Here is a 109,800-nt window from a genome sequence, read left to right on the forward strand (position 1 = left end):
CGACGCCCACTTCGGCCTGATCGCGCCCGTTGTCGCCGCGTTCGCCCGAGCCATGCAGGAACAGCACGATGGGGCGCGGTTGCGGCGCCTTGGAGGTCGGCACAAACACCTGATAGCGGTAGAGCCGTCCTTCCAGCTGCAGCGTGCGGGTGACGAAATGGCCGCGGCGCCCGTCGTGGTGGCGCTCAGCCATGCTGGAACAGCCGGCCAGCAGCAGCGCAAGAATCGCAAGAACAAGACAACGACGGATCACGCACACCCCCAGACCGATGACATACCCGCAGTATCGCCGCATGCAGCTGTGCTGGCATGTCGCGCTGCGGCGATTTCTGTCGAATATTCATCTGATTGTCGCTGCGGTGTGCTCGGTGCAACGTTGATCGTCATGGCCCGACACGGCGACTACGGCAGCAGGATCAGCGTCGCCAGGCCGAGGAAGCTCAGGAACCCCATCACGTCGGTCAGCGTGGTCAGGATCACGCCGCCGGCCAATGCCGGATCGAAGCCCAGGCGTTTCAGCGTCACCGGGACCAGCACCCCGCCGAATGCGGCGGTGAGCATGTTCAAGGTCAGCGCGGTGCCGATCACCAGCGACAGCATCGGCTGCTGGAACCAGGCCAGCACGATCAGGCCCAGGCCCACGCCCAGCACCAGGCCGTTGATCAGCGCGACGGTGAGCTCCTTCTTGAGCAGGGTCATCACGTTGGAAGAGCCGATCTGGCCCAGCGCCAGGCCGCGCACCATCAGGGCCAGCACCTGGGTGCCGGCGTTGCCGCCCATGCCGGCCACGATCGGCATCAACGCCGCCAGCGCCACCAGCTTCTCGATCGTGCCTTCGAAGCGGCTGACCACACTGGACGCAATGAACGCGGTGCACAGGTTGATGCCCAGCCAGATCAGGCGGCGGCGGAAGGCGCGCCGCGCCGGGCTGAACATGTCCTCGTCCTCGTCCAGACCGGCCGCGCTCATGGCCTGGTGTTCGGCCTGTTCGCGGATGATGTCGACCACGTCGTCGATGGTGATGCGGCCGAGCAGGATGTTGTTGTCGTCCACCACCGGCGCGGAGATCCAGTCGTGGTCCGAGAAGCGCCGTGCGACCTCGTCGGAGCCATCGCCGACATCGATCGCCGGTTGTTCGTCGTCGATCAGGCGATTGACCGGCGTGCTGTCCTCATGAGTGACCAGCGCGGCCAGCGACACGCGGCCCAGGTACTGATGGCGCCGGCTCACCACATACAGGTGATCGGTGTGGTCGGGCAGCTCGCCGCGCAGGCGCAGATAGCGCAGCACCACATCGACATTGACGTCGGCGCGCACCGTCACCACGTCCGGATTCATCAGGCGGCCGGCAGTGTCCTCCGGGTACGACAGCACCTGTTCGAGCCGCTCGCGGTTCTCGCGGTCCATCGACTTGAGCACTTCGTCGATGACGGTGTCGGGCAGGTCTTCGACCAGATTGGCCAGATCGTCGATGTCGAGGTCTTCGACCGCGGCGACGATCTCGTCGGTGTCCATGTCGGCCAGCAGGCTTTCGCGCACTTCATCGCCGACATGCAGCAGCACTTCGCCGTCGTCTTCCGGGTCGACCAGCCCCCACACCACTTCGCGCTTGCCGGGCGGCAGCGACTCCAGCAGGTTGCCGATCTCCGCCGGCGCCAGCGTATTGACCAGCCGGCGTACCGGGCCCAGGCGTCCGCTATCGAGCGCATCGGACAGCAATCGCAGCTGGCGCGCGGTCTTGTCGTGGCGGACGGCTTCGGCCATGCGCGGCTCCCTGGAAGAGTGGACACGTCCCGATGGAAGACGCGCTGCTGAGTCAGCACGGCATTATCGCTTGCGCACGGTGACGAAACATACAGTGTCGCTCGCAACGCGTTAGAACATCGCCTGCGCGACGACGCGATCGCTCAGCGCGCCAGGCCCTGCGCGACGGTAGTCAGCCACTTCTCGATGCCCTTGCGGTCGCGCGCGCGCAGCAGCTTGTCGCCCTGCACGCGCAACTCGCCGAGGTGGATGTCGCGCACCGCACGGCGCACTTCCAGCAGCGTGGCCGGATGCAGGCTGAACTCGGTGAGCCCCAGCGCCAGCAACATCGGCACGAAGCGCGGGTCGCCCGCGATCTCGCCGCACACCGCCACCGGCTTGGCGTACGCGCGCCCGGTGGCGATCACCTGCGCGATCAGGCGCAGCACCGCAGGATGCAACGGCGAATACAGCTCGCCCAATGCCTCGTTGTTGCGATCCACCGCGAGCAGGTACTGCACCAGATCGTTGGTACCGATCGACAGGAAATCGATGTCGTCGATAAAGCAGTCCAGCGCCAGGGCCGCAGCCGGCACTTCGATCATCGCGCCCAGCGGGATGTGCTCGGCGATCTCGTGGCCTTGTTCGCGCAATTGCGCGGCCAGCTTCTTGATCTGCCGGCGCAGCAGCTGGACTTCCTCGCGGCCGCTGACCATCGGCACCAGGATGCGCACCGGCCCGTAGCCAGAGGCGCGCAGGATCGCGCGCAACTGCGCCTGCGCCACCGCAGGGCGGGCCAGCGACAACCGCACCCCGCGCAAGCCCAGCGCCGGGTTGTCCTCATCGCTCAAGGTCAGGCCGGTGCGGTCGGCCTTGTCGGCGCCCAGATCCAGGGTGCGGATGGTGACCGGTCGCCCGCTCATGCCCAGCACGGTGTCGCGATAGGTGTGGAACTGTTCTTCTTCGTCCGGCAACTCGCTGCGCTGCAGGAACAGGAATTCGGTGCGATACAGGCCAAGGCCGCTGGCGCCGAGCGCGTGCGCCCTGGCCACGTCCTCCAGCGATTCGGCATTGGCCAGCAGCGTGATATCGACGTTGTCGCGTGTGCGCGTGGGTTTGGAGCGCAGCCGTCCGAGTTCGCGCTGTTCCTTGGCCAGCGCGCGCAGGCGCTCGCGGTAGTCGCGCAGATGCTCGGGCTTGGGATCGACGATCACCTGGCCGGAGCCGGCATCGACGATCAACACGTCGCCATCGTCGATCCGCTGGACCGCATCGCTCACCCCCACCACCAGCGGCAGGTGCAGGCTACGCGCCAGGATCGCGCTGTGCGACAGCGCGCTGCCGGCGGTGGTGACGATGCCGACCACCCCTTGCGCCTGCAGCTGCGCCAGCTCCGACGGCGCCACGTTGTCGCAGACCAGGATCTCGCCGGCCACGCCCTTGAGGTCGGGCGCGCGCTTGTGCAAGAACGCATGGATGCGGCCGATGACGTGATCCAGGTCGTCCATGCGGCTCTTGAGGTAGGCGTCCTCCATGCCGTCGAACACCGCCGCCAACCGGTCGCGCTGCACGCGCAAGGCGTAGTCGGCGCTGTAGCGGTGGGTGCGGATCAACTCGTCCAGGCCTTGCAGCAGCTCCGGGTCGTCGAGCAGCAGCGCATGCAGTTCGAGGAACTCGCCGACCTCGCGCGCAAGCGCGCCATGCAGGCGGTCGCGCAGCTGCTGCATCTCGGTGCGTGCTGCCTCGATCGCCACGTGCAGACGCTGCAGCTGGGTTTCCACCTGGCTGGCGGGCACGCGTTGCTCGGCCACTTCCAGCGTGTGGCTCTGGCGCACGCGCGCGCGTCCGAGTGCGTTGCCGCGCGAGGCGGCATGTCCACGCAAACGCAGGCTCATGTGCGGCCCTGGCGCGGACGCGCCCTGTCGGTCAGCCCCGCACCGACGCGGCGCATGCTCAGCTGTCCTCGTCGAAACGACGCTCGAACAGGTCCACCAGCGCCTGCAGCGCTTGCGCTTCGTCCTCGCCATCCAGCCGCACCACCACGCTGGTGCCCTGGCCGGCGGCCAGCAGCATCACGCCCATGATGCTCTTGGCATTCACCTCGCGGCCCTTGGCCGCCAGGGTGGCGTTGCTGCGATAGGACGACAGCGTCTGCACCAGCTTGGCGGTTGCCCGCGCATGCAGTCCGAGTCGGTTGGAAACTATGAGTTCGCGTTCAAGCATCGTCGATGATCGCTCCGTTGCGGGTGCCTGCCGCCGCGGTGGCGGGCAGCTCCTGCAATCCTTGTTCGGGGTAGTTCATCACCCGCAGCAGCATCGGCAGGCTGAGCGCGGACACCCGGCGAACCGGCGTGCCGAGCTTTGCCAACCGGCTGGCGAGATTGCTGGGGCTGGCGCCGTACAGGTCGGTCATGACCAGCACGCCGTCGCCGCTGTCGACCCGTCGCATCGCCGACGAGGCCTGGGGCAGCAAGGCGTCCAGGTCTGCATCGAGCGGCACATCGAACGCTTCGGTCTTCAGCGGCAACTGCCGCAACAGCCCCGTCGCCACGTTCAACAACGCCGCGCCGATGCCGGGATGAGTAATGAGGAGAATGCCACAGGCCATGCCGAAACGTTAACAGGTCGGCATGACCGCGCGATAGCGTTTGCCGACACCGATGTGTTGCGAAATGAATAGCCGTTTAGGACCGCTGCAGCGTGTCGCGTGCAGCGCATGCAGCAAGCGCGCCGCTGCCCGCATGGCGATGATCGCGACGTCCGCAGTCTGCCAATGCGAACCGCATCACAAGCGAACGCTGCAGCGCGCGCTTGCCAGGCAGTCCCCGATCAGAACGCGCAGACGAATGCACCGATCAAAAGTTTCCCGCAGACCCAATGCCTGCGCCAGTCCGAACAATCTGCGCCCGCAGCAAAACTAAGGAAGCAGCAGTGACAAAGGCGGCCTGCAGCTCCAAATGAGCCACCAAGATCAAAGCCTCGACAGCAAGCGCGGGGCAGGGACCCGATGCCGAGGCCAACCCGCAAGGCCAAGCTTCAAAGCACAGCTGTCATCGACCGTTCGCACATTCCAAACCGCATGACACCGCTTTGACGATTCCCGAATCCCGAATCCCGATTCCCCGCCCTCAATCCTGCTCACGATGAAACGTCGCCACCTCCGGCCAGCCCTGCTCGCGCGCATGCCGCGCCATGCGTTCGGCCAGATACACCGAGCGGTGCTTGCCGCCGGTGCAGCCGAAGGCGATGGTCACGTAGCTGCGGGTGTCGTTGCGCAGCCGTGGCAGCCAGGTATCGAGTAGGTCCACGATCTGCGCGCTGTAGCGCACCACGTCCGGTTCCTTGTCCAGATACTCGCGCACGCCGGCATCGCGGCCGGTCAGCGGGCGCAGTTCCGGGTCCCAATGCGGATTGGGCAGGACGCGCGCATCGAACACGAAGTCGGCCTCGGCCGGCACGCCGCGTTTGTAGGCGAACGATTCGAACAGCAGCGACAGCCGGTCGCTGCTGCCGAGCGCGAATTCGGTGACCACGCGGCGACGCAGCTGGTGCACGTTGAGCGCGCTGGTGTCGATGATGGCATCGGCCTGCGTGCGCAGCGGTTCGGTCAACTGCCGCTCGCGGGTGATCGCTTCCGGCAAGGCCAGGCCGAGATGGCTGAGCGGGTGGCGGCGGCGGGTATCGGCGTAGCGCTTGATCAGCGCCTCGTCGCCGGCCTCGAAAAACAGCAGCCGCGCCTCGATGCCATATTCCTGCGCGGCCTGGCGCCATTGCGCCAGCTGGGTCAGGTCGCTGCGGCTGCGCACATCGATGCCCACCGCCAGGCGCTGGTCGCCGAGCGGGTTGCCGCGCAGGCGGCTGCGCACGAAATCCGGCAGCAGCTCCACCGGCAGGTTGTCCGAACAGTAGTAGTCCAGATCCTCGAAGGTCTTCAACGCTACCGATTTGCCCGAGCCGGACAGCCCGCTCACGATCATCAACGTGGAGGGCGCAATACTCATGGCGTGCGTCGCTCCAGCAGGTTGCTGTGGCGGGCGATGAACATCGCCGCCGGGTCGATGCCCTTGGTGCGCAGGATATGCAGGCGCGTGGCGGCTTCGGTCAGCACCGCCAGGTTGCGGCCGGGCATCACCGGCAGGGTGATCAGCGGCACGTCCAGATCCAGCACGTGCCGGCTGCCGGAATCGCCGGTCAGGCGTTCATAGCCGGACGGGGTGGGCTCGGTCATCGGGCGGGTCAGGTGCACGATCAGGCGCAGGTACTTGTTCTTCTTCACCGCGGTGTCGCCGAACATGTCGCGCACGTTCAACACGCCCAGGCCGCGCACTTCCAGCAGGTCCTGCAGCAGTTCCGGGCAGGTGCCGTCGAGTACGTCGGGGGCGATCTGGGTGAACTCGGGCGCGTCGTCGGCCACCAGCCGGTGACCGCGGCTGAGTAGTTCCAGCGCCAGCTCGCTCTTGCCCGAACCGGCCTCGCCGGTGATCAGCACGCCGATCGAATAGATCTCCATGAACACGCCATGCAGCGTGACCCGCGGCGCCAGCGTGCGCGCCAGGTGGTAGGAGAGGTGATTGAGCAACTCGTGGCCGCGCTTGGGCGAGATCCACAGCGGCGTGTTGGATTCGTCGGCGGCCGCGCGCAGGTCTTCCGGGCAGGACTGGTTCTTGCTGATCGCCAGCGCCAGCGGCTGCACCTGGATGATCTTCTCGATGGTTTCCCAGCGTTGCCGCGCATCCAGCGAATCCAGCCAGGCCAGCTCTTCGGTGCCCAGGATCTGCACCTTGTTGGGATAGATCACGTTGAGATAGCCGGCCAGCGACGGGCGGCGTGCGTTGTTGCTGCCGGCCTCGATCTCGCGGTGCTCGCCTTTTTGCCCGGCCACCCAGCGCAGCGCCAGCTTGTCGCGTTGCTGGTCGAACAGTTCGCGTGCGGTGATGCTGGTATTCATGCGGCGCTGGCCTGTGCTGGCGGTGCGTCAGTGAGCAGCGCCATCAAGGCGTCGGCATTGGGGGCGGCGCGCAACTGCTGACGGAAGTCCGCATCGGAGAACCGCTCGGCCAGTTCCGACAGCAGCATCAGATGCTGGTGGGTGTAGTGCGCAGGCACCGCCATCGCAAAGATCAGGTCCACCGGCTCGTCGCCGCCGAAGGCCACCGGGGTGTCCAGTCGCAGCAAGGCGCCACGCGGTTCGGTGAGATTGGGGCAGCGCCCGTGCGGGATGGCGATGCCGTGGCCGATGGCGGTACTGCCCAGGGCCTCGCGCTCGCATAGGTTGGCGTAGAGCTCGTCGGCACCGGCCTGGCGGCAGGACAGCAGGTCGGCGGCGGCATGCAGGACGGTGTCGCGATCGGCGGCCGGCGACACCACGGTGCGCACGGCCGCCATCAGATCGGTTAAAGGCATGAGGGCATCAAGCGGGAAGCGTCATGCGGGATTGTCGCGCACCTCGCGTGCATGGTGGTTACATTTCTTTTCCTTGTGCTTGAGCACCAGGCGGTCGAGCTTGTCGACCAGCAGGTCGATGGCCGCATACATGCTGGAGCCGCTGGCATCCGCGTGCAGGGTGCGACCGGGGAGGTTGACGGTGGCGACCACGTGATGGTCTGGCTTGCGAACGGCCAGCTGGGTTCGGACTTCACAGTGCTGGTCGAAATGGCGCTGCAGTCGCTGCAGCTTGCTTGCCACGTACTCCCGCAGCGCGGGGGTCACTTCAAGCTGGTGGCCATACGTCTCGATACGCATCGGATACCTCCATTGGTCGGTGGGCCAATGAACCTTTCCGGTGATCCGACTCACCCGGCGCAGGCCGGCGTTGCGGTGGGTGCAACGTCAGGCGATACGCACGCGTTCGTGGGAGGCGGAAATGTTCATGGCCTCACGATACTTCGCAACGGTGCGCCGCGCCACTGGTACGCCGGAGGTTTTCAGCAGATCGGCCAACTTGGCGTCGGACAGCGGTTTGCGCGGGTTTTCCGCCTCGATCAGGCGCCGGATCATGGCCTGGATGGCGGTGCTGGAGGCCTCGCCGCCGCTATCGGTGTCGATGCCGGAGGCAAAGAACGAGCGCAACGCGATGGTGCCGCGCGGGGTGCGCACGTATTTGCGCGCGATCGCGCGGGAAATGGTGGATTCGTGCAGGCCGAGCTCGCCGGCGATCTCGCGCAGGGTCAGCGGGCGCAAGGCCTGCGCGCCGAATTCCAGGAACCCGGCCTGGTGCTGCAGCAGGCAGCGCACCACCCGCAGCAGGGTCTCGCCGCGCGCCTCCAGGCTCTTGAGCAGCCAGCGCGCCTCCTGCAGCTGGCCGCGCAGGTAGCCGGCGTCGGACTCGCCGCAACTGCGGATCAGGTTCTCGTAGCCGCGGTGGATGGTGACCTTGGGCTGGGCGCGGCCGGCCAGCGAGGCCCGCCACACGCCGCGCTGGCGCCAGATCACGCAGTCCGGCACCACGTAGGTGTCCTGCGACAGGTCGCCGATCTGCTTGCCCGGGCGCGGGTCCAGCGAGCGCACCAGCTGGACCGCCTGCTCGACATCGGCAGTGGAGCGCTTGAGTTCGTGCGCCAGGCCGGCCACGCCGCTGCGCGGCAGGCGCTCCAGCGGGCCGGCGACGATCTGCAGCGCCAGCTCGCGCCCCGGAGTGGCCGGGTCGAGCACCGCCAGCTGCAGTGCCAGGCATTCGCCCAGAGTGCGCGCACCCACGCCGACCGGGTCGAAGCGCTGGATCTGGTGCAGCACGGTGAGCACTTCGGCCTCGTCCACCGCCGCACCGAGCGCCAGCGTTTCCAGAATCGCCGACAGTGGCTCGCGCAGGTAGCCGTCCTCGTCCAGCGCATCGATCAGCAGCGCGCCGATCTGGCGGTCGCGCGGCGACAGCGGGGACAGGTGCAGCTGCCACAGCAGGTGGTCGGCCAGGGTTTCTGATTCGGCCACGCGCTCGGCCGCATCGCCGGACTCGTCGTCGTCGAAGCTGCCGCCGCTGCCCGACCCGGTCCACTGCAGTTCGTCCTGTGACCAGTCGTCATCGCGCTCGGCCGGTGCCGGTTCCTCACGCGGGGTGTCGTCGGTGGAGGCGGCCGACGACGCGTCCACCGGCAGCTCGTTGGCCGCATGCGCGGCCTCGTCGGCCCATTCCAGCAGCGGATTGGTCTCCACCGCTTCGGCGATTTCCAGTTCCAGCTCGGTGGTGGACATCTGCAATAGCTTGATCGCCTGACGCAACTGCGGCGTCATGACCAACTGCTGTCCTAGCGATGTCTGGAGCCGGGCTTTCATGCGGGCACTGACTGGAAGAATCGATGGCGCGGCGACGCGCTCAAAGGCGGAAAGTTTCCCCCAGATACACGCGACGGACGTCGGGATTGGCTAGCAGCGCATCTGGTGCCCCCTGCGCCAGCACGCCCCCCTCGGCGAGAATATACGCGCGGTCGCAGATTCCCAAGGTTTCGCGCACGTTGTGATCGGTGATCAGCACGCCGATGCCGCGTTCCTTGAGGTGGATGATGATGCGCTGGATCTCGCCGACCGAAATCGGATCGACGCCGGCAAAGGGTTCGTCGAGCAGCATCATGCGCGGCTTGGCCGCCAGCGCCCGCGCGATCTCGCAGCGCCGCCGCTCGCCGCCGGACAGGCTGGCGCCGAGCTGGTCGGCCACATGGGTGATCTGCAGCTCTTCCAGCAGCGAGACCAGCTCCTTCTCGCGGCCGGCGCCATCCAGCTCTTCGCGCAGCTCCAGCACCAGGCGGATGTTGTCGGCCACGGTGAGCTTGCGGAAGATCGACGGCTCCTGCGGCAGATAGCCGACACCGAGCTTGGCGCGGGCGTACATCGGTTCGGCGGTGAGGTCGCGGCCGTCCAGCTCGATACGCCCGGCATCGGCCTCGACCAGGCCGACGATCATGTAGAAGCAGGTGGTCTTGCCGGCACCGTTGGGGCCGAGCAGGCCGACCACCTCGCCGGCCTCGAGCGTGAGGCCGAATTCCTTGACCACTTCGCGTTGCTTGTACTTCTTGCGCAGACCGGTGGCGACCAGCATTACTTCTTCCCCTGCGGCTTGGCCGCGGGCTTGGCGGCCGGCGCCGCCGCAGGCGCTGCTGCCGCCGGCGCTGCGGTCTTGGGCTGGATGATCGTGCGCACGCGGCTGCCGTCGCCGCCGCTCTGCATATTGCCGGTCTTGGTGTTGTAGACCATGCGCTGGCCGGCGTTGGTGCCCTTGGGCGAGTCGACCTTGTAATTGCCGGTCAGCACGATGACTTCGTTGGCGACCTGGTACTCGATGTTGTCGGCCTGGCCGTTCATCATCGCGCCGTCGTCCATCTGCTGCTTCAGCGTGGCCTGCTTGCCGGTCAGCACGACACGGTCGGTCTGGCCGTTCTTCTGGAAGATGTCGGCGGTGTCGGCGTGGATTTCCAGCGTGCCCTGGGTGATCACCACATTGCCGCTGAAGCGGCACTTGCCGCTGTCGTCGAGCATGTTGCAATCGTTGGCATTGGAATCGATCGCCATCGGCTGATTGCGGTCGCTGGTCTTGGCCATCGCAAGGGCGGGCAGCAGCAGCGCGGCAAACGCCAGTTTAGCGGGCAGCATTCGGTTCATAGCGGGTCTTGACCTGAGAAAGGAGCTTGTACTGGCGTGATTTGAGATCGGCCTCGAAGCCGACCCCGCTCTGCATGATACCCGGCCGGCTCATACTCACCGGGGCCGCGGTCTTGGCGAGGTTCTGCTTCGGGAACACGTCCAGGCTCTGGGTGCGGAACGTGGTCGGCGGGGTCGCGCCGCCGGTGGGGCTGTCGCCCTCGACATCGCCGCGCAGGCGCAGCTCGTCGCCCGTGGGGCTGATCCAGCCGGTCTTGGAGCGCAGCGTCCACGGTTGATTGGTGTTGTCAGGCAGCAGGAACACCGGGGTGGTGACTTCGGAAGTGCGATCGGCGCGGTTGCGATGCATCTCCGGCGCGCGCAGCGTCATCGATTCCTTGCCGGTTTCCTTGTCCAGCGCAATCAGTTCGAAGTCGCGCAGCACGTAGTCGGCGCGCGCATCGTCTGTCGCCGCGGCGACCGGCCGCGCGCGCTGCTGCCACGCCGACCAGCCGGAAATGACCGCGGCGGCGAACAGCGCCACGCCCAGGGTGGTGCGCCAGTTCCAGCTCATGCGGAGAACCTTTCGATGATGCCCTCGACCTGGCCCTGCGCGGCCAGCACCACATCGCAGACCTCGCGCGCGGCGCCTTCGCCGCCACGTGCCCGGGTATGCCACTGCACGCGCTCGGCGATCCACGGGTGCGCGTTGGCCGGTGCCACCGGCAGGCCGACCGCCAGCAGGGCCGGCAGGTCCGGCAGGTCGTCGCCCATGAACAACACCTGGTCCAGCGACAGGCCATGCTCCTGGCACAGGGCCAGCACTGCCAGGCGCTTGTTCTTGACCCCGATCTGCACGTGCAGGCCCAGATCCTGGCCGCGTTTTTCCGCCGACAGGCTGGCGCGCGCGGTGATCAGCGCGACATGGATGCCGGCATGGTCGAGCTGCTTGAGCCCCTGGCCGTCGAGCACATTGAACGACTTGCTCTCGTTGCCGGCATGGTCGTAGTACAAGCGGCCGTCGGTCAGGGTGCCGTCGACGTCGAAACAGGCCAGGCGGATACGCGCGGCGCGGTCGGTGATGTCGGCGGGCAGGTGCTGCAAAGGGGAATAGGGCATCGGCACGAATCGGTGAGAACGGGGTTCCAACGGTAGAAAACTGAACCTGTTAAACCACTTTGGCGCGCAACAGGTCGTGAATGTTCAATGCGCCCACCGCGCGCTGCTGCGCGTCGACCACGATCAAACCGTTGATCTTGTAATCCTCCATCAGCCGTGCGGCTTCGGCGGCCAGCTGGTCGGCGCCGATGGTGCGCGGGTTGCGCGTCATCACCTGGGCAATGCCGGCGCTGCGCACGTCGATGTCGCTGTCCAGCGCACGGCGCAGGTCGCCGTCGGTGAACAGGCCGATCAGCCTCCCGTCCGCGTCCACCACGGCAGTCATGCCCAGCCGCTTGCGGCTCATTTCCATCAGCGCCTCGCTCAGGCTGGCGTCCTCGCGCACGCGCGGCAGGTCATCGCCGCTGTGCATCACGTCGGTGATGTGCAGCAGCAGGCGCCGGCCCAGGCTGCCGGCCGGGTGCGAGCGCGCAAAATCGTCGGCGGTGAAACCGCGCGCGTCCAGCAGCGCCACGGCCAGCGCGTCGCCCATCGCCAGCGAGGCGGTGGTGCTGGAGGTGGGTGCCAGATGCAGCGGGCAGGCTTCGGCCGACACGCTCACGTCCAGGTGCACGTCGGCGGCCTGCGCCAGCGAGGAGTTCGGGCGCCCGGTCATGGCGATGATCGGGTTGCCCTGGCGCTTGAGTACCGGCAGCAGCATGCGCACCTCGTCCGATTCGCCGGAGTAGGACAGCGCCAGCACGATGTCGGCCTCGGTGATCATGCCCAGGTCGCCGTGCCCGGCTTCGCCCGGATGCACGAAGAACGCCGGCGTGCCGGTGGAGGCCAGGGTGGCGGCGATCTTGCGCGCGATATGCCCGGACTTGCCCATGCCGGTGGCTACCACGCGCCCGCGCGAGGCCAGTACCAGCCGGCAGGCCGCGGCGAAGTCGCTGCCGATCCGCGCGCCCACGCTGGCCAGCGCCTCGCGCTCGATCTCCAGCACGCGCTGGCCGCTGGCGACCAGGCTGGCGTCGCTGACGGTGGCGGAGGGCAGGTGCGAGACGGCCATGCGGGACTCGGGTGAAGAGTAGAATGTGCGCTCATTTTATGAGGAAACGCCCTTTGGACGCCGAAACCATCCGTAAACTCATCGAATCCGGCTTGCCCGAAGCCCGCGTCGACGTGCACGGCGACGACGGCGTGCACTTCGAGGCGACCGTGATCAGCCCCGCATTTGCCGGCAAGGCCCCGTTGGCGCGTCATCGCATGGTCTACGCGACCCTGGGCGAACTGATGGGCGGCGCGATCCACGCGCTGCAGCTCAAGACGCTGACGCCCGACGAAGGCTGAGCGTCAGCCGGGTCCTGGCTGGTCGGGCTGCGCCTGCGCCCCGACTGCCAGCGGCCCGGCCGGCTCCTGGCCACCCTTCTCATTCCCCTGACATCCCTTTTCGGATTCCCCAAGCTCCCATGGCAAAAATCGTAGTGACCGGCGGCCAAGCGCTGCACGGTGAGGTCAATATTTCCGGCGCCAAGAACGCGGTGCTGCCGATCCTGTGCGCGACCCTGCTGGCCGATGCGCCGGTGGAGATCAGCAACGTGCCGCATCTGCACGATGTGATCACCACGGTGAAACTGCTCAGCGAACTGGGCGCCGAGGTCACCATCGACGAAGGCACGCTGGCTAAGGGCCGCTCGATCCTGGTCGACCCGCGCTCGGTCACCCACCAGGTCGCGCCCTATGAACTGGTCAAGACCATGCGCGCTTCGATCCTGGTGCTCGGCCCGCTGCTGGCGCGCTACGGCACCGCCGAGGTGTCGCTGCCCGGCGGCTGCGCGATCGGCTCACGCCCGGTCGATCAGCACATCAAGGGCCTGCAGGCGCTGGGTGCGGAGATCAGCGTGGAGAACGGCTACATCAAGGCCACCAGCAACGGGCGCCTGAAGGGCGGCCGCTACGTGTTCGACATGGTCAGCGTCACCGGTACCGAGAACGTGCTGATGGCCGCCGTGCTGGCCGAAGGCACCACCGTGCTGGAAAACGCGGCGATGGAGCCGGAAGTCACCGACCTGGCCGACTGCCTGATCGCACTCGGTGCGCAGATCGAAGGTGCCGGTACGCCGCGCATCGTGGTGCAGGGCGTGGAGCGCCTGGGCGGCGGACACCATGCGGTGCTGCCGGATCGCATCGAGACCGGCACCTTCCTGGTCGCCGCGGCGATGACCGGCGGCAGCGTCAGCGTGCGCCGCGCCCGTCCGGACACCCTGGACGCGGTGCTGGACAAGCTCACCGAAGCCGGTGCCAGCATCACCACCACTGCCGACAGCATCACGCTGGACATGCACGGCAAGCGCCCGCGTGCGGTCAACCTGACCACTGCGCCGTATCCGGCGTTCCCCACCGACATGCAGGCGCAATTCATGGCGCTCAACTGCGTGGCCGACGGGGTGGGGGTGATCAACGAAACCATCTTCGAAAACCGCTTCATGCACGTCAACGAACTGCTGCGCCTGGGCGCGGACATCCAGGTCGAAGGCCATACCGCGATCGTGCGCGGCACCGAGCGCCTCAGCGGCGCGCCGGTGATGGCGACCGACCTGCGCGCGTCGGCATCGTTGATTCTGGCCGGCCTGGTCGCCGACGGCGACACCACCATCGATCGCATCTACCACCTGGACCGTGGCTACGAAAACATCGAGGAGAAGCTGGGGGCGCTGGGCGCGACCATCCGGCGCATCGCATGATCCTGCGCGGGCGCTTCACTACCCGGCGCAAGATCCTGCTCGGCGTGATCGTGCTGATCCTGGCATGGCTGGCCTATGCCTGGTCGGTGGGCATGGCGATCACCCAGAGCGTCGAGTTCAAGGACATGGACTGGAACAACGACGGCACCGCCAGCCGCGACGAGATCGCGCAGTCGTTCTATGCAGTGGCGGTCAAGAAGACCGTCGAAGGCAAGCGCCATTGCGACCTGTTCTACTGGCGCAGCACCGGCGAGCAGATCCGCGTGGACTGCCGCACGGTGTTCTCCAGCGGCGACGACAAGGCGGCGGCCAAGCCCTGAGTCGAGCGTTTCTGCGTGCTGCGCAGCGTCCGCCGCACGCCGATCGGAAGGAAGAAGCCCGGCTCGCAGCCGGGCTCTTCATCGCTGTGGGAGGCAGGATGCCGGGAGAGCAAGTCCCATGCCCTGGTAGGAGCGTGCCCGCGCGCGACGGGACGTTACCGATAAAGCCCCGTCGCGCGCAGGCACGCTCCTACCAGACGTGCCTGGCGCTTAGCGCAGGCCCTTGATGGTCAGATCCAGCGCGTCCTGGCCTTTTTCCTTCTGCAGCAGGCGTGCCGGCACCGGCAGGTCCTTGACCACCCACGCGATCAGTTCCTTGTCGCCGTCCACGCGCGACACCTTGGTCGCCTGTTCCTGCTTGCCGTTGACGGTGATGGTTTCCTTGCCGACCACCTTGTAGCTCATCGGCTTGATGCGGCCTTCGTCGACCATGCGGTAGTTCAGCGGCTTGCCGGCGGCCAGGTCGCGGGTAATGGCCAGGTTGATCAGCAGCGCATCCATGTCGCCGGGCTGCAACTTCACCGGACCACGACGGTCCGGCTTGATGTCGCCGCCCCAGGTCGCCTGGCTGGTTTTCCAGTCGTAGTTGGCGGTGACGTTGCGGCGCTTGACCATCATCGACGAGGTGTCGTTGCTGCTGACCGGACGCAGTTGGCCGTTGCTCTCTTCGAACACCGTGCTCTGGGTCAGGTTGGCCAGCTGGTTCTGGATGGTGAGCGTATAGCGCCACTGATTGGCGCCGGCGGCGGCCAGGGTCATGGTGCCGTTGGCCTGCATGCCCATGTAGTTGGCCGAATAATCGGCCTGGAACGGCTGCATGGCGAACGCGGGCAGGCTGGCCACGGCCAGTGCAGCAGCGGCGATCAGCGAACAGGTGCGGGAAACGGTATGCATGGGTCAGGCTCCTTGATATTCGACCAGGCGTAGATCGACCTGATCCTCACCTTTGTCACGTTGCAGGATGCGCACCGGCGTAGGAACGCCGTTGGCGATCCAGAGGATGGTTTCGTTGTCGCCGCTGTTGACGCGGTACACGCGCAACGCGTCGTAGCTCAGGTCGCCGACCTGTACCACTTCGGTGGCATCGGCGACCTTGTAGTCGTACTTGCGCACCCGGCCGACATCGACGTAGCGATAGCTCAGGCTGCGTCCGGGTTGCGCGTCGCGCATCAGCGACAGGTTTAGCGACAGCGCGCTCTGGTCGCCGCGCTGCAGGGGAATCGCCTGCTGGCGCTCCTTCTTCAGATCGCCATCCCACTGGGCGCTGGCGGTCTGCCAGTTGTAGACGCCGGTGACCTTCTTGCCGAAGAACATCGCCTTGCGCACCGTGCTCTGGCTCAACGGTACATAGGTGTCGCCATCGACACGGAACACCGTGCTCTGTTCCAGATTGAGTCCCAGGATGCTGGCAAAGCCCTTGCGGCCGCGTACCGACATGTCGATACGCCACTGGCTGCCTTCGCCGTTGCTGACCTGCATGGTGGCATCGCCGGCTTCCTTGCCGCGGTAGAACGCCTGGTAGGTGGCCACGAAGGGTTGCAGTGGTGGCGGCGTCCAGGTGCTGGCAGGCAGGGCCGCTGCAGAGGCCGGTGCCGCTGCAGCTGGAGCAGGAGCCGCTGGCGCAGGCACGGCAGGCGCCTGTTGCGCACGGCCGGCACCGGCCGGGGCGAGCAGGGCGGTGGTCAACAGCGCGGTCGCGATCGGGAGGAGTTTCATGCGCTGGGAGGGAGGCACGGGGCCGCCAGGATGTCCGAGACAGGATGAGGAGGGCGTATCCGCATTCAGGCGAAGGCGGTGTCAGCGGACTCTAGTCGCAGTGGCGTAAACAGGCACTGACCGTCGATATGGACGCCATCGCCACGCACCTCCACGCGCCCACTGGCGAGCAGGTCCAGCGTGGCCAGCAGCAGCGGGTGTTCGCGCGCCAGCACGCGCGCGGCCAGCTGCTCGGCGCTGTCGTCGGGCAGCACCGGCACGTGCGCCTGCGCGATCACCGTGCCGGCATCCAGCTCCGGCACCACCAGGTGCACGCTGGCGCCATGTTCGGTATCGCCGGCTTCCAGTGCGCGGGCATGGGTATGCAGGCCGCGGTATTTGGGCAGCAGCGAGGGGTGGATGTTGAGCATGCGCCCGGCAAAGCGACGCACCAGCGGCTCGCCGAGGATGCGCATGTAGCCGGCGCAGATCACCCAGTCCGGCTGCGCGGCGGCGATTGCATCGCCCAGCGCAGCGTCGAAGGCCGCGCGGTCGGCGAAGTCGCGCGGGCTGGCGCTCCAGCGCAATGCCTCATCAACCTTGTGCAGTGCCGGCGCCTGCGGGCGGTCGGAAAACACGCCGACGACCTCGGCCGGCAGCCGGCCGCTGCCGATGGCATCGAGGATGGCCTGCAGGTTGCTGCCACGGCCGGAGGCCAGGACGGCCAGACGCAGGCTCATGGGGCTGGATTCGCTGAAGTCATGGGGCAGTGCGCGTCACGCGGCGGTGGCGGTCGGCGCGAACAAGGCCTTGACCTGCGGGCGCAGCAGCACCACCAGCGTAAACACGCCGACGACGGTACCGAACGGCATGAAGGAGCAGGAAATGCCGGCCACGATCAGGCACAGCAGATGCCGTCTGCGCTGGGCGATGCAGCGGCCCGCGTAGGCCATGAACGCCGCCAGCGCCAGGCCGCAGCCAATGAACACAGCCGCGAACACCACGAAGAACCAGCCGAACAATCGCGGATCCATCGATGGTGCGTCCGCATTGGCATGTGTCATGGGCAGGTGCCCGGTGATGATTGCAATGCCCATGAACAGATGGATCAACGGGAAAAGCGAAAACAGCGCAGTGATGGCGGCCAGCACATAGTGAAAGACCGACAGCAGTTTCAGGTGCTGGAGATCGTCAGCGCTGGCCGATGCCGGCAGTGCGCGTGGGGAAGCGTCCATGCAGCTCTCCTCGATCAACCGATCCGCACGCGCTCGTCGCCCTGTGCCGGGACCACCTGGCCGATGCGCCAGTGCGCCAGCGACTGCGCATCCAGCGCCTGTTCCAGCGCGGCAGCCTGCTCGGGGGCGGCGATCAGCACGAAGCCGATGCCGCAGTTGAAGGTGCGCCACATTTCGGCATCGGCCACCGCGCCTTCGCGCTGCAGCCAGGCGAACACCGGCGGCAGCGTCCAGGCCTTGGCGTCGATGTCCAGGCCCAGGCCGTCGGGGATTACCCGAATGATGTTTTCGGTCAGCCCGCCGCCGGTGATGTGCGCCATGGCGTGGATGCTGTCGCCCTGCGACTTGAGCAGCGCCAGGATCGGCTTGACGTACAGCGCGGTCGGCGCCATCAGCGCATCGATCAGCTTGACGCCGTCGTCCAGCACCAGCTCGGCCGGTGAGCCGGCACGTTCGTAGATCTTGCGGATCAGCGAGTAGCCATTGGAATGCGGGCCGGACGAGGCGATGCCGATCAACACATCGCCTGCGCGCACCTGCGCGCCGTCCAGCAGCTGCGATTTTTCCACCGCGCCGACGGTGAAGCCGGCCAGGTCGTACTCGCCCGGCGGATACATGTCGGGCATCTCGGCGGTTTCGCCGCCGATCAGGGCGCAGCCGGACAGCTCGCAGCCGCGCGCGATGCCGCCGACCACCGCCGCGGCGGTGTCCACGTCCAGCTTGCCGGTGGCGAAATAATCCAGGAAGAACAACGGCTCGGCGCCCTGCACCAGCACGTCGTTGACGCACATGCCGACCAGGTCGATGCCGATGGTGTCGTGCCGGCCCAGCTGCTGCGCCAGCTTGAGCTTGGTACCGACGCCGTCGGTGCCGGACACCAGCACCGGCTCCCGGTACTTGCCGGACAGGTCGAACAAGGCGCCAAAACCGCCCAGGCCGCCCATCACCTCCGGCCGGAAGCTGCGCTTGACCAGCGGCTTGATGCGTTCGACCAATGCATTGCCGGCATCGATGTCGACACCTGCCTCACGGTAGGTCATGGGCGAGGGATTGGAAGGCGTTGGGCTGGTCACGGGCGGGGAGGGCTCGGCTGTAAAGGCGGCGATTTTAGCAGCCACGTTGGCGCTGGCGTCCCATTCGGGCAACAATTCACCCGGATACGCTTACGTCATGGAACCGTCGATGCGCCGCAGTCTCGCTTTCTTTCTCGCCCTCGTGGTCGCCATGCCCCTCGCGCCAGCCTTTGCGCAGGCCGATTTACGCACCGAAGGCGACGTCGCCAAGGCGCAAAGTGCCTACGAGGCCGAAGTGCCGGTCAACAGCCAGAGCGAGTCGGATCGCCCCGGTGCGCTGGCGCGCGCGCTCGGTGCGGTGCTGGGCAAGGTGTCCGGCGACCGCGGCGTGATGAGCCGCCCCGGCGTCTCGCAGGCATTGCGCGGCGCGCCGGGCTATGTCGAAAACTACGACTACCGTCAGGACCAGGGCACCTCGCGCACCGGCGCGCCGACCTTTCGCACCGTGCTGGTGGCGCGCTTCCGGCAATCGGACGTGGATGGCCTGATCGCCGCACTGGGCCTGCCGGTGTGGCCGCTGCCGCGGCCCAAGCCGGTGCTGTGGCTGGCCATCGACGACGGCAGCGGCCCGCGCCTGGTCGGCGTGGGCCAGGCCAATGCCGCGCGCAGCGTGCTGGACCGGGCGATCGAGCGCGGCTACCGGCTCGGCCTGCCCGGCGGTGCCGCCGCCGAGCAGGTGCTGGCCGGCGCGATCTGGCGCAAGGACACCGCCACGGTGGCACGCGCCTCGGCCAAGTACAGCCCGCCGATGCAGTTGATCGGCAAGCTCTACCGCAATGACGCCGGCTGGACCGCCGACTGGGTCTTCGTCGACAACGGCAACGTGCTGTCCAGCTGGACCAGCAGCGACGCCGACGCGCGTCGCGCGATGGCTGCCGGTGCCGACGGCGCCGCCGACGCGCTGGTCAAGCGTTACGCCAAGCGGGTGGATTCGGGGGTGCCTGGGGTCTACCGCGCGGTGATCACCGGGATCGGCAGCGCCGACGATTACCTGCGCGTCTCTGCCGCACTGCAGGGCGTTTCGGTGGTGCGCAGCATCCGCCCGGTCAGTGCCAATGGCGACCGCATGGAAGTGGACCTGGAATTGCTCACGGGCATTTCCGGCCTCAACCGTATGCTCGGCGACAACAGCCCGTTGGTGCCCGTGTCGGTGCCGACCGAGGGCCCGATCATTCTCGAAAACGAGCACGCCGAGTACCGCCTGAAATGACTTTGACTCCCGAAGCCGAGATCGCCCTGTTTCTGCGTCGCCTGAAATGGGTGGCGGTGACTGTCGGCGTGCTGTGGGTGGTATCACTGCTGTCGCCGATCCTGACGCCGTTCGTGCTGGCGCTGCTGCTGGCCTGGCTGGGCGACCCGCTGGTGGACCGTATCGAGCGCGCCGGCCGCTCCCGCAACATCGCGGTGGTGCTGGTATTCGTGCTGGCGCTGCTGCTGTTCGTGCTGGCGCTGATGATCCTGGTGCCGATGATCGAGCGCCAGATCATGACCCTGATCGACGCGCTGCCGCAGATGCGTGCCTGGGCGATCAGTACCGCGATCCCGTGGCTGGAAGCCAAGACCGGCGTGGAGCTGATGGGCTGGCTGGACCCGGAACGTCTGATCGACTGGATCCGCAGCCACTGGGAGCAGGCCGGTGGCGCCGCCAAGACCTTCTTCGGCTACGTGCAGCGGTCGGGCTTTGCGATGGTGACCTGGGTGATCAACCTGGCGTTGCTGCCGATCCTGGCGTTCTACTTCCTGCGCGACTGGGACCGCCTGGTCGAGCGTGTGGCCGCGGTCATTCCGCGCGCCTACATCGGCACCGTGAGCCGGCTGGCGCAGGAATCCAACGACGTGCTGGGTGGCTTCATCCGTGGCCAGTTCCTGGTGATGCTGGCGCTGGGGGCGATCTACGCCGCCGGCCTGTCCATCATCGGGCTCAATCTGGGCCTGTTGATCGGCATCATTGCCGGCCTGATCAGCTTCATTCCGTATCTGGGTGCCACCACCGGCATCGTGCTGGCCCTGCTGGCGGCGGTGGTGCAGGCACAGGGCTTCGACCTGAAGCTGCTGATCGGCGTCGGGGTGGTGTTCACCGTCGGCCAGCTGCTGGAAAGCTATGTGCTGACGCCGCGCATCGTCGGCGACAAGATCGGCCTGCATCCGGTGGCGGTGATCTTCGCGGTGATGGCGGGCGGCCAGTTGTTCGGCTTCCTCGGCATGCTGCTGGCGCTGCCGGTGGCGGCGGTGGCCAATGTGCTGCTGCGCTATGCGCATGAGCAGTACACGCGCAGCGATCTGTATGCGGGTGAACGTGCCGGCATCGTGCTGCAGTCCACCAACGAGCGCAGCGTGATCATCGACCCAGGCAAGGACACCGATCGGCTGTGAGCGTTCCGCAGTTGCCACTGGCGCTACGCGCGCCGCCCGATCAGCGATTCGATAGTTACATCGCCGCGCCCGACGGCCTGCTGTTGCAACTGCAGGCGTTGGCAGTCGGGCAGGTGAGCGACTGGCTGTATCTGGCCGGCCCCGCCGGCACCGGCAAGACGCATCTGGCGTTGTCGGTGTGCGCGGCCGCCGAGCAGGCCGGACGCGCCCCGGCGTACCTGCCTCTGCACGCCGCCACTGGCCGGTTGCGCGATGCGCTGGAAGCGCTGGAAGGGCGCAGCCTGGTCGCACTGGATGGCGTGGAAAGCATTGCCGGGCAGCGCGACGACGAAGTGGCGCTGTTCGATTTCCACAACCGCGCGCGCGCTGCCGGCACCACCTTGCTGTACACCGCGCGGCACATGCCCGACGGCCTGGCCTTGGTGTTGCCGGATCTGCGCTCGCGGCTGTCGCAATGCATCCGCATCAGCCTGCCGGTGCTCGACGACGCAGGGCGCGCGGCGGTGTTGCGCGATCGTGCGCAACGGCGCGGACTGGCACTGGACGAGGCGGCAATCGACTGGCTGCTGACCCATAGCGAACGCGAACTGGCAGGGCTGGTGGCATTGCTGGACCGGCTGGATCGCGAATCGCTGGCTGCCAAGCGCCGCATCACCGTGCCGTTCCTGCGGCGGGTGCTGGAGGATCGCGGCTCTTCGAGCAGCTGACGGAATTACTACGCTCAGCGCTAGGTAGGCGCAGGTTGCTTAGCGCTTGCCATCTGCACATCTATCGCAGTGTCGGTGCATTCGAGGCACATCGCCTGAAGCTTGTAGAGCAGCTGATCTGCGGCCTGGCTGCAAGGCCCTTGCCCGCCCACCGTCGCGGGACACGCCGCAAGTACGTCCTTGTAGGCTCCTACGCGGCATCCATGCCGCGTAAGGTCCCGCGACGGTAGTCGGGCAAGGACCTGTCGGAATGGTCGGTGCGCATGGACAAGAGCAGGAGCGGCGCCGGCGCATTGGCTGCAAGCCCATCAAGATGGGCGATTGAGCAATGCGCGACGCGCGGCCGGGCATTTGCAGGGGCGTGGCTGCGATCAGCCGCCGTCGTGCAGTAACCTGGCATCCAGCTCCGCCAATCGCTGCGGCGTGCCGACATCGGTCCAGCGCCCGGCGTGGTGGATGCCATCGATCAGGCCTGCCGCCATCTGCGCGCGCAGGATCGGCGCCAGCGCGAAGCGCGGCGCGGTGCCGGTGTGCTCCGGGAGCTGGCCGATGACCGATTGCCAATCGCGCAGCAACGCCGGTCGATACATGCCGATGCCGGCGTAGGTCAGCGTCGCGTGCAGATCTGCGCGCACCTTGCCATCGGCATCCAGCGCAAAGTCTGCGCGCGCGGCATAGGCGGGTTGATCGACCAGCACCAACTGCGCCAGGCCCGCCGGTGCGGCCGACAGCCGCGCGAAATCGAAATCGGTCCAGATATCGCCGTTGACCAGCAGAAACGGGGCCTCGCCCAGCAACGGCAACGCATGCAACATGCCGCCGCCGGTTTCCAGCGGGGTGGCGCCCTCGAAGGAGTACGTCAGCCGCAGCCCGAACGCGCTGCCATCGCCCAGTCCCTGTGGAAACTGCTCGGCCAGCCACGAGGTATTGATCACCACCTCGTCCACGCCCAGCGCGGCCAGCTTGCGCAGATGCCAGACGATCAGCGGTGTGCCGCCGACCGACAGCAGCGGCTTGGGCGTGCGCTCGGTCAACGGACGCATGCGCTCGCCGAAACCGGCGGCGAAGATCAGTGCCTTCATGCGCCGACCTGCGCGGAGCGTGCCGCCAGGGCAGGTTTGACCAGGTCTTCCAGCAGGCCGATCAGTGGCGCAAGCTCGGGATGACGCGGCAACACCTCGTCCAGATAGACAATGAAACGCGGCACGTTATCCAGATACCAGTGCTTGCCGTCGCGATGGCTCAGGCGCGAGAAGATGCCGAGATTCTTCAGGTGCCGCTGCACGCCCATCCAGTCCGCATCGCGCAGGAATTGCGCCAGCGGCGGCACCGGTAATCCAGCCGCTGCGGCACGCGCGTGGTAGCGCTCCAGCCAGCCATCCACGCGCGGCAGCGGCCAACTCACCGAGGTGTCCTTGAACAGACTGATCGGGTCGTAGGCGATCGGCCCGATCACGCAATCCTGGAAGTCCAGCACCGCCGGCCCGTCGCCGACCGGCATCAGATTGCGCGGCATGAAATCGCGGTGGGTAAAGACGCGCGGCTGCGCCAGTGCGTTGTCCATCAAGCGGCGCTGCACCAACTGCAGTTGTTCGGCCTGGCCGCAATCCAGCTGCAGGCCCAGGTGGCGACCAAGAAACCATTCTTCGAACAGGCCTGCATCGCGTTGCAGCAGCGCCTCGCCGAACACGCCGCTGTCGGCAGGCGGCGCAATGCGCTGCAGCAGCAGCAACTGGCTGATCGCAGCATCCAGCAGCGCGTCGGCATTGGCGTCGGTCAGCACCTGCGCCAGGGTCGGCACGCCCAGGTCTTCCAGCAGCAGGAAGCCGGTTTCAAGATCCTGCGCAAGCACCTGCGGCACGCGCACGCCGTGGGTGCCGAGCAGAGCGTGCATGCGCAACCAGGGCGCCACGTTTTCCAATGCAGGTGGCGCATCCATCAGGATGCGGTCCACGCCGCGTCCTTGGGTACGCCAGTAACTGCGGAATCCCGCATCGACCGAGGCACGCTGCAGCGTGACCTCAGGGTCGTTCAACGCCTGCCGCGCCCATTGCAGACGAAGCGCAGCGCGCGCGGTATCGGGAGTCAACGATGACGTCATGGGTGAATGCTGTGTCGTGAAGTGAGGCGCCAGGTCGGCAGCGACGCGGGGTCGATCAACGCTTGCTGCCACTGAACAGCCGCAGCAGCGCCAGGATCGCGATCGCACCCAGCAACGCGCCGAGGAAACCCGCCGGTTCGCCGGCGTGGTACCAGCCCATGTAGCGGCCGAACCAGCTGGCCACCACTGCACCGGCGATGCCCAGCACGATGGTCAGCAGGCAACCCAGTCGCTGCGTGCCGGGCGTGATGAAACGGGCCAGCAGCCCGACCACGAAGCCGACCAGAATGATGTAAAGCCAGCTGTCGCTACCGAAGAGATTGTTCATCGCAGGCACTGAGGGAAGTGGGATCGGCAGACTAGCATTCGCCGCCCTGGCAACCACATGTGCAGCGCCGACTGTCGCGACGGTGTTGGGGCTGCGTCCATGCGCGCGCCGCAACGCATGGCAATGCCACTGGGCCGCCCCGGCATGCGCGGGGCGGTCCAGGGGTCAATCAGCAGCAGCCATGCCCACCATGACGGGTGCCGCTATCGGCCGCCACCGGCGAGCCGCTGGTCTCGCCGCGCAGGCAGGCGGCGTGGTGCTCGGCGATCACCTTGGACACGCAGGCCGTGACCCGCTTGCCCATCGGGATATGCAGGAACTCGTTGGGGCCATGCGCATTGGAATGCGGGCCGAGCACGCCGGTGATCATGAACTGCGCGCCCGGGAACTTCTCGCCCAGCATGCCCATGAACGGGATCGAGCCGCCTTCGCCCATGTACATCGCCGGCTTGTCGAAGAACGCCAGGCTGGCGTCGTCGATGGCTTTTGCCAGCCATGGCGCCATCTCGGGCGCATTCCAGCCCGATGATGCCTTTTCCAGTTCCAGCGTCACCTGTGCGCCGTTCGGTGGGTCGCGCAGCAAGGCCTCTTTCAGCAGTTCGCCACAGGCCTTGCCGTCGGCGGTTGGCGGCAGACGCAGCGACAGCTTCACCGCGGTCTGAGGACGCAGCACGTTGCCGGCCGACGCCAGCGGCGGCATGCCATCCACACCGGTGATCGACAGCGCCGGGCGCCAGGTGCGGTTCAACACTAGCTCGGTGAGGTCGTCGTGCATCGGCACCAGGCCATCGACCATCGGGAACTTGTCGAAGATGGCGGTATCCAGCGTCGCCGCCGCGGCCTTGGCCTGCGCCAGCCGTTCGGCCGGCACCTGCACATGCAGTCCGTCCAGCAGGATGCGACCGCTGGCTTCGTCCTCGATCCGCGACAGCAACTGGCGCAGCAGGCGGAAGCTGGACGGCACCACGCCGGAGGCATCGCCCGAATGCACGCCTTCCTCCAGCACCTTCACGCTCAGGTTGCCGCCGGTCAGCCCGCGCAGCGAGGTGGTGCACCACAGCTGCTCATAGTTGCCGCAGCCCGAATCCAGGCACACCACCAGCGATGGCTTGCCGATGCGTGCGGCCAGATGGTCGACGTAGGCCGGCAGGTCGTAGCTGCCGGATTCCTCGCAGGCCTCGATCAGCACCACGCAGCGCGCATGCGGCAGGCCCTGGGTGCGCAGCGCCAGTACCGCCGCCAGCGAACCGAAGATCGCGTAACCATCGTCGGCGCCACCGCGCCCGTACAGCTTGTCGTCGCGCAGCACCGGCTCCCATGGGCCGAGGTCGGCGTCCCAGCCGGTCATCTCCGGCTGCTTGTCCAGGTGGCCGTACAGCAGCACGGTGTCGTCGCCCGATTCGGCACCGGTTGCCGGAATCTCGATGAAGATCAACGGCGTGCGGCCTTCCAGGCGCACCACCTCGACCTGCATGCCCTCGATGGCCTGCGCGCGCGCCCAGGTTTCCATCAGGGTGACCGCCTGCTCCATGTAGCCGTGCGCGACCCAATCGGCGTCGAACATCGGCGATTTATTGGGGATGCGAATGTAATCGACCAATTGCGGGACGATCTCGCGGTCCCAGGTGTCGCTGATGAATTGGTCGATCTTGGCGCTGTCCATGGAGGCTCCGAATACGTGACGTAATGGCACATTCTACGCCCGTGCCTGGGGGTAGGTATTTCCCTACAAGGCGGCGCGCAGTTCACCGGCTGTGTGAAAAGTTCGTTGGCGATAGGATTGCTGCATGTGGCGCGGGACACTGACTCGGCCGGCAGGAATGCTGGCTAGGACCATCACCCAAGCCACAAGGAGCGTTGCAATGAAGTCATTTACCGTAGCCCTGAAGTCCCTGCTACTGGTGTTGCTGTTGTCCTCGAATGCGTATGCACTCGACAAGGTCGATATCAACACCGCGTCTGCTGAGGAATTGGACAAGGTGCTGACGAACGTCGGGCGATCAAAAGCCGAGGCAATCGTCGAGCACCGACAGGCAAACGGTCCCTTCAAGAGTGCCGAGGAACTGGCACTGGTCAAGGGCATCGGACTCAAGACGGTCGAACGGAATCGAGACCTGATCGAAGTGGGAGCCACGATGGCTCCCGCCAAGAAGGCTGCCAAGGGGGCGGCGGTGAAACCGGTGGGACGGCGTTAACGGGAAAGGATCCGAGATACGGTTCGACGCGAGGATGCGTGGCCGCAACCTAACTGGACAGGATGTCTGGGGGATGGCTGGAAGCCGACAAGGACGTGGAATCGCCCGGTGTTGCACTTGGATGTGCAGCCGGGCGTTTTTCGTTTTGGGTCCGCGTGGGTTGCGAGCGCACGCAAGCGTCTGCGACTGCAGGAAAGAGGCAGTCACAGCATGAAGCGCCGGTTACATCGTGAGGCGTCAATCGTTTTGTAGCTGTCGGCCACATCCTCGAGTTTGAGGCTAGATAGCAAGCCTGAGGGTCGGCAGCAGGCTTAAGTCACAGCATGACGGCCCGGGCGCCGCGCTTGCGGCACAATGCGCCCATGCAGCTGACAGACCTGAGCAGCCGGGTGATTCCGGCCACCGAGTACCGCCGTGAGCGGTGGCGCAATCAACTGGGCTGGACGCGCGAGATCCTGCGCCTCGGCAATGCCGATGCGTGGTCGCTACGCCTGTCGATTGCCGAGATCGAGCAGGATGCGGCGTTTTCCGCGTTCCCGGGCATCGATCGCGAGCTGGTGCTGTTGCACGGCAATGGCATGCGGCTGCAGTTTGGCGATGCTGTCAGCGGTAGGGTCAGCGACACCGACACAAGCACAGGCAACGACACCAGCACAGGCACCGATGCAGGCATTGGCATCGGCACGGCTACTAGCGGCGGCGTCAGCAAAAGCGATAGCGGCAGTGGCAATTGCAATTGCAATGGCAATGGCAATAAGGGCAGTGGCGCTGACCAGTGCGACCATGCCGCCGGCGCCGCTGCCGACGTTCCTGGCAGCAGTCATCGCAGCTGCGAGTTGCTGCCGCCGCACCAGCGCGTCCGATTTGCAGGCGAGGAAACCGTACATGCCACGCTGCTCGACGGGCCAACCCAGGATTTCAACCTGATGTGGCGGCGCGATCGGCTGCAGACCGAACTGCTGCACCGGCCGCTGGTCGGCACCATGCTGTTTTTCGCCGACCCGGGCAGCGCCTGGGCGATCCACCTGCTGGCAGGCCAGGCCAGCTTCGGTCGCGAAAGTGGCCTGCCACCGCTGGCTGCCGGCGATACCGCGTGGCTGAGCGCCTCCACACGCACGCGCCATGTGCTCGACGGCGGCGGCGAGCTGCTGGCGATCCGGGTGAGCCCGGTCTAGGGCCTTTCACGTATCTGCGAGCAGGGCGCGCCTCCTGGCACGCGCCCGGATGCATTCGTGTCAACGCAGACAAGCGACGGCATCGCTGTGCCACCTGGCTAGGGAACAGTGCAGGCGCCGGGAGTGGTTCCGGCAATTCCAGGGGGAAACCAATGAGTACCATCAGCTCGGTCGGAGCCGGCTATGCCGCCTACCCGTCCTATGCAGGCCGCAGTGCGACCACCGGCAACGCCGCATCCGCCGCACAGGCGGAAAAAACCAATCCGCTGACGCAGTTGTTCAAGTCCATCGATAGCGACAGCGATGGCCGCCTGACCGCGTCCGAGCTATCGACCGCGCTGTCGTCCAATAGCGATGACGACAGCAAGATCGACATCGACGGGTTGCTGAGCATGCTCGATCAGGATGGTGGCGGCACCGTCAGCGAGAGCGAACTGGCGCAGGCCTTGCCGCCGCCTCCGCCACCGCCGGGTGAGCAAGGACAGGATGTGCAGTCCTTGTTTGCCGGCCTGGACAGCGATGGCGACGACAGTGTCAGCAGCGGTGAATTGAGCACACTGGTCAATGGCGACAGTGCGTCGAGCACGCAGCTGCTGGACCTGCTCGACAGCGACAAGAGCGGGGCGCTGAGTCTGCATGAACTGCAGGAAGCGATGCAGCCACGCGATCCGCCGCCGCGACCGCCGTCATCGGCCGATGCATCCAGCAGCGACGGCACACAGCAGGCCTATGCAGCGTTGATGCAGATGGCCGTGGGGCAGTACCGCAGCATTGGCGGCAGCGCGACAACGAGCAATCTGGTCGATCTGGCAGCGTAATGCGGTGATCGAGAGAGAATGGGGAAGCCGGAGCGCGGTCCTGGATCAGCCGGTGCGTCTAGCGCGCAGCCACCGCAAGCAGGGATGTTGCGGATTTCAGCAGCAGACGCGCTGTGGGTATCTGCGTAATCGCTTTGTTGAGCGCTTTTGGCGGGGCCGCGTGCGATGGTTCAGTACACGTCGCGGCGATAGCGCCCGCTGCCCAGCAGTTCCTGTCTGACATCGGCTCCGAGGATGCAATCCAGCGTGCGGTCGAGTTCGGGTGCCATGCCGCGCAGACTGCCGCAGACGTAGATGCAGGCACCTTGATCAATCCAATGACGCAGGCGATCGGCGGCTGCGGCCAGCGCGTGTTGGACGTAATGCGGTGGCTGTGGTTGATCGCGCGAGTAGACAAGCTCCAGGCGCTCGATCCAGCCGTCCTGATGCCACTGCTGCAACTCGTCGGCATACAGCGCGTCGTGCGCGGCATTGCGTTCGCCGAACAGCAGCCAGTTGCGCCGCGCGCCGGCTGCGATGCGTGCACGCAGATGCGCGCGCAGACCGGCGATGCCGGTGCCATTGCCGATCAGCAGCATCGGCCGGTCGGGTGCGGGCGGGTGGAAGCCGGGGTTGCTGCGCAGGCGCAGCGCGATGGCTGCGCCGATCGGTGCATGGACGCAGAGCCAGCCGCTACCCAGCCCCAGGCTGCCGTCGGCGTGCCGATGCTCGCGCACCAGCAGTTCGGCATGGCCTTCCTCGGGGATGGAGGCAAGCGAATAGTCGCGATGGGGCAGGGCGGCCAAACTGCGCACCAACGCATCTGCGTCCAGTGGTGAAGTTATGCCTGTGGCTGTTCCCGTAGCTGTATCAGTGCCTTTACCTGTGTCCGTAGTTGGGTCGATTCTGACTTCGGCATCGGCATCGGCATCGGCATCGGCACCAGCACCAGCACCAGCACCAGCACCATCGCTGAGACTGGCACCGGCATCCACATCGATACCGAGAGCGGCATCGGCATCGATGGGAAGTTGTGCGCCGCCGAGCCAGTCGCGCAGGCGGCGGCCGTCGATCTGCTGCGCGCCATCGTAGTGGTTACGCCGCAGCCAGGACTCCACCGCATCCGGGGCGTGACGCGGTGCGATCTCCGCGATATCGCCTGCGCTCCACTGCGGCAACGCGCCATCGCATGGCGTCAGGCGCAGCCGGTAAATCGGCGCACCCGCACTGCCGGGATTGACGTGGACACGTTCGCATAGCTGCCAGGTGGTGTAGGTGGGCAGGCTCCAGTCGGGTTGCGTCGCGAGTGCGGGCGCCAGTTCCGCCAGACGGCGTTGCCAGTGCTGCAGGGCGTTGGGGTCAGCGTTATCGACCTCGATGCGTTCAAACAGGCGAGTGGCGCCGCGCGCCTGCAGGCGATCGTCGAGGCGCCGGCCGAACGCGCAGTAGTGCGCGTAACCACGGTCGCCAAGCGCCAGCACTGCGTACTGCACCGCCGTCAGATCCTGCGCGTGGTCGGCACGCCAGGCGCGCTCGGCGGCCTGCACATGGTCGGGCGCATCGCCTTCGCCGGTGGTGCTGACGATGCACAGCAGCCGCGGCACGCGTGCGAGTTGATCGCTATCGACGGCTTCGATCGGCAGCGCATGCGCGCCGACGCCGGCCGATTGCAGCGCGGCAACGCTGCGTTGCGCCAGCTCACGCGCAAATCCGGTCTGGCTTGCCCAGACGATCAACACGCCGCTGGCGTCTGCGCGTTGTGCGCCGACGCGCTTGCGGGCACGCAGCAGCACGACCGCACACAGGCCCAGATACAGCGCCAGGCCGAGTGTGGCCAGTTGCCAGCGATGCGGCGTGGGTGCGCTCCACCATGCGCCCTCATGCAGGCCGGCTAGCCAGCCGACGATGACCGCAAGCGCCAGCAGAACCAGCCCGTTGCCCAGCCACACGCGTGAGGCGGCGCTGCTCATGACGCGGACAGGTGGCGTTCGAATGCCGGGCTCATGGATTCGAGCAGGATGCCGTCCTTGCGTGCAAGGAATCGCACGGCCAGGTCCGCCTTGCGCGCATGGGCAAGACCGGCATCGGCGCCAAGCACGGTCATCGCGGTGGCCCAGGCATCGGCCTGCATCGCATCGGGCGCGATTACGGTGACCGCCGCAGGGGCATGCGGAACGGGCGCGCCGGTGCGTGGGTCGAAGGTGTGCGTGTAGCGTGTGCCGTCGGCATCGAAGCGGTGCCAGCGATCGCCGGAGGTGGCGACCGCCAGACCGTCCAGCACCAGCACGCGTGCCGGCAGCGCGCTGCCGGCATCTTCGTCGGGGGCGGATTCGACCAGCACGCGCCACGCGCTGGCATCGGGCTTGCGTCCGTAGCCGAACAATTCGCCGCCGACCTCGATCAATGCACTGTCGATACCCGACTGCAGCAATGCGCGATGCACGCAGTCCACACCGAAGCCCTTGGCGATGCCGGACAGATCCAGCGCCGCTGCGCCCGGCTGCAGCACCCGCCTGCCATCCAGCTGCAGGCGTTGCCAGCCGCAACGCAGGCTCGCCAATGCGATCGCCTGCGCTTCCGGCACACGCCGGCGCGTGCCGGCGGCGCCGAAGCCCCATAGCTCGACCATCGGGCCAACCGTGGGATCGAAGGCACCCTCGCTGGTCTGTGCGATCTCCAATGCTGTGCTCAGCACTGCGTGGAATTCGTCGGGCAGGTGGTGCCAGCTGCCCGACGGTGCGCGGTTGTAACGGCTGATATCCGAATCGACCTCCCAGGTACTCATCTGCGCGACCACGCGATCCAGCGCGGCCTGGATGCACGCATGCAAGGGGTGCAGATCGCGTCCGCGCGGCGCCACCAGCTTCACGCTCCAGGTGGTGCCCATGCTGCGGCCGCCGAGCGTGGCAATGGCGTGGTCGGCGGAAGACGATGCGGGCATGGACGGGTCTTATGAGGATGGGGCGGCAGGATGCACGCTGTGTGCGCTCCTGCCGCGTGCCGGCAGATTACTGCGGCAATACTTCCAGGGTGGCGACATAGCCCAGGCGGCGCTGCTTGGCCTGCGGCAGCGAGGTCTTGGTGTCTTCGGTAGTGGTTTCCAGCCAGTACATGCCCGGCTCCGGCCAGGTCACGCTGAAGCCGCCCTTGGCATCGGTTTTGAGCTTGATCTCGTTCTGCGCATCGCGATAGCGGGTGCCGCCGCGCACGATCTCGATCTCCAGCCCGGCGGCCGGTTTGCCATCCAGCTGCAGCGTGAATTGCGCCGCTTCGCCGGCAACCAGATCGTTGGGATGGGTCACCGGAATCAACTCGATGCCCTTGCCGGCGGGCTTGAAGACCGTGGTGGTCGGCGCACCGCGGGTGACGAAGGTCTCCACCCGATTGAAGGACTGCGAGACCTGCAGATCCTGCGCGTTCTTCGGCACCTCGGTGGCGAAGCGGGTTTCGTCGCCACGCCAGCGCTTGGGCTTGCCGTCTTGCTTCCAGCTGGCGAACAGGCCGGCGTTGACGATGCTCAGCTTGTAGGTGCCGGGCTGGGTGAGCTGCAGGTCGAACACGCTGCGATACTTGCCGGTGGCCGGATTTTCCGGCTTGAGCGCGCTGCCATCGGGCGCGGTGATGCTCAGGTTGTCCAGGCGCAGCGGCACGTGGTTGAAGTAGAACAGGTCGTTGGACACCGCTGCATCCACGGTGATCCACGGCGCCTCACCGGCGATGACGGTCTGCGACGGCAGCAACCAGGCCTTGTGGGCGAGTGCGCTGAGCGGCAGTGCGGCGAGCATGGCGATCAGGACGAGCGAACGTTTCATGACAACTCCTTGAAGGACGATGAGGACGGTGGGTCACGTGTCTGATCAGCGCGCAGGTATAGCGCTGCGTGGATGCGTGGGAAGCGAATGTGTCTGGCAACGCGATGCACTGCGCACTTGCGCCGTGGCCGGCCGCGGACGCTGCGCGCGGCCGCCACCAGCAGGCAATGCTCAGGGTTTTGCGACCAGGCTGATGGCGCCGAGCTCGCTGCTGCCGCTGGCCTTGGCGGTCTGCGCAGACTTTGCCGGCCAGGTAAAGGGCACCTTGACCAGCTCGCGGCCGCCGACCTCGCGCGCGGCTTCCACCACCAGCGTGTACTGGCCGGGCGGCAGCGACTTCAACGCGCCCTTGGTGTCGGAGAACGACAACGCATGCGCGCCGGCCGGACGGGTGGGGCCGGTGACGCCGTCGACCGGCACCTCGAGGGTGCGCCCGCTCTTGCGCCACCACTGGCGCAGGTCCGGCAGCCACTTGGTGCCGTGGCCTTCGGCGGTGTCCTTGGATTGATACCAGACCGCCAGATTGGCGGCGACCTTCTGGTCCGCACCTTCCAGCCAGATCGCCACGTACGGGCGGTGATATTCGGCGACGTTGAGCTTAGGGATCTCGACATTGATGTCGAGCGTGGCGGCGTAGGCCGGCATGGCGAGCAGGCCGCTCAGGGCGATGGTCAGGGTGGCGCGCATGATCGTCTCCGGTAGGAAAAAGTCAGTGGATCAACAGCAGGGCGAGCAGTAACGGAATCAGCAGACCCAGGCCGACCAATGGCCAGGTCATGCGGCGCTGGCGCGCATGCAGATGCAGCAGGAACAACCCGGTGATGCAGAACACCAGGCAGGCGACGGCGAACACGTCGATGAACCAGCCCCAGGCCGGCCCGGCATTGCGTCCCTTGTGCAGATCGTTGAGATAGGCGATGGCGCCGCGCCCGGTACGCTCGTATTCGATCGCGCCGGTGCTGCGGTCCAGGCTCAGCCAGGCATCGCCGCCAGGACGCGGCAGCGCCAGATACACCTCGTCGGCCGACCATTCGCCGGCACGCGTGCCGATGCTGATGTCCAGCTCACGCCCCAGCCATTGCGCCACGCGTGGCGGCAGCGGGGCATCGCCTTCTTCGCGGTTGCCCAGGGACTTGAGCAGGGCCGGCGGCAGCGTGAGCGTGCGGTGTGCGGTCGAAGGGCTGGCTTCGATGCGCGCGGCATGGTTCAAGGTCAGCCCGGTGATGGCGAACAGCAGCATGCCGATCAGGCACAGCGCCGAACTGATCCAGTGCCATTGATGCAGCATGCGCAGCCAGAAACCGCGGCGTTGCTGGGAGGTGGCAAGAGTGTCGTTGGAGGTCGCCATGGCGCGCTCAGGCCACATCCACTGCGAGCGACGGCTGCAGGTGCGATTGCCGCGCGGCCACTTCGCTCAGCAAGGCGCGCAGACGTGGCTGCGTTGCACCCGCCAGCAGCGGTGTGAGCTGTTGCAGAAAGCCGGCATGCCCGCCGGCGATCGCACGGCGCATCCATCGCTCGGCCTGATCGATGTCGCCGGCGTCTGCGAGCAAGGTCGCGTAACCGGCCTGGCCGCGGAAATCGCCGGCTTCGGCAGAGCGGCGGTACCAGTGGCGCGCGGCGACCGGATCGGCAGCGCAGGCCAGGCCCTGGTCGAGATAGCGCGCCACAAAGTTCATCGATTTGGCATGTCCGCGTTCGGCGGCGGTGCGATACAGCGCCAACGCCTGCGCGTGGTCCTGCGCCACGCCGCGGCCGGAGCCGTACAGATGGGCGAGGTTGTACATGCCCCAATCCAGCCCATGCTCGGCGGCGCGGCGGTACCACAGCGCCGCCAGCACCTCATTGCACGCGGTGCCGAAGCCCAGTTCGTGGCAGCGCCCCAACTGGTTCATCGCTTCCGCATGCCTGGCATTGGCGGCCACCTCGTACCACAGCATCGCCATGGCCGGATCGGCGGGGATGCCGCGGCCTTCGGCGTAGAGCTGGGCGAGCAGCAGTTGCGCGGCCAGATCCTGGCGCTCGGCGGCCTTGCGCAGCAGCGCGACCGCGCGATCGGGCTGTGTGTGCAGCAGCTCGATCAGCTGCGCCGGGTCCAGTGCGGGCTCAGACATCGGCCCATTGCCGCAGCAGGTTGTGATACACGCCGGTGAGCTGGATCAGCGACGGATGGCCGGGGGTGTCCTGGGTGAGCCGCCGGATCGATACATCCAGTTCGAACAGCAGGCGACGCTGCGCATCGTCGCGCAGCATGCTTTGGGTCCAGAAGAAACAGGCGACACGCGCGCCGCGGGTCACCGGCATCACCCGATGCAGGCTGGTGCCGGGATAGATCACCAGGTGCCCGGCCGGCAGCTTCACCGACTGCGTGCCGTAGGTGTCTTCGATCACCAGCTCGCCGCCGTCGTAGCTGTCCGGGTCGCTGAGAAACAAGGTAGCGGAGACATCGGTGCGCACGGGATCTGCGCCGCCGCGACTGCGGTCGTAGCGGATCGCATTGTCGACGTGGTAGCCGAACGATTGCCCGCCGCTGTAGCGATTGAACAGCGGCGGATAGATGCGCCGCGGCAAGACCGCCGAAAAGAATGTACTGCTGCGTGAGAGCGCGTCCAGTACCAGCGCGCTGGCCTCGCGTGCAATGGCGCTGTCTTCGGGCAGTTGTGCATTGTCCTTGGCCTGCGCCGACTGATGGCCGGCGGTGATGCGGCCGTCCGCCCAGTCGGCCGCGTCCAGCCGCGCGCGCAGCTCGGCGAGCTGGGCGGTGCTGAGAACATCGGGAATGGGCAGCAACATGCGGTGGTCTCCACGCCGCCCGCGTCGTGCGGACGGCGTGCCAGTGGGTCAGAAACTGAAGGTGGCGCTCAACACCGCCGAGCGGCCTTCGCCCGGAAGTGCCCAGCCACTGCCGGCGGTGGCGGTGCCGGCCGCATTGACGGTGAGGTTGTTGCGCACGCTGGTGTAGTACTCCTCGTCGAACAGGTTGTTGACGTTCAACTGCAGGCTGAGCCAGTCGTTGACGCGCAGGCCGACCATCGCGCGGTGCACCCAGTAGTCGTCGGTCTTGCGATAGGCCGCGGCCGAGGCGTTGTTGGGATAGAAACCGCCCTGATAGGTGACGCCGTAGCCGAAGGTCCACTGATTGAGCGTGTAGGTGGTCCAGATGTTGCCGGCATTGCGCGGGGTCTGCACCAGGTCGCGTCCGGCCACCGGGTCGCCGGTGAGGCTCTCGGTGCGGTTGGACACGCTCTGCAGCACTTCGCTGTCCAGGAAGGTGTAGTTGGCGAAGATCGACCAGCGGTCGGTCAGGTAACCGGCGGCGCCGAGCGCGATGCCGTCCACGCGTGCCTTGCCATCCAGCACCTGCTCGGGGATCAACGGATCGCCGCTGTTGACCTTGTAGTTTTTGCGCTCGTTGCGGAACAGCGCAGCGGTCAGTGCCAAGCGCTGGTCCAGCACGTCCCACTTGCCGCCCAGTTCGATGTTGACCGCCGTCTCCGGTTCGACATTGCAGTTGGCACCGGCCGTGGCCGTGGCGATCGGCGTGCACGAGCCGTTGACCGAGGCCTTGGACGGCGTCTTGCTGTTGGCGTAGGACAGATACAGGCTGGCGTTCTCAGCCGGCTTGAATACCAGGCCGGCACGATACGAGAACAGGTCCTCTTCGCTGCCGGCCGGGAAGCCCGCGCTCACACCGGTGACGTTGCCGGCGGCGTTGACGGTGTAGGTGGTGCTGTCGCCTTCGTTGTGCTCGTAGCGGCCGCCGAGGTTGAGCATCCACTGTTCGTTGAACTGCAGCGTGTCGAACAGGTACACCGCCTGATTGGTCAGGCTGCCCTTGCTGCGCCCGGTGCGGAAGTAATTCTGCGGGCCGGTCCAGATGTTGTACGGATTGTCGAAGGACTGCACCGGGTAGGTGATGCCGGTGGTGGAGCCATCGGCATTGCGGAAGGTGGTGCCGCTATTGAGTTCGAAATCTTCCTTGCTGAAGGCCACGCCTGCGACCACACGGTGCTCGATGGCGCCGGTATGCAAGGTAGCGGTCAGGTCGGTCTGGCTGTGCGCGATGAAGTTTTCCGTCTCGCGGACCAGGCCGCGGGGGCCGCTGTTGGGGTTCCAGCTGGCCGCCGGCTGGCCGACGCAGGCGCGGCCGGTGTACGGGTCGGTGCCGTTGGGCAGGCACCAGGTGCCCTGCGGTGCGGTGGCATTGGTGGTCTGGTCGACGCGCTGCACGCGCGCCAGGCTGCGCAGTTTGACGTTGTCGTCGAAATCCATTTCCAGCACGCCGGTCAGCATGTCCACGTCGATTTCCTGACGCGAGGTATTGCGGTAACCGAAGAAGGTTTCCGGGTCCACGCCCGGCAGCGGGCCGTCGTTGAACGGGCTGAGTGCGAACGGCACGCCGTACTGCGGCAGGTTGTTGTCGTGCTGGTGCAGGTAGCTCAGGGTGAAGCGGGTATCCGAGCCCAGGCCGAACGCCACCGACGGCGCAAAGCCCCAGCGATGACGGAACTCCTCGTCGCGTCCCGGCACGTCCTGGGTGTGGCCCATCGCATTCAGGCGCACGGCGGTGCCGTTTTCGAAATCGTAATTGCTGTCGGCGGTCAGCCGGCCATAGCGGTCGCTGCCGCCACCGACCACGACGTGGCTGAAGTCGCCCTGGCCGGCGGTCTTGGTGACCAGATTGATGTTGCCGCCGACCGAGCCGGCGCCGGACATCGCCGAGTTGGCGCCGTTGATCAGCTCCACCGCTTCCAGGTTGAAGGTGTCGCTGCGGCTGTACTGCGCACTGTCGCGCACGCCATCGGTGGTGATGTCGCTGCTGGCGGTGAAGCCGCGCAGGTTGATGCTGTCGCCATAGCCACCGCCGCCTTCGCCGGCGCCGAAGGTGATGCCGGGCAGGGTGCTCAGCACATCGCGCAGCGACAGCAGGTTCTGCTGGTCCATGGTCTGCTTGGTGACCACGGTGATCGTCTGCGGCGTGTCGCGCAGCACCTCGGTGTACTTGGGCGAGGACGGCTTCTGCGCGCGTTCCTGCTGCACCCGGATGGCGTCCAGATCGACCGCGCCCGGAGGCGCCGGCGCATCGCCAGGCTGGGCGAGGGCAGGAGCGGACAGCGTCAGCAACACGGCCGAAGTGAGCGGGGAAATCCTGGGAGTCATGAGGCGTCTCGAAGAAGAAAGAGAGGCTCCGGCCTGGCGATGGCTCGGCGGATGCGGGATGGGAAGGCGGATCGGGGAATGCGTGCCCGCTAGCCGGAGGCGGCCAGTCGGCCCGACCAGTCTCCGGACACGCACAGGCGCTGCGCAGCAAGGCGCATGCGGGGCAGGATCGGGAAAAAAGTGTCGAACAGAGCTGGGCGCATGGGGATCGCAGGGCAGGCCAGTTGTTAAGAAGGCCTGAAGGGCTGCGATCTTAAATGCAAATCATTCTTCTTTGCAATCTTTGTCGGCTGGCGCCATGCACGGGGGCAATCGCGCTGGCTGAGGTGCCAGGCCATTGCGGCGATCGACGCGGCATGGGGCACCGCGCGGTTTGCGCCTGGTGGTGGGCCAAGGTGTTGCTTGCAAGGCTGGTCGCTCGCTGGCGTGGCAGCACGTCTTCGTCCTGCGGGGCGCGGATCTGCGCACGCCGGGCACGCGCCGAACGGGACGGGACTGCGGATTAGCGTCCTGAGCGGTCTGCGCTCATGGCGACCGTGTCACCCACGGGTCCGGCCGGTGTCAGCGGTCGTCGCGAGTCCAGATGCCGCCGTGTTCGCGCTTGACCGGGAACTTGGGCACCGCGGTGTAGGCCGGTGCGCACAGCGGGCGGCCGTCGCGGATGTCGAAGCGGGCGCTGTGCAGCAGGCACTCGATGCTGCCTTCTGCCGGGTCGAACGTACCCGGCGACAATTCGTAGTCTTCGTGGCTGCAGCGGTCTTCCAGCGCGTACAGCTCGCCGTCGAGGTTGAAGATGACGATCGGGGTGTCGGTCACCTCATCCCAGACGGTCTGCAGTTCGCCGGGCAGCAGCGCCTCGCTGGCGCAGACGAAGGTCCAGGTGTCGCTCACGGCGCTGCGCCGCCAAGCGGTTTTTCCAGCACCTCGAAGCGCAGGTCCTGGCGCAGCGGCACGCCGAAACGCGCGTCGCCATACGGGAACGGTTTGAAGACGCCGGTGCGGCGGTAACCGCGTCGCTCGTAGAACGCGATCAGCTCATCGCGGATGTCGATCACCGTCATGCGCATCACCGGCAGCTGCCACTCGGTGTAGGCGATACGCTCGGCCTCGGCCAGCAGCGTCTTGCCCAGCCCGCCGCCCTGCAGCGAGGGATCCACCGCAAACATGCCGAAGTAGCCGGCACCGTGGTCGTCGGCAATATGCGCGCAGGCCCGCAGGCGCCCGTCCTGTTCAACCAGCAGCACCAGGCTGCGGTCGCGCAACAGGTCCTCGCGCAACACCGCAGGATCGATCCGCGCGCCGTCGAGAAAATCGGCCTCGGTGGTCCAGCCAACGCGGCTGACATCGCCGCGATAGGCCGAGGTCACCAGCGACACAAGGGCGTCGATGTCGTCGACGGTGGCGGTACGGAAGGTGGTGGTCTGCATGGGGAGCAGTTTAGCGGGAGTCGGGATTGGGGATTCGTAAAAGCGCGAGAACGCTGTTTCTTGCACCGTGTCGGGTGTCCGGATTGGGACGTTGCGCTGTGTCTTGCCATGGGCACGTGCGCCAACGCACGGAGGTCTGGCGCACGCGCTGCAAGGCGGCGAAGGGGTCTTCCGAATCCCTAATGCCGAATCCCCAATCCCCGCCGTCAACCCAGCAGGCGACGCACCTTCACCAACGCAGCAACGAAGCGCTCGATCTCGTCATGCGTGTTGTAGAACGCCAGCGAGGCACGGCAGGTGGCGGCGACGCCGTAGTACTGCAGCAGCGGGTGCGCGCAGTGCTGGCCCGAGCGGACCGCGACGCCTTCCAGGTCGAGCAGGGTGGCCAGGTCGTGGGCATGCGCGCCTTCGATCAGGAACGACACCACCGCGGCCTTGTCCGGCGTAGTGCCGAAGATGCGCAGGCCGTCGATGCGCTGCAGCTCTTCGGTGAAATGCGCCAGCAGCTCGGCTTCGCGCGCTTCCACGTGCGCCAGCCCGACCGACTCCAGGTAATCGACTGCCGCGCCCAGGCCGATGAAACCGGCGATGTTGGGCGTGCCGGCTTCGAACTTGTGCGGGGCATCGTTGAACACCGTGCCCTCGAAGCTGACTTCCTTGATCATCTCGCCGCCGCCCAGGAACGGCGGCATCGCCTGCAGGTGTTCGCGCCGCGCCCACAGCGCGCCGGTGCCGGTGGGCCCGCACATCTTGTGGCCGGTGATGGCGTAGAAATCGCAGCCGATGCCGGCCACGTCGATACGCCGATGCGGCGCGGCCTGCGAGCCGTCCACCACGGTGACGATGCCGCGCTTGCGCGCCTCGCGGCAGATCTCGCGCACTGGATTGACCGTGCCCAGCACATTGGACACATGCGTGATCGCCAGCAGCTTGACCTCCGGCGTCATCGCCTTGCGCAAGGCATCCAGATCCAGCGCGCCGTCCGGGGTGATCTCGGCCACGCGGATGCTCGCGCCGGTGCGTTGCGCCACCAGTTGCCACGGCACGATGTTGGCGTGGTGCTCCATGCGCGAAATCAGGATCACATCGCCGGCGCCCAGGCGCGGCAGCGCCCAGGAATAGGCCACCAGATTGATTGCAAAGGTCGTGCCGCTGCACAGCACCAGTTCGTCGGCACGCACGTTGAGAAAGCGGGCGAGCTTGCTGCGCGCGCCTTCGAAGGCGTCGGTGGCCTCGGTGCCCAGCGCATGCACCGCGCGGCTCACATTGGCGTTCTGACGGCGATAGAACTCGTCGGTTGCGGCGATGACCTGCAGCGGCTTCTGCCCGGTGTTGGCGTTGTCGAAATAGATCAGCGGCTTGCCATGCACCTGCCGCATCAGCAGCGGGAAATCCGAGCGCACGCGCTCCCAGTCCGGCGCGGCCAGTTGCGTGGCGGCGGGCGCGTTCATGCCACGCCTGCCGAGGCCAGTGCGCGGTCCAGCTGCAGCGCCAGCACCGCAGTCAGCGCGGCGGGGAGCACGCGCAGCGGCTCGTGGCAGAACGCCGCGCTCAACAGGCGCTGCGCCTCGGCCTGCGGCAGGCCGCGCGAGCGCAGATAGAACAAGGCATTGTCGTCGAGCTGGCCGACGGTGGCGCCATGCGCGGCCTGCACTTCCTCGGCATCGATCACCAGCACCGGCTGAGTGTCGATCTCGGCGTTGGCCGACAGCAGCAGATTCTTGTTCGACAGCCGCGCGTCGGTGCCATCGGCGCCCGGGCGGATGTTGATGCCGCCGTGGAAGACCACCCGGCTGCGATCGGCGCCCACGCCGCGCCAGACCAGCTCGCAGGTGGTGTCGCGTGCGATGTGCGCGATGCCCAGACGTGTATCGACATGGCGGCGGCCGTTGCCGAGCAGCACGCCATTGGCGGTGAGCTGGGCGTTGTTGCCTTCCAGGCGCACGTTGAGCTCGTGGCGCGACAGGTTGGCACCCAGTTCCAGGTCCACGCGCTGGTAGCGCGCATTGCGCGCCAGCACCGCATCGGTGCGTAGCAGCGACGTTGCGTGCGCGCTGTCGGCCTGCACGCGCGCATGCGACAGCACCGCATCCTGGGCCAGATGCACATGCATCAGACTGTTGTGCAGATGCGCGGCATCGCCGACATGCAGGTGGTGCTCGACCACGTTCAGTGCCGCGCCGGCACGCAGTTCGATCAGGTGACGGTGGTGCCAGGACAGGTCGTGCTCGCCGGCCACGCCGATGAAGACCAGATGCAGCGGCGCCTCGATCTGCGCGCCGTCCTGCACGCGCACCAGTACGCCTTCGTCGGCAAGCGCAGCGTTGAGGCGCGCAAAGATTTCATCGCTGCCTTCGAAACGGCGGCCGAGCAACTGCTGCGCCTCGTCGCCGGCGGCCAGCGACGCTGACAAAGTGTCCAGCTGCACGCCGTCCGGCAGTGTCGACAGGTCGCTCAATGCGTCGGACGGGCGGCCGTTGACGAACACCAGCCGCGGCGACGGGATCTCGTCCAGCAGCGCGGCATCGATCAGCGTCGGCACCAGCGGCGCGGGCTGGAAGCTGCGCCGCTCCAGCTGCCGCAGCGAGGTGTACTTCCAGGCTTCGGCGCGCGGGCCGGGCAGGCCGGCCTGCAGCGCGGCATCGAGTTCGACCCGGCGCGCATCGTTACCGCTGAAGCCGCGGGCGAGGGATTCCAGCAGGGCGCTCATCAGGCAGCCGCCTCGGGCACCACGCGGTCCTTGAGGAAGTGGTAGCCGTGCTTTTCCAGCTCCAGCGCCAGTTCCGGGCCGCCGCTCTGCACGATGCGGCCTTCGGCCAGCACATGCACCACGTCCGGGGTGATGTAGTCGAGCAGGCGCTGATAGTGGGTGATCACCAGGAACGAACGCTCCGGCGAGCGCAGCGCGTTGACGCCGTCGGCCACGCTCTTGAGCGCATCGATGTCCAGGCCCGAATCGGTCTCGTCCAGGATGGCGAGCTTGGGCTCGAGCACGGCCAGCTGGAAGATCTCGTTGCGCTTCTTTTCGCCACCGGAGAAGCCTTCGTTGACGCCGCGATGCAGCAGCTCGTCCTTCAGATGCAGCACGGCCAGCTTCTGCCGCACCAGCTTGAGGAACTGCATCGAGTCCAGCTCGTCTTCGCCACGCGCCTTGCGCTGCGCATTGAGTGCGGCACGCAGGAAGTAGGTGTTGTTGACGCCGGGAATTTCCACCGGGTACTGGAAGGCCAGGAACAGGCCGGCGGCGGCGCGTTCTTCCGGCGGCAGCTCGAGCAGGTCCTTGCCTTCGAACTGCACGCTGCCGGCGCTGACCTCATAGCCGTCGCGCCCGGCCAGCACGTTGCCCAGCGTGGATTTGCCCGCGCCGTTGGGGCCCATGATGGCGTGCACCTGGCCCGGCTGGATGTCCAGCGACAGGCCCTTGAGGATGTCTTTGCCGGCAATGCTGGCGTGGAGGTTGTTGATCGTAAGCATGGGATTGGTTATTCGAAATTTGGGATTGGTAACAGCAGAAGAGCCAGGATGGCAGGGAGCGGGACGTTGCGAATCTCCAATCTCCAATGCCGAATCCCTGCAGGCAGCGTCAGCCGACGCTGCCTTCCAGCGAGACTTCCAGCAGCTTCTTGGCTTCCACCGCGAACTCCATCGGCAGCTCGCGGAATACCTGCTTGCAGAAGCCGTCGACGATCAGCGACACCGCGTCTTCCTGGCTGATGCCGCGCGCGCGGCAATAGAACAGCTGGTCGTCGCTGATCTTGGAGGTGGTGGCCTCGTGCTCGACGGTGGCGCCGGGATTCTTCACCTCGATATAGGGGAAGGTGTGCGCGCCGCACTGCTTGCCGATCAACAACGAGTCGCACTGGGTGTAGTTGCGCGCGCCGTCGGCATTGCGGTCCACCTTGACCAGACCGCGATAGGTGTTCTGTCCGCGGCCTGCACTGATGCCCTTGCTGACGATCTTGCTCTTGGTGCGCTTGCCGATGTGGATCATCTTGGTGCCGGTGTCGGCCTGCTGACGGTGATGGGTCAGCGCCACCGAGTGGAACTCGCCGACCGAGTCGTCGCCGATCAGCACGCAGGACGGATACTTCCAGGTGATCGCCGAGCCGGTTTCGACCTGGGTCCAGGTGACCTTGCTGCGCGCGCCACGGCATTCGGCACGCTTGGTGACGAAGTTGTAGATGCCGCCGCGGCCTTCCTCGTCGCCCGGGTACCAGTTCTGCACGGTCGAATACTTGATCTCGGCATCTTCCAGCGCCACCAGCTCGACCACCGCCGCGTGCAGCTGGTTTTCATCGCGCATTGGCGCGGTGCAGCCTTCCAGATACGACACGTAGGCCTTGTCCTCGCACACGATCAGGGTGCGCTCGAACTGCCCGGTGTGGCCGGCATTGATGCGGAAATAGGTGCTCAGTTCCATCGGGCAACGCACGCCCGCAGGAATGAACACGAAGCTGCCGTCGGAGAACACCGCCGAGTTGAGCGCGGCGAAATAGTTGTCGCCGACCGGCACCACGCTGCCCAGATACTGTTTGACGATCTCCGGATGTTCCTTGATCGCCTCGGACATCGAGCAGAAGATCACGCCCTTTTCGGCCAGTTCCTTGCGGAAGGTGGTGCCGACCGAGACCGAGTCGAACACCGCATCCACCGCCACGCCGGCCAGCCGGGCGCGCTCGTGCAACGGCACGCCGAGCTTGTCGTAGGTGTCGAGCAGTTCCTTGGGCACGTCGTCCAGCGAGGCGTACTTCGGGCCCTTGGGCGCGGAGTAATAGCTCAGCGCCTGGAAGTCGATCGGCGAGACCTTCAGCTTCGCCCATTCCGGCATCGGCATCTTCAGCCAGTGGCGATACGCCTCAAGACGCCAATCGGTCATCCATTGCGGCTCGTCCTTCTTGGCCGACAAGGCACGGATGACATCCTCGTCCAGGCCGGGCGGGAGCGAGTCCGATTCGATCTCGGTGATGAAGCCGGCGTCATAGCGTCGGCCCAGCCGTTCGATAATTTCGGCATTCTGCGGGGGTGCAAGTTCGGTGGCCATCGGGCTGCCTACAGGGTCAGGTGGTCGCGACGCGTGCGGCGATGGAACGCCGACGGCTGTCGCCAGGGAGAGAGAGGGGCTGCAACATCTGTGCGAGCGTGACGCGACGCAATGCATCGCCGACCACGTCGTTGATCAGGCGCCAGTTGGAACGCACCCCGCATGTCTGCGCGATGCCGCACTGGCTGTGGTCCTGGCTGCATTCGGTGATCGCCAGCGGGCCTTCCATCGCCTCGACGATTTCCACCAGCGTGATCTCGCTGGCCGCGCGCGCCAGCCGGTAGCCGCCGTGCACGCCGCGCAGCCCTTCGACCAGGCCCGCCTGCGATAGCGGCTTGAGGATCTTGCTCACGGTCGGCGCTTCCAGGCCGGCCTGCTCGGCAAGTTCGCTGGCGCTGAGCACCTGGCCGCAGCGCGCTGCCAGCACGGTCAGCACGACGGTGGCGTAATCGGTGAGTTTGGTGACGCGCAACATGAGGAAGGCGATAAATCCTAAAGCGGACCGAAATTGTACGCTTTTAGCCAGGGCAGGGCCACCTGCCTGGTTCAGCCGCCGGCAAGCAGCAGCCGTTGCGGGTACTGCTGCGCTTGTGCTTGGCGCATCGTCGCACTGCAGTCACAATGAGCGGCCCCATCACTGGACCCCTTCATGTCGCGCAAAGTTGCCGCCCGCAAGTCACGTATCCACGGCAATGGCATGTTCGCCCTCGCCGCGCTCCGCAAGGGCGAGCGCATCATCCAGTACAAGGGGCGCCTGCGCACGCACGCGGAAGTGGATGCCGATGACACCGGCGATGTGGAGAGCGGCCACACCTTCCTGTTCACGCTCAGCGACGACTACGTGCTGGATGCCAATTACGAAGGCAATGTCGCGCGCTGGATCAACCACAGCTGCAACCCCAATTGCGAGGCGGTGATCGAAGAAGCCGAGGGCGACGACCGCAGCAAGGACAAGATCTTCATTGAGGCCAAGCGCGCGATCAAGGCCGGCGAAGAGCTCACCTACAACTACGGCATCACCCTGGCCGAGCGGCATACGCCGCGTCTGAAGAAGATCTGGGCATGCCGCTGCGGGTCGAAGAACTGCACCGGCACGATGCTGCAGCCCAAGCGCTGAGCAGCAGTGTCCTGGCGCCGCACTGACGCGGCGCACACATCGATTCACTCGTGCGCAACAGGCGCACGCCTAGCGTGCGGGCTTCTTTTCAGTAAGGAGCTCCCGCATGTCGTATTCGCTCTCCGGCAAGACCATCGCAGTGCTGGCCACCGATGGCTTCGAACAATCCGAACTCATTGAGCCCAAGCGCCTGCTGGAATCCTGGGGCGCCAAGGTCGATGTGATTGCGCCCGGCGACGCTGCGCAGATTCGCGCCTGGAACAAGACCGATTGGGGCGATTCGGTGCCGGTGGACCAGCGGCTGGATCAGGCCAAGGTCGACAGCTACGATGCGCTGGTGCTGCCTGGCGGGGTGCTCAACCCCGACACCTTGCGCGGTGACGCCAAGGCGATCGTATTCATCCAGGCCTTTGCCAGTGCCGACAAGCCCGTTGCGGCGATCTGCCACGGCCCGTGGCTGCTGGTGGAAAGCGATCTGGTTCGCGACCGCGACGTCACCTCGTGGTCGTCGGTCAAGACCGACCTGCGCAATGCCGGCGCACGCTGGCAGGATGCGGAGGTGGTTGTCGACGGGTCGCTGATCACCAGCCGCAAGCCCGACGATATCCCGGCCTTTACCGCTGCAGTGGCCAAGGCCCTGGTGGCCTGATCGGTCCCTTGCAACGTTGAGATGAAAACAAAGGCCCGGCGTGGTGATGCCGGGCCTTTGTCTTGATCCGAGGGCCGCTTGCGCAGATCGGCGCGACGGCATGACGGCGTGTTTCAAGCCATGCGTCGCAACTGGCGCGTCAGCCTATTTCCCGGACAGTGCAGCGGCCGGCACCAGCTGCTCGATGTTCTGGTTGAAATTCACCGCGACGCGGCCGTTCTGGATGCCGACCGACTCCACCTGCACATTGCCCATCACCGCCGCGATGGCCGGATCGATGCGATAGATCGGCTCCTTGCGCGCGTAATCGGCCAGCCAGGCATTGAGCAGCTGGCGGGTGCTGTGGTCGAGTTTTGCACCAGCGTTGGCCGGCCGGAAATCATCGATGGTGGGCTGATCGAGATAAAAGCCCTGCTTGGCCGTGTCGTAGCGCAGTGCGCTGGTCAAGGTCACATTGCCGACCGGTGCAGGCGCGCCGCCGGCAGTGGCGAGCGCCAGGTCGAAGGCCATCTTGAGCCGGTCGCCCGGCGGCAGCGATAGTGCCGGATTGCTGACCGTCATCTCGACCAGGCCGCCCAGTGCATCGTGCGTCTGCGGGAAGCGGCCACCCAGGAATTGCTGCAGGTCGCTGCCCTGTACGCTGATCTGGTGTCCCTGGATCTGCGGGGTCGCCCACGCGCTGGTCGTGGGTAGCGCCAGAGCGAGGGCAAGCATGGATCCGGCAAGCGAACGCAGTTTCATCGGGTGACTCCGGCAACAGGTGCGATCACCTTAGTCGGTGCCGGTGAACCGTGGGTTAGCGCAATACCGGGTGCAGGGTGGCCGAGTAGATCTCCCAGTCGTCGCTGCCGCTGCGCGGCTGCAGCCGGTAGGCGCCGACCAGGCGTTGAGTGCCGGTGTCGGTGCGCACGATCAATTGCACAGGCACTTCGATCCGGCGCGGGGGCTGTTCCTGATCCAGTGCGATGGGCGCGTCGTTATTGATACGCATCGACTGGATATTGCCGATACCGCGCAGCGCCGCATCGTCCGGCACCGGGGCAGGACGACCGCCGCTCCACAGTGCATCGGCATCGCCACGTGCCGCACCTGGCAACGCGCCCAGGTATCGCTGCACGGTCGCGCTTGCTTTGGCGAAGTTGGCGCGCGCAACCGCATCGTCAGGGGTGGCATCGCTTGCGGGTCGTGCGGGCGTGTTGTCTGTGGTGGCGGTAGTCGGCGTTTGCGTCGCCGCGTCAACGTGCGAGGACGCTGCCGCGTTGCCCGTTTCTTTGTCAGCGCTGCGATGGCAACTGCAACCGGCGATTGCCGTTGCCAGCATGACGATCCCCAACCCACGCATGGCGCATCTCCCGTCCCCGATGCGCGCAGTGTAGCGGTCGCCGCGACGCCGGTCTCAGGTGCCGGCGGCCGGTTGCACGCGTTGCAGGCGTTCCAGCAGCAACTGCAGTTTTGGCCGCAAGGCCTCCAGTGCATCGCTTGGCTGCGCGCGCGGGCGGGCGGCCAGGTCTTCCAGCAGCTGCGAGCCGACCGTCAGCGCCGCGCATTCGTCGCTGCTCAGATCGCGTCGCAGGTGCAGCTCCTCGAGCAGCCGCATCCAGTCGGCCCGCGAGCGCTGTTCGAATTCGATGGTGCAGCGATCGCTGCAGGGGCGGCCATCGCTCTCGATGGGCGTGACCGTAATGCGATAGCGTTTTCGGGACATGGAGAGGGCGTCGTTCCTTGGGCTGACTCCACCATAGGCGTAGCCAGCAACGGCCTCGATAGCTCAGGCCATGACGCAGTGTTCCAGCATGCTCACTGTGCCGGCTGTGGCACGGGTTTGCGCAGCAGCGGCAGTGGATCGTACGCACCGTTGCGCCCATAGACACCATAGTGCAGATGTGGCGGCGTGCCGCGCGCGTTGCCGGTGGTGCCGACCATGCCGAGCGCTGTGCCGGGCTCGACGACATCGCCAACGGCCAACCCGGCGGCCCAATCGTCCAGGTGCGCGTAGTAATGGCGCTCCATCGCCGGCCCGAGCACCCAGACCTGCTTGCCGCCCAGGCCTTGATCGCGGATGGCGCTGACCACCCCGCGTGTTGCGGACAGCACCGGCGTGCCGCGCGGCGCGAAGATATCCACGCCGGCATGGCGTCGGTCGCGACCGCGCGGTGCGCCGAAGGTATCGGCGATTCGGCGCGCCTGCACGCCTTCGACCGGAACCGACAACTGCACGGGTGGCGGCATGCGCGACAGCTCCCAACTGGTACGCAGTTGTTCGGCGACCGGCAACTGCCATGCCCAACGCGCGGCCACACCCAGGGCGCACAGCAGCGCAATCGACACCAGCAGCCGGCGCAGGCGGCGCGCGGGGCTGCGGGTTGCCGATGACGGCGGTGTGGGTGGGCGAGGAGACGACGGATCGGTCACATGCACCTGCTGCGTTGCAAATCAGCGTACAGGGTAGGCAAGCGGCGATGAGCGGCATGTGGGGAGTGATGCGGGCGGTCACGCGCGCGCACAAAAAAGACGGCCCGCAGGCCGCCTTCGTGACAACGCAGGCGTGCTCGATTAGAGCGCGGCGTCCTTCAACTTCTTCAGCAGGCGAGCCTTGACCTTGAAGCTGGCCGGCTTCGCTGCAAAGGTCTGCTCTTCCTTGGTGAACGGGTTGATGCCCTTGCGCTTCGGCTTGGCCGGCACATGGACGCTGGTCAGCTTCAGCATGCCCGGCAGGGTGAACGAGCCGGCGCCCTTCTTGCTCAGCGACGAATGAGCGGCCGATTCCAGCGTCGCCAGAACAGCGCGGACGTCCTTCGGAGCCAGCTGGGTGGATTCGGCAATGTGCGCGACCAGGCCGGTCTTGCTCAGCGCTTCCTTGATCGGCTTCGGCGCAGCGGACTTGGCAGCAGCGGCCTTGGCCGGCTTTGCGGTCTTGGTCGCGGCGACCTTTTTCACTGCCTTCTTGGGGGCAGCCTTCTTAGCGGCGGTTTTTGCCATGAGTTATGTGTTCCGTGATCGTTGGTGGTGTTGGGTCTGCCGACCCAGTCGGCAACGCGAAATGTAGGGCAACTGCTGCGCGCCGCCAATAGGGAAACGATGAAACAACCGAAAAAAAGCGTCTTTTGACGGGGATTCGTTCACCGGCGGCAGAAAACCTCCGCGAAAGCGCTGTCCACACGGCTACGAGGCGCAGGGCGATGCGGTGTCTGACGCATAGCAGCAGATCGTTTGCGCGAAGCCGTGTGTGCGTTTTGCATCGAGCTCGCCGCTGAGGAGTGGCTACGGCGTGCAGCTGGCGGTGGCGTTCGCTGCCGCGATCAGCGTTGCTGCGTGGCTACGCCTTGCAGGAGACGTCTGGCGTCGCCGGCTGTTGGTGCGTGTTCCTGAGGCCTTGTTTTGATCCGTCGACCCGCTGCGTTCGCGCTGTTGCTGCCATCTGCGCCAGTCACGTGCGCCGGGTTTTTTCCTGCACCTGGCAGGCGCCGATGCGCGACGTGTCGTGACGGTTCCACTGCACGGTCGCCGTGGCACTCCCGCGCGCGGCACGGCCGGCCGCTGCAAGACATTCCTGCTTTGGACGATGTCCCGTCACCGGTCGACTAATCATTGGCCGCCGACAGGCTACGGCCGCGCTCGGTCGCTGCGGCAATCGCCTTGGCGGTGAGCGCTTCGAACTGGCCGGCCTGAAATGTCTCGATTGCCGCCTGCGTGGTGCCGTTGGGCGAGGTCACCCGGCGGCGGAGCAGCTCCGGTGCTTCGCCCGATTCGGTCAGCATGCGCGAGGCACCGAGCAGGGTCTGCAGCACCAGCGTGCGTGCGGTGTCGGCTGGCAGGCCTTGCGCCTGCGCGGCGGCTTCCATCGCTTCGGCCAGCAGAAACACATAGGCTGGCCCGCTGCCGGAGACCGCGGTCACCGCATCCATCTGCGCCTCGTCGTCGATCCAGACGGTGACGCCGGCGCTCTCCAGCAGGCCGGTTGCCTGCGCGCGTTGCGCGTCGGAGACGCGTGGATTGGCATACAAGCCGGTGACGCCGGCACCGAGCAGGGCGGGTGTGTTGGGCATTGCGCGCACCACCGCAAGCTCGCCGCCGGACCAGCGCTCCAGCTGCGGAGCGGTGATGCCGGCGGCGATGGACAGCAGCAGCGGCTGCTGCGCCTGCGCAAGATCGGCCAGCTGCGCGCATACCGCTGGCAGCACCTGCGGCTTGACCGCCAGCACCCAGATGGCTGCGCCGTCCACGGCGCTGCGCGCCTGCTCCACCGCATGCACGCCGAAGTCGCGCGACAGCGCATCGCGCAGTTCGGCCACCGGCTCGGCGACGCGGATGCTGGCCGCGGGCACGCCTTGGCGGATCAGCCCGGCAATCAGGCTGCGCGCCATGTTGCCGCCGCCGACGAATGCGGTGATTGCAGCGGAAGGCGCGGGCGAGGAAGGCAGAGTCATTGCGACACCTTAAGTAAGAGGAAACGGCGATGCGCTACGCGAGGCCGATCGGGACGGACGGTCAGGATGCTGCAGCAGCCGACGAGCCGCGTTCGCCGAACAACGCAGTCCCGACCCGCACCATGGTCGCGCCGGCCGCGATCGCTTCGGCAAAATCCGAGCTCATGCCCATCGACAAGGTATCCACCTGCGGGTAGCGGTGCTTGAGTTCTTCGAACAGTGCCTGCATGCGGGTAAACGCTGCCATGCGGCGCGCCTGCTCGGGGAATGGCGCGGGAATCGCCATCAGGCCGCGCAGTTGCAGCCGCGGCTGCAGCGCGATGGCCGCGGCCAGGCCGTCGACCGCCTCCGGCGCGCAACCGTGCTTGCTGTCCTCGTCGTCGATGTTGACCTGGATCAGCACATTCAAGGGTGCGCGACCGGCCGGGCGGTGGTTGGCCAGCGGCGCGATCAGCTTGGCGCGGTCCACGGTCTGCACCCAGTCGAACCACTGGCTGGCCAGTTCGGCCTTGTTGGATTGCAGGTGGCCGATCAGGTGCCACTCCAGGCCGAGCGTCTGCAGTTGAGCAATCTTGCTTTGCGCTTCCTGCACGTAGTTTTCGCCGAATGCGCGCTGGCCCTGCGCCGCCAACGCGGCAACCGCATCTGCCGGCCGGGTCTTGGACACCGCCAGCAGGCGCACATCGGCGCGCGCGTGCCGAGCCGCGGCGGCGTGGATGGCATCGAGAATCTGCTGCAGCGACGAAGCCGGCACGTTGCAATCCAGTCGGGAAAGGAACGCTATAGTGCCGCCCCCGGCTGCGTCCTTCCAGCCGGCGCGTCGGATCGGGCCGGCGATGACGCTGCAGTGGCGCCAGCCCGCGCCGAGCCTGCCCACAGGCGGGGCGAGCTGGCGATCGGCGCGGCGCTGGCCCAGGCAAGGACCGTGCCCGCACCGCGTGCCCAAACCAACGCCTTCAGGCGCGCCCGACGGCGCCGGCCTGAACCGGCCGCGCGCCGCTTCCCGCCAGCAGCCAGAACGCTATACTGCCGCTCGGGGAGTACCTTCCAATCGCAGCCTAGGGGAAAAGCAGCGCATGGATATCGCTGAACTATTGGCGTTTTCCGTCAAAAACAAGGCATCGGACCTGCATCTGTCGGCCGGCTTGCCGCCGATGATCCGTGTCGATGGCGATGTCCGTCGCATCAATATTCCGGCCCTGGACCACAAGCAGGTGCACGCGCTGGTCTACGACATCATGTCGGACAAGCAGCGTCGCGATTACGAGGAATTCCTCGAGGTCGACTTCTCGTTCGAGATTCCGTCGCTGGCGCGCTTCCGCGTCAATGCGTTCAACCAGAACCGCGGCGCCGGTGCGGTGTTCCGCACCATTCCGTCCGAAGTGCTGACGCTGGAGGACCTGGGCTGCCCGCCGATCTTCCGCCAGTTGATCGACCAGCCGCAGGGTTTGATCCTGGTCACCGGCCCGACCGGTTCGGGCAAGTCGACCACGCTCGCCGGCATGATCGACTACATCAACAAGAACGAATACGGCCACATCCTCACGGTCGAGGATCCGATCGAATTCGTGCATACCTCGCAGAAGTGCCTGATCAACCAGCGCGAAGTGCACCGCGATACGCACGGCTTCAACGAAGCGCTGCGTTCGGCGCTGCGCGAAGATCCAGACATCATCCTGGTCGGCGAATTACGCGATCTGGAAACCATCCGCCTGGCGCTGACCGCCGCCGAAACCGGCCACCTGGTGTTCGGCACCCTGCACACCAGCTCGGCGGCCAAGACCATCGACCGCATCATCGACGTGTTTCCGGCCGGCGAAAAGCCGATGGTGCGCTCGATGCTGTCCGAGTCGCTGCGCGCGGTGATTTCGCAGGCGCTGCTGAAGAAGGTCGGCGGCGGACGCACCGCGGCCTGGGAAATCATGGTCGGCACCCCGGCCATCCGCAACCTGATCCGCGAGGACAAGGTGGCGCAGATGTATTCCTCGATCCAGACCGGCCAGCAATACGGCATGCAGACGCTGGACCAGCATCTGCAGGACCTGGTCAAGCGCAGCCTGATCACGCGCAACCAGGCACGCGAGTACGCCAAGGACAAGCGGATATTCGAGTAGCCGGGATTCGGGATTCGGGATTGGGGGTTCGCAACGGCGGCTCCCTGACCGGACCCCGCTCTTGCGAATCCCGAATCTCCCATCCCGAATCCCTGCTCCCGAGGAGCACGCCATGAGCACCATCGACTTCACCTCCTTCCTCAAGCTGATGGCGCACCAGAAGGCGTCGGATCTGTTCATCACCTCGGGGATGCCGCCGGCGATCAAGGTGCACGGCAAGATCAGTCCGATCACCCAGACCCCGCTGACCGCGCAACAGAGCCGCGATCTGGTGTTGAACGTGATGACGCCGTCGCAGCGCGAAGAATTCGAAAAGACCCACGAGTGCAATTTCGCCATCGGCGTGTCCGGGGTCGGGCGCTTTCGCGTGAGCTGCTTCTACCAGCGCAACCAGGTCGGCATGGTGCTGCGCCGGATCGAAACGCGCATCCCCACGGTGGAAGAGTTGAGCCTGCCACCGGTGATCAAGACGCTGGCGATGACCAAGCGCGGCATCATCATCTTCGTCGGCGCCACCGGCACCGGCAAGTCCACCTCGCTGGCGGCGATGATCGGTTACCGCAACCAGAATTCCACCGGGCACATCATCACCATCGAAGACCCGATCGAATTCGTGCACAAGCACGAGGGCTGCATCATCACCCAGCGCGAAGTCGGCATCGATACTGACAGCTGGGAAAACGCGCTGAAAAACACCCTGCGCCAGGCGCCGGACGTGATCATGATTGGCGAGGTGCGCACCCGCGAAGGCATGGATCATGCCGTGGCCTTCGCCGAAACCGGCCATCTGGTGCTGTGCACCCTGCACGCCAACAACGCCAACCAGGCGATGGACCGTATCATCAACTTCTTCCCGGAAGACCGCCGCAACCAGTTGCTGATGGACCTGTCGCTCAATCTCAAGGGCGTGGTCGCGCAGCAGTTGATTCCGACCCCGGATGGCCGCGGCCGCCGCGTGGCGATGGAGATCATGCTAGGCACACCGCTGGTGCAGGACTACATCCGCGACGGCGAGATCCACAAGCTCAAGGAGATCATGAAGGAGTCCACCAACCTGGGCATGCGCACCTTCGACCAGAGTCTGTTCGAGCTGTACCAGGCCGGTGAGATCAGCTACGAAGACGCGCTGCGCTACGCCGACTCGCAGAACGAGGTGCGCCTGCGCATCAAGCTGTCGCAGGGCGGCGACGCCAAGACCCTGGCGCAGGGCCTGGATGGCGTGGAGATCGCCGAGGTTCGCTGAGCGCCTGCAGGAGCGCGGCACGCCGTGGCGGATGGCCGGGCGTGCATGGAGGCGGGATGGCCTGCGTCGGCTTCGCTGCAGCGTCCTGCGTACAGCTGTTTCGCACGCGATGCCGGCGGCGGGCGCCGCCATGGCCGATGACCGTGCAACGTCGCAACGCACGCGTGGGGTGATGTTTCAGATGTAACCAGGCGGGCCGATAGTGTCTAATATCCGCACCCCACCGCAGTGCCCAGCCCGTGAGCCTTCCCGATTCCGATCTCCGTCCGGAGCAACAGCCGTTGCCCGACGACGGCACAGTGATGACTTCCGGTCCGTTGACGCCGCCACCGGATTCGGCCGGCACCCCGGCCGACGATCACGCGTTTCACCACTCGGTGGCCGAGGACGTGCAGGGCATGGTGCTGGCGACGCTGGTGGCTTCGCTGGGCCTGGCGATCTTCGCCAAGGGCGGCCTGATGATCGGCGGCATGGCCGGCGTGGCGTTCCTGCTGCATTACGCGCTGCACTGGAACTTCGGCCTGGTGTTCGTGCTGGTCAACCTGCCGTTCTATTGGCTGAGCGTGCGCCGCATGGGCTGGGAATTCACCCTGAAGACCTTTGCCGCGGTAGGCGCCTGCGGTGCGCTCACCGACCTGCTGCCGCGCTGGGCCGATTACGCGCACATCAGCACGCTGTTTTCGGCGATCGTCGGCGGCGCGCTGGCGGGCCTGGGCATCCTGTTCTTCATCCGCCACCGCGGTAGCCTGGGAGGCATCGGCATCCTGGCGGTGTACCTGCAGCGCGAACGCGGCTGGAGCGCCGGCAAGGTGCAGATGAGTTTCGATGCGATGCTGATGCTGGTCGCCTTCAGCGTCCTCACCCCGGACAAGGTGCTGTACTCGGCGCTGGGTGCGTTGATGCTGAGCCTGGTGCTGATGTTCAATCACCGCCCGCATCGTTATATGGGCGTTTGATCCAACGCGTTACCTGAAGCCCTTGGTGCCGCTGCGATCGGCAGCGGCACCCATCACGCCGGAGCGGCAAATGCGCATTGCCACCGCAACTGTGCGCAGTACAGCTCCCCGCCGGCGTCTGCTCGCTGACGTAGCCGCTAGGCCTTGCCGTGCTGCAGCCACGGCGGCGACAGCGCCTGGATGCGCTTAAACACCGGGCAATCGGCATGGTGCGCGCCGGGCAGGTAGCCCAGGCTCATAAGGAACTCGCCGGTGATCTCGCCGCCGGTGAAGCGGAAGGTCTTCTTGAACAGCTTGACCCAGGCGGTTTTGTCGAGCGGATGCTGTGCATCCAGCCATTGCGCGAAACTGCCGTGCGAGGCGCGTAACTGCTGGATGACCTGCGCATTGTGGATGGCGGCCAGCACCTTCAACCGGTTGCGGATGATGCCGGCATCGCCGAGCAGTCGCGCAATGTCGCTCTCGCCATAGGCGGCCACCGTGTCCACGTCGAAGCCGTCGTAGGCGCGCTGGAAGTTGCTGCGCTTGCGCAGGATGGTTTCCCAACTCAGCCCGGCCTGATTGATCTCCAGCACCAGGCGCTCGAACAGCTCGCGCTCGTCGCGCTGCGGGAAGCCGTATTCGTGGTCGTGGTAGTGCCCGTGGACCGGATGGCCCGGGGCGATGCTGCAGTAGCCGCTCATGAGATGCCTGTTGATAGGTGGAGCAGGTGTAGGTGGACCAGCGGCCGGCGCGACGGCCGGGAGTCCGGCCCGCCACGATAGCGACCGAACAGCGACGCGTGGGTGCACGCATCGACTGCGGTGCCGTAGCAGATCGATCGCAGTGCGGCGCAGTCTCGGGGTCCGCGCCGCGCAGCCGCCAGCAATCTGAACGGGCCGGCCTTGCCTGCCGGGTGCCATCGGTGGTGTCTGCGAGGCCGCTGTCATCGGCAGCATCGGCAGTCCGGTGCCGCCCGCGTGCAGCAAGTATGGCAGCGGCTCTGCGCGCGACGAAGCGAACGGCTAGAATGCGGCCATGTCTGTTTTGCCCACGCCTCTGGCCAACCAACTGCTGATCGCGCTTCCGGCGCTGTCCGACCCCACCTTTTCGCGCAGCGTCGCGCTGATCTGCCAGCACGACGAGAACGGCGCGATGGGCGTGCTGGTCAACCGGCCTTCCGAATACACGCTGGGCGAGGTCCTGTCGCAAATGGGCATCGATACCGTCGACGAGCACCTGCGCGAGCAGATCGTGCTCAGCGGCGGGCCGGTGCACCCGGAGCGCGGTTTCGTCATCCACGACGATGCGCGCGACTGGGATTCCAGCCTGGAAGTGGGGCAGGGTGTCTACCTGACCACCTCGCGCGACATTCTCGAAGCCATGGCGGCCGGCGAAGGCCCGCGCAATGCGCTGGTGGCGCTGGGCTGTGCCGGCTGGGGCGCGGGTCAGCTGGAATTCGAACTGGGCGAGAACAGCTGGCTGACCGCGCCGTCGGATGCCAATGTGCTGTTCGCCACCGCGCTGGAAGATCGCTGGCAGACCGCTGCCGGGCGCATCGGCGTGGATCTGTTCCGGCTGACGGATTATTCCGGGCATGCCTGAGGCGGGCGCGATCCGCCCGGATGGCACGGTGCTGGGCTTCGACGTGGGGTCGCGCCGCATCGGCGTGGCCATCGGCACTGCGCTCGGTGCCGGTGCGCGTGCGGTGGCCGTCATCAATGTGCATGCCAATGGCCCGGACTGGGTCGCGCTGGACCGCGTGCACAAGCAATGGCGCCCCGACGGCTTGGTGGTCGGCGACCCGCTGACCCTGGACGACAAGGACCAGCCCGCACGCAAGCGCGCGCATGCCTTCGCCCGCCAACTGCGCGAGCGCTATGCGCTGCCGGTGGTGCTGATCGACGAGCGCTCCAGCTCGGTCGAAGCCGCGCAGCGCTTCGCGCGCGAGCGCGCCGACGGGCGCAAGCGCCGCCGCGATGCCGAGGCGCTGGACGCGATGGCGGCCGCGGTGATCGTCGAACGCTGGTTGGCCGCGCCCGACCAAGCCACTCTTCTTCCCTGACACTCCCGACCTGCGATGACCACCATGCAACTCGATTCGGACGGACGCCTGCGCCACCTGCTCACCCTGGAAGGACTGCCGCGCACCACGCTGCTGCAGCTGCTTGATCGTGCCGGCCAGATCCGCGATGCGGCGGTGGGGCGCGTGGGCAAGCGTAGCGTGCTCGCCGGCACCGCGGTGTGCACGCTGTTCTTTGAACCGTCCACGCGCACGCGCAGCTCGTTTCATCTGGCTGCGCAGCGGCTGGGCGCGGACGTGCTCAACTTCGATGCCTCCACCTCGTCCACCCGCAAAGGCGAGACCGCGCGCGACACGCTGAAGAACCTCGAGGCGATGGGCGTGCGCGGCTTCGTGGTGCGCCATCCCGACGACGGTGCGGTGGAAGCGCTGGCCGCGGCCGCAGGCGAGGGCACTGCCTTGATCAACGCCGGTGACGGACGCAGTTCGCATCCCACCCAGGGCCTGCTCGACATGCTCACCCTGCGCCAGGCCAAGGGCACCGATTTTTCCAAGCTCAAGGTGGTGATTGTCGGTGACGTGAAGCACTCACGCGTTGCGCGCTCGGACCTGCATGCACTGCGCACGCTGGGCGCCGGCGAGATCCGCGTCTGCGGTCCGGCCAGCCTGCTGCCCGACGACGACATGCTGGATGGTTGCGTGGTCGGCCAGGACTTCGACGCCATGCTGGAAGGTGCCGACGCATTGATGATGCTGCGCCTGCAGCGCGAGCGCATGGAAGAAGGCCTGGTGCCGTCGCTGGAGCAATACCACGCCGTCTATGGGCTGACCCGCGAGCGCCTGGCACGCGCCGGCCGCGACGCCGCCGTGCTGCACCCGGGCCCGATCAACCGCGGCGTGGAAATCACCGACGAAGTCGCCGACGGCGCGCAATCGTGCGTGCTGCGCCAGGTCGCCAACGGCGTGGCGGTGCGCATGGCCGTACTGGAAACCCTGCTGGGTTGAGCCAGCCCGTCGACGCGACCGCGCACCCACACTGCGGTAGCGGCCGCCGCCGGCCGTGCGTTTCCGCGCAGACGCTCGCAAAGCCCTTGCCATCAGGACGCGCGCACGGCCTGCTCTTCCGATTCCCGATTCCCGATTCCCGATTCCCGATTCCCGAATCCAGCCACCACGCCATAACATCCACTCGCCTATCGTGGCCGCTCCTTTCATCGCAGGAGATCGCAATGGGTATTTCGCGTCACGCCACCGCTCACTGGGAAGGCGACCTCAAGACCGGCAAGGGCCAGCTCAGCACGCCGCAAAGCGGGCTGATGGACAAGACCCGCTACGCCTTCAGCAGCCGCTTCGGCGACGAGAAGGGCACCAACCCGGAAGAACTGATCGCCGCCGCGCACGCCGGCTGCTTCACCATGGCGCTGTCGGCACAGCTGAGCGAAGCCGGTTTTCCGCCGACCTCGCTGGATACGCGCGCAGACGTGGATCTGTCGATGGAAGGCGGCCCGCAGCTGTCGCAGATCCGCCTCAAGCTCAAGGCCGTGGTGCCGGGGATTGACGAAGCCAAGTTCCGCGAACTGGCCGACACCGCGAAGAAGAACTGCCCGGTGTCCAAGGCGCTGAGCGCTGTGCCGATCAGTCTGGAAAGCGAGTTTTCCAACCAGGCGTGATTCCCTGCGTGCGCCGGCGATGGCTGCCGGCGCACGCAGCTGGCGGCGACCTGAATAGGGCGTTGCAAGGGCGGTTTGGTTCAGGGCGGTTTCACTGGCGCAGGCCGAGCATCGGCAGCGTGTCCTCCCTGTGAAGCTGCCGCAATGAAAACTCTTGTGCTTGGTGCTCTGGTGATGGGTCTGGCAGTTGCAGGCAATGCAACGGCGCAGCGCTATGACAGCGGCTACTACGGACGTGGCAGCGATGAGGATGGTCGCTACGAATATGCGCGGGTAGTGCGCGTGGACCCGATCATCGTGACCGATTCGTATAACGAGCGCAGCAGCGAGCGCTGCTACAACCGCCCGGCCGATGGCTACTACACCCGCAACGACGGCTACTACCGCGATGGCGGCAGCTATGGCCAGGCTGGTGTGTCCAACCGTGGCGTGGCCAGCGTGATCGGTGGTATCGCCGGTGCGGTGCTTGGCAGCCAGGTCGGTGGCGGCAATGGCCGCCTGGTCGGCACCGCGGTCGGCACCATGGCCGGCGTCGCGGCGGGCCGCTCGATCTACGAAGCCAATAATCGCAACTATCAGGGCAACGTCAGCGTCTGCGAACCGGTGTCCTACCGGCGCGAACGCGATCGTGTCGATGGCTACGACGTGACCTACGAATACGCGGGCCGCACCTATCACACGCGTAGCGACTACAACCCGGGCGACCGCATCCGCGTGCGCGTGGACGTGCGCCCGGACTGACCGCTGCGCTGCCGCACGCTGCGGTCAGGCGATCGACATCGGCCGGTTGAATGAAAAAACGCTGCGGGCGACCGCAGCGTTTTTTGTTTCCGCGCAAGCACTCTTCAGCCTGCGGGATCAGGCGCGATCACGCCCAATCCAGCGTGCCGCGGATCACCGTCTGCACCTGGCCGCCAGACCACACATCGCCATTGGCGTCGATGCGCAATTCCAGCAAGGCGTCGAAGCCGATCTCGCGGCCCTGGCTGACCACGTAGCGACGTTCCTTGCCCGGCAATGCCTGGCGGCTGTCCAGCCAGGCGGCGAGCACTGCATTGGCCGCGCCGGAGGCTGCATCTTCGAAGCGCCGGCCATTGCCGACGAAGGCGCGTACCGCCAGATCGTAGGCACCGGGCGCTGCGGCGCGGGCATAGGCGAACACACCCATGCTGCCGGTGGATTCGGCCAGCGCGGCGATCGCGTCCCAGTCCGGCTGCAGGCCGCGCAGCGCCGCTTCGCTGGCCAGCTCCACCACCCACCAGGTGCGGCCGCCGTCCATCAAGGCGGGCGGCAGGCTGCCGAGTGGCCAGCCGCCCACCGCATCGCGCAGGCGCGGGTCGTCGGCCTCCACCTGCTCGGCCACGCGCGCACGCGGGGTGCGGATGGCGATGCTGCGGTGGCCTGCGATCTGCTCCACGCGCAGCGGCAGCTGGCCGGCGATGCCGTCCTGGATCAGCACGCCGTCGTCCGGCGCGGCCAGGCCGGCTTCCAGCACCGCGTGGGCGGTGCCGACGCTGGGGTGGCCGGCAAACGGCACTTCCTTTTGCGGGGAAAACATCCGCAGCCGATAGCTGCTGTGCGCATCCGGCGCCGCAAACACGAAGGTGGTTTCCGGCAGCTTGGTCCAGCGTGCGATGGCCTGCATCGCGGCATCGTCCAGGCCTTGGGCATCCAGCACCACCGCCAGCGGGTTGCCGCTGCCGGGGCGGGCGGAGAACACATCCAGTTGCAGGAAACGGCGAGTGGTCATGGTGGCGGCTCGGCGAACAGGGCGCGGCAGCTTACCAATCGATGCGGCCTTCGATCATTTGCCTGGTCGTTCCGCCGATCCAGACTTCGCCTTCGTGATCCACCTCCAGGTGCACACGCCCGTCGCGGCCGACTTCGCGCCCCTGGCTGGCGACATAGCGCGACGCCTGGCCCGGCACGCGGCCTTCGCCGTGCAGGCGTGCGGCAATGCAGGCGTTGGCGCTGCCGGTGACCGGATCTTCCGGGATGCCGTCGCCGGGGCAGAAGGCGCGCACCACCAGGTCCGCATCGTCCCCGGCCTGCGGCGCGTAGATGGCCAGGCCGGTGGCCGCGCTGGCCTGGGTCAGGCGGCTGATCGCCGCCAGATCGGGCAGCGCCTGGCGTACCGCCTGCGCGTCGGCCAGTTCCAGCAGCCACCAGCCGGGGCCGTTGTTCCACAATGTGGCCGGGCGTTCGGCCATGCGCAGGCCGGCGCAGGCCTCGTGCAACGCCGCAGCGTGCGCATCGCCGGTTTCGACTGCTTGCGCACGCGGTGCCCGCAGCCGCACCAGCAGGGCGCCATGCCGGTCGATCACCTCTACGGGCAGCACGCCGGCAGCGCACTGCTGGCGCATCCGGCCGTCGGGCTTGAACGCCACCAGCCCGTGCGTCGCCGCCGCCCACGCAGCGCCGACGCTGGGGTGGCCGGCGAACGGCAGCTCGGCACGTGGCGTGAAGATGCGGATGTGGTAGTCCGCATCGGGCGCGCTGACCGGCAGGAAAAAGATCGTCTCCGACAGGTTCAGCCAGGCGGCCATCTGCTGCATCTGCTCCGACGACAACGTCTGCGCGTTGAGGACCACGCCCAACGGATTGCCGTGGCCGTCCTGGCCGCCGAACACATCCAGTTGCAGGTAGCGGTGCTTGCTCATGGGGCATGGATCTCGGTGATGGAAGGCGCGTCGATGGTTGCAGCGCAAACCGTTGCGGTGATGGCGATGGCCGCCGGCAGGCTGTGACCGTACACGGGGTCATGCGGGCGGCATTGGCAGTAGAATCGGAGGTTCCGCCCGGCGTACCGGGCGTCTTCCCCCTCATCCTAAACGCCTATCTCCATGTCAGCTCCCCACTCTACCGATCGTTGGATCGTCCTCAAGTTCGGCGGCACCTCGGTGTCGCGTCGTCATCGCTGGGACACGATTGGAAAACTGGCGAGCAAACGGGCCAACGAGACCGGCGGCCGCGTGCTGGTGGTGGTGTCCGCACTGTCGGGCGTGACCAACGAACTCACCGCGATTGCCGATGGCGCCGCCGACAGCGCGCAGCGCGTGGCGGCGCTGGAGCAGCGTCATCGCGAGTTCCTGGCCGAGCTGGAACTGGATGCCGATGCAGTGCTGGGCGAGCGCCTTGCCGCGCTGCATGCATTGATCGGCGATGCGCGCGCGGCAACCCGCACGCTGGACTGGCAGGCCGAGGTGCTGGGGCAGGGTGAGTTGCTGTCTTCCACCATCGGTGCGGCGTATCTGCATGCCAGCGGCCTGGACATGGGCTGGCTGGATGCGCGCCAGTGGCTGTCGGCGCTGCCGCCGCAGCCCAATCAGAGCGAATGGTCCAAGCGTCTGTCGGTGTCCTGCCAGTGGCAGTCCGACGCCGACTGGCGCGCGCGTTTCGCTGCGCAGCCCACGCGCCTGTTGATCACCCAGGGCTTCATTTCGCGGCACGCCGATGGCGGCACCGCGATCCTGGGGCGGGGCGGTTCGGATACCTCGGCGGCGTATTTCGGTGCGCTGCTCGGCGCCAGCCGGGTGGAAATCTGGACCGATGTGCCCGGCATGTTCAGCGCCAATCCCAAGGAAGTGCCGGACGCGCGGCTGCTGACCCGCCTGGACTATTACGAGGCGCAGGAAATCGCCACCACCGGTGCCAAGGTGCTGCATCCGCGGTCGATCAAGCCATGCCGTGATTCCGGCGTGCCGATGGCGATCCTGGATACCGAGCGCCCCGATCTGCCCGGCACCAGCATCGACGGCAATGCCGAGCCGGTGCCGGGCGTCAAGGCGATCAGCCGGCGCAACGGCATCGTGCTGGTGTCGATGGAAGGCATCGGCATGTGGCAGCAGGTGGGCTTCCTGGCCGATGTATTTACCCTGTTCAAGAAACATGGCCTGTCGGTGGACCTGATCGGTTCGGCCGAGACCAATGTCACCGTGTCGCTGGACCCGTCCGAGAACCTGGTCAACACCGATGTGCTGGCGGCGTTGTCGGCCGATCTGTCGCAGATCTGCAAGGTCAAGATCATCGTGCCGTGTGCGGCGATCACCCTGGTCGGGCGCGGCATGCGCTCGCTGCTGCACAAGCTCTCCGACGTGTGGGCCACGTTCGGGCAGGAGCGCGTGCACATGATCTCGCAGTCGTCCAATGACCTGAATCTGACCTTCGTCATCGACGAAGCCGATGCCGATGGCCTGCTGCCGATCCTGCATGCGGAACTGATCGACAGTGGCGCGATGCCGGTGAGCGAAGGCGAGGTGTTCGGGCCGCGCTGGCGCGAGATCATCGGCTCGGTGCGCCCGCGGCCCACGCCGTGGTGGCATGCCGAGCGCGCGCACCTGCTGACACTGTCCAAGGCCGGCACGCCGCGTTACGTCTATCACCTGCCCACGGTGCGTGCGCGTGCGCAGGCGCTGGCGCAGATCGCGGCGGTGGATCAGCGCTACTACGCGATCAAGGCCAATGCGCATCCGGCGATCCTGATGGCGCTGGAACAGGCTGGGTTCGGGCTGGAATGCGTCTCGCACGGCGAGCTGCGCCGCGTGTTCGATACCTTGCCCGAGCTGTCGCCGCGGCGCGTGCTGTTCACCCCGAGTTTCGCGCCCAAGGCCGAATACGAAGCGGGATTTGCGCTGGGTGTGACCGTCACCGTCGACAACGTCGAAGCATTGCGGCGCTGGCCGGAGGTGTTCCGTGGCCGCAACGTGTGGCTGCGCATCGACCTGGGGCATGGCGACGGCCATCACGAGAAGGTCAACACCGGCGGCAAGGCGTCCAAGTTCGGCTTGTCGTCCACGCGCGTGGATGAGTTCGTGGAGGTGGCGCGCACGCTGGAGGTCACCATCACCGGTGTGCATGCGCACCTGGGCAGTGGCGTGGAGACCGGCGAACACTGGCGGATGATGTACGACGAACTGGCCGGCTTCGCGCGCCGCATCGGCACGGTGGAGACCATCGATATCGGTGGCGGCCTGCCGATTCCGTACAGCGCCGAGGACGAGCCGTTCGATCTGGAGCTGTGGGCCAAGGGCCTGGCCGAGGTCAAGGCGGTGCATCCGGGCTATCGGCTGGCGATCGAGCCGGGCCGTTACCTGGTGGCCGAAGCCGGCGTGCTGCTGGCGCAGGTGACCCAGGTGATCGAGAAGGACGGCGTGCAGCGCGTGGGCCTGGATGCAGGCATGAACACGCTGATCCGCCCCGCGCTGTACGACGCCTGGCACGACATCGAAAACCTCAGCCAGCTCGATGCGCCAGCCGATGGCAGCTTCGATATCGTCGGGCCGATCTGCGAATCCTCCGATGTGTTCGGCAAGCGCCGTCGTCTGCCTGCCGCCACCGCGCCGGGCGATGTGATGCTGCTGGCCGATGCCGGTGCCTACGGCTACTCGATGGCCAGCACTTACAACCAGCGCGAATTGCCGCGCGAAGAGGTGATCGATGCGCCCGCAGGCTGAGTTCATTGCACTCAGTACGCTGGCCGGTGGTGCTGCGATCGTGTTCGCCACCGCGCTGCAGCAACTGAGCCTGGGCATGCCATGGAGCGACACCTTCAAATGGGCGCTGCCCGCGCTGGTCGCCGCCGGTATCGGCGCATGGTTGGCTGGGCGTTGGCAACGTCGGCGCGATGCGCAGGGTCCCACGCGTCGCAGTGGCGGGATGGCAGTGCGCACGGTGCTGTTGAGCGCGCTGAGTTATGTGCCGGTGGTGGCGCTGTATCTCGCCATCGCCTTCGCGGTGTCCGGCGATGCCACGGCTGCACGTCCGGATGTGCTGTTGCTGGCGGTGTTGTTCGGTTGCATGCCGCTGCTGTGGGCTGCGGTGCCGTTTTCCATGATTGAATATGTCCTGTGCCGGCGTTATCTGCGTCGCGTACGTGTTCCTGCAGGTAGTCCATGAGCGCTTTCGACAAACACCAGATTTCCACCTTCCGTTTCGTGCGTTGCGCACTCGACGCGCAGACCGGCGTGGCGACGCTGGTGTATGCCTTCGATCAGGGGCCGGAACTTGTGGAAACCGTTGCCGTGCCCGGCGCGCCATTCGTGCTGGACGGCGCGCGTGCCGCCGCCGTGCAACAGGCCTTGCAGTTGCTGCACCTCATTGCGGGCGTGAGTTACTACAAGGCCGCAGTGCCGCCGACCATTGCCATCGACAGCTACAGCATCGATGCCGATACCGCTGCGCTGGTGGAAAGCGTCTACCTGCACGGCCTGGGCGAGTTCGCCTATCGCAATGGCTTGAACCTGCACGGCAAGATCCACTTGCCGGTGGCTGCGCCGGCTGCTGCCGATGCGCCGGCGCTGGGCCTGCGCGAGCATGCCCTGGTTGCGATCGGTGGCGGCAAGGATTCGCTGGTCAGCATCGAAGCGCTGCGGCATGCCGGTATTGACCAGACCGTCAGCTGGATCGGCGGCTCGCAGCTGATCCGTGCCTGCGCCGAGCGCACCGGCCTGCCAGTGCTCAATATCGGCCGCGTGCTGGCGCCGGAATTGTTCGAGCTCAATCGCCAGGGCGCCTGGAACGGGCATATCCCGGTCACCGCGGTGAACTCGGCCATCCTGGTGTTGTCGGCCTTGCTCAACGGCGTGGACCAGGTGGTGTTTTCCAACGAACGTTCGGCCAGTTACGGCAGCCAGATTCCCGGCACCGGCGAGGTCAATCACCAGTGGTCCAAGGGCTGGGCGTTCGAGCAGGCGTTCGGCGATTACGTGCAGCGGCACGTGGCGGCCGACCTGCGCTATTACTCGCTGCTGCGGCCGTTGTCGGAGCTGGCGGTGGCGCGCCAGTTCGCCAAGACCGATCACTACGACGCGCATTTTTCCAGCTGCAACCGCAACTTCCACATCATGGGCGAGCGCCCGGTGCATCGCTGGTGCGGGGTTTGCCCGAAGTGCCATTTCGTGTTCCTGGCATTGGCACCGTTCATGCCCAAGACGCGGCTGGTCAAGATCTTCGGGCGCAATCTGCTCGACGATGCAACCCAGGCCGGCGGCTACGACGCGCTGCTGGAATTCCAGGACCACAAGCCGTTCGAATGCGTCGGCGAAGGGCGCGAATCGCGCGCGGCAATGGCGGTGCTGGCCAGTCGTGCCGAATGGAAGGAGGACGCGCTGGTGCTGCGTTTCATCCGCGAGATCCAGCCGCAGCTGGACCAGCAGGCGCTGCAGCTGGAGCCGTTGCTGGCGATCGACGGCGAACACCGGATTCCGTCGGCGCTGTGGGAGCGCGTGCGTGCGAATTTCGCAGCTTGAGGGCAAGGCGGTTGCGTTATGGGGCTGGGGGCGCGAAGGGCGCGCCGCGTATCACGCACTGCGCGCCGCGTTGCCCACGCAAACGCTGACGGTGTTCTGCAACGCCGACGAAGCGCGCGAGCTCGAGACGCTGGCCGATGCTGCGTTGCATGTGGAAACCGACGCCAGCGCGCGGGCGCTGGGCCGGTTCGATGTGGTGGTGAAATCGCCCGGCATCAGTCCGTATCGCCCCGAGGCGCACACCGCCGCAGCCGAGCACGGCACGCAATTCATCGGCGGCACCGCGTTGTGGTTTGCCGAGCATGCGCAGCCTGACGGCTATGTGCCTGGCGCCATCTGCGTCACCGGCACCAAGGGCAAGAGCACCACTACCGCGCTGCTGGCGCATCTGCTGCGCGCGGCCGGCCATCGCACCGCCCTGGTCGGCAATATCGGCCAACCCTTGCTGGAAGTGCTGGCGCCGCAACCGCCGCCGGGCTATTGGGCGATCGAGTTGTCCAGCTATCAGACCGGCGAAGTGGGGCGCAGCGGCGCGCGTCCGGAATTGGCGCTGGTGCTGAACCTGTTTCCCGAGCATCTGGACTGGCATGGCGACGAGGCGCGCTACGTGCGCGACAAGCTGGCGCTGGTCACCGAAGGCCGTCCGCGCATTGCCTTGCTCAATGCCGCCGATCCGCATCTGACCCAGTTGCAGTTGCCCGACAGCGAGGTGCGCTGGTTCAACCATCCCGATGGCTGGCATCTGCGCGGCGATGTGGTGTATCGCGGCGAGCAGCCGGTGTTCGACACCGCCAACGTGCCGCTGCCCGGCGAACACAATCGGCGCAACCTGTGCGCGGTGCTGGCAGCGCTGGAAGCCCTGGGGTTGGACGCTGCGGCGCTGGCACCGGCCGCAGCGAGCTTCCGCCCGTTGCCGAACCGCCTGCAGCTGCTCGGCAGCGTGGACGGCATCAGCTACGTCAACGACTCCATCAGCACCACCCCGCATGCCTCGTTGGCGGCGCTGGCCTGCTTTGCGCAACGCCGCGTGGCCTTGCTGGTCGGTGGCCACGATCGCGGGCTGGACTGGCAGGATTTTGCCGCGCAGATGGCGCAGCAGGCGCCGCTGGAAATCGTCACCATGGGCGCGAACGGGCCGCGGATCCATGCGTTGCTGGCGCCGCTGGCCGCGAGCGGCCGCTTCGGCCTGCATGCCGCCGACGACCTGGAGCACGCGATGCGGCTGGCACGCCAGGCGCTGGGCGAGCAGGGCGGCGTGGTACTGCTGTCGCCGGGTGCGCCCAGCTTCGGCGCCTATAGCGACTATGTCGCGCGCGGCCGCCATTTCGCCCAGCTGGCGGGGTTCGATCCGGCGGCGATCAGCGCGATTCCCGGCTTGGGCGTGCAGTAGCGCGGCGTTGCTCGCGGGGCAACGGCGCCATCCGCCCCGGGGTTTTTCGACGGCCGTGGCAGAACGCCGACGCGATCGGTCCGTCGGCGTCCACGCTGACCCGGTGTGCACGGCGGCAGCGCCTACACTCGCCGGACCTTCCCGGGAGCAGGTACATGCACAAGCAATGGAGATGGCGTGGCGTTGGGTTGTTCGGTGTCTTGGCGTCGCTGGCGTTGCCCGCTGCGGCAGCGATGCAGGCCAAACCGCTGGAATGGACGGTCGGCAAGGACACCTTCAGCGGCGTGCTGGTCTACGACGACGCCGGTGCCGCCAAGCGCCCAGGGCTGGTGATGGTGCCAAACTGGCGCGGGGTCAACGATTCGGCGGTCACCAAGGCCAAGCAACTGGCCGGCGACGACTACGTGGTGCTGGTTGCCGACGTCTACGGCAAAGGCAAGCGTCCGGCCAACGACAGCGAGGCCGGGCAGTTTGCCGGTGCGCTGAAGAAGGACCCGCCGACGCTGCGCGCCCGCGCGCTGAAGGCGGTGGATGTGCTCAAGGCGCAGGCCGGCAAGGCGCCGCTGGATGCATCGCGCATCGGTGCGGTGGGGTTCTGCTTCGGCGGCACCACGGTGCTGGAGCTGGTGCGCGCCGGTGCGCAACTGGCCGGTGTGGTCAGCCTGCACGGTGGCATCGCCACCCCCAGCCCGGCGGCGGCCGGTTCGGCCAGGACGCCGCTGCTGGTGCTCAATGGCGCCGACGACAAGAGCGTGAGCAAGGCGGACATCGCCGCCTTCGAAACCGAGATGAATGCGGCCGGCGCGGACTGGCAGTTCGTCAATTTCAGCGGCGCAGTGCATTGCTTTGCCGAAGCCGATGCCAACAGCCCGCCAGGCTGCCTGTACAACCCGCGTGCGGCGAAACGTGCCTACCGCATGCTCGGCGATTTCTTCGACGAACGCTTTGGCGATTGACGAGGTGGCCAGAGGCGGCTGACCGCCGCACTGGCGGTCGTCGGGTGTGGCGGATGGCGCGCAGACATGCGGTGCGGGAGTGGGGTGCCGATCCTGGACATGGATCGGATGGCGCACGCAGCATCGGTGTGTGACGCGTTCAGAGGCCGTGTGACAAGGCGCCGCAACCCTGGCATGGGTTGCGGCAGCGTTTCCGCCGGAAAGGCGAGGGTGACCGTCGGCTGTCAGCCCGTTCAGTGAGCGCGGCAGGCGAACCTGCCGCCACCCGGCTCAATGCGTGCGTTGCACCGCATACCGCGCCAGGCCGCGCAATGCGGCAACTGCGGGGCTGGGCGGCAACGTGTCCAGCGCCTGTTCGGCAGCGGCGGCATATTCGGCGGCACGCTGGCGGCTGTAATCCAGGCCGCCGGTGGCATGAATCGCCGCCAGCACTTCGGGCATTGCGCTCGCATCGCCTTGTTCGACGATCTGGCGCAGGCGCTCCCGGGTGCCCGCATCCGAGTGCGCCATGGCGTGGATCAGCGGCAGGGTTGCCTTGCCTTCGGCCAGGTCGTCGCCCAGGTTCTTGCCCAGGTCCGCTGCGTCGGCAGCGTAGTCGAGCACGTCATCGGCAATCTGGAAGGCAAAGCCCAACTGCATGCCGTAGTCGTACAGGCGCTGCTGCACCTGCGCATCCGCACCCGAAGCCAGCGCGCCCAGGCGGGTGCCGGCGGCGAACAGCACCGCGGTCTTGCGCTCGATCACGCGCAGGTAGGCGGCTTCGTCGGTGTCGGGGTTGTGCACATGCAGCAGCTGCAGCACCTCGCCTTCGGCGATGCGGTTGGTGGTGTCGGCCAGGATCTGCATGACTTCCATGCGATCCAGCTCCACCATCAACTGAAAGCTGCGCGAATACAGGAAATCGCCGACCAGCACGCTGGGCGCATTGCCCCACAGCGCATTGGCGGTGCTGCGCCCGCGGCGCAGGTCCGATTCGTCCACCACGTCGTCGTGCAGCAGGGTGGAGGTGTGGATGAACTCGATGATCGCCGCCAGTTGATGGTGCTCCGGGCCGGAGCCGCCAGCGGCGTGGCCGGCCAGCATCACCAGCATCGGACGCAGGCGCTTGCCGCCGGCGGAGATGATGTGATCGGCGATCTGGTTGATCAGCACGACGTCCGAGGCCAGACGGCGGCGGATCAGCGCGTCGACCGCGGCCATGTCGGGCGCGGCGAGGGACTGGATCTGGGGCAGGCCCAGGACGGTGGGGAGGTCTTCGGCGATGGTCATGCGCAGGCGTTCGTGATGTGCGCCGATTATAGGTGTCTGGGCCAGATCCGTCCCGCTGGCCGTGTCCAAAGGCCTCCGGCGTGGCCGCAAACCCTTGCGGCGCCAGCGTCGGGCCTGTCCGGGAGTGCCCGGATTCCGACCTGCCGGCGCGGCATTTCCCGGCCCGGCGCTGCGGCGATCCGCCGGGACCGTGGCCGGCAGGTGCGGTAACATTGGCACCAAGACATTCACCGCCGCGCCCATTGGCGCCGGCGCACCATCTCGGAAGCATCTATGGCCCGCGGCATCAACAAAGTCATCCTCGTCGGCAACCTCGGCAACGATCCCGACACCAAGTACACCCAGGCCGGCATGGCGATCACGCGCGTGAGTCTGGCCACCACCAGCATGCGCAAGGACCGCGATGGCAACAACCAGGAGCGCACCGAGTGGCACCGCGTGGTGTTCTTCGGCAAGCTGGGCGAGATCGCCGGCGAGTACCTGCGCAAGGGCTCGCAGGTGTACGTCGAAGGTGAACTGCGCTACGACAAGTACACCGGCCAGGACGGCGTGGAGAAGTACAGCACCGACATCGTCGCCAATGAGATGCAGATGCTCGGCGGCCGTGGCGAAGGCGGCGGTGGCGGCATGGGCGGCGATCGCCCGCAGCGCAGCCAGGCGCCGCGCCAGCAGCAAGGTGGTGGCGGTGGCGGTCAGGGCGGCGGTCAGGATTACGCCCCGCGTCGTCAGCAGCCGGCCCAGCAGCAGTCGGCACCGCCGATGGACGATTTTGCCGACGACGATATCCCGTTCTGATCGGTAGCCAAGCCTTGGTTGTCATTCAAAAGGCCCGCATCGCGCGGGCCTTTTGCTTGCTGGCCGCTGTTGCATCGACGCAGGCCGGGCTGTTTCGAAGCTCCCTGGACGCGCAGACCTGGTCGGTACGACGGTGCCAATCACCAATCTCGACCAAGCGTGGCTAACAGCACCTCGCGTGCAATCGTCAGGTGGCTGAGAACGCCGCGCACCTATGGGGTGTCTGCCTGACACGTGCCGATTCCGGACATGGGCCGCGCCTGCCTGACGTTACGGGCAGTTCTTACTGCCAGTTGCGCTACGCCGACGTCCGGTCGCGGCCGTTCTGCTTGGCGCGATATAACGCCGAGTCGGCGTCGTGCACGAAGGCATCCGGGGTGCGTGGCGTTTCGCCCGGTTCGAACGTCGCGACGCCGACGCTGACGGTGACGTGTGCGCTGGTCGGGCTGGACAGGTGCATCAGCCCGAGCCCGGCGACGGCGCTGCGAATTGCGTCGGCCAGCCGCAGTGCGCCGGCGGCATCTGTCTGCGGCAGGATCATGCCGAACTCTTCGCCGCCGTAGCGCGCGGCAATGTCTTCGCTGCGCCGTGAGCAACCGGCAATCGCGCCTGCGACCAGGCGCAGACAGGCGTCACCGTTGACGTGGCCATAGGTGTCGTTATAGAGCTTGAAATGATCGACATCGATCATCAGCACCGACAGCGGTGCCTGTCGATGCACGGCCTGCTGCAAGGCACGCGAGAGCCGGTGGTCGAACGCACGGCGGTTGGCAATGCCGGTGAGTGCATCCATCCAGGCTTCGGAGCTGAGTTTGTCCTCGTTGCGATGCATGCGGCGCAACTGCAGATCCAGCCAGATACCGACGCCCAACAACAATACGCATCCCAGCGCGGCGATCAGGATTCGCTGGTGTGCGGATTGCCGCCAGTTGGCCAACGCGTCATCGACGGCGACCCCGGTCAATACGGTCAATGGATAGGCCTGCGCTGGCGCAAAGCTGGAAATGCGCTCCACGCCGTCGATCGGCGAACGATAGGTGGCCGTGCCATGCCTGCGCGCACGCATGGTGACGTAGATCGAAGTGCCTGCGATCGAGGTGCCGATCACGCCCGGTTTGTCGGGCCGGCGCACCAGCACGATGCCGTCGTCATTGGTCATGCCGATGGTGCCGTTCGGGCCGACCTCGAAGGTGCTGTAGTAGTTCTGGAAATACTTCAGTTGCAGCGTGACCAGGACCACGCCGGCAAATTCGCCGCGGGGGGTGTTGAGGCGCCGGCTCAAGGTGAGCACCCAACTGCCATCGGAGCGACTCTGCACCGGTGGCCCGACCAGCGACAAGGCGTCGCGATGGTCGCGGTGATATTTGAAATAGGCGCGATCGGCGTTGTTGTGCTTCCTGGGCGTGCTGTCCAGTGACGAACTCACCCAGCTGCCGTCGGCCGCATAGATGAAGATGCCATGCAGCCGGTCCGAACGACGCGCTTCATGCACCAGGAAGTCATGCATGACCGGTCCCGCACTGGCCGAGCCCTGGTCGTGTTCCACCCGCGACACCAGTCCGGACAGCACGGCATCGGCGATCGTCAGGGTATCGCTGGCATGCTGCGCCAGCGAATTGGCGAGGTTCAACGATTGCGCTTCGGCGGTACGCAGCGCACTCGTGCGCTCGTCGTGGATGGACCAGTATTCCGAACCAAGCAGCAGCAGGCACGAAATGCCCAGCACAAAGTGCAACGCGATGCGTTGTGCTCGTTGCCGTCGCCGCTTGCCGGGTGATGTCACGTGAGTTACCTGTCTGGACATCAGGGTGTTGCAACCGCTGTGCCAGCTTAGCCGTGGGCGCCGCGTGGAATCGTTTGCATCATGTGGCGCAATGCCGATCTGTGATTGATGCCTCATGCGTTGTACGGCAGCTCACCCGGCGTGCGACTGCGCTGCTGTCCCGCCTGCTCTCATCACCGTGCTAAATGCTGCGCGGATCACCAGCTCATAACGGAGTCGAAAGCCAGCTCGACTGCATGCGGATAACGCCCGGCGTGTTATCCCGAAGATCGATCACAGCAAGGAGCGCCCCATGCGCGCGATTCGTTTAGCTCAGCCTGCAGGCCTGAATGCATTACATGGTGTTGCCTTGCCCGACCCCGGGCAGCCGGCACGCGGTCAGATCAGGGTGCGGCTGCATGCAAGCTCGTTGAATTTCCATGACCTTGGCGTGGTGTCGGGGCAGATGCCGACCGCTGACGGCCGTATCCCCATGTCCGACGGTGCCGGCGTGGTCGAGGCCGTCGGGCCTGAGGTGGATGAGTTCGCCGTTGGCGATCATGTGGTGTCCACCTTCTTCCCCGAGTGGCTGGATGGCGAGCCGCTGCACGCCGGCTTTGCCACCACGCCCGGCGATGGCGTCGATGGCTATGCACGCTCTGCGGTGGTGGCCGCCGCCCATGCGTTCACACACGCCCCGGCCGGCTACAGCCATGCCGAAGCGGCGACCCTGACCACGGCCGGCGTCACCGCATGGCGCGCCCTGGTGGTCAACGGCGGACTCAAGGCCGGCGACAGCGTGCTGGTGCTCGGCACCGGCGGCGTATCGATCTTTGCATTGCAGTTCGCCAAGGCGATGGGTGCCACCGTCATCGCGACATCGTCGTCCGACGAGAAACTGGCCAAGGCGCGTGCACTGGGCGCAGACCATGTCATCAACTATCGACAGCATGCCGAGTGGTCGGCGCAGGTGCTGGAGATCACCAATGGCCGCGGCGTGGATCACGTGGTCGAGGTCGGTGGGCCGGGCACGTTGGCGCAATCGATCCGCGCTGCGCGGGTTGGCGGACATATCGCCTTGATCGGCGTATTGACCGGTGCCGCAGGCCCGGTGCCGACCGCGGAAATGATGGGCCGGCAGCAGCGCCTCCAGGGGCTGGTGGTCGGCAGTCGCACGCATCAACAGCAGCTGGTGCGTGCACTGGATGCCTTGCCGCTGCGGCCGGTGATCGATCGCGCCTTCGCGCTCGACGATATCGCCGACGCCTTCGCGCTGCAGCAGGCAGGCGGCCATCTGGGCAAGATCGTGCTGGAATTCTAGGAGCGGTTGAAGACGTGCCGCGCTTGCCGTCAGGCGGGCGCGGCCGCTGTGTGGGATCGGAATGGATCACCCACACACACTGCAATTCCACGCTATCCACACTCGCCTGACGGCCGATCGCCACGCGCTGGCCGCCGCTCAAGAGCGGTCGTTCGTGTCCGGATGTTCTCAATGCAGCGTATCCGGATGCAATGGAGCACCGCGGCGTGTAGATGGAAGCACGCGCGCAGACGCAGATGACATCGTCGTTGTCAGCACATGGAACGGTCTCGAACCACTTCAAGAACCTGAGGCGCGCTGCAAAACGCGAGCTGCCAGCACACACGATCGTTGTGCAGCGAGTAGGCAACCCATTCCAACAATGATGAGCGCGTTTCATAGGCGCATGCAGTCCATGCCGTCAATGCCCGCCTGCAGCGCCTCTAGAATCGGGCCATACCGCCGATTCGCGCCCGCACACACTCGCCGCATGCTCACGCGATTGTGACCGGCCGCGCTGCACATTATTTAAGAACTGTATAAGCCAGCATTGTTGGAGATGCCAGCCATGAGAGATATCAAGATGACCCGTCGCGAGGTACTGATCGCTGGCACGGCGTCGGCAGCCAGCGTTGCCGCAACCCAGTCGATGGCCGCCACTGCAGCCAATGCGATGTCGCAGCGGCAGGCAGTCGAGCCTGCCAACGCATCGAGCCAGGTCGCATTCGAAGTCAACGGCAAGCCGGTGACGCTGACCCTGGACAATCGCACCACCTTGCTGGATGCCCTGCGCGAACACTTGCATCTGACCGGCACCAAGAAAGGCTGCGATCATGGCCAATGCGGTGCCTGCACCGTGATCGTGGATGGGCAGCGGATGAATTCCTGCCTGTCGCTGGCGGTGATGCATCAGGGCGGCAAGATCACCACCATCGAAGGCCTGGGCACGCCGGACAAGCTGCATCCGATGCAGGCGGCCTTCGTCAAACACGATGGATACCAGTGCGGCTATTGCACGCCCGGGCAGATCTGTTCGGCGGTAGCGGTGCTGGACGAAGTCAAGCGCGGCATTCCCAGCCATGTCACCGACGATCTGACTGCCAAGACCAAGCTCACCACGCCGGAATTGCAGGAGCGCATGAGCGGCAACATCTGCCGCTGCGGTGCGTATTCCAACATCGTCGACGCGATCAATGATGTTGCGGGAGAGCGCGCATGAAGGCGTTTAGCTATGAGCGTGCGACCTCACCCGCCGACGCTGCGGCCAAGGCGGCACGCCAGCCGGGTGCCAAGTTCATCGCCGGCGGCACAAACCTGCTCGATCTGATGAAACTGCAGATCGAGACGCCCTCGCACCTGATCGATGTCAACGGGCTGAGCCTGGACACCATCGAAGAGACACCGGATGGTGGCCTGCGCATCGGCGCCCTGGTGCGTAATACCGATCTGGCAGCCGATGCCCGTGTGCGTCGCGATTACGCCGTGCTGTCGCGCGCGTTGCTGGCAGGTGCGTCTGGGCAGTTGCGTAATCGCGCCACCACCGCAGGCAATCTGCTGCAACGTACGCGTTGCCCGTATTTCTACGACACCAATCAGCCATGCAACAAGCGCCTGCCGGGCAGCGGTTGCGCGGCGATCGGAGGCTTCAACCGGCAGCTGGCGGTGATCGGCGTGAGCGAGGAGTGCATCGCCACCCATCCCAGCGACATGGCCATTGCCATGCGCGTGCTGGATGCGGTGGTCGAAACGGTGCGTCCGGATGGACAGACGCGTGCGCTGCCGTTGTCCGAGTTCTACCGTGCGCCTGGCAAGACGCCGCACCTGGAAACCGTGCTGGAACGCGGCGAATTGATTACCGCGGTGAGCCTGCCCAAGCCGCTCGGCGGCACGCATGTCTACCGCAAGGTGCGCGATCGCGCTTCCTACGCATTCGCCCTGGTGTCGGTTGCGGCGGTCGTGCAACGCGATGGCAGCGTGCGGGTCGGCGTCGGCGGTGTCGCCCACAAGCCGTGGCGCAGCGAGGCGGCCGAAGCACAGTCGCGCCAGGGCGCACGTGCGATTGCCTCCGTGCTGCTCGACGGCGCACAACCCACCGAACACAACGCCTTCAAGCTGCCGCTGGTTGAGCGCACCTTGACCGCGATCCTGGCCGACACGAGGGCCTGATATGAAATTCGACACTCCCGCCAGTACCAATCCCATCGACCAGCTCAAGGTGGTCGGCAAGCCGGTCGATCGTATCGACGGTCCGCTCAAGACCACCGGGCAGGCGCCATATGCGTACGAGCATCACGATCTGCCTGGCCGTGCCGCCTATGGCCATATCGTTGGCGCCGGCATCTCCAAGGGCAGCATTCGCAGCATCGATCTGAGCGCCGCGCGCAATGCGCCGGGCGTGCTCGGCATCGTGACTGCGCAGAATGCAGGCAAGTTGCAGAAAGGCAAGTACAACACGGCCAAACTGCTCGGCGGCCCGGAGATCCAGCACTACCACCAGGCCATTGCGGTGGTGGTTGCCGAAACCTTTGAGCAGGCACGTGCCGCAGGCCAGCTGATCAAGGTCGACTACGGTCGCCACGTCGGCGCCTACGATCTGGAAAAGGCCCGCAATGGCGCCAAGGTCACCAAGGAGGGCGGGGCGCCGAACAGTGCGGTCGGCAATTTCGATAGCGCCTTCGTGGCAGCGCCGGTGCAGCTGGATGCCGAGTACACCACGCCCGATCATTCGCACGCGATGATGGAGCCGCACGCATCGATCGCCATGTGGGAAGGCGACAAGCTGAGCGTGTGGACCTCCAATCAGATGATCGACTGGAGCGCGGGCGATCTGGCCAAGACGCTGGGGATCCCGCGCGAAAACGTGCGTCTGATGTCGCCGTACATCGGTGGCGGCTTCGGCGGCAAATTGTTCCTGCGTGCCGATGCGGTGCTTGCCTCACTGGCCGCGCGCCAGGTCGGGCGCCCGGTCAAGGTGATGCTGCCGCGGCCGCTGATCTTCAATAACACCACGCACCGCCCGGCCACCGTGCAGCGCATCCGTATCGGTGCACAGCGCGATGGCAAGATCACCGCGATCGCGCACGAGAGCTGGTCCGGCGACCTGCCCGAGGGCGGCCCGGAAATCGCGGCCGCGCAGACCCAGTTGCTGTATGCCGGCGCCAATCGGTTGATTTCCACGCGTCTGGCAGTGCTCGATCTGCCCGAAGGCAACGCGATGCGTGCGCCTGGCGAAGCGCCGGGTCTGATGGCGCTGGAAGTGGCCATGGACGAGATGGCCGAGAAACTGGACATGGATCCGGTCAAGTTCCGCATCGTCAACGATACCCAGGTGGATCCGGAAAACCCGCAGCGTCCGTTCTCGCAGCGTCAGTTAGTCAAATGCCTGGAAGACGGCGCAAAGCGTTTCGACTGGTCCCAGCGCAAGGCCAAGCCGGCCAGCAACCGCGATGGGCGCTGGTTGGTCGGCATGGGCGTGGCGGCCGCGTTCCGCAACGCGCCGGTGATGACCTCCGGCGCACGCATGCGGCTGGAGCAGGGCGGCCGGGTGGTGGTGGAAACCGACATGACCGATATCGGTACTGGCTCCTACACCATCATTGCGCAGACCGCTGCGGAGATGATGGGCGTGCCGCTGGACTGGGTGGATGTGCGCCTCGGCGATTCCAGCTTTCCTGCTTCGGCCGGTTCCGGCGGCCAGTGGGGTGCGAACAGTTCAACAGCCGGTGTGTATGCCGCGGCAGTGAAACTGCGCGAAGCCGTCGCCAAGCAGCTGGGGCTGGACCCGGCCAAGGCCGAATTCGCCGACAGCCATGTGCGTGCCGGCGGCAAGCGCATCGCGCTCGGTGATGCCGCGGCCAATGGCGCCCTGGTGGTGGAGGACAAGATCGAGTTCGGCGAGCTTTCCAAGACGCATCAGCTGTCGACCTTCGGCGCGCACTTTGTCGAAGTCGGCGTGGATGTCGCCACCGCCGAGGTGCGCATCCGCCGCATGCTGGCGGTGTGCGCGGCCGGACGCATCCTCAACCCCAAGTCTGCGCGCAGCCAGGTCATCGGCGGCATGACCATGGGCGCGGGTGCAGCGCTGATGGAAGAGTTGGCGGTGGACAAGCGGCTGGGCTTCTTCGTCAATCACGACCTGGCCGGTTACGAAGTGCCGGTGCATGCGGACATCCCGCATCAGGAGGTGGTTTTCCTGGAAGAAAGCGACCCGATGTCGTCGCCGATGAAGGCCAAGGGGGTCGGCGAGCTGGGCATCTGCGGCGTGGCAGCGGCGATCGCCAATGCGGTCTACAACGCCACCGGCGTGCGCGTCCGCGATTACCCGGTGACGCTGGACAAGCTGCTGCCGCATCTGCCCGAGTTGCTGCGCGCGTGAGTGCGGTGGTGGCCCCGGTCACGCATGCGGCGCCGGCCGAGCCGGCGTGGCCGGCATGGCCGAGCTATGCCCTGCACGATGACCTGCTGCCCACGCTGACCGCCTGGCATCGGGCGGGGCAGCGCGTGGCCATCGCCACGCTGATCGACGTGCAAGGCTCGTCGCCGCGCCCATTGGGAAGCGAGATGGCCATCAGCGCCGATGGCCGGGTGGCCGGCTACGTCTCCGGCGGCTGCGTGGAAGCGGCAGTGGCGCACGAGGCCAGCGCCGCCTTGCGCGATGGCATGCCGCGCTGGCTGGACTACGGCGAAGGCAGCCAGGTGCTGGACATCCAGCTCAGCTGCGGCGGCCGTATCGGTGTGCTGGTCTGGCCGGTCCAGGACCTGGGCGAGCATCTGGCACGCTGGCGCAATGCGCGCCAGCATCGTCGCCCGTTCCATGTCGCGCTGGATCGGAGCACCGGCGCCGTCCGTTACCCGGTCAGCGCGCAGGACCTGCGTCCCGATGAATTCCTGCGTACGCACCGGCCGCCGCTGCGGCTGGTGCTGGTCGGTGCCGATCCTGCGCTGCTGGTGCTGGTGTCGCTGGCCAGCCAGATGGGTATCGAGGTACGCGTGCTGCGGCCGCATGGTCCCAGCGAACCACCGCCCGGCTTGGCCGCCGACCATTACGATCGCCGTGCATTGGGCGACGCGCTGCAGGACCTGCATCTGGATGCGGACACGGCGCTCTACAGCCTCGCACATGACGGCGACAGCGACCTGCAGGTCGCCTGCCGCGGGCTCGCCTCCAGGGCTGCCTGCATCGGCATCCTGGGCAGCCGCCAGAAGCGGGAAGCACGCCTGCAGGCACTGCGTGCGCTCGGCTATGACGATGCCGCGCTGGCCAGATTGCGGTTGCCGGCGGGCTGGCGCATGGGGCGCTCCTCCCCGCATACGATTGCACTGGGCATCATTGCCGAAGCCACCCAGGCCGTCGCCGATGGGCAGGCTGCTGCTGCGTTGGCTGGCTAGGAACGGCCACCAAGACGGCTGCGCTCACCGCCATGCAGAGCGCGGACAGTAGTCGTAGGTGCCACTCATACTGCGATTGCTCGGCGCCATCCGCATCGGCTTGACGACCGCTCGCTACGTTCCGTTAGCCACTCCGAGCCGTGTCGCTGTGAGAACGGGCAGGGCACTGCAATCGCGCGTTTGCATTAACTTCGATACGAATTTCAATGTGCAGTCGCCAGATGGTGGATGCGTGGTTGTCGATGAAGTTTCTGGTGCTGAAAAGTATCCGTCTGGAGGGTAAGTAATTTTTGATATGTCTTTTAAGGCATGCTCTTGTGATCCGCGCTTCTGCCGGTAATTGCGCCATTCAACGCTGGCAATCAGTCGCTGTCGTCGTGATCGCAGCGCTACCGCAGCTCCGCACATTTCTTCGTCATGCTGGTCTTCGTCATGCTGGCGCAGCAGTGCAATGCGCAACGGTCGGGTGGTAGACGTCGGAAAGCATCATTACCTGGATCGGAGAATGCGTTGCATTTAGTCACTCCGCGCGCACAGTTACCTCTTTAGGCTGGCGCATCCCCAATATGCACACCACGTCGCCATGACCGAATTACTTGATCACTACGACGACGTCTCTGGCGACGCAGCTCGATTGCCGTCGCCTTTTGTTGCCGGTCATCTCGGCCAGGTCCGGAGCAGTGCGCTCGTCGATGTGTGCCCGACCTTGCGTACGTCGCGCCATCGTTCGCCGCGCGCCCTGGCATCGGACGCATGAGCAGCGATCACGTTGCGCTGCTGCTCGCCGCGGGTGCAGGACGTCGGCTAGGGCGTTCCAAACAATTGCTGTTGCGCGACGGCGAACCGTTGTTGCGGCGTTTCGCACGCATCGCGCTACAGACGGCGCCGCGCCGCTGCGTGGTGGTGCTGGGCGCCGATGCCGACGCATTGAGCGAGGTCCTGCAAGGCCTGGAGGTGGAAGTGCTACGTCATGCCGACTGGGCCGCCGGCATGGGCTCCAGCCTGGCGGCGCTGCGCCAGCATGTGCAGGACGATACGTCGCTGAGGCGCAGCCTGATCCTGGGCTGCGACCAGCCCGCGCTGGATACGCCGCATCTGCGCGCCTTGCTGGAAGAAGCGGACCGGGCCGCATCCGGATGCGCCACCAGCGGGTACGCCGGTGTGCGTGGTATCCCGGCGGTGGTCACCCATGCGGCCTGGGCCGACGTGCCGCTCCACGGCGACAGCGGCCTGCGCGGCTTGTTCGCCGGCCTGGACGTGCAGAGCTTGGGCTGCGTCAGCGCCCCGGCGCTCGCGCTGGACGTGGACACGCCCGCCGATCTGGTCGCAGCGCAACAGCGTGGCTGGGTGGATGCGGATTGAGACACCGTGACGGGTGCTTGACGCGCTATCCGGCAGCCTGGTGGCTAGGTTGTCTCACGACCACAGCACGAGCGCTTCCCTGATCACCAGGACATAGCCCACCACCATCGCGGTCTTGACCGGAAACTGGAACTTCCTGAGCAGATGCATGTGACCCCTCCCCCGAGGCATCTTCAAGAGCGACGAATTCCCCCGTGCCGTCTGCGCTCGTTGACGGCCAGCCGCGACGTCTGGTCGCCGCTCGAGCGCGAATTTAGCGCCAGCGTCGATCGGTGTCACGTAAGAATTTTCCTACCTTCATGCCAGTGTCCGCCCGACGGTGTTGGCATTAGCAAAAAGACATGCTGGCTATGCCGGACGCGGGGCCCTAGGCCACTCTCCCGCGGCCCCTTGAGTAAGGGCACGCCGGCATCCCCAACGGGACCCCGGCACTGCCATCGCTGGTGGGCTGCGCCATTGCGCGCTGCCCACTTCCGTCGTTGTACCGCTGCATCTGCCGGCCGGAGGCCCTGATGGACGAGTCCCGTTATGTTGTGCGTATTCATCCCGAACAGGGCGGTTGGTGGGTGACCCGGCCGCAGTGGTCGCCGCTGCGTTATCTGCGCGAGCAGGGCGCGCTGGAAAATGCCGAATTGATGGCCAAGCTGCATTGCATGACCACCGGTCAGCCCAGCGGCGTGGTGTTGAAGACCGCCGACGGCGAGCGCGTGGTGCGTCGCTACGGCTGACCGAGCCGGCCGCTTGCAGGAAGCGCAAGGAAGACGCTGACGATCCTGCCAGGGCAGGGTGGCCGACCACACGCACCCGGCAACCCTAGCGCAGTGCGCCAGCCGGCGGCCTTGCAGTCACGCCGGGAGTCGCCTGCGGATCCAGTCGACTGGACACGACCGATCGGCCATTCTTGCTGCGATCCGCACCTTGGCGGCCCCTAGTCGAGAATGTCGCCCCTAGTGAATGCCGCCGGTTCTGCCTTGATCCAAAACGATATCGTGGTCTTCGGCCTGATCGCCGCCACGCTGGGAGCGGTGTTCTGGACCTCCTCGCGCGAGCAGGGGGTGTGGCGACGCTTCTACGCCGTGGTGCCGGCGCTGCTGCTGTGTTACCTGCTGCCGGGCATCTACAACACCGTCGGCTTGATCGACGGTGCCAATACCCGCCTGTACAACCCGATCGCGCGCGACGTGCTGTTGCCGGCCGCGCTGATCCTGCTCACGCTGAGCATCGACCTGCGCGCCATCCTGGGGCTGGGGCCCAAGCTGGTCGCCATGTACCTGGGTGCGTCACTGAGCATCATGCTGGGCGCGGTGGTGGCGTTCTGGGTGATGGGCTGGGTGCATCCGGCCACGGTGGCCGGCGATACCTGGGCCGGCATGGCCGCGCTGGCGGGAAGCTGGATCGGCGGTGGGGCCAACATGCTGGCGATGCGCGAGGTGTTCGATGTGGATGCCACCACCTTCGGGCAGTTTGCAGTGGTGGATGTGGGCGTCGGTTATGTGTGGATGGCGGCGCTGATCTTCCTGGCCGGGCGCGCGCGCAGCATCGATGCGCGCAGCGGCGCCGATACCCGCGCGCTGGATGCGCTGCAGGAGCGCATGGCGCGGTTCCAGGCCGAACACGCGCGCATTCCCAGCTTGGCCGACCTGATGGTGATCGTGGCGGTGGCGTTCGGCGGGGTCGGGCTGGCGCACGCGCTGGCCAGTCCGCTGGCTGCGTGGTGCAAGGCCAAGCTGCGCTGGTCCAGCCAGTTCAGCCTGGACACGCCGTTCGTGTGGGTGGTGGTGCTGGCAACCAGCATCGGCTTGCTGCTGAGCTTCACCCGTGCGCGCACGCTGGAAGGAGCCGGAGCTTCCAGGATCGGTTCACTGCTGCTGTACTTCCTGATCGCCTGTATCGGCATGCAGATGGATTTGCTGGCGCTGCTGGACCGGCCCTGGCTGTTCCTGCTCGGGCTGATCTGGATCGCGGTGCATATCGGGTTGCTGTGGGGCCTGGGCCGCCTGTTGCGGGTGCCATTCTTCTATTTCGCGATCGGCTCGCAATCCAATATCGGTGGGCCGGCCTCGGCACCGGTGGTGGCCGCCGCGTTCCACCCGGCCCTGGCCCCGGTCGGCGTGCTACTGGGCACGATGGGCTACGCCACCGGCACCTATCTGGCCTATCTGGTCGGCATCACCTTGCGCGCGATGGCGGGAGCGGGCTGACCGACCGTCGCACGGTCGGTGTAGTCGTCGGGGGGGGGGGGCAGGAAGTGCCGGGGTTACCTGGAGGTATCACGCATTGGCGCAGTGCCGGATGTACTGGCTACATCCCTTCGGCGAGCGCTTGCGAGGTGCTGTCAGCCTTGAGGCGGGCACTGGCCAGCGCCAGTGCCCGGTCATGGTTACTGCTGAAGGCCGCGCCGCTGCGCTTCCTGCTGCGTGCTTTGCTGCGACTGCTGCTGATTGTGCTGCTGCAGCTGATCGACATTGCCGTGCGCCGGCTCGTTGGCCGCCGAGGCAGTCTGCACATGGCTACGCAGATGCGCCGGGTCGTCCATCCGGCCTTGCACCGCAATCAGGCTGTCGCCGTCGCGGTTGGGCACCAGGTGGTCGATCCGCTGCAGGCCGTCGCTGCTCGCACGCGCGGCCACGCTGGCGGCGGTGTTGAGAAACGCGGTGTCGTCACGCAGGCCCAGGCGTTCGCGCTGGCCGTCCAGGCGCACCACCGCGTCGTTGAACAACTGGCTGCCTGCACCTTGCGCCTGCCCGGGCGATTGCATCTCCTGTGCCTTCATCACCGAGTCCATGCCGTGCAGGTCCAGGCGATGCTTCAACATCATGCCCGGCACCAGGCGTCGTCCGAACGACAATGGGTCCGGTTCCGGCAGCTCGATCTGATGGCCGGCCGCATTGGGCATCGCCCACTTCAGCGGAATGCTGTCTTCCTGCAGATGGGTGAGGATCTCGTTCTTGACGTGGTAGCCGCGGATCAACTCGCTGCTGGCGTAGTCCTTGGCTGCCGAGGCATCCAGGCCCTGGCGTTCCAGCGTGCGGTCGTTGACGCCGGCGGCGTTGTAGGTCACGGCGGGGATGTCGTTGACCATCGCCGACGCGGCCGCCAGGCCGCCGCCGAGCGAATGCCCCGAGATCACCACCTGGTCGCCGAACGCCTGCTTGGCCTGGCTGCCGAGCTGGATGGCAGACGCGTATTGCGCGTCGTCGAAGCCCAGGCCCTGGCCAAGATTGTGCTTCCAGTCCTTGCCTTCGTCGGTGCCGCAGAAGCCGAGTACCACCTGGCCCTGTTCGTTGCGGTAGAACGCGGCATCGAAGCCGCTCTTGGCATCGTGCAGCAGGCCGGGGTCGATGCCCGCCCGTTGCAGCGTGCTGTCGTCCATGCGCGTCCAGCCGTTGGGCAGCGGCGCAAAGGTTTCGGCGCCGCCTTCGCGTCGCTGCGAGGCAGTGGCATAGAGGTCTTGCAGCAGCGCCGGGAACTGGCGGTCTTCCGGCTGCGGTTGCTGTCCACGCATCGACTCTGCGAATGGGGTGGACGAGGAATTTGACGGGCTCATGCGCGGCTCCTTGCGTTCGTCGTGCGAAAAGCCCGCTTAGCGGCTGCTTTCCACGGGAATGTTGTGGGCGCTCAACCATGCGCGCACGTCCGACCTGGCTTGCTGGCCGGCGGCATTGAGCAGGCGGTCCGGGGTGGTGAAGAAATACGCCTGGAAGGTCTTCTGTTGCGCGTTGCGCAGCGTGGGATCCACCCCGGCCTCGAGCAATTGCAGCACTGCCGGGCTTGCCGCGCCGCTTTGTGCGGCCAGGTGCAGCACGCTGTTGCCGGTATTGTCGACGCGCTGTAGATCGGCGCCTGCTTCGATCAACAACGCGGTCTGCGCATCGCGCTTGCTCTGCACGGCGCGGAACAACGGCGTCCACCCGGCGCGCGCGCTGACCACATCGACCGGCGCCTTGTGCTGCAACAGGATGTTCAGATATTCCGCATCCTTCGCCATGGCCGCCATATGCACGACCGTTTCCTGGTCCATGCCCGGCAACGACGGATCTGCGCCGGCATCGAGCAATGCCGCAAGGGCACGGGGTTGTTCGTTCCAGATCGCCCACTCGAGCAAGGTGACGTTCTGGTCGCCGTGTGCGGCGAGATCGACTGTCGGTGCGAGCGTGCGGATTCGGGCGACATCACCGTGCGCGATGGCGTTGGCGATATCGGTCAGGCCGGGGTCGCGGAAGGCGACGGTGTGGTCCTGCAGCGTAGCTGACATGGTGGTTTGCTCCTTGGCACCGGGCGAGGCGGTGCATGAGACCGCGAAAAACGAGGTCGCAAGAACGAGCAGGGTGGGGAATCGCGTCTGCATCGAAATCTCCTTCTCCTGATCGCATTCCTGGTGGCACTGCGGTGTGTCCTTCCGCAGCCGGGCCGATCCTACCAGCTGCCTGGACGACGCGCGGTAAGATTTTGTGACATGCCGGCGCCGCGGGTTTCGCTGGTCGAGGCCGTTTGTCGTCGTTGTATCGGCATGTCGCCGATGCATCACGACGAGTCTCACGCGCGCATGCACTCCGCCACAGCCAACGGTCACAACGCGGCCGGCATAATGGTGCTTTGCGAGCAGATGGGTGCAATGGTCTACGAATTACTGATCAGCGATTGCGATGGCGTGCTTGTCGACAGCGAGATACTGGCCGACCGGGTGATGCGCGAGGCGCTGGCGGCCTTCGTGCCGGCCGAAGCGTTGGAGCAGTTGCTCGGCACAACGTTCGGGCAGACCACGCGCGAGGTATTGCTACGCGTGCAGGAACACTTCGCAGTAAAGCTACCGGAGACCTTGCTGGCACAGATCCAGGCGCGCAGCGAAGCCTTGATCAAGGCCGAGGTGCAGCCGATTGCCGGCGTGCGCGACGCGTTGGAGCAGATTCCGTTGCCGCTGGCGGTGGCTTCCAACAGCCGCCGCCACAATGTGATCGCCTCGGTCGAGCGGGTGGGGCTCACCGCACGCGCGGCAGGGCACATCTTCAGTGCCGACATGGTCGAGTGGCCCAAGCCGGCGCCGGATGTCTATCTGTTGGCCGCACGCACCCTGGGCGTTGCGCCGGAGCGCTGCCTGGTGATCGAAGACAGCCCCACCGGTGCGACTGCCGCGTTGGCGGCCGGCATGCAGGTGCTGGGGTTTACCGGCGCCAGCCATATTCCGCAGGGCCACGCCGACACCCTGCGTCGCATCGGTGTGCTGGCGGTGTTCGACGATATGCGCGAGTTGCCTGCGTTGTTCGAGCGGCTGGCGCAAAAACGCGCTAGCTGAGAGCTGCCGGCAGGACGTCTTGGACGCAGTGTCGATGGTGGCGCAATCGCAGCCCTCTCATTCTGCAACCGACCGGGCCGGACCGTGCAATCGACCTGCAATGACAGAGGGGTGGTGAGACGCTGGTCGACGCACACCGATCCGACCAATGCACCTCATGCACTGCTTGCAACCACGCACACCGACCCTCTCGACTGGTCCTTGCCCGCCCACCGTCGCGGGACCTTACGCGGCATGGATGCCGCGTAAGAGCCTACACGGACGTACTTGCGGCGTGTCCCGCGAGGGTGGGCGGGCAAGGGCCCTGCAGCAATCCCAAGCCATCAACGCAACAGGGCGCGATTCGCATCGCGCCCTGTTGCGTTCCGAGTCGCCACCTATCCGATCATCCGGTCAGCAGCAGCGAAACCCGCTCTTGCCGCCGTAACGCGCGTCCTGGCGCTCGCGGAAGAAGGTGGGGTAGTCCATCACCGGTTTGTCGGGGTGTTTTTCCAGCATGTGGCGCACGTAGTTGTCGTAATCGGGAATGCCGCAGCACAGGCGTGCGGTCTGGATCAGCCGCCGCCAGATGCGGCGATGCACCTGGTATTGGCTGGCGAGAACGAGTTGGGTGCCCATTACAGATCCGCCATCTGGTGTGGCTGCAAGGCCACGTACGGGGTTTCGCGGTCGCTACGCTGCGGATTGCGGCGCGCAATCACGATGGTCTTGATTGCGTAGATCAGGATCGAACCCACCACGAACAGGAACAGCACCGTCAGCCCGGTATTGACGTAGGCATTGGTGACGATCTGCTGCATCTGCGCCACCGTCTTGGCCGGCGCGGTGATGGTGTTGCTGGCGATGGCGTCCTGGTACTTGTGCGCCTGCGCCAGGAAGCCCTGCGCCGGGTTGCTGTCGAAGATCTTGATCAGCCCCGCATAGGTGGTGCAGATCAGCAGCCACACCGCCGGCACCAGGGTGACCCAGGCGTAGCGGTCGCGCTTCATCTTGAACAGCACCACCGTGCCCAGCATCAGTGCGATCCCGGCCAGCATCTGATTGGAGATGCCGAACAACGGCCACAGGGTCTGGATGCCGCCGAACGGGTCGATCACGCCGGTGTACAGCAGGTAGCCCCACAATGCCACGCAACCGGCGGTGGCGATGATGTTGGCCGCCCACGATTCGGTCTTCTTCAGCGCCGGGATGAAGTTGCCCAGCAGGTCCTGCAGCATGAAGCGGCCCGCACGCGTCCCCGCATCCACGGCGGTCAGGATGAACAGTGCTTCGAACAGGATCGCGAAGTGGTACCAGAATGCCATGGTGTCTTCGCCAGGCAGTAGCTGGTGCAGGATCTGCGCGATGCCCACCGCCAGGGTGGGCGCACCACCGGCGCGTGCCAGGATGCTGTGCTCGCCGATGTCGCGCGCCGTGGCTTCCAGCACCTCCGGCGTGATCGCAAAGCCCCATTCGGACACCTTGGCCGCCACCGCCACGGTGTCGCTGCCGACCAGTGAGGCCGGGCTGTTCATGGCGAAGTAGATGCCCGGTTCGATGATCGATGCGGCCACCAGCGCCATCACCGCCACGAACGATTCCATCAACATGCCGCCGTAGCCGATGTAGCGCATGTGGCCTTCATTGGCGAGCAGCTTGGGCGTGGTGCCCGAGGCAATCAGCGCATGGAAACCGGAAACCGCGCCGCAGGCGATGGTGATGAACAGGAACGGAAAGATGCCGCCCTTCCAGACCGGACCGTCGCCGGTGGAAGCGAACTGGGTCAGTGCCGGCATCTTCAGATCCGGCATGACCACCAGGATGCCGATCGCCAGCGCCAGGATCGTGCCGATCTTGAGGAAGGTGGACAGGTAATCGCGCGGCGCCAGCAGCAGCCATACGGGCAACACCGACGCGACGAAACCGTAGCCGATCAGCATCCAGGTGATCTGCTTGGCGGTGAAGGTGAATGCCGGGCCCCAGCTCGGATCCGCTGCGACCTTGCCGCCCAGCCAGATCGCGCCCAGCAGCAGGATCAGGCCGACCACCGAGATCTCGCCGATCTTGCCGACCCGGATGTAGCGCATGTACACGCCCATCATCAGCGCGATCGGCATTGTGGCGATGACGGTGAACATGCCCCACGGACTTTCCGCCAGCGCCTTGACCACCACCATCGCCAGCACCGCCAGGATGATGATCATGATCAGGAAGGCGCCGAACAAGGCGATGGTGCCGGGCACCTGGCCCATTTCCTCGCGCACCAGATCGCCCAGCGAGCGGCCGTTGCGGCGGCTGGACAGGAACAGCACCACGAAGTCCTGCACCGCGCCGGCGAACACCACGCCGACCACCAGCCACAGCAGGCCGGGCAGGTAGCCCATCTGTGCGGCAAGCACCGGGCCGACCAGGGGCCCGGCACCGGCGATCGCGGCGAAATGATGGCCGAACAGCACGTGCTTGTTGGTGGGCACGTAGTCCAGGCCGTCGTTGTTGGCCACCGCGGGCGTGGCGCGGGTGACGTCCAGCTGCATCACCTTGTCGGCGATGAACAGGCTGTAGAACCGGTAGGCGATCAGATAGATCGACACCGCCGCCACCACGATCCACAACGCGTTGATGTGTTCGCCACGGCGTAGCGCCACGGTGCCCAGACAGAACGCGGCCAGCAGCGCCAGCGCGCCCCAGGCCAGCTTCGAGAACCCTTTCATGCATGCCCCTCAGGAACGATTCACCCAAGGGTCACCCTCTGCCCGCCCGGGGTCAATGGTGCCGTTCCGGGCCGGGGTAAAACTTTAGTTGTAGAGCGTCTTGGCGCCGCCTGCCGGATCGCGCGGCGGCGCCGGCGGGTTTTGGAACGATCGGTTGCGCCGGTCGCGGTTGGGCCGCGTGCCGGCTGCATCCATTATTCGAGCCAGTCATTCACGCAGGGAGAGGTCGATGAGCACCACCACCACCGCAGCGGCGCACGTGCTGCGCACCATCCGTGGCATGCCCGCCTCCGACGGCGCCGGAGTCAAGCTGACCCGCGTGATCGGCACCCAGCAGCTGCCGGACCTGGACCCGTTCCTGATGCTGGACGAGTTCGGCACCGACAAGGCCGAAGACTATCTGGCCGGGTTTCCCAGCCATCCGCACCGCGGCTTCGAGACGGTGACCTACATGCTGGACGGGCGCATGCGCCACAAGGACAACCACGGCAACGAGGGGCTGCTGACCCCGGGCAGCGTGCAATGGATGACCGCCGGGCGCGGGCTGATCCATTCGGAAATGCCCGAGCAGGAATCCGGGCGCATGCGCGGCTTCCAGCTGTGGGTGAACCTGCCGGCGCGCGACAAGATGACCGACCCCAAATACCAGGAGTACGCCCCGGAACGCATTCCGGTCGCCCAGCCGGCGCCTGGCGTCACGGTCAAGGTGATCGCCGGCGCGGTGGGCGAGGTGCGTGGCCCGATCGTGCAACCGGCCACCGAACCGGTGTACCTGGATATCGCACTGGCACCGGATGCGGCCTGGGACTATGTGCTGCCCAGCGGCCACAACGCGTTTGCCTACGCATTCGAAGGCGCGGTGACGGTGGGCGAGGGCAATGCCGCGCGTGTGCTGCCGGCGCAGGAACTGGCGGTGCTCGGTGGCGGCGAGCGCCTGACGCTGCGGGCCGGTGCAGACGGTGCGCAGCTGATCCTGGTGGCGGGCCGCCCGCTCAACGAGCCGGTGATGCGGCACGGCCCGTTCGTGATGAACACCAAGCAGGAACTGATGCAGGCATTCGTCGATTTCCAGGAAGGCCGGTTTTGAGCCGGCGCGCTGCAGCCACCGCGGGGTTAGCGGCATGAGTGACCGGCCCGTCAGTGTCAGCACCGGCGCGGTGCCGTACACCGTGAGCATCCATGATGGTCGGCATAGCTGGAGCGGCGACACCCAGCCGGCCAATGGCGGCGCCGACGCCGGGCCGGATCCGGAGTCGCAGGTGCTGGGCGCCCTGGGTGCCTGCACCGCGATCACGGTGTCGATGGTGGCCGCGCGCAAGCAGTGGCCGTTGACGGCGGTGCATGTGCATCTGCATTACACCCAGCGCGGCGCTGCGGGCACGCGGATCACGCGGCAGGTCGAGCTGGAAGGCACGCTGGACGATGCGCAGCGTGCGCGCCTGCTGGAGGTGGCCGACAAGTGCCCGATCCATCGCCTGCTCACCGGCGAGGTGCGGATCGAGACGGCATTGCAGGGCGACGGCGGCGCGTCAGCTGCGGCGGCAGGCGTCTGAAGCGCAGGCGAGCCGCATGCGGGTGCTCCGCCGGCTCGCCTGAAAGACTGCGTCAGGTCGGCATACCCTGGCGCGTCACGACCGCTTGCCTCAGCGCTGCAGTGCCAGGCTGGCCGGCTGCAGGTCCATGTTCTGCACCAGCGACTGCATCGAGGCCAGTTCCTCGCTGTTGGCGCCGTCGATCCATAGCTGCGCGTAGCGCTTCTTGCCCAGCTCGACCACGGTGACGCGGCGCGACTCCATGCCCGGCAGCTCGCGGCCGCCCAGGTCGAGCTTGTACCAGTAGAACTCCTCCTGCTGGATCTGGCCTTTCTCCGCGCGTCGGTCGCGCGCCAGCGTCATCGCCGGGTCGCGGGTGGTCAGCATCACCCCGACCACCTGGCGACCGTCGGCAGTCATGGCCTTGCAGACCAGATAGTCCGCGCCTGCAAGCTCGCTCCACTGCAGCCCGGAGGCTGGCGGTAGCGGCGGGCAGACCGGTGAGGTTTGGGCGTGAACGGTGGCGGCGGCCAGCAACAGGCTCAGGCCGACAAGGCAGGATGCGGACTTCATTCAAGTGTTCCCCGGCGTTGGATGTCTGCGCAGGGACAGCGTCGTCGCGCGTGTCGCCGCATCAGCCCCGTGCGCTCCCCGCCCGGCTGTGCCCGCACGCAACCTGTCCCCAACCTATGGGGACATCACTACCACAGGTGTGGCTGCAAGCTCAAGCGCAATTCGCAGGCTGGGCTGCAATCGGTCGTGCACACCGGCACTTCCGTTTCGAGACCTGGGTGGGTTGCGCGGCGCTCGCGCGACAGCCTGCGGTCAGGGGTAGTTGACCGGTTTGGGGGCCGGGGTTTCCGGCAGCGGAATGAATTCCTTGTCGTCGCCGGGAATGCTGCCGAAGCGACCGGCCTGCCAGTCGTGCTTGGCCTGCTCGATGCGCTCCTTGGAGCTGGAGACGAAGTTCCACCACAAGTGGCGCGGGCCATCCAGCGGCTCGCCGCCGAGCAGCATCGCCTTGAGCGGCGTCCTGGCGCGCAGGCGCCCGCGGCTGCCGGGCGAGGGCACGATCAGGTGGCGCGCGGGCACATCGGCGCCATCCAGCTGCGCCTCGCCTTCCAGGATGTAGAGCGCACGTTCGGCATGGCCGGTGTCCAGGTCGATCTCCGCATCCGGCTGCAGATCCAGCGCGACATTGAGCGTGCCGCTGAACACCTGCACCGGCGATTCCTCGCCGTACGCACGACCGGCGATCACGCGTAGCCACACGCCATCGCGGCGTTGCTGCGGCAGGCTGGCGGCGGCGTGGTGATGGAAGGCGGGCGCGGTTTCCTCGGCCGAGCGCGGCAGTGCGATCCAGGTCTGCATGCCGTGCAGCGCATGCGTGCGGGCGCGCTCGGGGCCGGGCGTGCGCTCGGAGTGGGCGATACCGCGGCCGGCGGTCATCCAGTTGACGTCGCCGGGGCGGATCACCTGATCCGAGCCCAAGGTGTCGCGGTGGCCGATCTCGCCGGACCACAGGAAGGTGACCGTGGCCAGGCCGATATGCGGATGCGGACGCACGTCGATGCCGTGATCCGGCTCCAGCACCGCCGGGCCCATGTGGTCGACGAACACGAACGGGCCGACGCTGCGCGCCTGCAACGTGGGCACGGCGCGGCGGACTTCCAGCCCGCCGATGTCGTGCACGCGGGGAGCGATCAAGGTGGTCATGGCGGCGGCTCGCGGTGGCTGGAGTGGTCGCCAGCTTTGCATGCGCGCACGCGGCCGGGCGAGCGCTCCACCAAGACAGATCGTCCCGGAGGCAGTGTCACGTACGAGGCGGGCGACGTGTTTTCAAGGGCGAGCGGTGCATGCCGCGCGATGGCAGTCGAGCCGCGTGCAGCGATGTGCTGCATTGATGGGAGGAATGAAATCCTTCGCGACGATGACGTGCCTTGTCGCAGCAAGCATCACCGCTCGGTTGCGAAAGAGTTCGCGCCGGTATCGCTAGCGCCGATGCGCGCCGTGCCTGAATGCCGCGCACTGGAACGTCGTTGCATGGCGCGCTGGCGGCCAGCGCGGGCGCGCCGAGCTCGTTCGTCGCGGACGACGGCTGCAGAAACGCAGCAGGTTGATCGCGATTGACTGCCGCGCGCTAGAACAGTTGTGCGGGCGCCGTGGTGTCCATGGCGATTTCGCCACGCCGCGAGGCCAGCCGATCGGCCAGGCGCGTGGGCTCGGGCAGGCGATAGGCGCGCAGGGTACGCAGCGTCCAGTCAAGCGCGCCCTGCATCGAGACGCGATGGCCCGGCGAGACGATCAGCGGATTGCAGCGCAGCTTGCTGCGCAGCGCCCAGCCGATCTGCGTGCCGCCCAGCAGGATCGGGCTGTGGTCGCCGCGCTCGGGTCCCGGCTCGACGAAGCTGCCTGCCAGGCGTTGCTTGGCCACGCCGATGCTGGGCAAGCCGGTCACCACGCCAAAGTGCGCGGCGATGCCGAGCTTGCGCGGATGCGCGATGCCCTGGCCGTCGATGAAGACCAGATCGGGCGGGCGCGAGAGCAGTGCCAGCGCCTGCAGCAAGGCCGGCAGCTCGCGAAAGCTGAGCAGCCCCGGTACGTAGGGCATCGAGGTGGGCACGCGCGCGACATGCGTTTCCAGCGGCAGCAGCGTGTCTGCATCCAGCAGCACCGCGGCTGCGCGTGTGGTCTGGCCGTCGTCTTCGAAGCCGACGTCGAAGCCGGCGAGAAGCTGCGGTGTTGCGCCGGCCTGGTCCTGCAGCACCACGCGGTGTGCCAGTTGCTGTTGCAACTGTCGCGCCTGGATGACGCTGCCATCCCAACCGGCAAAGACGGGATCGATCGTTTGCATGGCTGCAGCATCGCGCGCCGGGCGTGGCGGTGTCGTGCACGCCTGCGATGCGCTGGCTGCCGTTACAATCGCAGGCTGATCGGCCCCCAATCGGAGAACCGTAGTGACCCGCAAACTCGTACTGCTGCGCCATGGCCAGAGCCAATGGAACCTGGACAACCGTTTCACCGGCTGGGTGGATGTGGAACTCACCGAGCAAGGCCGCCAGGAAGCCGCTGCGGCCGGCAAGCTGATGAAGGACGAAGGCCTGCAGTTCGATGTGGCGCACACCTCGGTGCTCAAGCGCGCCATCCACACGCTACAGGGCGCGTTGAAGGAACTCGACCAGGACTGGTTGCCGGTGTCCAAGAGCTGGCGCCTCAACGAGCGCCACTACGGCGGCCTGCAGGGGCTGGACAAGGCCGAGACGGCAGCCAAGCACGGCGAAGAACAGGTCAAGATCTGGCGCCGTTCCTACGACATCCCGCCGCCGGCGATGGACGTCAACGATCCGGGGCATCCGTGTCACGACCGTCGCTACGCCACGCTGGACCGCAACGCGTTGCCGGGTACCGAGTCGCTGGCGACCACGCTGGTGCGCGTGCTGCCGTACTGGCACGACGCGATCGCACCGCAGTTGAAGGCCGGGCAGACCGTGCTGGTGACCGCGCACGGCAACTCGCTGCGCGCGCTGTACAAATACCTCAACGATGTCTCCAACGAGCAGATCCTGGAGCTCAACATCCCGACCGGCATCCCGTTGCTGTTCGAGCTGGACGACAACCTGCAGGTGCAAAGCTTCCGCTATCTGGGCGACCCGGAAGCGGCCAAGCGTGCCGCCGAAGCGGTGGCCAACCAGGGCAAGGCGAAGTAATCGCCGCATCCGCCGGCTGCGCTGCGTGCATGGCGCGCAGCGTGGCGTGGGTTTCGCAACGCGCGTTTGAACGAGGCGTGCGGGTTTGACACGCAGGCGGCGCCTGTTCGCGGATCGAACGGGTACCGCAGGGCAGCATGCGTGTGTTCTTGCAGGGGAGACATGATGTCCAGCAAGCGTAAAAGGCAACAGATGAGTGCCACCTACTGCCGCGCATATTTGGTCACGTTGGGTTTGCTGTTGGCCGGTGGCAGCGCTGCGTTTGCGGTGCTGGCCTGGGGCAGCGTGTCCGCTTCGGCGATCGGCGTGGCGCTGCTGATCTGCGTCATGGGTGTGACGCTGATGATGTTCGGTCTCCTGGGGCCGTCGCGGCAGATGGAATCCTGGGCGGAGGCAGCGTCCGGGCATGAGGTCGCGCTGGTGCTGATGGCGCTGGCGTATCCGGTGTATCTGTTGATGGCGCCGGTGTACGCACGCAAATGATGGCAGTCGATGGCGCGCTGCTGCGCCGGACTGCTGGGTGGTTTCCGCGGCGGTAGATGGCGCTGGCACGCGCGTGCCCGGCTGACGCGCAGTGTTGTCGGTCGTTGTGCGTTCTTCGATAAGGCGCGGCACCGGACGTCAGGGCGTTGCGGTGCCGTTGCGATGATGGTGTGGTTGGTGTGTCTGCGCTGATTGCCTACTTTTTTGACTGCGTCCGACGCGGTCGTCTGCCTTGGAGAATGGAAAGATGTTGAGCAAATTCGCGCCACTGTCGCTTGCGGTGGCCATCGCGGTGACGCTCGCGGCGTGCGGCAGTTCCGACGACAGCGCCAAGCCGGCACCGGCCGCAACGCCGGCCGCACCGACCAGGGTGGATGTGTCCAAGCTCGATGCACCGATCGTGGCCTTCGGCATCAACGATCTGGATCCGGCCATCAACGCGTGCCAGGACCTCAACGGCTTCGTCAACGCCAAGTGGCTCAAGGCCAATCCGGTGCCATCGGACCGCACCAGCTGGGGCAGTTTCGAAGTGCTGGCCGAGCGTTCGCTGACCATCCAGCACGCGCTGGTGGAGCAACTGGCGCGCGGCAACCTGTCGGCCGGCTCGGTGGATGCCAAGATCGCAGACCTGTGGCGCACCGGCTCGGACGAAGCGGCGATCGACAAGGCCGGCATCACGCCGCTGCAGCCGCAGCTGAAGGCGATCGATGCGCTGACCGATGCGCCGTCCATCGCCGCGTGGTTGCGCGACAGCTATGCCAAGGGCCAGGGCTTCGTGTTCTCGTTCGGCGCCAATGCCGACTACAAGAATTCCGAACAGATGATCGCCTACGCGGGCCAGGGCGGTCTGGGACTGCCGGAAAAGGGCTATTACACCGATCCGGCGCAGGCCAAGATCCGTGAGCAGTACGTGGCCTACATCGCGCGCGTGCTGGAATTGTCCGGCGTTGCGCCAGCGCAGGCGGCAACCCAGGCCAAGGCGGTGATGGCGTTCGAAACGCGCCTGGCCAATGCCTCGCTGTCGCGCATCGAACTGCGCGACCCGGCCAAGCGCTACAACCCGGTCGATGTGGCCGGCGCCAATGCGGTCACGCCGCATTTCGACTGGCAGGCGTTCTTCAGCGCGCTCAAGGTGCCGGCCGGGACCTTCTCGCTGAGCCAGCCGGGTTACTTCGCCGAGCTCGATGCGATGCTGGCCGACACGCCCGTGGACACCTGGAAGGCCTACCTGCGTTTCCACAGCGTGGATGAGGCAGCGCCGTATCTGGCCAAACCGTTCGAGCAGGCCAATTTCGATTTCTATGCCAAGACGCTGCGTGGCCAGCAGGACATGCTGCCGCGCTGGAAGCGCACCTTGAACGCGGTCAACGAGGCGATGGGCGAGGCCCTGGGCCAGTTGTACGTGCAGTCCGCGTTCCCGGCCGATTCCAAGCAGCAGATGCAGCAGCTGGTGCAGAACCTCTCGGCAGCGCTGAAGGCGCGGCTGGAAAACCTCGACTGGATGAGCGCGGAAACCAGGCAGCGCGCGCTGGAGAAGTGGGCCAGCTTCACGCCCAAGATCGGCTACCCGGACCAATGGCGCGACTGGTCGGGCCTGGAAACCCGCGGCGATGGCTTCCTGACCAACATGCAGGCCGCGCAGGCATTCAACTACCGCTACATGCTGGACAAGATCGGCAAGCCGGTCGACAAGCGCGAGTGGCATATGACCCCGCAGACGGTCAATGCGTACTACAACGCCACGCGCAACGAGATCGTATTTCCGGCCGCGATCCTGCAGCCGCCATTCTTCGATCCCAAGGCCGACCCGGCGTTGAACTATGGCGGTATCGGCGCGGTGATCGGGCACGAGATGATGCATGGCTACGACGACTCGGGCAGCCAGTTCGATGCCAAGGGCAACTTCGATACCTGGTGGACCGATGCGGACCGCAAGCTGTTCACCCAGCGCACCGATCAGCTGGTGGCGCAGTTCGACGGCTATGAGGCGATTCCCGGCGTACACGTCAAAGGCAAGCTGACCCTGGGCGAGAACATCGGCGACCTGGGCGGCCTCACCGTGGCCTACGACGCGCTGCAGATGGCGTTGCAGGAACAGCCCGACGCCGGCAAGGACATCGACGGTTATACCCAGGACCAGCGCTTCTTCATGAACTGGGCCACGGTGTGGCGCCGCAACTTCACCGACGGCGAACTGCGCGTGCGCCTGAACACCGATCCGCATGCGCCGGCCAATTTCCGCGCCAATGGCGCGCCGTCGAACATGCCGGCATTCGCGCAGGCATTCCAGTGCAAGCCCGGCGATGCGATGGTGCGTGGGGACAAGCAACGCGTTGCGATCTGGTGATCGGCGCAACTGCAGCACGTGCGGTTGCGACCGCGCGTGCTGCAGTTGCCGCGTTTTTAGCGGCTTTGTAGAGCCTGCTTGCGGCTGCGTCTGCACATCGGGCTGCCTGCGTAACGTCTAGACTGCCGCGCTTCGACCGGCAGGGAGCGGCAGTGACAAGGCGAAAGATCTTCAAGGCGATCGCGATCGGTGTGCTGATCCTGGTGCTGGGCAGCGTGCTGTCGTTGTACGGCTACGGGCGCTTTGCCGATCGTCAACGCGGTGCGGTGAGCCATGCGCTGCCTGCCACGGCGATCGCCACGCCGATCGATCGGGTCGTCGCGCCGCTGCAGCAGGCACATGCCGGCCAGACCGGCATGGTGATCCTGCCCGACAACGTCGATGCGTTTGCGGTGCGCGCGCTCACCGCGCGTGCGGCCGGGCGCAGCCTGGATCTGCAGTACTACATCTGGCATGCGGACTTCACCGGCAACCTGCTGCACAACGAGCTGCTGCATGCGGCCGATCGCGGCGTGCGCGTGCGCCTGCTGCTGGACGACATGAACATCCACGGCAGCGATTCGGTGCTGGCGGCGCTGGACAGCCACCCGCTGATCGAGATCCGGCTGTTCAATCCCACCCGTGCGCGCGAAGGCACGCTGATGCGCGGCGTGGAGATGGTGCTGCGCATGTTCAGCATCAATCGGCGCATGCACAACAAGGCCTGGATTGCCGATGGCCGGATGGCGGTGGTGGGTGGCCGCAATGTCGGCGACGAGTATTTCGATGCGGCGCGCGACACCAACTTCATGGACATGGATGCGGCATTGATGGGGCCGGCCGTGGGCCAGGCCGAGCAGGTCTTCGATGCGTACTGGAACAGCCCCAATGCCTTGCCGCTGGACGCGCTGGTGACCGCACGGCCGCAGGCACTGGATGCGTTGCGCGGCAGTCTGGACGCCGGCCTGGCATCGGCACGCGCGCATCCCTACGTGGAGCGGCTGCGGCAGTCGCCGAGCGTGCAGGCCCTGACGCAGGGCCAGCGCCAGGTGCACTGGCTGGAGCAGGCGCGCATCGTCTCCGACCCGCCGGAAAAGGCCGAAGGCGCACCACCGCAGGCGGACTGGATGACGCCAATCCTGATCGGCGAGATGGCGCGTGCGCAGCGCGAGCTGAAGGTGATCTCGCCGTACTTCGTGCCGGGCGAGGAAGGCATGCGCTGGATCGGCCAGTTGCGCCGGCGCAATGTGCGCGTCAGCGTGTTGACCAATTCGCTGGCGGCAAACGACGTGGTTGCCGTCCATAGCGGCTATGCCGGTTACCGCGTGCCCTTGCTCACCCAGGGCGTGCGCCTGTACGAGCTCAAGCCGATGGGCAAGCCGGACGGCAGCCTGTTCGGGTCCAGCGGGGCCAGCCTGCACACCAAGGCTTTCGTGGTGGACGACAGCAGCGGCTTCATCGGCTCGTTCAATCTGGATCCGCGCTCGATGAACCTCAATACCGAGATGGGCCTGCTGTTCAACGATCGCGCAGTGGCCGCGCAACTGGAACAGGTCTACAACCGCAAGATCGGTGCGCCGGTGAGTTACCGCGTGACCATGGAGCAGGGCGAGTTGCGCTGGCACGACGATGCGGCGCAACCGCCCGAGGTGTGGTCGCAGGAGCCGGCAGCCAGTGTGTGGCGGCGTGGCGCGGCGACGGTGATGGGCTGGTTGCCGCTGGAATCGCAGTTGTAGTTCCGCGGCGCGCGCGTGCAGTGCGCTACTGCAGCTGTGTCACGATCTCGCGCGCCATCGCGCCCAGCGGCAGGATGCGGTCGGCGCCGCCGCGTTTGATCGCTTCCTTGGGCATGCCGAATACGATGCTGGTGTGCTCGTCCTGCGCCACCGTGCGCGCGCCGGCCTGACGCATTTCCAGCAGCCCGGCGGCGCCGTCGTCGCCCATACCGGTCATGATGATGCCCAGCGCATTGCTGCCGGCCGCACGTGCGGCCGAGCGGAACAGCACATCCACCGACGGCCGATGCCGGTTGACCGGCGGGCCTTCCATCACTTCGACAAAGTATTGCGCGCCACTGCGGCGCAGCAGCAGATGCTTGCCACCGGGCGCGATCAGTGCGCGGCCCGGCATCACCCGGTCGTTGTTGGCCGCTTCCTTCACTGCGATCTGGCACAGGCCGTTGAGGCGCGCGGCGAAGGCGGCGGTGAATTTCTCCGGCATGTGCTGCACGATCACGATGCCGGGGCAGACGCGCGGCAAGGCGGTCAGCACTTCTTCCAGCGCCTGGGTACCGCCGGTGGAGGTGCCGATGGCGACGATGCGCTCGGTGGTCTGCGCCAGCGCGCGCCCGCTTTGCGCCGGCAGGATCACATCGGCGGTGTGCTTGACCTCCGCTTCCAGCGGCGCTGCGGCAACCCGCGCGGCCAGCCGTTTGACGTTGGCGCGTGCGGCGCTGCGCACCGTATTGACCAGTTCCTCGGCCGAGTCGGTGAGGAACTGCTTGAGCCCCAGCCGCGGCTTGGTCACCACGGCCACCGCACCGGCGGCCAGGGCGTCCATGGTGACGCGTGCGCCTTTTTCGGTGAGCGTCGAACAGATCACCACCGGGGTGGGGCGCTCGCTCATGATCTTGCGCAGGAACGTGATGCCGTCCATGCGCGGCATTTCCACGTCCAGCACGATCACGTCCGGCCATTGCTTGCGCATCTTCTCGATCGCCAGCAACGGGTCGGCCGCGGTGGCGATGACCTCGATGTCGGCCGCGTCGTTGAGCACGCCCACCAGCACCTGGCGCACCACCGCCGAGTCGTCGACGACCATGGCCTTGATGGGACTGGGGCTGGCGGCAGGGCGGTTGAGGGCTATCGACACGGCGGATCCTTGGCTCAGGCCTTGCGGAAGATCGAGGGTGCCACCTGGACCAGATCGATGTCGAGTTCGCTCAGGCTTTCCGAATGACCGATGCAGAAATATCCGCCCGACTTGAGGTTGGACAGCACGCGCAGGATGACCTCGCGCTTGGTCTGGCCATTGAAATAGATCATCACATTGCGCAGGAAGATCGCATCGAAGCTGCCCAGCATCGGCAGGGCCGTGTTGAGGTTGGCATGCACGAACTTGACCCGGTCGCGCAAGCGGCGCTCCACCAGCAAGGTGCCGTCGTACTCGCCCTGACCACGCAGGCAATAGCGCTTGAGATACGCCTGCGGAATGCCGTCGATACGTTGCAGCGCGTAGTGCCCGGTGCGGGCCTTGGCCAGCACGCGGGTGCTGATGTCGCTGCCGACCACTTCGAACGGCCGCCCCTGCAAGGCGTCGTCCAGCACCATTGCCATGCTGTAGGCCTCTTCGCCGCTAGAGCTGGCCGCGCTCCAGCAGCGGAACGGCAGGCCGCCGCGATGTTCGCCGGCCAGCTTGCGCAGCAGCTCGAAGTGCTTGGGCTCGCGGAAGAAGTAGGTTTCGTTGGTGGTCAGCAGATCGATCGCGGTCTGGATCTCGGCGCGGTCCTGGCGGCTTTCCAGCAACTGCAGGTACTGCGTGTAATTGCTGAACTGGTGTTCGCGCAGGCGCTTGCCCAGGCGGCCGCACAACATGGCCTTCTTGCCCGAGGAAATGCTGATGCCGGCCGCTTCGAAGATGAAGCGCTGGAAGCGGCCGAATTCCTGTTCGGTGATGGCGGTGGACGTGCTCATGTCAGGCGACATCCGCATCGCTGGGCAGCGCGTTGCCGCACAGGCGGGCGATGCGCACGGCGTGTTCGCGCCACCATTCCGACAGCATCGGCCCCGGCATCGGCGAGCCCATCAGGTAGCCTTGCGCCAGGTCGCAGCCCAGCTCGCGCAGCAGGCGCCAGTCGTCCGGGGTCTCCACCCCTTCGGCCACGGCGGTGAGGTCGAGCCGGTGCGCCAGTTCCAGCGTGGATTCGAGCACGGTGCGCTGGCTGCGGCTGCGATGGGCGGCATGCACGAAGCTGCGATCCAGCTTGAGTTCGGTGAAGGGAATGCTGGCCAGGCGCTGCAGCGAGGAAAACCCCGTGCCGTAGTCGTCGATCGACAGGCCGAAGCCATGCAGGCGCAGGCGCGCCAGCATGCTCAGGGCATTGGCCGGCTCGACGATGGCGCTTTCGGTGAGTTCCAGCACCAGATCGGCAGGGCTCAGGCCGTTGTCGCTCAGCTTGCCGCACAGTTGTTCGAGAAAGCCCTGCTCGCTGAGCAGGTTGGGCGACAGGTTCAAGGCCAGGCTCAGCTCGAAGCCTTCTGCGCGCCAGTCCACCAGCTGGGCGACCGCCAGGTCGATCACCTGCTGGGTCAAGGCATGGATCAGGCCTTCGCGTTCGGCCAGCGGAATGAAGCGCTCCGGCCCGATCATGTCGCCTTGCGGGCGGCGCCAGCGCGCGAGTGCTTCCACACCGCGCAGGCGACCATCCCTGAGATCGAGTTTGGGTTGGTAGGCCACGCGGATTTCGCCGCGGCGCATGGCCCGGTCCAGCCGCGATGCCGCCGCGCCACCGCTGGACATCAGCGGCGATATCGCCGGCTGTGCAAATGCAGGCGCGTTCGTGGCCAGCCCCGGTTCGCACTCCAGCACATTGGCCAGGTCCTGCAGATGCATTGGCTTTTCGATGCCGCCGAGCACGCGCACGCCAGCGCTGCGGCTGAGTTGCATCACCGCATCGATCAAGGCGCCGCCGCGCTGCGAGACCACCACCACCGGCACGCTGTACTTGCCGCGTGCCAGCGCATCGAGCAGCTGCACGCCGTCCATGCCCGGCATTTCCAGATCGATCAGCAACAGCGATGGCGCAATTGCACTGCCCAGCCAGGCCAGCGCGGCGTGGCCGTCGACTGCGCCATCGACCGCGACGGCGCCGAGCTGGCGGCACAGCGCCATCGCGTGTTCGCGCTGGACCACGCTGTCGTCGACGACCAACACGGGGCCGTCCAGCGCGCAGCTGCAGGAGAGAAGGGTGGGGCGCATGGGAGTCCTTGCGTGCATGCTGGACATGTCAGGCTGCCAGCCCGGCGACAGGCAGCTGGGCGAGTGCGTCGTTGCCCAGCACCGCGTCGGCATCGAGCAGGATCACGAAGCGCTCGCCGATCCTGGCCATCGCATGGATGCATTCGCGTGCGATGCCGGCGCCAAAACTGGGGGCGCCGGCGATCGCGTCGGGTGCGATCTCCAGTACTTCGCTCACCGCGTCCACCAACAGGCCGAGCACCTGATGCACCTCGGCATGGGCGATCTCCACGATCACGATGCAACTGCGCTTGGTGATCGCGCTGGCGTTGCGGCCGAAGCGTTGCTGCAGATCCACCACCGGCACCACCGCGCCGCGCAGGTTGATCACGCCGCGCAGGGCCGGCGGCATCATCGGCACGTCGGTGGGCGCGCGGTATTCGATGATTTCCTTGATGCCGAGGATGCCCAGGCCGAACATCTCCGTGCCCAGCAGAAAGGTCAGGTATTGCTGCGGAGCCGTCGATGACGGCGCAACGGTGCGTGTGGTGGTGATGGCTGCGCTGTGCGGTTGCATCGTCGTTTCCTCAGAAGCTGGCGAACTGCGATTCGTCGATCGCATCGGCGGTGGTCGCCACCGCGCTGATCTGGCGCACGTTGCTGCGACGCGGCGGTGCGCTGACCGCGCTGCTGCTGCCATGCGTTGCGATCCGGCGCGGGCCAGGCTTGCTGCTGGTCGACGCCGCCGCACGCGAGCCGTTTCCGAGCCGGAAGAAGCCCATCAACTGCTGCAGCTGTTCGGCCTGCGCGCTCATTTCCTCCGAGGTCGCGGCCAGCTCTTCGGCATTGGCCGCGGCCGACTGCGTGGTCTGGTTCAACTGGCCGACGGCGGTGTTGATCTGGCTGACGCCCGCAGTCTGTTCTTCGGAGGCGGCGGCGATTTCCTGCACCAGGTCGGAGGTGCGGCGGATCGATGGCACCATCTCGCCGAGCACGCGGCCGGCGCTTTCGGCCAGGTCCACGCTGGAGCCGGCCACCTCGCCGATCTCCTGCGCGGCGATCTGGCTGCGCTCGGCCAGCTTGCGCACTTCCGCCGCCACCACCGCAAAGCCCTTGCCGTGTTCGCCGGCACGCGCGGCCTCGATGGCGGCATTGAGCGCCAGCAGATTGGTCTGGTAGGCGATGTCGTCGATGATGCCGATCTTCTTGGCGATGTCCTTCATCGCCACCACGGTGGCGCGCACGGTGTCGCCGCCGTCGGCCGCTTCGCTGGCGGCTTTGGCGGCCATGCTGTCGGTGACGCGCGCGTTCTCGGTGTTCTGCGCGATGGAGGCGGTCATCTGTTCCAGCGAGGCGCTGGTCTCTTCCACGCCGGCAGCCTGTTCGCTGGCGGCCTGGGCCAGCGCCTGCGCGGTGGCGCTGACCTGTTCGGAGGCGCTGGCCAGGTTCTCGGCGTTGCGGTTGACCTCATCGACGATCTCGGTCAGCCGGCTCATGGTGGTGTTGACGTAGCGCTGCATGTCGGCGAACGCGCCTTCGTAGCGGCCTTCCACGGTGTGGGTGAGATCGCCGTCGGCCATTGCGCCCATCACCTGGATCACTTCGGAAATGCTGCGCAGGTTGCCGCGCGCACGCTCCACGGTGTCGTTGATGAAGGCCTTCTTGCCAGGCAACTGCGCCAGCGGTGCCTCGAAGTTGCCGCGGCCGAATTCGGCCACCACGCCCATCGCCAGTTTCTTGACCGCGATATGCGCGCCCACCATCTGGTTGATGCCGGTGGCCATGCTGCGGAAATCGCCGTCGAAGCGACTGCTGTCGATCACCACGTCGATGTCGCCGGCCTCGTGCTCGGCCGACATGTGGTTGATCTCGGCGATCAGGCCGGTGAGGTTACCGCGCACCTGTTCCAGGGTTTCGTTGATGAAGCGCTTCTTGCCCGGCAGCAACGGCAGCTGCGCGGTGAAGTTGCCGCGGCCGAATTCGGCCACGCAGGCGATGGCCTGCTTCTTGACCGCGATGTGGCTGGCCACCATCGCATTGATGCCTTCGGCCATGCGGCGGAAATCGCCGCTGAAACGCTGGCTGTCGATGACCACGTCGATATCGCCGGCGTCGTGCTCGGCCGCCATGCGGTTGACCTCGGCGACCATGCCGGTGAGGTTGCCGCGGATCTGTTCGACGATCTCGTTGATGAAGGCCTTCTTGCCCGGCAGGCGTTCCAGCTCGGCGGAGAAGTTGCCGCGGCCGAACTCGGCCACGCACGCCATTGCCTGCTTCTTGACTGCGATGTGGCTGGCGACCATGCGGTTTATGCCTTCGCCCATGGTGCGGAAGTCGCCGTCGAAACGCGCCACGTCGATGCGTGCATCGATCTCGCCGGCATCGTGTTCCTGCGAAACGCGGTTGATCTCCTCGTTGACGTGGGCGATGTTGCCTTGCACCTTGCGCAGCGCACGCAGCACCTCGCAGGCCTGCTCATCGCGCAGCTGCGGCAAGGCGACGGCGAAGTTGCCGCGCGCGAAGGCATCCAGCGTGGTGGTGGCAAGCTGCAGCGAGCCGGTCGCGCTGCGGATCGCATGGAACAGCAACGCGCCGCTGACGAGCGCGGCCAGGACGCTGGCGGCGAGCAGGGCGCCGTGCGACAGCGTCAGCGCAAAGCCGGCGACCACCACCGCGACGGGCAAGGCGAGGGCGAGGGCGGCGGTGAACCACAACTGCGTGGCGATCGGGAGACGGTGTGACATGGCGGCAGCTTCCTGGGCTCAGGGAACAACGAATGACGCGGTGATGTGGGGAGTGCTGGTGTGGTGACTCAGGCCGCCAGGGCGTCCTGGTTTGGATGCAATTGCTGCAGCAGGCTGGGCACATCGAGAATCAGCGCGACATCGCCGCTGCCCAGGATGCTCGAGCCACTGATGCCCTTGACCTGCGCGAAGACCTTGGACAACGGCTTGATCACGGTCTGCCATTCGCCCAGCAAGGTGTCCACGACCAGGCCGAAGCGCTGGGCGCCCTGGCGGATCACCACGATGCTTTCGCGCGCCGGCGTCCTGCCGCCAAGCGCGAACAGTTCGCGCAGGCGCACATACGGCAGCACGCTGCCACGCAGGTCGATGTAGTCGCTGGCGTAGTCAGGGGTGAATTCCACGCATTCCTCCACCACGTCCAGCGGCACCACGAACACCGACTTGCCGACGCCGACCTGGAAGCCGTTGATGATGGCCAGCGTCAGCGGCAACCGCACCGAGATGGTGGTGCCCACGCCGGCGCTGCTGTCGATCTCCACGGTGCCGCGCAACGCGGTGATGTTGCGCTTGACCACGTCCATGCCGACGCCGCGCCCGGACAGGTTGGTGACCTTTTCGGCGGTGGAGAACCCCGGCTCGAAGATCATCGCGAACACCTCGCGGTCGCTGAGCTGGCGGCCCGGCTCGATCAGGCCGCGTTCCAGCGCCTTGGCCAGGATGCGGTCGCGGTTCAGGCCGCCGCCGTCGTCGGTGATCTGGATGACGATGCTGCCGGAGTCGTGATACGCGTTGAGGCCAACGGTGCCGCGTGCGGGCTTGCCGCGCGCCACGCGCACGTCCGCCGGTTCGATGCCGTGGTCCATGGCATTGCGCACCAGATGGGTGAGCGGGTCGCCGATCTTTTCCACCACCGACTTGTCCAGCTCGGTGTCCTCGCCGGCCACCACCAGCGCGATGTCCTTGCCGAGTTCGCGCGCCACATCGTGCACCACGCGCTGGAAGCGGCTGAAGGTGCCGCCGATCTTGACCATACGCAGTTGCAGAGCGCTTTCGCGCACCTCTTCCACCAGGCCGGCCAGGATCGAGGCCGATTCCAGCAACTGCGCGTCGCCGGTGCGCTGTGCGTTGGCATTGGTGCCGGCCACCGCGATGATGAGTTCGCCGACCAGATCGATCATGCGATCGAGCTTGTCGGCATCGACGCGGATCGAGCGCGCGTCGGGGTTGCGTGCGCCGGTGTCCTGCGGCGCGCGTGCCGGCGTTGCGGCCGGCACGGCAGCCAGCGCGCCGACCACCGGCGCGGCAGCCACGACCGTCTCGCTGGCAGGCACGGCGCTGGCGTCCATCGGTGCCGGCACCGAGAGGATCTCCAGGTCGCAGTCCTCGCGCACGAACTCGAACACGTCCTCGATCGCGGCACGGTCGGCATCGCTGCGCAGCAGGATCTGGAAGCCCAGGTAATTGGCTTCCGGATCGAGCGCTTCGAAGCTCGGCAGCTGGCTGACATCGGTGCTGATCGACTCGACCGAGCCCAGCCCGCGCAGGTTGCGGATCAGCTTGAGCGGCGAGTTGCCGTAGCGCAGCGCGTCGGCGAACAGTTTCAGCGTGATGCGCCAGTAACCGCTCTGTTTTTCCGGGGTGCTGTGCTGGATGGCGGAGGCGGTGACACCGCATGCGCTGGCCTGCAGGTAGGTCTGCAGTTGTGCCAGCAGGGGGTCGGCCTCTGCCGCCAGTGCGTCGGCATCGGCGTGAGCGGGGTCGGCGGCGGTTTCCACCAGGGCATGGATGTGGTCGCAGCACACCAGCAGCAGCGCGATCAGTTCCGAGCTCAGCGTCAGCGCGTCGTCGCGCACCAGGTCCAGCACGCTTTCCACGACATGGGTGAAGCCGACCAGCTGCGGCAGATCGAACAGGCCGCCCGAGCCCTTGATGGTGTGCGCCGCACGGAAGATCGCGTTGACCGCATCCGGCGAGGACTCGCCACGCTCGGCTTCGAGCAGGTGACGTTCCATGTCTTCGAGCAGGTCCCGGCTCTCGGCCAGGAAGGTCTGCATCAGCTGGTTCATATCCATACGCGTTGCCGGTCCCTTAGTGAATGCGTTCGCCGATACCCGCAACCGCATGCGGGTACAAGGCTTCGAGCAGGCCGAGCAGTTCGATCACATCGACCACCGCGCGGCTGGAATCGGTCAGCGAAAACGGCCGGCCGTCGGCCTGGATCGCCTGCTTGGTCGCCAGCAGCAACTGCAGGCCGGTGGTGTCGATCTCGCTGACCGCGCCCAGGTCCAGGTGCAACCCGCCCGGATGCAGCAAGGCCGGCTGCAGCAGCGGCTTGAGTTCGGCAGCGCGACGGATGGTCATCTCGCCTTCCAGGGCGAGCGTCAGCGGCGCAGGTAGATCGGACAGTGGCGTGTTCATGGATGCCTCAAGCGATGCGGTGGCGCACGGATGCGTGCCTGACGCGGAAAAGGTCGCTCCGGCGCGGGGTCGCATAGGCAGCTCTGCACACGGCGATCACGTCGGTCCATGCAGGTATCGGCGCGCGGCAGGAATATTTAGGCCAAATTCACCGCGGTGACGGATTTGCGAAATCCATCACTTCCCGCGTATTAACTGCTCAGCTTTGTCGCAAGCAGACTCAGGAAGCCGGTGTCCCGGACAGTCGTGCAGGACACCGCGCTACCTTTCAGCCGACTTCTTCACTCGCTGCGTCGGGTGCATGTGCGTGACCGCAGCGGGGAACACGCATGAAACAGGCAACATGGGACCGCGCCGGCATCGTCTGCGGCGTTGGGCGCTAGTGAAAATGCCGCATCGGCTTGGATTCGCAGCGGCCCCCGCCTGCGACGCGCTCGACGCGTCCTTGCGTCCTGCACGGTCCAGCACGCTGCGTAAAGCAGGCGCAACCGCCCGGCGCGCGTTTCTACCTGGGTGCGAGCATCGTCAGCAGGCCGCGTGCGGCGTTGAAACGGTCCGCGCCTTCCGGCAGCGGCAGCTTGATGCGCAGTTTGTCCGGGCCGTCCATGGTGTAGATCTTGGGCTGCTTCTGGATCATCTGGATCACCGCGACCGGGTCGATCGCCGGTTTTGCCTCGAAGACCAGCCGGCCACCGTTCTCGCCCAGGTCCAGCTTGCGCACACCCAGCGCATTGGCCTGCAGCTTGAGCTCGGCAATCGCGAACAGGTGCTTGACCGGGTCCGGCAGCAGGCCGAAGCGGTCGATCATCTCCACCTGCAATTCGCGCAGCGCATCGGCATCGCGTGCGCTGGAGATGCGCTTGTACAGCGTCAGGCGCGTGTGCACGTCGGGCAGGTAATCTTCGGGAATCAGCGCGGCCACATGCAGCTCGACCTCGGCGCCGCGGACCTCCTCGCCGGCATCCAGGTCCGGCAGCTTGCCCTGGCGGATGCTGCGCACCGCGCGTTCCAGCAGCTCGGTGTACAGGCTGAAACCGACCTCGGCCATCTGCCCGCTCTGGTCTTCGCCCAGCAGCTCGCCGGCACCGCGGATCTCCAGATCGTGGGTGGCCAGGGTGAAGCCGGCGCCGAGCTCGTCCATGGAGGCGATCGCCTCCAGGCGCTTTTCCGCATCGGAGGTCATCGAGCGACGATCCGGCACCACCAGGTACGCATAGGCGCGGTGATGCGAGCGGCCGACGCGGCCGCGCAACTGGTGCAACTGCGCCAGGCCGAAGCGGTCGGCGCGGTTGATGATGATGGTGTTGGCATTGGGGATGTCGATGCCCGATTCGATGATCGTGGTCGACAGCAGCACATTGAAGCGCTGCTTCTGGAAATCCAGCATCACCCGCTCCAGCTCGCGCTCGGGCATCTGCCCATGCGCGATACCGATGCGCGCCTCCGGCACCAGTTCGGACAGCTCGCGCTGCATGCGCACGATGCTTTCCACATCGTTGTGCAGGAAGTACAGCTGCCCGCCGCGACTGAGCTCGCGCTGGAAGGCCTCGCGCAGCAGCGCGTTGTCCCAGGCGGTGATGAAGGTCTGCACCGCCAGCCGGTTCGGCGGCGGGGTGGCGATGATCGACAGGTCGCGCAGCCCGGCCATGGCCATATTGAGCGTGCGCGGGATGGGGGTCGCGGTGAGCGTGAGCAGATGCACGTTGGCGCGCATCGCCTTGAGCGCTTCCTTCTGCCGCACACCGAAGCGCTGCTCTTCGTCGACCACGACCAGGCCCAGGTCCTTGAACTTGACGTCCGGCTGCAGCAGCCGGTGCGTGCCGATGATGACGTCGATCTCGCCGCTGGCGACCTTCTCCAGCTCGGCCTTGATCTCCTTGGTGCTCTTGAAGCGCGACAGCACTTCCACCTTCATCGGGTAATCGGCGAAGCGGTCGCGGAAGTTGCGGTAATGCTGCTCGGCCAGCAGCGTGGTCGGCACCAGCACGGCGACCTGCTTGCCGGCGCTGGCGGCGGCAAATGCGGCGCGCACGGCCACCTCGGTCTTGCCGAAGCCGACGTCGCCGCAGACCACGCGGTCCATCGGCTGGCTGCTGCCCAGATCGCGCAGCGTCGCATCGATGGCCGCCAGCTGGTCGCCGGTTTCCTCGAACGGAAAGCCGGCCGCGAACGGCTCGTACATCGCCCGGTCCACCTGCAGCGCCAGGCCGGCACGCGCACGTCGGCGGGCCTGGATTTCCAGCAGTTCGGCCGCCACGTCGCGGACCTTTTCGGCCGCCTTGCGCTTGGCCTTGGTCCATTGCTCGCCGCCCAGCGAATGCAGCGGCGCGGTCTCGGCCGAGGCGCCGGAATAGCGGCTGATCAGATGCAACTGCGCCACCGGCACATACAGCCGGTCGCCCTTGGCATATTCGATTTCCAGGAACTCGCCGGGCATGCCGCCGGCGTCGAGCACGATCAGGCCGCGGTAGCGGCCCACACCGTGGTCCTCGTGCACGATCGGCGCGCCTTCGGACAGCTCGCCCAGATCGCGGATGATCGCTTCCGGCTCACGCCCGACCCGGCGGCTGCGGCGCGGCTGGTTGGCGCGCTCGGGAAACAGCTGGCGCTCGGTCAGCACCGCAATCTGCGGGGCGTCCAGCGCAAAGCCGTCTTCCAGCGGCGCCACGGTGATACCGAAGCGCAGCTTGGGCGCGGCCAGGAAGGCGGGCAGGTCGGCGACGACCTCCGGCTTCAGCTGCGCGGCGGCCAGCACTTCCATCAAGGCTTCGCGCCGGCCGGCGGTATCGGCGGCCACCAGCACACGGCCGGGGTAATGGTCCAGGAACGAGGCCAGCGCCTGGCCGGCCGGGGCGTCTTTTGCCGCCACCGGCAGCGGCGGCAACGGCTGGTCGCCCAGCGCGGCGGCCTCGTCGATGCGCGGATGGTCGCTGGCCCAGACTTCGATGCGCGCCAGCTTGTTGAGCCGCTCGCGCAGTGCGTCCGGCGACTGATACAACTCGTCCGGTGTCAGCAGCGGGCGCTCCACATCGTGGCGGCGTTGCTCGTAGCGGTCCTGCGCCTGCGCCCAGAACGTGTCCGCCGCATTGGAAACGCCGGTGGCGACCAGCGGCAGCACGCGCTTGTCCAGATAATCGAACAAGGTGGCGGTCTTGCTGAAGAACATCGGCAGGTAATACTCCACCCCCGACGGCGCCAGCCCCGACTTCAGATCCTGGTACAGCGCGCTGCGCCGGGTATCCACGTCGAAACGCTCGCGCAGGCAGGCCAGCACACGTTCGACGCTAGCATCGTCCATCGGCACCTCGCGGCCGGGCAGCAGCTTGACGGCCTCGACCTTGTCCAGCGAGCGCTGCGATTCCGGGTCGAAGGCGCGGATCGAGTCGATATCCTCGTCCAGCAACTCGATCCGCAACGGCGTGGCTTCGCCCATCGGGAACACGTCGAGCAGGCCGCCGCGCACTGCAAAATCGCCCGGGTCCATCACCTGCGGCACGTTGCGGTAGCCGGCGCTTTCCAGACGGCGTTTTTCTGCATCCAGATCCAGCCGCTGGCCGACCTTGAGATCGAAACTACCGCCGACGATGTAGCTCAGCGGTGCCAATTGCTGCATCAGCGTCTGCACCGGCACGATCACCACGCCACGGCTCAGTGCGGGCAGCCGATGCAGTGCGGCCAGGCGTTGGCTGATGATCTCCGGGTGCGGGCTGAACTGGTCGTAGGGCAGGGTTTCCCAATCGGGAAACGGCACCACCGGCAGCGTCGCATGCTCGCCGAGCAAGGCATGCAGATCCGCCTCGATCTGATGCGCACTCTGGTTGTCGCGGGCGATCACCAGCAGCGGGCCGGCATGCGCCTCGGCGGCGCGTGCGATCGTCCAGGCCAGCGCAGTCGGCGAAGACGGAGCGCGCCAATAGGCGCGGAGCTGGCCGGACTTGGGCAGCGGCGGAGAGGGGAAGGTGGTTGGCGACGGCATCAGCCGGCAATTTTATCAGAGCACCCACCGCGGCCGGTCCATCCGGCGTGAAAGCCGGCGTCGGGCCACCTGCGCCGCCTTGGTCGGATGTGCGGCGCTCTCGCCATCTACATACCGACCATCCCGACAGGTCCTTGCCCGCTCACCGTCGCGGGACCTTGAGCGGCATGGATGCCGCGCGAGAGCCTAACAGGGACGTACTTGCGGCGTGTCCTGCGATGGTGGGCGGGCAGGGGCCCTGCAGCCAAGCGACAGATCAACAATCAAAGCCGGGTGAGTCGGTGGCGCGGCGTCCTCACCGCTCGCGGGACACGCCGTGAATCCATCCGTGGAGGCTCGGTGGCGGCATCCATGCCGCCACACGGTCCCGCAATCGGCGAGGACACCGCCCCAGACAGTTGGTCGGTTGTTTGAAAAGCTGGTCCGCTGC

General features: G+C 66.5%; 106 protein-coding genes (1 of these 106 only partly in view). 40 read left to right on the plus strand and 66 right to left on the minus strand.

Annotation, left to right across the window (positions count from 1 at the left end; genetic code table 11):
- From GGR73_RS10890 to GGR73_RS10960, 15 genes are all read right to left on the minus strand, one after another.
- On the minus strand, window positions 1-295 hold the 5' portion of the coding sequence (locus tag GGR73_RS10890; RefSeq protein ID WP_184456883.1) for a carboxylesterase family protein. The gene continues 545 nt to the left of window position 1, outside the view; only the first 295 of its 840 coding nucleotides appear in the window; it begins with the start codon at window positions 293-295; its stop codon lies beyond the left edge, outside the window.
- 107 nt (window positions 296-402) lie between these two features.
- A complete protein-coding gene (gene mgtE / locus GGR73_RS10895) occupies window positions 403-1,764 on the minus strand; it encodes a magnesium transporter (RefSeq protein WP_024938734.1) in 1,362 nt (453 codons plus the stop codon).
- A gap of 143 nt (window positions 1,765-1,907) precedes the next feature.
- Window positions 1,908-3,638, minus strand: coding sequence for a phosphoenolpyruvate--protein phosphotransferase (ptsP, locus tag GGR73_RS10900; RefSeq protein ID WP_024938735.1), 1,731 nt, complete (start codon window positions 3,636-3,638; stop codon window positions 1,908-1,910).
- A gap of 58 nt (window positions 3,639-3,696) precedes the next feature.
- Complete coding sequence (locus tag GGR73_RS10905) at window positions 3,697-3,966, minus strand: HPr family phosphocarrier protein (protein ID WP_016904613.1); 270 nt, start codon at window positions 3,964-3,966, stop codon at window positions 3,697-3,699.
- Window positions 3,959-4,351: a PTS sugar transporter subunit IIA gene (locus tag GGR73_RS10910; RefSeq protein WP_016904612.1), complete on the minus strand. Its 393-nt coding sequence runs from the start codon at window positions 4,349-4,351 to the stop codon at window positions 3,959-3,961. The genes GGR73_RS10905 and GGR73_RS10910 overlap by 8 nt, the downstream gene beginning before the upstream one ends.
- 520 nt (window positions 4,352-4,871) lie before the next feature.
- Complete coding sequence (rapZ, locus tag GGR73_RS10915) at window positions 4,872-5,744, minus strand: RNase adapter RapZ (protein ID WP_166767267.1); 873 nt, start codon at window positions 5,742-5,744, stop codon at window positions 4,872-4,874.
- The gene (gene hprK, locus GGR73_RS10920; RefSeq protein WP_016904610.1) at window positions 5,741-6,691 is read right to left on the minus strand and encodes an HPr(Ser) kinase/phosphatase; all 951 of its coding nucleotides are present in this window, start codon (window positions 6,689-6,691) and stop codon (window positions 5,741-5,743) included. Before hprK ends, rapZ begins: the two co-directional genes overlap by 4 nt.
- Window positions 6,688-7,146 (minus strand): PTS sugar transporter subunit IIA, encoded by a 459-nt coding sequence (locus GGR73_RS10925; RefSeq protein ID WP_026064839.1) that lies wholly within the window; start codon window positions 7,144-7,146, stop codon window positions 6,688-6,690. Before GGR73_RS10925 ends, hprK begins: the two co-directional genes overlap by 4 nt.
- Before the next feature lie 21 nt (window positions 7,147-7,167).
- Window positions 7,168-7,485, minus strand: a complete 318-nt coding sequence (hpf, locus tag GGR73_RS10930; RefSeq protein ID WP_016904608.1) for a ribosome hibernation-promoting factor, HPF/YfiA family — start codon at window positions 7,483-7,485, stop codon at window positions 7,168-7,170.
- Window positions 7,486-7,572: 87 nt separating this feature from the next.
- The gene (locus GGR73_RS10935; RefSeq protein ID WP_039519777.1) at window positions 7,573-9,012 is read right to left on the minus strand and encodes an RNA polymerase factor sigma-54; all 1,440 of its coding nucleotides are present in this window, start codon (window positions 9,010-9,012) and stop codon (window positions 7,573-7,575) included.
- 40 nt (window positions 9,013-9,052) lie between these two features.
- The gene (gene lptB / locus GGR73_RS10940) at window positions 9,053-9,772 is read right to left on the minus strand and encodes an LPS export ABC transporter ATP-binding protein (protein WP_016904606.1); all 720 of its coding nucleotides are present in this window, start codon (window positions 9,770-9,772) and stop codon (window positions 9,053-9,055) included.
- Entirely contained in the window at window positions 9,772-10,332 is a 561-nt protein-coding gene (lptA, locus tag GGR73_RS10945; protein WP_184456885.1) for a lipopolysaccharide transport periplasmic protein LptA, read from the minus strand. Before lptA ends, lptB begins: the two co-directional genes overlap by 1 nt.
- Window positions 10,310-10,885, minus strand: coding sequence for an LPS export ABC transporter periplasmic protein LptC (gene lptC / locus GGR73_RS10950; protein ID WP_039526175.1), 576 nt, complete (start codon window positions 10,883-10,885; stop codon window positions 10,310-10,312). The genes lptA and lptC overlap by 23 nt, the downstream gene beginning before the upstream one ends.
- Window positions 10,882-11,430, minus strand: coding sequence for a KdsC family phosphatase (locus tag GGR73_RS10955; RefSeq protein ID WP_024938741.1), 549 nt, complete (start codon window positions 11,428-11,430; stop codon window positions 10,882-10,884). The genes lptC and GGR73_RS10955 overlap by 4 nt, the downstream gene beginning before the upstream one ends.
- A 49-nt stretch (window positions 11,431-11,479) precedes the next feature.
- The gene (locus GGR73_RS10960) at window positions 11,480-12,481 is read right to left on the minus strand and encodes a KpsF/GutQ family sugar-phosphate isomerase (protein ID WP_024938742.1); all 1,002 of its coding nucleotides are present in this window, start codon (window positions 12,479-12,481) and stop codon (window positions 11,480-11,482) included.
- A 53-nt stretch (window positions 12,482-12,534) separates the two neighbouring features.
- On the opposite strand from GGR73_RS10960, the gene GGR73_RS10965 reads away from it, so the two are divergent.
- The 3 genes from GGR73_RS10965 to GGR73_RS10975 all read left to right on the plus strand — a co-directional run bounded on the left by GGR73_RS10965 (window position 12,535) and on the right by GGR73_RS10975 (window position 14,476).
- On the plus strand, window positions 12,535-12,762 hold the full coding sequence (locus tag GGR73_RS10965; RefSeq protein WP_016905061.1) for a BolA family protein: 228 nt from the start codon (window positions 12,535-12,537) through the stop codon (window positions 12,760-12,762).
- Between the two features lie 119 nt (window positions 12,763-12,881).
- Window positions 12,882-14,156: a UDP-N-acetylglucosamine 1-carboxyvinyltransferase gene (murA, locus tag GGR73_RS10970; RefSeq protein ID WP_039515184.1), complete on the plus strand. Its 1,275-nt coding sequence runs from the start codon at window positions 12,882-12,884 to the stop codon at window positions 14,154-14,156.
- Window positions 14,153-14,476 (plus strand): EF-hand domain-containing protein, encoded by a 324-nt coding sequence (locus tag GGR73_RS10975; RefSeq protein ID WP_184456887.1) that lies wholly within the window; start codon window positions 14,153-14,155, stop codon window positions 14,474-14,476. Before murA ends, GGR73_RS10975 begins: the two co-directional genes overlap by 4 nt.
- Before the next feature lie 210 nt (window positions 14,477-14,686).
- On the opposite strand, the gene GGR73_RS10980 is transcribed toward GGR73_RS10975, so the two are convergent.
- From GGR73_RS10980 to purM, 5 genes are all read right to left on the minus strand, one after another.
- The gene (locus tag GGR73_RS10980) at window positions 14,687-15,370 is read right to left on the minus strand and encodes a DUF3108 domain-containing protein (protein ID WP_016904621.1); all 684 of its coding nucleotides are present in this window, start codon (window positions 15,368-15,370) and stop codon (window positions 14,687-14,689) included.
- A gap of 3 nt (window positions 15,371-15,373) precedes the next feature.
- Window positions 15,374-16,192, minus strand: coding sequence for a DUF3108 domain-containing protein (locus GGR73_RS10985; RefSeq protein WP_184456889.1), 819 nt, complete (start codon window positions 16,190-16,192; stop codon window positions 15,374-15,376).
- Between the two features lie 65 nt (window positions 16,193-16,257).
- On the minus strand, window positions 16,258-16,911 hold the full coding sequence (gene purN, locus GGR73_RS10990) for a phosphoribosylglycinamide formyltransferase (RefSeq protein WP_104553048.1): 654 nt from the start codon (window positions 16,909-16,911) through the stop codon (window positions 16,258-16,260).
- 36 nt (window positions 16,912-16,947) lie between these two features.
- Window positions 16,948-17,406 carry a hypothetical protein gene (locus GGR73_RS10995; protein WP_184456891.1) on the minus strand — a complete coding sequence of 153 codons (459 nt, stop codon included), beginning with the start codon at window positions 17,404-17,406 and terminating at the stop codon, window positions 16,948-16,950.
- Window positions 17,407-17,420: 14 nt separating this feature from the next.
- A complete protein-coding gene (gene purM / locus GGR73_RS11000) occupies window positions 17,421-18,554 on the minus strand; it encodes a phosphoribosylformylglycinamidine cyclo-ligase (protein ID WP_179465435.1) in 1,134 nt (377 codons plus the stop codon).
- A 22-nt stretch (window positions 18,555-18,576) separates the two neighbouring features.
- On the opposite strand from purM, the gene GGR73_RS11005 reads away from it, so the two are divergent.
- Genes GGR73_RS11005 through hda form a run of 3 tightly spaced genes read left to right on the plus strand, consistent with a single transcriptional unit; the run spans window position 18,577 to window position 21,559 of the window.
- Window positions 18,577-19,689, plus strand: coding sequence for a DUF2066 domain-containing protein (locus GGR73_RS11005; protein WP_046343651.1), 1,113 nt, complete (start codon window positions 18,577-18,579; stop codon window positions 19,687-19,689).
- On the plus strand, window positions 19,686-20,852 hold the full coding sequence (locus GGR73_RS11010) for an AI-2E family transporter (protein WP_016904627.1): 1,167 nt from the start codon (window positions 19,686-19,688) through the stop codon (window positions 20,850-20,852). Before GGR73_RS11005 ends, GGR73_RS11010 begins: the two co-directional genes overlap by 4 nt.
- Window positions 20,849-21,559 carry a DnaA regulatory inactivator Hda gene (gene hda, locus GGR73_RS11015; protein ID WP_184456893.1) on the plus strand — a complete coding sequence of 237 codons (711 nt, stop codon included), beginning with the start codon at window positions 20,849-20,851 and terminating at the stop codon, window positions 21,557-21,559. Before GGR73_RS11010 ends, hda begins: the two co-directional genes overlap by 4 nt.
- A gap of 371 nt (window positions 21,560-21,930) precedes the next feature.
- On the opposite strand, the gene murU is transcribed toward hda, so the two are convergent.
- The 4 genes from murU to GGR73_RS11035 form a co-directional block, all read right to left on the minus strand.
- Window positions 21,931-22,641 carry an N-acetylmuramate alpha-1-phosphate uridylyltransferase MurU gene (murU, locus tag GGR73_RS11020; RefSeq protein WP_184456895.1) on the minus strand — a complete coding sequence of 237 codons (711 nt, stop codon included), beginning with the start codon at window positions 22,639-22,641 and terminating at the stop codon, window positions 21,931-21,933.
- Entirely contained in the window at window positions 22,638-23,660 is a 1,023-nt protein-coding gene (locus tag GGR73_RS11025) for a phosphotransferase (protein WP_184456897.1), read from the minus strand. The genes murU and GGR73_RS11025 overlap by 4 nt, the downstream gene beginning before the upstream one ends.
- Window positions 23,661-23,715: 55 nt before the next feature.
- Entirely contained in the window at window positions 23,716-23,988 is a 273-nt protein-coding gene (locus GGR73_RS11030; protein WP_006452367.1) for a GlsB/YeaQ/YmgE family stress response membrane protein, read from the minus strand.
- Window positions 23,989-24,157: 169 nt separating this feature from the next.
- On the minus strand, window positions 24,158-25,651 hold the full coding sequence (locus GGR73_RS11035; RefSeq protein ID WP_016904770.1) for a M20 family metallopeptidase: 1,494 nt from the start codon (window positions 25,649-25,651) through the stop codon (window positions 24,158-24,160).
- Between the two features lie 157 nt (window positions 25,652-25,808).
- Between GGR73_RS11035 and GGR73_RS11040 the strand changes: the two genes are divergently transcribed.
- From GGR73_RS11040 to xopAW, 3 genes are all read left to right on the plus strand, one after another.
- Window positions 25,809-26,183, plus strand: coding sequence for a ComEA family DNA-binding protein (locus tag GGR73_RS11040; protein WP_308409822.1), 375 nt, complete (start codon window positions 25,809-25,811; stop codon window positions 26,181-26,183).
- Between the two features lie 362 nt (window positions 26,184-26,545).
- Window positions 26,546-27,358 (plus strand): HutD family protein, encoded by an 813-nt coding sequence (locus GGR73_RS11045; RefSeq protein ID WP_184456901.1) that lies wholly within the window; start codon window positions 26,546-26,548, stop codon window positions 27,356-27,358.
- Between the two features lie 152 nt (window positions 27,359-27,510).
- The gene (xopAW, locus tag GGR73_RS11050) at window positions 27,511-28,176 is read left to right on the plus strand and encodes an EF-hand domain-containing protein (protein WP_184456903.1); all 666 of its coding nucleotides are present in this window, start codon (window positions 27,511-27,513) and stop codon (window positions 28,174-28,176) included.
- Window positions 28,177-28,346: 170 nt separating this feature from the next.
- Here xopAW and GGR73_RS11055 read toward each other — a convergent pair whose 3' ends face one another.
- The 15 genes from GGR73_RS11055 to GGR73_RS11125 all read right to left on the minus strand — a co-directional run bounded on the left by GGR73_RS11055 (window position 28,347) and on the right by GGR73_RS11125 (window position 44,070).
- Window positions 28,347-30,125, minus strand: coding sequence for a sulfite reductase subunit alpha (locus GGR73_RS11055; RefSeq protein ID WP_184456905.1), 1,779 nt, complete (start codon window positions 30,123-30,125; stop codon window positions 28,347-28,349).
- A complete protein-coding gene (locus GGR73_RS11060; protein ID WP_184456907.1) occupies window positions 30,122-31,096 on the minus strand; it encodes an FAD:protein FMN transferase in 975 nt (324 codons plus the stop codon). The genes GGR73_RS11055 and GGR73_RS11060 overlap by 4 nt, the downstream gene beginning before the upstream one ends.
- A gap of 67 nt (window positions 31,097-31,163) precedes the next feature.
- Window positions 31,164-31,967 carry a DUF4198 domain-containing protein gene (locus tag GGR73_RS11065; RefSeq protein WP_102581294.1) on the minus strand — a complete coding sequence of 268 codons (804 nt, stop codon included), beginning with the start codon at window positions 31,965-31,967 and terminating at the stop codon, window positions 31,164-31,166.
- A gap of 171 nt (window positions 31,968-32,138) precedes the next feature.
- Complete coding sequence (locus GGR73_RS11070; RefSeq protein ID WP_039519819.1) at window positions 32,139-32,654, minus strand: DUF2271 domain-containing protein; 516 nt, start codon at window positions 32,652-32,654, stop codon at window positions 32,139-32,141.
- Between the two features lie 22 nt (window positions 32,655-32,676).
- Window positions 32,677-33,315, minus strand: a complete 639-nt coding sequence (locus GGR73_RS11075) for a PepSY-associated TM helix domain-containing protein (protein WP_184456909.1) — start codon at window positions 33,313-33,315, stop codon at window positions 32,677-32,679.
- Window positions 33,316-33,322: 7 nt separating this feature from the next.
- Window positions 33,323-34,081: a tetratricopeptide repeat protein gene (locus GGR73_RS11080; protein WP_184456911.1), complete on the minus strand. Its 759-nt coding sequence runs from the start codon at window positions 34,079-34,081 to the stop codon at window positions 33,323-33,325.
- Complete coding sequence (locus GGR73_RS11085) at window positions 34,074-34,760, minus strand: Fe2+-dependent dioxygenase (protein WP_054591444.1); 687 nt, start codon at window positions 34,758-34,760, stop codon at window positions 34,074-34,076. The genes GGR73_RS11080 and GGR73_RS11085 overlap by 8 nt, the downstream gene beginning before the upstream one ends.
- 48 nt (window positions 34,761-34,808) lie before the next feature.
- On the minus strand, window positions 34,809-37,127 hold the full coding sequence (locus GGR73_RS11090; protein ID WP_184456913.1) for a TonB-dependent siderophore receptor: 2,319 nt from the start codon (window positions 37,125-37,127) through the stop codon (window positions 34,809-34,811).
- A 561-nt stretch (window positions 37,128-37,688) separates the two neighbouring features.
- Window positions 37,689-38,018, minus strand: coding sequence for a non-heme iron oxygenase ferredoxin subunit (locus GGR73_RS11095; protein WP_024938766.1), 330 nt, complete (start codon window positions 38,016-38,018; stop codon window positions 37,689-37,691).
- On the minus strand, window positions 38,015-38,554 hold the full coding sequence (locus tag GGR73_RS11100; protein WP_102581297.1) for a GNAT family N-acetyltransferase: 540 nt from the start codon (window positions 38,552-38,554) through the stop codon (window positions 38,015-38,017). Before GGR73_RS11100 ends, GGR73_RS11095 begins: the two co-directional genes overlap by 4 nt.
- A gap of 206 nt (window positions 38,555-38,760) precedes the next feature.
- On the minus strand, window positions 38,761-40,005 hold the full coding sequence (locus GGR73_RS11105; protein ID WP_102253733.1) for a cysteine desulfurase: 1,245 nt from the start codon (window positions 40,003-40,005) through the stop codon (window positions 38,761-38,763).
- Window positions 40,002-41,264 (minus strand): Fe-S cluster assembly protein SufD, encoded by a 1,263-nt coding sequence (gene sufD / locus GGR73_RS11110; protein ID WP_184456916.1) that lies wholly within the window; start codon window positions 41,262-41,264, stop codon window positions 40,002-40,004. The genes GGR73_RS11105 and sufD overlap by 4 nt, the downstream gene beginning before the upstream one ends.
- On the minus strand, window positions 41,264-42,028 hold the full coding sequence (gene sufC, locus GGR73_RS11115) for a Fe-S cluster assembly ATPase SufC (RefSeq protein WP_054591439.1): 765 nt from the start codon (window positions 42,026-42,028) through the stop codon (window positions 41,264-41,266). The genes sufD and sufC overlap by 1 nt, the downstream gene beginning before the upstream one ends.
- A gap of 109 nt (window positions 42,029-42,137) precedes the next feature.
- A complete protein-coding gene (sufB, locus tag GGR73_RS11120; protein ID WP_024938771.1) occupies window positions 42,138-43,595 on the minus strand; it encodes a Fe-S cluster assembly protein SufB in 1,458 nt (485 codons plus the stop codon).
- Window positions 43,596-43,611: 16 nt separating this feature from the next.
- Window positions 43,612-44,070: an SUF system Fe-S cluster assembly regulator gene (locus GGR73_RS11125; protein WP_016902345.1), complete on the minus strand. Its 459-nt coding sequence runs from the start codon at window positions 44,068-44,070 to the stop codon at window positions 43,612-43,614.
- A 174-nt stretch (window positions 44,071-44,244) separates the two neighbouring features.
- Between GGR73_RS11125 and GGR73_RS11130 the strand changes: the two genes are divergently transcribed.
- Both GGR73_RS11130 and GGR73_RS11135 read left to right on the plus strand, forming a co-directional pair.
- Window positions 44,245-44,712: an SET domain-containing protein gene (locus GGR73_RS11130; protein ID WP_016902346.1), complete on the plus strand. Its 468-nt coding sequence runs from the start codon at window positions 44,245-44,247 to the stop codon at window positions 44,710-44,712.
- A gap of 106 nt (window positions 44,713-44,818) precedes the next feature.
- Window positions 44,819-45,361, plus strand: coding sequence for a type 1 glutamine amidotransferase domain-containing protein (locus GGR73_RS11135; RefSeq protein WP_184456918.1), 543 nt, complete (start codon window positions 44,819-44,821; stop codon window positions 45,359-45,361).
- Window positions 45,362-45,505: 144 nt separating this feature from the next.
- On the opposite strand, the gene GGR73_RS11140 is transcribed toward GGR73_RS11135, so the two are convergent.
- From GGR73_RS11140 to GGR73_RS11170, 7 genes are all read right to left on the minus strand, one after another.
- Entirely contained in the window at window positions 45,506-46,102 is a 597-nt protein-coding gene (locus tag GGR73_RS11140; protein WP_016902348.1) for a DUF1439 domain-containing protein, read from the minus strand.
- Window positions 46,103-46,157: 55 nt separating this feature from the next.
- The gene (locus tag GGR73_RS11145) at window positions 46,158-46,478 is read right to left on the minus strand and encodes a hypothetical protein (RefSeq protein WP_080639692.1); all 321 of its coding nucleotides are present in this window, start codon (window positions 46,476-46,478) and stop codon (window positions 46,158-46,160) included.
- Window positions 46,479-46,757: 279 nt separating this feature from the next.
- Window positions 46,758-47,066, minus strand: a complete 309-nt coding sequence (locus GGR73_RS11150) for a DUF3861 family protein (RefSeq protein WP_024940752.1) — start codon at window positions 47,064-47,066, stop codon at window positions 46,758-46,760.
- A 92-nt stretch (window positions 47,067-47,158) separates the two neighbouring features.
- A complete protein-coding gene (locus GGR73_RS11155; RefSeq protein ID WP_167709251.1) occupies window positions 47,159-47,779 on the minus strand; it encodes a M23 family metallopeptidase in 621 nt (206 codons plus the stop codon).
- A 135-nt stretch (window positions 47,780-47,914) separates the two neighbouring features.
- The gene (locus tag GGR73_RS11160; RefSeq protein ID WP_026064288.1) at window positions 47,915-48,340 is read right to left on the minus strand and encodes an HU family DNA-binding protein; all 426 of its coding nucleotides are present in this window, start codon (window positions 48,338-48,340) and stop codon (window positions 47,915-47,917) included.
- A 602-nt stretch (window positions 48,341-48,942) separates the two neighbouring features.
- Entirely contained in the window at window positions 48,943-49,788 is an 846-nt protein-coding gene (proC, locus tag GGR73_RS11165; protein WP_039519851.1) for a pyrroline-5-carboxylate reductase, read from the minus strand.
- A 61-nt stretch (window positions 49,789-49,849) separates the two neighbouring features.
- Window positions 49,850-50,542: a YggS family pyridoxal phosphate-dependent enzyme gene (locus GGR73_RS11170; RefSeq protein ID WP_184433983.1), complete on the minus strand. Its 693-nt coding sequence runs from the start codon at window positions 50,540-50,542 to the stop codon at window positions 49,850-49,852.
- Window positions 50,543-50,864: 322 nt separating this feature from the next.
- On the opposite strand from GGR73_RS11170, the gene GGR73_RS11175 reads away from it, so the two are divergent.
- The 3 genes from GGR73_RS11175 to GGR73_RS11185 all read left to right on the plus strand — a co-directional run bounded on the left by GGR73_RS11175 (window position 50,865) and on the right by GGR73_RS11185 (window position 54,101).
- Window positions 50,865-51,902, plus strand: a complete 1,038-nt coding sequence (locus GGR73_RS11175; protein WP_003489919.1) for a type IV pilus twitching motility protein PilT — start codon at window positions 50,865-50,867, stop codon at window positions 51,900-51,902.
- A gap of 112 nt (window positions 51,903-52,014) precedes the next feature.
- Window positions 52,015-53,145 (plus strand): PilT/PilU family type 4a pilus ATPase, encoded by a 1,131-nt coding sequence (locus tag GGR73_RS11180; RefSeq protein WP_016902355.1) that lies wholly within the window; start codon window positions 52,015-52,017, stop codon window positions 53,143-53,145.
- 281 nt (window positions 53,146-53,426) lie between these two features.
- Window positions 53,427-54,101 carry a YitT family protein gene (locus GGR73_RS11185; RefSeq protein ID WP_024940756.1) on the plus strand — a complete coding sequence of 225 codons (675 nt, stop codon included), beginning with the start codon at window positions 53,427-53,429 and terminating at the stop codon, window positions 54,099-54,101.
- A 137-nt stretch (window positions 54,102-54,238) separates the two neighbouring features.
- Here the strand turns inward: GGR73_RS11185 and GGR73_RS11190 are convergent, their stop codons facing one another.
- Window positions 54,239-54,784 carry a DNA-3-methyladenine glycosylase I gene (locus GGR73_RS11190; RefSeq protein ID WP_184456920.1) on the minus strand — a complete coding sequence of 182 codons (546 nt, stop codon included), beginning with the start codon at window positions 54,782-54,784 and terminating at the stop codon, window positions 54,239-54,241.
- Between the two features lie 334 nt (window positions 54,785-55,118).
- Here GGR73_RS11190 and GGR73_RS11195 point away from each other — a divergent pair, with 334 nt between their 5' ends.
- From GGR73_RS11195 to GGR73_RS11215, 5 genes are all read left to right on the plus strand, one after another.
- Window positions 55,119-55,685, plus strand: coding sequence for a YqgE/AlgH family protein (locus GGR73_RS11195; protein ID WP_011051924.1), 567 nt, complete (start codon window positions 55,119-55,121; stop codon window positions 55,683-55,685).
- Window positions 55,678-56,145, plus strand: a complete 468-nt coding sequence (ruvX, locus tag GGR73_RS11200; RefSeq protein ID WP_024939388.1) for a Holliday junction resolvase RuvX — start codon at window positions 55,678-55,680, stop codon at window positions 56,143-56,145. The genes GGR73_RS11195 and ruvX overlap by 8 nt, the downstream gene beginning before the upstream one ends.
- A gap of 15 nt (window positions 56,146-56,160) precedes the next feature.
- Entirely contained in the window at window positions 56,161-57,108 is a 948-nt protein-coding gene (locus tag GGR73_RS11205) for an aspartate carbamoyltransferase catalytic subunit (RefSeq protein ID WP_016902360.1), read from the plus strand.
- 224 nt (window positions 57,109-57,332) lie between these two features.
- Window positions 57,333-57,773 carry an OsmC family protein gene (locus GGR73_RS11210; RefSeq protein WP_016902361.1) on the plus strand — a complete coding sequence of 147 codons (441 nt, stop codon included), beginning with the start codon at window positions 57,333-57,335 and terminating at the stop codon, window positions 57,771-57,773.
- Between the two features lie 144 nt (window positions 57,774-57,917).
- Entirely contained in the window at window positions 57,918-58,514 is a 597-nt protein-coding gene (locus GGR73_RS11215; RefSeq protein WP_024939386.1) for a glycine zipper 2TM domain-containing protein, read from the plus strand.
- A 127-nt stretch (window positions 58,515-58,641) separates the two neighbouring features.
- Here GGR73_RS11215 and GGR73_RS11220 read toward each other — a convergent pair whose 3' ends face one another.
- Together GGR73_RS11220 and GGR73_RS11225 are read right to left on the minus strand one after the other, a co-directional pair.
- On the minus strand, window positions 58,642-59,523 hold the full coding sequence (locus GGR73_RS11220) for a PhzF family phenazine biosynthesis protein (protein WP_016902363.1): 882 nt from the start codon (window positions 59,521-59,523) through the stop codon (window positions 58,642-58,644).
- Window positions 59,524-59,554: 31 nt separating this feature from the next.
- Entirely contained in the window at window positions 59,555-60,433 is an 879-nt protein-coding gene (locus tag GGR73_RS11225; RefSeq protein ID WP_184456922.1) for a PhzF family phenazine biosynthesis protein, read from the minus strand.
- A gap of 183 nt (window positions 60,434-60,616) precedes the next feature.
- Here GGR73_RS11225 and GGR73_RS11230 point away from each other — a divergent pair, with 183 nt between their 5' ends.
- The 5 genes from GGR73_RS11230 (at window position 60,617) to GGR73_RS11250 (ending at window position 67,366) form a co-directional block, all read left to right on the plus strand.
- Complete coding sequence (locus tag GGR73_RS11230; RefSeq protein WP_054591427.1) at window positions 60,617-63,226, plus strand: bifunctional aspartate kinase/diaminopimelate decarboxylase; 2,610 nt, start codon at window positions 60,617-60,619, stop codon at window positions 63,224-63,226.
- Complete coding sequence (locus GGR73_RS11235) at window positions 63,210-63,668, plus strand: hypothetical protein (RefSeq protein WP_184378836.1); 459 nt, start codon at window positions 63,210-63,212, stop codon at window positions 63,666-63,668. Before GGR73_RS11230 ends, GGR73_RS11235 begins: the two co-directional genes overlap by 17 nt.
- Window positions 63,665-65,020, plus strand: coding sequence for a UDP-N-acetyl-alpha-D-muramoyl-L-alanyl-L-glutamate epimerase (gene murL, locus GGR73_RS11240; protein WP_065049954.1), 1,356 nt, complete (start codon window positions 63,665-63,667; stop codon window positions 65,018-65,020). The genes GGR73_RS11235 and murL overlap by 4 nt, the downstream gene beginning before the upstream one ends.
- Complete coding sequence (gene murD, locus GGR73_RS11245) at window positions 65,001-66,410, plus strand: UDP-N-acetylmuramoyl-L-alanine--D-glutamate ligase (RefSeq protein ID WP_184456924.1); 1,410 nt, start codon at window positions 65,001-65,003, stop codon at window positions 66,408-66,410. Before murL ends, murD begins: the two co-directional genes overlap by 20 nt.
- Before the next feature lie 155 nt (window positions 66,411-66,565).
- Window positions 66,566-67,366: a dienelactone hydrolase family protein gene (locus GGR73_RS11250; protein ID WP_047129048.1), complete on the plus strand. Its 801-nt coding sequence runs from the start codon at window positions 66,566-66,568 to the stop codon at window positions 67,364-67,366.
- A 270-nt stretch (window positions 67,367-67,636) separates the two neighbouring features.
- Here the strand turns inward: GGR73_RS11250 and GGR73_RS11255 are convergent, their stop codons facing one another.
- Window positions 67,637-68,635 (minus strand): polyprenyl synthetase family protein, encoded by a 999-nt coding sequence (locus GGR73_RS11255; protein ID WP_016902370.1) that lies wholly within the window; start codon window positions 68,633-68,635, stop codon window positions 67,637-67,639.
- Between the two features lie 273 nt (window positions 68,636-68,908).
- On the opposite strand from GGR73_RS11255, the gene GGR73_RS11260 reads away from it, so the two are divergent.
- Entirely contained in the window at window positions 68,909-69,430 is a 522-nt protein-coding gene (locus tag GGR73_RS11260; protein ID WP_024939378.1) for a single-stranded DNA-binding protein, read from the plus strand.
- A 298-nt stretch (window positions 69,431-69,728) separates the two neighbouring features.
- On the opposite strand, the gene GGR73_RS11265 is transcribed toward GGR73_RS11260, so the two are convergent.
- Window positions 69,729-71,234 (minus strand): sensor domain-containing diguanylate cyclase, encoded by a 1,506-nt coding sequence (locus GGR73_RS11265; RefSeq protein WP_184456925.1) that lies wholly within the window; start codon window positions 71,232-71,234, stop codon window positions 69,729-69,731.
- 271 nt (window positions 71,235-71,505) lie between these two features.
- On the opposite strand from GGR73_RS11265, the gene GGR73_RS11270 reads away from it, so the two are divergent.
- From GGR73_RS11270 to GGR73_RS11305, 8 genes are all read left to right on the plus strand, one after another.
- Window positions 71,506-72,513, plus strand: a complete 1,008-nt coding sequence (locus GGR73_RS11270; RefSeq protein ID WP_065032554.1) for a zinc-dependent alcohol dehydrogenase family protein — start codon at window positions 71,506-71,508, stop codon at window positions 72,511-72,513.
- A 547-nt stretch (window positions 72,514-73,060) separates the two neighbouring features.
- Complete coding sequence (paoA, locus tag GGR73_RS11275; protein ID WP_047126891.1) at window positions 73,061-73,711, plus strand: aldehyde dehydrogenase iron-sulfur subunit PaoA; 651 nt, start codon at window positions 73,061-73,063, stop codon at window positions 73,709-73,711.
- Window positions 73,708-74,658: an FAD binding domain-containing protein gene (locus GGR73_RS11280; RefSeq protein ID WP_016904084.1), complete on the plus strand. Its 951-nt coding sequence runs from the start codon at window positions 73,708-73,710 to the stop codon at window positions 74,656-74,658. The genes paoA and GGR73_RS11280 overlap by 4 nt, the downstream gene beginning before the upstream one ends.
- Before the next feature lies 1 nt (window position 74,659).
- Window positions 74,660-76,867 (plus strand): aldehyde oxidoreductase molybdenum-binding subunit PaoC, encoded by a 2,208-nt coding sequence (gene paoC, locus GGR73_RS11285; protein ID WP_184456927.1) that lies wholly within the window; start codon window positions 74,660-74,662, stop codon window positions 76,865-76,867.
- Complete coding sequence (locus GGR73_RS11290) at window positions 76,864-77,880, plus strand: XdhC family protein (RefSeq protein WP_065032552.1); 1,017 nt, start codon at window positions 76,864-76,866, stop codon at window positions 77,878-77,880. The genes paoC and GGR73_RS11290 overlap by 4 nt, the downstream gene beginning before the upstream one ends.
- 753 nt (window positions 77,881-78,633) lie before the next feature.
- Window positions 78,634-79,242 carry a nucleotidyltransferase family protein gene (locus GGR73_RS11295; protein ID WP_046343576.1) on the plus strand — a complete coding sequence of 203 codons (609 nt, stop codon included), beginning with the start codon at window positions 78,634-78,636 and terminating at the stop codon, window positions 79,240-79,242.
- Window positions 79,243-79,754: 512 nt separating this feature from the next.
- Window positions 79,755-79,970: a hypothetical protein gene (locus GGR73_RS11300; protein ID WP_039813188.1), complete on the plus strand. Its 216-nt coding sequence runs from the start codon at window positions 79,755-79,757 to the stop codon at window positions 79,968-79,970.
- 222 nt (window positions 79,971-80,192) lie between these two features.
- Complete coding sequence (locus tag GGR73_RS11305) at window positions 80,193-81,443, plus strand: DUF819 family protein (RefSeq protein ID WP_046343574.1); 1,251 nt, start codon at window positions 80,193-80,195, stop codon at window positions 81,441-81,443.
- A gap of 179 nt (window positions 81,444-81,622) precedes the next feature.
- Here GGR73_RS11305 and GGR73_RS11310 read toward each other — a convergent pair whose 3' ends face one another.
- Window positions 81,623-82,789 (minus strand): XVIPCD domain-containing protein, encoded by a 1,167-nt coding sequence (locus GGR73_RS11310; RefSeq protein ID WP_154832369.1) that lies wholly within the window; start codon window positions 82,787-82,789, stop codon window positions 81,623-81,625.
- A gap of 36 nt (window positions 82,790-82,825) precedes the next feature.
- Entirely contained in the window at window positions 82,826-83,590 is a 765-nt protein-coding gene (locus tag GGR73_RS11315; RefSeq protein ID WP_184456981.1) for an ankyrin repeat domain-containing protein, read from the minus strand.
- 240 nt (window positions 83,591-83,830) lie between these two features.
- Between GGR73_RS11315 and GGR73_RS11320 the strand changes: the two genes are divergently transcribed.
- Complete coding sequence (locus tag GGR73_RS11320; RefSeq protein ID WP_184456984.1) at window positions 83,831-84,535, plus strand: HAD family hydrolase; 705 nt, start codon at window positions 83,831-83,833, stop codon at window positions 84,533-84,535.
- Between the two features lie 393 nt (window positions 84,536-84,928).
- On the opposite strand, the gene GGR73_RS11325 is transcribed toward GGR73_RS11320, so the two are convergent.
- Together GGR73_RS11325 and GGR73_RS11330 are read right to left on the minus strand one after the other, a co-directional pair.
- Window positions 84,929-85,153: a YbdD/YjiX family protein gene (locus GGR73_RS11325; RefSeq protein ID WP_016904074.1), complete on the minus strand. Its 225-nt coding sequence runs from the start codon at window positions 85,151-85,153 to the stop codon at window positions 84,929-84,931.
- On the minus strand, window positions 85,153-87,225 hold the full coding sequence (locus tag GGR73_RS11330; protein ID WP_054592997.1) for a carbon starvation CstA family protein: 2,073 nt from the start codon (window positions 87,223-87,225) through the stop codon (window positions 85,153-85,155). The genes GGR73_RS11325 and GGR73_RS11330 overlap by 1 nt, the downstream gene beginning before the upstream one ends.
- A gap of 229 nt (window positions 87,226-87,454) precedes the next feature.
- Between GGR73_RS11330 and GGR73_RS11335 the strand changes: the two genes are divergently transcribed.
- Both GGR73_RS11335 and GGR73_RS11340 read left to right on the plus strand, forming a co-directional pair.
- Window positions 87,455-88,312 carry a pirin family protein gene (locus GGR73_RS11335; protein ID WP_167709225.1) on the plus strand — a complete coding sequence of 286 codons (858 nt, stop codon included), beginning with the start codon at window positions 87,455-87,457 and terminating at the stop codon, window positions 88,310-88,312.
- 34 nt (window positions 88,313-88,346) lie between these two features.
- Window positions 88,347-88,778, plus strand: coding sequence for an OsmC family protein (locus tag GGR73_RS11340; RefSeq protein ID WP_054592995.1), 432 nt, complete (start codon window positions 88,347-88,349; stop codon window positions 88,776-88,778).
- A 90-nt stretch (window positions 88,779-88,868) separates the two neighbouring features.
- On the opposite strand, the gene GGR73_RS11345 is transcribed toward GGR73_RS11340, so the two are convergent.
- The 3 genes from GGR73_RS11345 to nfi form a co-directional block, all read right to left on the minus strand.
- A complete protein-coding gene (locus GGR73_RS11345) occupies window positions 88,869-89,330 on the minus strand; it encodes a hypothetical protein (protein ID WP_054592994.1) in 462 nt (153 codons plus the stop codon).
- Window positions 89,331-89,582: 252 nt separating this feature from the next.
- Window positions 89,583-90,473 carry a pirin family protein gene (locus tag GGR73_RS11350; RefSeq protein WP_104553971.1) on the minus strand — a complete coding sequence of 297 codons (891 nt, stop codon included), beginning with the start codon at window positions 90,471-90,473 and terminating at the stop codon, window positions 89,583-89,585.
- A gap of 424 nt (window positions 90,474-90,897) precedes the next feature.
- Window positions 90,898-91,611, minus strand: a complete 714-nt coding sequence (nfi, locus tag GGR73_RS11355) for a deoxyribonuclease V (protein ID WP_046343556.1) — start codon at window positions 91,609-91,611, stop codon at window positions 90,898-90,900.
- Between the two features lie 103 nt (window positions 91,612-91,714).
- Between nfi and gpmA the strand changes: the two genes are divergently transcribed.
- The 4 genes from gpmA (at window position 91,715) to GGR73_RS11375 (ending at window position 97,009) form a co-directional block, all read left to right on the plus strand.
- Window positions 91,715-92,464: a 2,3-diphosphoglycerate-dependent phosphoglycerate mutase gene (gene gpmA / locus GGR73_RS11360; RefSeq protein ID WP_016904068.1), complete on the plus strand. Its 750-nt coding sequence runs from the start codon at window positions 91,715-91,717 to the stop codon at window positions 92,462-92,464.
- Window positions 92,465-92,629: 165 nt separating this feature from the next.
- On the plus strand, window positions 92,630-92,947 hold the full coding sequence (locus tag GGR73_RS11365; RefSeq protein ID WP_184456929.1) for a hypothetical protein: 318 nt from the start codon (window positions 92,630-92,632) through the stop codon (window positions 92,945-92,947).
- Window positions 92,948-93,194: 247 nt separating this feature from the next.
- Window positions 93,195-95,294: a M13-type metalloendopeptidase gene (locus tag GGR73_RS11370; protein WP_184456931.1), complete on the plus strand. Its 2,100-nt coding sequence runs from the start codon at window positions 93,195-93,197 to the stop codon at window positions 95,292-95,294.
- A 152-nt stretch (window positions 95,295-95,446) separates the two neighbouring features.
- On the plus strand, window positions 95,447-97,009 hold the full coding sequence (locus GGR73_RS11375; RefSeq protein WP_184456933.1) for a phospholipase D family protein: 1,563 nt from the start codon (window positions 95,447-95,449) through the stop codon (window positions 97,007-97,009).
- A 25-nt stretch (window positions 97,010-97,034) separates the two neighbouring features.
- Here GGR73_RS11375 and GGR73_RS11380 read toward each other — a convergent pair whose 3' ends face one another.
- The 8 genes from GGR73_RS11380 to mfd all read right to left on the minus strand — a co-directional run bounded on the left by GGR73_RS11380 (window position 97,035) and on the right by mfd (window position 109,370).
- Window positions 97,035-98,162: a protein-glutamate methylesterase/protein-glutamine glutaminase gene (locus GGR73_RS11380; RefSeq protein WP_026064711.1), complete on the minus strand. Its 1,128-nt coding sequence runs from the start codon at window positions 98,160-98,162 to the stop codon at window positions 97,035-97,037.
- The gene (locus GGR73_RS11385; protein WP_024939356.1) at window positions 98,159-98,965 is read right to left on the minus strand and encodes a CheR family methyltransferase; all 807 of its coding nucleotides are present in this window, start codon (window positions 98,963-98,965) and stop codon (window positions 98,159-98,161) included. The genes GGR73_RS11380 and GGR73_RS11385 overlap by 4 nt, the downstream gene beginning before the upstream one ends.
- 1 nt (window position 98,966) lies before the next feature.
- On the minus strand, window positions 98,967-100,250 hold the full coding sequence (locus GGR73_RS11390) for an EAL domain-containing response regulator (RefSeq protein ID WP_024939355.1): 1,284 nt from the start codon (window positions 100,248-100,250) through the stop codon (window positions 98,967-98,969).
- A gap of 28 nt (window positions 100,251-100,278) precedes the next feature.
- Window positions 100,279-100,806 (minus strand): chemotaxis protein CheW, encoded by a 528-nt coding sequence (locus GGR73_RS11395; RefSeq protein WP_184456935.1) that lies wholly within the window; start codon window positions 100,804-100,806, stop codon window positions 100,279-100,281.
- 10 nt (window positions 100,807-100,816) lie between these two features.
- Window positions 100,817-102,973 carry a methyl-accepting chemotaxis protein gene (locus GGR73_RS11400; RefSeq protein ID WP_184456937.1) on the minus strand — a complete coding sequence of 719 codons (2,157 nt, stop codon included), beginning with the start codon at window positions 102,971-102,973 and terminating at the stop codon, window positions 100,817-100,819.
- Between the two features lie 68 nt (window positions 102,974-103,041).
- Window positions 103,042-105,048: a chemotaxis protein CheA gene (locus GGR73_RS11405; RefSeq protein WP_184456939.1), complete on the minus strand. Its 2,007-nt coding sequence runs from the start codon at window positions 105,046-105,048 to the stop codon at window positions 103,042-103,044.
- A gap of 16 nt (window positions 105,049-105,064) precedes the next feature.
- On the minus strand, window positions 105,065-105,394 hold the full coding sequence (locus tag GGR73_RS11410) for an STAS domain-containing protein (protein WP_016905011.1): 330 nt from the start codon (window positions 105,392-105,394) through the stop codon (window positions 105,065-105,067).
- A 505-nt stretch (window positions 105,395-105,899) separates the two neighbouring features.
- Window positions 105,900-109,370 carry a transcription-repair coupling factor gene (mfd, locus tag GGR73_RS11415; protein WP_184456941.1) on the minus strand — a complete coding sequence of 1,157 codons (3,471 nt, stop codon included), beginning with the start codon at window positions 109,368-109,370 and terminating at the stop codon, window positions 105,900-105,902.
- Window positions 109,371-109,800 lie beyond the last annotated feature (430 nt).

This window comes from Xanthomonas sp. F14, assembly GCF_014199865.1.

Bases quoted from the DNA above. Each gene is read 5' to 3' on its own strand.
- GGR73_RS11055 (WP_184456905.1), bottom strand. From the start codon at position 30,125: ATGAGCAGCGCCGCCTCACGCGTGTGGCTGGGCAACGGGCTGGTTCTG.
- sufD (WP_184456916.1), bottom strand. From the start codon at position 41,264: ATGAGCGCCCTGCTGGAATCCCTCGCCCGCGGCTTCAGCGGTAACGAT.
- GGR73_RS10960 (WP_024938742.1), bottom strand. From the start codon at position 12,481: ATGGCCGTCTCGCACCTGCCCTCCGCCACCGTCAGCGACGCCAGCCTG.
- mfd (WP_184456941.1), bottom strand. From the start codon at position 109,370: ATGCCGTCGCCAACCACCTTCCCCTCTCCGCCGCTGCCCAAGTCCGGC.
- GGR73_RS11040 (WP_308409822.1), top strand. From the start codon at position 25,809: ATGCTGGCTAGGACCATCACCCAAGCCACAAGGAGCGTTGCAATGAAG.
- GGR73_RS10985 (WP_184456889.1), bottom strand. From the start codon at position 16,192: ATGAAACTCCTCCCGATCGCGACCGCGCTGTTGACCACCGCCCTGCTC.
- GGR73_RS11325 (WP_016904074.1), bottom strand. From the start codon at position 85,153: ATGGGCACCCAACTCGTTCTCGCCAGCCAATACCAGGTGCATCGCCGC.
- GGR73_RS11075 (WP_184456909.1), bottom strand. From the start codon at position 33,315: ATGGCGACCTCCAACGACACTCTTGCCACCTCCCAGCAACGCCGCGGT.
- paoA (WP_047126891.1), top strand. From the start codon at position 73,061: ATGAGAGATATCAAGATGACCCGTCGCGAGGTACTGATCGCTGGCACG.
- GGR73_RS11365 (WP_184456929.1), top strand. From the start codon at position 92,630: ATGTCCAGCAAGCGTAAAAGGCAACAGATGAGTGCCACCTACTGCCGC.
- GGR73_RS11230 (WP_054591427.1), top strand. From the start codon at position 60,617: ATGTCAGCTCCCCACTCTACCGATCGTTGGATCGTCCTCAAGTTCGGC.
- GGR73_RS11250 (WP_047129048.1), top strand. From the start codon at position 66,566: ATGCACAAGCAATGGAGATGGCGTGGCGTTGGGTTGTTCGGTGTCTTG.
- GGR73_RS11265 (WP_184456925.1), bottom strand. From the start codon at position 71,234: ATGTCCAGACAGGTAACTCACGTGACATCACCCGGCAAGCGGCGACGG.
- GGR73_RS11255 (WP_016902370.1), bottom strand. From the start codon at position 68,635: ATGACCATCGCCGAAGACCTCCCCACCGTCCTGGGCCTGCCCCAGATC.
- GGR73_RS11335 (WP_167709225.1), top strand. From the start codon at position 87,455: ATGAGCACCACCACCACCGCAGCGGCGCACGTGCTGCGCACCATCCGT.
- GGR73_RS11175 (WP_003489919.1), top strand. From the start codon at position 50,865: ATGGATATCGCTGAACTATTGGCGTTTTCCGTCAAAAACAAGGCATCG.
- GGR73_RS11135 (WP_184456918.1), top strand. From the start codon at position 44,819: ATGTCGTATTCGCTCTCCGGCAAGACCATCGCAGTGCTGGCCACCGAT.
- GGR73_RS11270 (WP_065032554.1), top strand. From the start codon at position 71,506: ATGCGCGCGATTCGTTTAGCTCAGCCTGCAGGCCTGAATGCATTACAT.
- GGR73_RS11035 (WP_016904770.1), bottom strand. From the start codon at position 25,651: ATGGACAGCGCCAAGATCGACCAATTCATCAGCGACACCTGGGACCGC.
- lptC (WP_039526175.1), bottom strand. From the start codon at position 10,885: ATGAGCTGGAACTGGCGCACCACCCTGGGCGTGGCGCTGTTCGCCGCC.
- purN (WP_104553048.1), bottom strand. From the start codon at position 16,911: ATGAGCCTGCGTCTGGCCGTCCTGGCCTCCGGCCGTGGCAGCAACCTG.
- GGR73_RS11005 (WP_046343651.1), top strand. From the start codon at position 18,577: ATGGAACCGTCGATGCGCCGCAGTCTCGCTTTCTTTCTCGCCCTCGTG.
- GGR73_RS11370 (WP_184456931.1), top strand. From the start codon at position 93,195: ATGTTGAGCAAATTCGCGCCACTGTCGCTTGCGGTGGCCATCGCGGTG.
- GGR73_RS11130 (WP_016902346.1), top strand. From the start codon at position 44,245: ATGTCGCGCAAAGTTGCCGCCCGCAAGTCACGTATCCACGGCAATGGC.
- GGR73_RS11410 (WP_016905011.1), bottom strand. From the start codon at position 105,394: ATGAACACGCCACTGTCCGATCTACCTGCGCCGCTGACGCTCGCCCTG.
- GGR73_RS11180 (WP_016902355.1), top strand. From the start codon at position 52,015: ATGAGCACCATCGACTTCACCTCCTTCCTCAAGCTGATGGCGCACCAG.
- GGR73_RS11315 (WP_184456981.1), bottom strand. From the start codon at position 83,590: ATGCAGACGCGATTCCCCACCCTGCTCGTTCTTGCGACCTCGTTTTTC.
- paoC (WP_184456927.1), top strand. From the start codon at position 74,660: ATGAAATTCGACACTCCCGCCAGTACCAATCCCATCGACCAGCTCAAG.
- proC (WP_039519851.1), bottom strand. From the start codon at position 49,788: ATGACTCTGCCTTCCTCGCCCGCGCCTTCCGCTGCAATCACCGCATTC.
- GGR73_RS11010 (WP_016904627.1), top strand. From the start codon at position 19,686: ATGACTTTGACTCCCGAAGCCGAGATCGCCCTGTTTCTGCGTCGCCTG.
- GGR73_RS10975 (WP_184456887.1), top strand. From the start codon at position 14,153: ATGATCCTGCGCGGGCGCTTCACTACCCGGCGCAAGATCCTGCTCGGC.
- GGR73_RS10955 (WP_024938741.1), bottom strand. From the start codon at position 11,430: ATGCCCTATTCCCCTTTGCAGCACCTGCCCGCCGACATCACCGACCGC.
- nfi (WP_046343556.1), bottom strand. From the start codon at position 91,611: ATGCAAACGATCGATCCCGTCTTTGCCGGTTGGGATGGCAGCGTCATC.
- GGR73_RS10910 (WP_016904612.1), bottom strand. From the start codon at position 4,351: ATGGCCTGTGGCATTCTCCTCATTACTCATCCCGGCATCGGCGCGGCG.
- GGR73_RS10905 (WP_016904613.1), bottom strand. From the start codon at position 3,966: ATGCTTGAACGCGAACTCATAGTTTCCAACCGACTCGGACTGCATGCG.
- lptA (WP_184456885.1), bottom strand. From the start codon at position 10,332: ATGAACCGAATGCTGCCCGCTAAACTGGCGTTTGCCGCGCTGCTGCTG.
- GGR73_RS11390 (WP_024939355.1), bottom strand. From the start codon at position 100,250: ATGCGCCCCACCCTTCTCTCCTGCAGCTGCGCGCTGGACGGCCCCGTG.
- GGR73_RS11195 (WP_011051924.1), top strand. From the start codon at position 55,119: ATGTCTGTTTTGCCCACGCCTCTGGCCAACCAACTGCTGATCGCGCTT.
- GGR73_RS11405 (WP_184456939.1), bottom strand. From the start codon at position 105,048: ATGGATATGAACCAGCTGATGCAGACCTTCCTGGCCGAGAGCCGGGAC.
- lptB (WP_016904606.1), bottom strand. From the start codon at position 9,772: ATGCTGGTCGCCACCGGTCTGCGCAAGAAGTACAAGCAACGCGAAGTG.
- GGR73_RS11215 (WP_024939386.1), top strand. From the start codon at position 57,918: ATGAAAACTCTTGTGCTTGGTGCTCTGGTGATGGGTCTGGCAGTTGCA.
- GGR73_RS11385 (WP_024939356.1), bottom strand. From the start codon at position 98,965: ATGAGCACGTCCACCGCCATCACCGAACAGGAATTCGGCCGCTTCCAG.
- GGR73_RS10935 (WP_039519777.1), bottom strand. From the start codon at position 9,012: ATGAAAGCCCGGCTCCAGACATCGCTAGGACAGCAGTTGGTCATGACG.
- GGR73_RS11300 (WP_039813188.1), top strand. From the start codon at position 79,755: ATGGACGAGTCCCGTTATGTTGTGCGTATTCATCCCGAACAGGGCGGT.
- GGR73_RS11210 (WP_016902361.1), top strand. From the start codon at position 57,333: ATGGGTATTTCGCGTCACGCCACCGCTCACTGGGAAGGCGACCTCAAG.
- GGR73_RS11150 (WP_024940752.1), bottom strand. From the start codon at position 47,066: ATGTCCCGAAAACGCTATCGCATTACGGTCACGCCCATCGAGAGCGAT.
- murU (WP_184456895.1), bottom strand. From the start codon at position 22,641: ATGAAGGCACTGATCTTCGCCGCCGGTTTCGGCGAGCGCATGCGTCCG.
- GGR73_RS11235 (WP_184378836.1), top strand. From the start codon at position 63,210: ATGCGCCCGCAGGCTGAGTTCATTGCACTCAGTACGCTGGCCGGTGGT.
- GGR73_RS11045 (WP_184456901.1), top strand. From the start codon at position 26,546: ATGCAGCTGACAGACCTGAGCAGCCGGGTGATTCCGGCCACCGAGTAC.
- GGR73_RS10995 (WP_184456891.1), bottom strand. From the start codon at position 17,406: ATGGACGCTTCCCCACGCGCACTGCCGGCATCGGCCAGCGCTGACGAT.
- GGR73_RS11140 (WP_016902348.1), bottom strand. From the start codon at position 46,102: ATGAAACTGCGTTCGCTTGCCGGATCCATGCTTGCCCTCGCTCTGGCG.
- GGR73_RS11025 (WP_184456897.1), bottom strand. From the start codon at position 23,660: ATGACGTCATCGTTGACTCCCGATACCGCGCGCGCTGCGCTTCGTCTG.
- sufC (WP_054591439.1), bottom strand. From the start codon at position 42,028: ATGCTTACGATCAACAACCTCCACGCCAGCATTGCCGGCAAAGACATC.
- murL (WP_065049954.1), top strand. From the start codon at position 63,665: ATGAGCGCTTTCGACAAACACCAGATTTCCACCTTCCGTTTCGTGCGT.
- GGR73_RS11080 (WP_184456911.1), bottom strand. From the start codon at position 34,081: ATGTCTGAGCCCGCACTGGACCCGGCGCAGCTGATCGAGCTGCTGCAC.
- GGR73_RS11085 (WP_054591444.1), bottom strand. From the start codon at position 34,760: ATGTTGCTGCCCATTCCCGATGTTCTCAGCACCGCCCAGCTCGCCGAG.
- GGR73_RS11280 (WP_016904084.1), top strand. From the start codon at position 73,708: ATGAAGGCGTTTAGCTATGAGCGTGCGACCTCACCCGCCGACGCTGCG.
- GGR73_RS11395 (WP_184456935.1), bottom strand. From the start codon at position 100,806: ATGCAACCGCACAGCGCAGCCATCACCACCACACGCACCGTTGCGCCG.
- GGR73_RS11400 (WP_184456937.1), bottom strand. From the start codon at position 102,973: ATGTCACACCGTCTCCCGATCGCCACGCAGTTGTGGTTCACCGCCGCC.
- xopAW (WP_184456903.1), top strand. From the start codon at position 27,511: ATGAGTACCATCAGCTCGGTCGGAGCCGGCTATGCCGCCTACCCGTCC.
- GGR73_RS11345 (WP_054592994.1), bottom strand. From the start codon at position 89,330: ATGAAGTCCGCATCCTGCCTTGTCGGCCTGAGCCTGTTGCTGGCCGCC.
- GGR73_RS11100 (WP_102581297.1), bottom strand. From the start codon at position 38,554: ATGCAGACCACCACCTTCCGTACCGCCACCGTCGACGACATCGACGCC.
- GGR73_RS10980 (WP_016904621.1), bottom strand. From the start codon at position 15,370: ATGCATACCGTTTCCCGCACCTGTTCGCTGATCGCCGCTGCTGCACTG.
- GGR73_RS11070 (WP_039519819.1), bottom strand. From the start codon at position 32,654: ATGCGCGCCACCCTGACCATCGCCCTGAGCGGCCTGCTCGCCATGCCG.
- sufB (WP_024938771.1), bottom strand. From the start codon at position 43,595: ATGGCCACCGAACTTGCACCCCCGCAGAATGCCGAAATTATCGAACGG.
- GGR73_RS11330 (WP_054592997.1), bottom strand. From the start codon at position 87,225: ATGAAAGGGTTCTCGAAGCTGGCCTGGGGCGCGCTGGCGCTGCTGGCC.
- GGR73_RS11105 (WP_102253733.1), bottom strand. From the start codon at position 40,005: ATGAACGCGCCCGCCGCCACGCAACTGGCCGCGCCGGACTGGGAGCGC.
- GGR73_RS11090 (WP_184456913.1), bottom strand. From the start codon at position 37,127: ATGACTCCCAGGATTTCCCCGCTCACTTCGGCCGTGTTGCTGACGCTG.
- GGR73_RS11220 (WP_016902363.1), bottom strand. From the start codon at position 59,523: ATGACCACTCGCCGTTTCCTGCAACTGGATGTGTTCTCCGCCCGCCCC.
- GGR73_RS11060 (WP_184456907.1), bottom strand. From the start codon at position 31,096: ATGCCCGCATCGTCTTCCGCCGACCACGCCATTGCCACGCTCGGCGGC.
- mgtE (WP_024938734.1), bottom strand. From the start codon at position 1,764: ATGGCCGAAGCCGTCCGCCACGACAAGACCGCGCGCCAGCTGCGATTG.
- GGR73_RS11295 (WP_046343576.1), top strand. From the start codon at position 78,634: ATGAGCAGCGATCACGTTGCGCTGCTGCTCGCCGCGGGTGCAGGACGT.
- GGR73_RS11350 (WP_104553971.1), bottom strand. From the start codon at position 90,473: ATGACCACCTTGATCGCTCCCCGCGTGCACGACATCGGCGGGCTGGAA.
- GGR73_RS11030 (WP_006452367.1), bottom strand. From the start codon at position 23,988: ATGAACAATCTCTTCGGTAGCGACAGCTGGCTTTACATCATTCTGGTC.
- murA (WP_039515184.1), top strand. From the start codon at position 12,882: ATGGCAAAAATCGTAGTGACCGGCGGCCAAGCGCTGCACGGTGAGGTC.
- GGR73_RS11340 (WP_054592995.1), top strand. From the start codon at position 88,347: ATGAGTGACCGGCCCGTCAGTGTCAGCACCGGCGCGGTGCCGTACACC.
- GGR73_RS11205 (WP_016902360.1), top strand. From the start codon at position 56,161: ATGACCACCATGCAACTCGATTCGGACGGACGCCTGCGCCACCTGCTC.
- GGR73_RS11320 (WP_184456984.1), top strand. From the start codon at position 83,831: ATGGTGCTTTGCGAGCAGATGGGTGCAATGGTCTACGAATTACTGATC.
- ruvX (WP_024939388.1), top strand. From the start codon at position 55,678: ATGCCTGAGGCGGGCGCGATCCGCCCGGATGGCACGGTGCTGGGCTTC.
- GGR73_RS11125 (WP_016902345.1), bottom strand. From the start codon at position 44,070: ATGTTGCGCGTCACCAAACTCACCGATTACGCCACCGTCGTGCTGACC.
- hprK (WP_016904610.1), bottom strand. From the start codon at position 6,691: ATGAATACCAGCATCACCGCACGCGAACTGTTCGACCAGCAACGCGAC.
- GGR73_RS11225 (WP_184456922.1), bottom strand. From the start codon at position 60,433: ATGAGCAAGCACCGCTACCTGCAACTGGATGTGTTCGGCGGCCAGGAC.
- GGR73_RS11190 (WP_184456920.1), bottom strand. From the start codon at position 54,784: ATGAGCGGCTACTGCAGCATCGCCCCGGGCCATCCGGTCCACGGGCAC.
- hpf (WP_016904608.1), bottom strand. From the start codon at position 7,485: ATGCGTATCGAGACGTATGGCCACCAGCTTGAAGTGACCCCCGCGCTG.
- GGR73_RS11310 (WP_154832369.1), bottom strand. From the start codon at position 82,789: ATGAGCCCGTCAAATTCCTCGTCCACCCCATTCGCAGAGTCGATGCGT.
- GGR73_RS11065 (WP_102581294.1), bottom strand. From the start codon at position 31,967: ATGAAACGTTCGCTCGTCCTGATCGCCATGCTCGCCGCACTGCCGCTC.
- GGR73_RS10925 (WP_026064839.1), bottom strand. From the start codon at position 7,146: ATGCCTTTAACCGATCTGATGGCGGCCGTGCGCACCGTGGTGTCGCCG.
- ptsP (WP_024938735.1), bottom strand. From the start codon at position 3,638: ATGAGCCTGCGTTTGCGTGGACATGCCGCCTCGCGCGGCAACGCACTC.
- GGR73_RS11260 (WP_024939378.1), top strand. From the start codon at position 68,909: ATGGCCCGCGGCATCAACAAAGTCATCCTCGTCGGCAACCTCGGCAAC.
- rapZ (WP_166767267.1), bottom strand. From the start codon at position 5,744: ATGAGTATTGCGCCCTCCACGTTGATGATCGTGAGCGGGCTGTCCGGC.
- GGR73_RS11160 (WP_026064288.1), bottom strand. From the start codon at position 48,340: ATGGCAAAAACCGCCGCTAAGAAGGCTGCCCCCAAGAAGGCAGTGAAA.